The organism is Planktothricoides raciborskii GIHE-MW2 (genome assembly GCF_040564635.1).
Taxonomy (GTDB): domain Bacteria; phylum Cyanobacteriota; class Cyanobacteriia; order Cyanobacteriales; family Laspinemataceae; genus Planktothricoides; species Planktothricoides raciborskii.
On record NZ_CP159837.1, the window covers coordinates 2,184,460 to 2,299,802 of the forward strand.

The 115,343-nt window shown below is 42.9% G+C and carries 88 protein-coding genes, 4 tRNA genes, 3 pseudogenes and 1 CRISPR repeat array (2 of these 96 only partly in view); of the genes and pseudogenes, 50 read left to right on the plus strand and 45 right to left on the minus strand.

Annotated elements, in window-relative coordinates:
* Positions 1-152, minus strand: the 5' portion of a protein-coding gene (locus ABWT76_RS09195) for a tRNA (guanine-N1)-methyltransferase (protein ID WP_354635987.1). It extends 1,003 nt beyond the left edge of the window; 152 of the gene's 1,155 nt are visible here — the first part of the coding sequence; its start codon is at positions 150-152; its stop codon lies beyond the left edge, outside the window.
* A 435-nt stretch (positions 153-587) separates the two neighbouring features.
* Between ABWT76_RS09195 and ABWT76_RS09200 the strand changes: the two are divergent.
* From ABWT76_RS09200 to ABWT76_RS09215, 5 genes and pseudogenes are all read left to right on the plus strand, one after another.
* Positions 588-3,509, plus strand: a pseudogene (locus tag ABWT76_RS09200) (UvrD-helicase domain-containing protein); the annotation flags it as partial.
* Between the two features lie 102 nt (positions 3,510-3,611).
* Positions 3,612-3,749: pseudogene (locus ABWT76_RS30660) on the plus strand (hypothetical protein); the annotation flags it as partial.
* Between the two features lie 72 nt (positions 3,750-3,821).
* Positions 3,822-4,259: a hypothetical protein gene (locus ABWT76_RS09205; RefSeq protein WP_054465667.1), complete on the plus strand. Its 438-nt coding sequence runs from the start codon at positions 3,822-3,824 to the stop codon at positions 4,257-4,259.
* A complete protein-coding gene (locus ABWT76_RS09210) occupies positions 4,232-4,426 on the plus strand; it encodes a hypothetical protein (RefSeq protein ID WP_354635988.1) in 195 nt (64 codons plus the stop codon). Before ABWT76_RS09205 ends, ABWT76_RS09210 begins: the two co-directional genes overlap by 28 nt.
* Before the next feature lie 10 nt (positions 4,427-4,436).
* On the plus strand, positions 4,437-5,474 hold the full coding sequence (locus ABWT76_RS09215) for a WD40 repeat domain-containing protein (RefSeq protein ID WP_354635989.1): 1,038 nt from the start codon (positions 4,437-4,439) through the stop codon (positions 5,472-5,474).
* Positions 5,475-5,957: 483 nt separating this feature from the next.
* On the opposite strand, the gene ABWT76_RS09220 is transcribed toward ABWT76_RS09215, so the two are convergent.
* Both ABWT76_RS09220 and ABWT76_RS09225 read right to left on the minus strand, forming a co-directional pair.
* Positions 5,958-7,850 carry a pentapeptide repeat-containing protein gene (locus ABWT76_RS09220; RefSeq protein ID WP_354635990.1) on the minus strand — a complete coding sequence of 631 codons (1,893 nt, stop codon included), beginning with the start codon at positions 7,848-7,850 and terminating at the stop codon, positions 5,958-5,960.
* A 205-nt stretch (positions 7,851-8,055) separates the two neighbouring features.
* On the minus strand, positions 8,056-9,339 hold the full coding sequence (locus ABWT76_RS09225) for an FGGY-family carbohydrate kinase (protein WP_354635991.1): 1,284 nt from the start codon (positions 9,337-9,339) through the stop codon (positions 8,056-8,058).
* Positions 9,340-9,796: 457 nt separating this feature from the next.
* Here ABWT76_RS09225 and ABWT76_RS09230 point away from each other — a divergent pair, with 457 nt between their 5' ends.
* Together ABWT76_RS09230 and ABWT76_RS09235 are read left to right on the plus strand one after the other, a co-directional pair.
* The gene (locus ABWT76_RS09230; protein ID WP_054465671.1) at positions 9,797-10,192 is read left to right on the plus strand and encodes a hypothetical protein; all 396 of its coding nucleotides are present in this window, start codon (positions 9,797-9,799) and stop codon (positions 10,190-10,192) included.
* 170 nt (positions 10,193-10,362) lie between these two features.
* Entirely contained in the window at positions 10,363-10,776 is a 414-nt protein-coding gene (locus ABWT76_RS09235; protein ID WP_190879329.1) for a hypothetical protein, read from the plus strand.
* 212 nt (positions 10,777-10,988) lie between these two features.
* On the opposite strand, the gene ABWT76_RS09240 is transcribed toward ABWT76_RS09235, so the two are convergent.
* Positions 10,989-12,230: a cupin domain-containing protein gene (locus tag ABWT76_RS09240; RefSeq protein ID WP_190879331.1), complete on the minus strand. Its 1,242-nt coding sequence runs from the start codon at positions 12,228-12,230 to the stop codon at positions 10,989-10,991.
* Between the two features lie 317 nt (positions 12,231-12,547).
* Here ABWT76_RS09240 and ABWT76_RS09245 point away from each other — a divergent pair, with 317 nt between their 5' ends.
* Together ABWT76_RS09245 and ABWT76_RS09250 are read left to right on the plus strand one after the other, a co-directional pair.
* Positions 12,548-13,057 carry a deaminase domain-containing protein gene (locus tag ABWT76_RS09245; RefSeq protein ID WP_190879335.1) on the plus strand — a complete coding sequence of 170 codons (510 nt, stop codon included), beginning with the start codon at positions 12,548-12,550 and terminating at the stop codon, positions 13,055-13,057.
* Positions 13,058-13,275: 218 nt separating this feature from the next.
* On the plus strand, positions 13,276-13,956 hold the full coding sequence (locus tag ABWT76_RS09250) for a hypothetical protein (RefSeq protein ID WP_242049995.1): 681 nt from the start codon (positions 13,276-13,278) through the stop codon (positions 13,954-13,956).
* A 56-nt stretch (positions 13,957-14,012) separates the two neighbouring features.
* Here ABWT76_RS09250 and ABWT76_RS09255 read toward each other — a convergent pair whose 3' ends face one another.
* Positions 14,013-15,032 (minus strand): saccharopine dehydrogenase-like oxidoreductase, encoded by a 1,020-nt coding sequence (locus ABWT76_RS09255; RefSeq protein ID WP_190879337.1) that lies wholly within the window; start codon positions 15,030-15,032, stop codon positions 14,013-14,015.
* Between the two features lie 404 nt (positions 15,033-15,436).
* Here ABWT76_RS09255 and ABWT76_RS09260 point away from each other — a divergent pair, with 404 nt between their 5' ends.
* The 3 genes from ABWT76_RS09260 (at position 15,437) to ABWT76_RS09270 (ending at position 16,581) form a co-directional block, all read left to right on the plus strand.
* Entirely contained in the window at positions 15,437-15,646 is a 210-nt protein-coding gene (locus ABWT76_RS09260; protein WP_190879339.1) for a DUF2997 domain-containing protein, read from the plus strand.
* Between the two features lie 90 nt (positions 15,647-15,736).
* Positions 15,737-16,123, plus strand: a complete 387-nt coding sequence (locus tag ABWT76_RS09265) for a DUF1257 domain-containing protein (RefSeq protein WP_190879341.1) — start codon at positions 15,737-15,739, stop codon at positions 16,121-16,123.
* Positions 16,123-16,581, plus strand: coding sequence for a ferredoxin (locus tag ABWT76_RS09270; RefSeq protein ID WP_190879343.1), 459 nt, complete (start codon positions 16,123-16,125; stop codon positions 16,579-16,581). The genes ABWT76_RS09265 and ABWT76_RS09270 overlap by 1 nt, the downstream gene beginning before the upstream one ends.
* Positions 16,582-16,653: 72 nt before the next feature.
* Here the strand turns inward: ABWT76_RS09270 and ABWT76_RS09275 are convergent, their stop codons facing one another.
* Together ABWT76_RS09275 and ABWT76_RS09280 are read right to left on the minus strand one after the other, a co-directional pair.
* A complete protein-coding gene (locus ABWT76_RS09275) occupies positions 16,654-16,932 on the minus strand; it encodes a YiaA/YiaB family inner membrane protein (protein WP_190879344.1) in 279 nt (92 codons plus the stop codon).
* A gap of 479 nt (positions 16,933-17,411) precedes the next feature.
* Positions 17,412-18,500 (minus strand): ATP-dependent 6-phosphofructokinase, encoded by a 1,089-nt coding sequence (locus ABWT76_RS09280; RefSeq protein ID WP_190879346.1) that lies wholly within the window; start codon positions 18,498-18,500, stop codon positions 17,412-17,414.
* A 538-nt stretch (positions 18,501-19,038) separates the two neighbouring features.
* Between ABWT76_RS09280 and ABWT76_RS09285 the strand changes: the two genes are divergently transcribed.
* Positions 19,039-19,130, plus strand: a tRNA-Ser gene (locus ABWT76_RS09285).
* Positions 19,131-19,216: 86 nt separating this feature from the next.
* On the opposite strand, the gene ABWT76_RS09290 is transcribed toward ABWT76_RS09285, so the two are convergent.
* On the minus strand, positions 19,217-20,152 hold the full coding sequence (locus ABWT76_RS09290) for a serine hydrolase (RefSeq protein WP_354635992.1): 936 nt from the start codon (positions 20,150-20,152) through the stop codon (positions 19,217-19,219).
* 60 nt (positions 20,153-20,212) lie between these two features.
* On the opposite strand from ABWT76_RS09290, the gene ABWT76_RS09295 reads away from it, so the two are divergent.
* Entirely contained in the window at positions 20,213-20,938 is a 726-nt protein-coding gene (locus ABWT76_RS09295; RefSeq protein WP_354635993.1) for a C40 family peptidase, read from the plus strand.
* Between the two features lie 21 nt (positions 20,939-20,959).
* Here ABWT76_RS09295 and ABWT76_RS09300 read toward each other — a convergent pair whose 3' ends face one another.
* The 3 genes from ABWT76_RS09300 to ABWT76_RS09310 form a co-directional block, all read right to left on the minus strand.
* On the minus strand, positions 20,960-21,829 hold the full coding sequence (locus ABWT76_RS09300; protein WP_354635994.1) for a methyltransferase domain-containing protein: 870 nt from the start codon (positions 21,827-21,829) through the stop codon (positions 20,960-20,962).
* A gap of 47 nt (positions 21,830-21,876) precedes the next feature.
* Positions 21,877-22,854, minus strand: coding sequence for a glycosyltransferase family 10 domain-containing protein (locus ABWT76_RS09305; RefSeq protein ID WP_190879350.1), 978 nt, complete (start codon positions 22,852-22,854; stop codon positions 21,877-21,879).
* Between the two features lie 219 nt (positions 22,855-23,073).
* Positions 23,074-24,546 carry an HlyD family efflux transporter periplasmic adaptor subunit gene (locus ABWT76_RS09310; RefSeq protein WP_054465683.1) on the minus strand — a complete coding sequence of 491 codons (1,473 nt, stop codon included), beginning with the start codon at positions 24,544-24,546 and terminating at the stop codon, positions 23,074-23,076.
* A 203-nt stretch (positions 24,547-24,749) separates the two neighbouring features.
* Between ABWT76_RS09310 and ABWT76_RS09315 the strand changes: the two genes are divergently transcribed.
* The 7 genes and pseudogenes from ABWT76_RS09315 to ABWT76_RS09345 all read left to right on the plus strand — a co-directional run bounded on the left by ABWT76_RS09315 (position 24,750) and on the right by ABWT76_RS09345 (position 28,614).
* Positions 24,750-24,899, plus strand: coding sequence for a hypothetical protein (locus ABWT76_RS09315; protein WP_156331634.1), 150 nt, complete (start codon positions 24,750-24,752; stop codon positions 24,897-24,899).
* Positions 24,900-25,031: 132 nt separating this feature from the next.
* Positions 25,032-25,184: a hypothetical protein gene (locus ABWT76_RS09320; protein WP_156331635.1), complete on the plus strand. Its 153-nt coding sequence runs from the start codon at positions 25,032-25,034 to the stop codon at positions 25,182-25,184.
* 33 nt (positions 25,185-25,217) lie between these two features.
* Positions 25,218-25,361, plus strand: a complete 144-nt coding sequence (locus ABWT76_RS09325; protein WP_190879352.1) for a hypothetical protein — start codon at positions 25,218-25,220, stop codon at positions 25,359-25,361.
* Between the two features lie 24 nt (positions 25,362-25,385).
* Positions 25,386-25,523 (plus strand): hypothetical protein, encoded by a 138-nt coding sequence (locus tag ABWT76_RS09330; RefSeq protein WP_156331636.1) that lies wholly within the window; start codon positions 25,386-25,388, stop codon positions 25,521-25,523.
* 331 nt (positions 25,524-25,854) lie between these two features.
* Positions 25,855-26,122, plus strand: a pseudogene (locus ABWT76_RS09335) (BrnT family toxin).
* Positions 26,100-26,372: a BrnA antitoxin family protein gene (locus ABWT76_RS09340; RefSeq protein WP_354635995.1), complete on the plus strand. Its 273-nt coding sequence runs from the start codon at positions 26,100-26,102 to the stop codon at positions 26,370-26,372. The pseudogene ABWT76_RS09335 and the gene ABWT76_RS09340 overlap by 23 nt, the downstream one beginning before the upstream one ends.
* Before the next feature lie 97 nt (positions 26,373-26,469).
* Positions 26,470-28,614, plus strand: coding sequence for a peptidase domain-containing ABC transporter (locus ABWT76_RS09345; RefSeq protein ID WP_054465685.1), 2,145 nt, complete (start codon positions 26,470-26,472; stop codon positions 28,612-28,614).
* 473 nt (positions 28,615-29,087) lie between these two features.
* Here ABWT76_RS09345 and ABWT76_RS09350 read toward each other — a convergent pair whose 3' ends face one another.
* The 4 genes from ABWT76_RS09350 to ABWT76_RS09365 form a co-directional block, all read right to left on the minus strand.
* Positions 29,088-30,017, minus strand: coding sequence for a LysR family transcriptional regulator (locus ABWT76_RS09350; RefSeq protein ID WP_054465686.1), 930 nt, complete (start codon positions 30,015-30,017; stop codon positions 29,088-29,090).
* 323 nt (positions 30,018-30,340) lie between these two features.
* Positions 30,341-31,471, minus strand: coding sequence for a CO2 hydration protein (locus tag ABWT76_RS09355; protein ID WP_054465687.1), 1,131 nt, complete (start codon positions 31,469-31,471; stop codon positions 30,341-30,343).
* 424 nt (positions 31,472-31,895) lie between these two features.
* A complete protein-coding gene (locus ABWT76_RS09360) occupies positions 31,896-33,392 on the minus strand; it encodes an NADH-quinone oxidoreductase subunit M (RefSeq protein ID WP_054465688.1) in 1,497 nt (498 codons plus the stop codon).
* A gap of 55 nt (positions 33,393-33,447) precedes the next feature.
* The gene (locus tag ABWT76_RS09365; protein ID WP_054465689.1) at positions 33,448-35,307 is read right to left on the minus strand and encodes an NAD(P)H-quinone oxidoreductase subunit F; all 1,860 of its coding nucleotides are present in this window, start codon (positions 35,305-35,307) and stop codon (positions 33,448-33,450) included.
* 1,132 nt (positions 35,308-36,439) lie between these two features.
* Between ABWT76_RS09365 and ABWT76_RS09370 the strand changes: the two genes are divergently transcribed.
* The 11 genes from ABWT76_RS09370 to ABWT76_RS09420 all read left to right on the plus strand — a co-directional run bounded on the left by ABWT76_RS09370 (position 36,440) and on the right by ABWT76_RS09420 (position 46,575).
* On the plus strand, positions 36,440-36,751 hold the full coding sequence (locus tag ABWT76_RS09370; protein WP_054465690.1) for a carbon dioxide-concentrating mechanism protein CcmK: 312 nt from the start codon (positions 36,440-36,442) through the stop codon (positions 36,749-36,751).
* Positions 36,752-37,103: 352 nt separating this feature from the next.
* A complete protein-coding gene (locus ABWT76_RS09375; RefSeq protein ID WP_054465691.1) occupies positions 37,104-37,439 on the plus strand; it encodes a carbon dioxide-concentrating mechanism protein CcmK in 336 nt (111 codons plus the stop codon).
* A gap of 10 nt (positions 37,440-37,449) precedes the next feature.
* Positions 37,450-37,752, plus strand: coding sequence for a EutN/CcmL family microcompartment protein (locus tag ABWT76_RS09380; protein ID WP_054465692.1), 303 nt, complete (start codon positions 37,450-37,452; stop codon positions 37,750-37,752).
* Positions 37,753-37,846: 94 nt separating this feature from the next.
* The gene (locus ABWT76_RS09385) at positions 37,847-39,850 is read left to right on the plus strand and encodes a ribulose bisphosphate carboxylase small subunit (RefSeq protein ID WP_054465693.1); all 2,004 of its coding nucleotides are present in this window, start codon (positions 37,847-37,849) and stop codon (positions 39,848-39,850) included.
* A 222-nt stretch (positions 39,851-40,072) separates the two neighbouring features.
* Positions 40,073-40,849: a hypothetical protein gene (locus tag ABWT76_RS09390; protein ID WP_054465694.1), complete on the plus strand. Its 777-nt coding sequence runs from the start codon at positions 40,073-40,075 to the stop codon at positions 40,847-40,849.
* A 929-nt stretch (positions 40,850-41,778) separates the two neighbouring features.
* Entirely contained in the window at positions 41,779-43,194 is a 1,416-nt protein-coding gene (locus ABWT76_RS09395) for a form I ribulose bisphosphate carboxylase large subunit (RefSeq protein ID WP_054465696.1), read from the plus strand.
* A 48-nt stretch (positions 43,195-43,242) separates the two neighbouring features.
* A complete protein-coding gene (locus ABWT76_RS09400; RefSeq protein WP_054465697.1) occupies positions 43,243-43,647 on the plus strand; it encodes a chaperonin family protein RbcX in 405 nt (134 codons plus the stop codon).
* 26 nt (positions 43,648-43,673) lie between these two features.
* A complete protein-coding gene (locus ABWT76_RS09405; RefSeq protein ID WP_054465698.1) occupies positions 43,674-44,009 on the plus strand; it encodes a ribulose bisphosphate carboxylase small subunit in 336 nt (111 codons plus the stop codon).
* Between the two features lie 131 nt (positions 44,010-44,140).
* A complete protein-coding gene (locus ABWT76_RS09410) occupies positions 44,141-44,911 on the plus strand; it encodes a hypothetical protein (protein WP_054465699.1) in 771 nt (256 codons plus the stop codon).
* A gap of 45 nt (positions 44,912-44,956) precedes the next feature.
* Positions 44,957-46,084 (plus strand): DNA cytosine methyltransferase, encoded by a 1,128-nt coding sequence (locus ABWT76_RS09415; RefSeq protein ID WP_054465700.1) that lies wholly within the window; start codon positions 44,957-44,959, stop codon positions 46,082-46,084.
* Between the two features lie 314 nt (positions 46,085-46,398).
* On the plus strand, positions 46,399-46,575 hold the full coding sequence (locus tag ABWT76_RS09420; RefSeq protein WP_156331637.1) for a hypothetical protein: 177 nt from the start codon (positions 46,399-46,401) through the stop codon (positions 46,573-46,575).
* A gap of 21 nt (positions 46,576-46,596) precedes the next feature.
* On the opposite strand, the gene ABWT76_RS09425 is transcribed toward ABWT76_RS09420, so the two are convergent.
* Both ABWT76_RS09425 and ABWT76_RS09430 read right to left on the minus strand, forming a co-directional pair.
* Positions 46,597-46,681, minus strand: a tRNA-Ser gene (locus tag ABWT76_RS09425).
* A gap of 93 nt (positions 46,682-46,774) precedes the next feature.
* Positions 46,775-47,707, minus strand: a complete 933-nt coding sequence (locus tag ABWT76_RS09430) for a TIGR04168 family protein (protein WP_054465701.1) — start codon at positions 47,705-47,707, stop codon at positions 46,775-46,777.
* A 1,093-nt stretch (positions 47,708-48,800) separates the two neighbouring features.
* Between ABWT76_RS09430 and ABWT76_RS09435 the strand changes: the two genes are divergently transcribed.
* Together ABWT76_RS09435 and ABWT76_RS09440 are read left to right on the plus strand one after the other, a co-directional pair.
* Positions 48,801-50,591 (plus strand): DMT family transporter, encoded by a 1,791-nt coding sequence (locus ABWT76_RS09435; protein ID WP_054465702.1) that lies wholly within the window; start codon positions 48,801-48,803, stop codon positions 50,589-50,591.
* Positions 50,592-50,899: 308 nt separating this feature from the next.
* Positions 50,900-51,433, plus strand: a complete 534-nt coding sequence (locus ABWT76_RS09440; protein ID WP_054465703.1) for a transposase — start codon at positions 50,900-50,902, stop codon at positions 51,431-51,433.
* Positions 51,434-51,715: 282 nt separating this feature from the next.
* Here ABWT76_RS09440 and ABWT76_RS09445 read toward each other — a convergent pair.
* Positions 51,716-51,789, minus strand: a tRNA-Val gene (locus ABWT76_RS09445).
* A gap of 397 nt (positions 51,790-52,186) precedes the next feature.
* On the minus strand, positions 52,187-53,392 hold the full coding sequence (locus ABWT76_RS09450; RefSeq protein WP_054465728.1) for an aspartate aminotransferase: 1,206 nt from the start codon (positions 53,390-53,392) through the stop codon (positions 52,187-52,189).
* A 634-nt stretch (positions 53,393-54,026) separates the two neighbouring features.
* Here ABWT76_RS09450 and ABWT76_RS09455 point away from each other — a divergent pair.
* Positions 54,027-55,277 (plus strand): NupC/NupG family nucleoside CNT transporter, encoded by a 1,251-nt coding sequence (locus ABWT76_RS09455; protein ID WP_054465729.1) that lies wholly within the window; start codon positions 54,027-54,029, stop codon positions 55,275-55,277.
* A 235-nt stretch (positions 55,278-55,512) separates the two neighbouring features.
* Here ABWT76_RS09455 and ABWT76_RS09460 read toward each other — a convergent pair whose 3' ends face one another.
* From ABWT76_RS09460 to ABWT76_RS09475, 4 genes are all read right to left on the minus strand, one after another.
* The gene (locus ABWT76_RS09460) at positions 55,513-56,265 is read right to left on the minus strand and encodes a DUF2993 domain-containing protein (protein WP_054465704.1); all 753 of its coding nucleotides are present in this window, start codon (positions 56,263-56,265) and stop codon (positions 55,513-55,515) included.
* A 235-nt stretch (positions 56,266-56,500) separates the two neighbouring features.
* Positions 56,501-57,124, minus strand: a complete 624-nt coding sequence (locus ABWT76_RS09465) for a pentapeptide repeat-containing protein (protein WP_054465705.1) — start codon at positions 57,122-57,124, stop codon at positions 56,501-56,503.
* A 57-nt stretch (positions 57,125-57,181) separates the two neighbouring features.
* On the minus strand, positions 57,182-58,558 hold the full coding sequence (locus tag ABWT76_RS09470; protein WP_054465706.1) for a DICT sensory domain-containing protein: 1,377 nt from the start codon (positions 58,556-58,558) through the stop codon (positions 57,182-57,184).
* Between the two features lie 558 nt (positions 58,559-59,116).
* Positions 59,117-59,986 (minus strand): methyltransferase domain-containing protein, encoded by an 870-nt coding sequence (locus ABWT76_RS09475; RefSeq protein ID WP_054465707.1) that lies wholly within the window; start codon positions 59,984-59,986, stop codon positions 59,117-59,119.
* Positions 59,987-60,094: 108 nt separating this feature from the next.
* On the opposite strand from ABWT76_RS09475, the gene ABWT76_RS09480 reads away from it, so the two are divergent.
* The 6 genes from ABWT76_RS09480 to ABWT76_RS09505 all read left to right on the plus strand — a co-directional run bounded on the left by ABWT76_RS09480 (position 60,095) and on the right by ABWT76_RS09505 (position 69,838).
* Positions 60,095-61,576 (plus strand): methyl-accepting chemotaxis protein, encoded by a 1,482-nt coding sequence (locus ABWT76_RS09480; RefSeq protein ID WP_354635996.1) that lies wholly within the window; start codon positions 60,095-60,097, stop codon positions 61,574-61,576.
* Positions 61,577-61,731: 155 nt separating this feature from the next.
* Entirely contained in the window at positions 61,732-63,444 is a 1,713-nt protein-coding gene (locus ABWT76_RS09485) for an ABC transporter substrate-binding protein (protein WP_354635997.1), read from the plus strand.
* 587 nt (positions 63,445-64,031) lie between these two features.
* Complete coding sequence (locus tag ABWT76_RS09490; RefSeq protein ID WP_054465711.1) at positions 64,032-64,250, plus strand: hypothetical protein; 219 nt, start codon at positions 64,032-64,034, stop codon at positions 64,248-64,250.
* A gap of 840 nt (positions 64,251-65,090) precedes the next feature.
* The gene (locus tag ABWT76_RS09495) at positions 65,091-67,604 is read left to right on the plus strand and encodes a diguanylate cyclase domain-containing protein (RefSeq protein WP_197285248.1); all 2,514 of its coding nucleotides are present in this window, start codon (positions 65,091-65,093) and stop codon (positions 67,602-67,604) included.
* Between the two features lie 259 nt (positions 67,605-67,863).
* On the plus strand, positions 67,864-68,955 hold the full coding sequence (locus ABWT76_RS09500) for a WD40 repeat domain-containing protein (RefSeq protein WP_082348802.1): 1,092 nt from the start codon (positions 67,864-67,866) through the stop codon (positions 68,953-68,955).
* 79 nt (positions 68,956-69,034) lie between these two features.
* Positions 69,035-69,838, plus strand: coding sequence for an SWIM zinc finger family protein (locus tag ABWT76_RS09505; protein WP_054465714.1), 804 nt, complete (start codon positions 69,035-69,037; stop codon positions 69,836-69,838).
* Between the two features lie 125 nt (positions 69,839-69,963).
* On the opposite strand, the gene ABWT76_RS09510 is transcribed toward ABWT76_RS09505, so the two are convergent.
* Positions 69,964-70,926, minus strand: a complete 963-nt coding sequence (locus ABWT76_RS09510; RefSeq protein WP_054465715.1) for an aldo/keto reductase — start codon at positions 70,924-70,926, stop codon at positions 69,964-69,966.
* A gap of 93 nt (positions 70,927-71,019) precedes the next feature.
* On the opposite strand from ABWT76_RS09510, the gene ABWT76_RS09515 reads away from it, so the two are divergent.
* Positions 71,020-71,595: a DUF1802 family protein gene (locus ABWT76_RS09515; protein WP_054465716.1), complete on the plus strand. Its 576-nt coding sequence runs from the start codon at positions 71,020-71,022 to the stop codon at positions 71,593-71,595.
* Positions 71,596-71,938: 343 nt separating this feature from the next.
* Here ABWT76_RS09515 and ABWT76_RS09520 read toward each other — a convergent pair.
* Positions 71,939-72,010, minus strand: a tRNA-Gly gene (locus ABWT76_RS09520).
* A 406-nt stretch (positions 72,011-72,416) separates the two neighbouring features.
* Positions 72,417-73,535, minus strand: coding sequence for a site-2 protease family protein (locus ABWT76_RS09525; RefSeq protein WP_054465722.1), 1,119 nt, complete (start codon positions 73,533-73,535; stop codon positions 72,417-72,419).
* Positions 73,536-73,899: 364 nt separating this feature from the next.
* Here ABWT76_RS09525 and ABWT76_RS09530 point away from each other — a divergent pair, with 364 nt between their 5' ends.
* The 4 genes from ABWT76_RS09530 (at position 73,900) to ABWT76_RS09545 (ending at position 77,029) form a co-directional block, all read left to right on the plus strand.
* Positions 73,900-74,334, plus strand: coding sequence for a universal stress protein (locus tag ABWT76_RS09530; protein WP_054470290.1), 435 nt, complete (start codon positions 73,900-73,902; stop codon positions 74,332-74,334).
* A gap of 199 nt (positions 74,335-74,533) precedes the next feature.
* Complete coding sequence (locus ABWT76_RS09535; RefSeq protein ID WP_354635998.1) at positions 74,534-75,451, plus strand: histone deacetylase; 918 nt, start codon at positions 74,534-74,536, stop codon at positions 75,449-75,451.
* A gap of 163 nt (positions 75,452-75,614) precedes the next feature.
* On the plus strand, positions 75,615-76,451 hold the full coding sequence (locus ABWT76_RS09540; RefSeq protein ID WP_054470286.1) for a dienelactone hydrolase family protein: 837 nt from the start codon (positions 75,615-75,617) through the stop codon (positions 76,449-76,451).
* A gap of 191 nt (positions 76,452-76,642) precedes the next feature.
* Positions 76,643-77,029 (plus strand): nucleotidyltransferase family protein, encoded by a 387-nt coding sequence (locus tag ABWT76_RS09545; RefSeq protein ID WP_354635999.1) that lies wholly within the window; start codon positions 76,643-76,645, stop codon positions 77,027-77,029.
* A 62-nt stretch (positions 77,030-77,091) separates the two neighbouring features.
* Here the strand turns inward: ABWT76_RS09545 and ABWT76_RS09550 are convergent, their stop codons facing one another.
* Positions 77,092-78,552, minus strand: a complete 1,461-nt coding sequence (locus ABWT76_RS09550) for an ATP-dependent DNA helicase RecQ (protein WP_354636000.1) — start codon at positions 78,550-78,552, stop codon at positions 77,092-77,094.
* Between the two features lie 192 nt (positions 78,553-78,744).
* On the opposite strand from ABWT76_RS09550, the gene ABWT76_RS09555 reads away from it, so the two are divergent.
* Both ABWT76_RS09555 and ABWT76_RS09560 read left to right on the plus strand, forming a co-directional pair.
* On the plus strand, positions 78,745-79,491 hold the full coding sequence (locus tag ABWT76_RS09555; RefSeq protein ID WP_242053017.1) for a glycerophosphodiester phosphodiesterase family protein: 747 nt from the start codon (positions 78,745-78,747) through the stop codon (positions 79,489-79,491).
* Between the two features lie 531 nt (positions 79,492-80,022).
* A complete protein-coding gene (locus ABWT76_RS09560) occupies positions 80,023-80,955 on the plus strand; it encodes a pentapeptide repeat-containing protein (RefSeq protein ID WP_190879366.1) in 933 nt (310 codons plus the stop codon).
* A 727-nt stretch (positions 80,956-81,682) separates the two neighbouring features.
* On the opposite strand, the gene ABWT76_RS09565 is transcribed toward ABWT76_RS09560, so the two are convergent.
* From ABWT76_RS09565 to ABWT76_RS09575, 3 genes are all read right to left on the minus strand, one after another.
* Complete coding sequence (locus ABWT76_RS09565) at positions 81,683-84,835, minus strand: HEAT repeat domain-containing protein (RefSeq protein ID WP_190879957.1); 3,153 nt, start codon at positions 84,833-84,835, stop codon at positions 81,683-81,685.
* A gap of 776 nt (positions 84,836-85,611) precedes the next feature.
* Complete coding sequence (locus tag ABWT76_RS09570) at positions 85,612-85,929, minus strand: Mo-dependent nitrogenase C-terminal domain-containing protein (protein WP_054469169.1); 318 nt, start codon at positions 85,927-85,929, stop codon at positions 85,612-85,614.
* 570 nt (positions 85,930-86,499) lie between these two features.
* Positions 86,500-92,808: an AAA family ATPase gene (locus ABWT76_RS09575; protein WP_354636001.1), complete on the minus strand. Its 6,309-nt coding sequence runs from the start codon at positions 92,806-92,808 to the stop codon at positions 86,500-86,502.
* 571 nt (positions 92,809-93,379) lie between these two features.
* Here ABWT76_RS09575 and ABWT76_RS09580 point away from each other — a divergent pair.
* Positions 93,380-93,565 (plus strand): hypothetical protein, encoded by a 186-nt coding sequence (locus ABWT76_RS09580; protein WP_054469171.1) that lies wholly within the window; start codon positions 93,380-93,382, stop codon positions 93,563-93,565.
* Positions 93,566-94,007: 442 nt separating this feature from the next.
* A CRISPR array of direct repeats spans positions 94,008-98,471; the repeat unit is 36 nt; unit sequence GTTTCCATTCAATTAATATCCCCAACGAGTGGGGAT.
* 193 nt (positions 98,472-98,664) lie between these two features.
* Here the strand turns inward: ABWT76_RS09580 and cas2 are convergent.
* From cas2 to ABWT76_RS09635, 11 genes are all read right to left on the minus strand, one after another.
* Positions 98,665-98,946 (minus strand): CRISPR-associated endonuclease Cas2, encoded by a 282-nt coding sequence (gene cas2, locus ABWT76_RS09585; RefSeq protein ID WP_054469173.1) that lies wholly within the window; start codon positions 98,944-98,946, stop codon positions 98,665-98,667.
* Positions 98,947-98,982: 36 nt separating this feature from the next.
* Positions 98,983-99,231 (minus strand): hypothetical protein, encoded by a 249-nt coding sequence (locus ABWT76_RS09590; protein WP_354636002.1) that lies wholly within the window; start codon positions 99,229-99,231, stop codon positions 98,983-98,985.
* Between the two features lie 308 nt (positions 99,232-99,539).
* On the minus strand, positions 99,540-100,016 hold the full coding sequence (locus ABWT76_RS09595) for a hypothetical protein (RefSeq protein WP_354636003.1): 477 nt from the start codon (positions 100,014-100,016) through the stop codon (positions 99,540-99,542).
* 277 nt (positions 100,017-100,293) lie between these two features.
* Positions 100,294-100,614 carry a nucleotidyltransferase domain-containing protein gene (locus ABWT76_RS09600; protein WP_354636004.1) on the minus strand — a complete coding sequence of 107 codons (321 nt, stop codon included), beginning with the start codon at positions 100,612-100,614 and terminating at the stop codon, positions 100,294-100,296.
* A gap of 221 nt (positions 100,615-100,835) precedes the next feature.
* Positions 100,836-102,389 (minus strand): hypothetical protein, encoded by a 1,554-nt coding sequence (locus tag ABWT76_RS09605; RefSeq protein WP_354636005.1) that lies wholly within the window; start codon positions 102,387-102,389, stop codon positions 100,836-100,838.
* Positions 102,390-102,403: 14 nt separating this feature from the next.
* Positions 102,404-104,242 carry a hypothetical protein gene (locus ABWT76_RS09610; RefSeq protein ID WP_354636006.1) on the minus strand — a complete coding sequence of 613 codons (1,839 nt, stop codon included), beginning with the start codon at positions 104,240-104,242 and terminating at the stop codon, positions 102,404-102,406.
* Entirely contained in the window at positions 104,229-104,612 is a 384-nt protein-coding gene (locus ABWT76_RS09615; RefSeq protein WP_354636007.1) for a hypothetical protein, read from the minus strand. The genes ABWT76_RS09610 and ABWT76_RS09615 overlap by 14 nt, the downstream gene beginning before the upstream one ends.
* Before the next feature lie 2 nt (positions 104,613-104,614).
* Positions 104,615-105,580: an RAMP superfamily CRISPR-associated protein gene (locus ABWT76_RS09620; protein ID WP_354636008.1), complete on the minus strand. Its 966-nt coding sequence runs from the start codon at positions 105,578-105,580 to the stop codon at positions 104,615-104,617.
* The gene (locus ABWT76_RS09625; protein WP_354636009.1) at positions 105,580-106,683 is read right to left on the minus strand and encodes a type III-B CRISPR module-associated Cmr3 family protein; all 1,104 of its coding nucleotides are present in this window, start codon (positions 106,681-106,683) and stop codon (positions 105,580-105,582) included. Before ABWT76_RS09625 ends, ABWT76_RS09620 begins: the two co-directional genes overlap by 1 nt.
* Positions 106,668-108,371, minus strand: a complete 1,704-nt coding sequence (locus ABWT76_RS09630; RefSeq protein WP_354636010.1) for a type III-B CRISPR-associated protein Cas10/Cmr2 — start codon at positions 108,369-108,371, stop codon at positions 106,668-106,670. The genes ABWT76_RS09625 and ABWT76_RS09630 overlap by 16 nt, the downstream gene beginning before the upstream one ends.
* 59 nt (positions 108,372-108,430) lie before the next feature.
* Positions 108,431-108,610: a hypothetical protein gene (locus ABWT76_RS09635; RefSeq protein WP_354636011.1), complete on the minus strand. Its 180-nt coding sequence runs from the start codon at positions 108,608-108,610 to the stop codon at positions 108,431-108,433.
* Between the two features lie 257 nt (positions 108,611-108,867).
* Here ABWT76_RS09635 and ABWT76_RS09640 point away from each other — a divergent pair, with 257 nt between their 5' ends.
* Positions 108,868-110,052, plus strand: a complete 1,185-nt coding sequence (locus tag ABWT76_RS09640) for a WYL domain-containing protein (RefSeq protein ID WP_354636012.1) — start codon at positions 108,868-108,870, stop codon at positions 110,050-110,052.
* 269 nt (positions 110,053-110,321) lie between these two features.
* Here ABWT76_RS09640 and ABWT76_RS09645 read toward each other — a convergent pair whose 3' ends face one another.
* The 4 genes from ABWT76_RS09645 to ABWT76_RS09660 form a co-directional block, all read right to left on the minus strand.
* The gene (locus tag ABWT76_RS09645; protein WP_354636013.1) at positions 110,322-110,777 is read right to left on the minus strand and encodes a hypothetical protein; all 456 of its coding nucleotides are present in this window, start codon (positions 110,775-110,777) and stop codon (positions 110,322-110,324) included.
* Between the two features lie 495 nt (positions 110,778-111,272).
* The gene (locus ABWT76_RS09650) at positions 111,273-113,012 is read right to left on the minus strand and encodes a hypothetical protein (RefSeq protein ID WP_354636014.1); all 1,740 of its coding nucleotides are present in this window, start codon (positions 113,010-113,012) and stop codon (positions 111,273-111,275) included.
* A 199-nt stretch (positions 113,013-113,211) separates the two neighbouring features.
* Entirely contained in the window at positions 113,212-114,969 is a 1,758-nt protein-coding gene (locus ABWT76_RS09655; RefSeq protein ID WP_354636015.1) for a hypothetical protein, read from the minus strand.
* 3 nt (positions 114,970-114,972) lie between these two features.
* Positions 114,973-115,343 carry the final stretch of a lysylphosphatidylglycerol synthase transmembrane domain-containing protein gene (locus ABWT76_RS09660; RefSeq protein WP_354636394.1) on the minus strand. It continues 616 nt past the right edge of the window, so 371 of the gene's 987 nt are visible here — the last part of the coding sequence; the start codon falls outside the window, past its right edge; its stop codon occupies positions 114,973-114,975.

The window sequence follows — 115,343 nt, forward strand, 5'->3', positions numbered from 1 at the left end:
TCCAATACCCGTAAACTGCCCGTATCTTGGCGATAAATTTTGGCGGCTAAAACCCCTAAATCTCGCACAACTTGGGACGCGGAACGATAGAAAGTATGGCCTACTTGAAAACGGGCTTTCCCTTCTGTTTGCCATGTATAATCTTGGCTCAATTTGCACCAACAGTAAAAAGACAACGCCTTATTGTAGCGAATTGTAGCGAAAAATCCGCTGACTGGGGCGGCGGAATTTGGTGCTAAGATAAAAGCAGCAAATAATTTTGCTGAATATTGAGATGATCCAAACCATTAAAAATACCAAAGTTGAATAAATTCCGGTAATCATTGTTTGCCAAGTAAATGTCACCGATTTGATGTTTTGAAAACAGATCGGTGCGTTACGGCGGGAATAAAAAACACTGATGGTTTAGAGAGAAATTTGCCCCGCCTTTAGCGTAGCCATGCCGAAGGCTATACGCACCCTAATATTGATGATTTGCTATTTGAAATTCCAGATACTCGCTTTCTTAAGAATTTATCTGTGATTAAATCCCTATTAGGGATTAAAATCATATCTATGCTCTATAAATAGCTTCTGTATTTCCACTTATGACCAACCAGACTACTGATTTTCTCAGCCAACTCAACCCTAGTCAACGTAAGGCGGCAGAACATTTCTGCGGCCCCCTTTTAGTGGTGGCCGGGGCGGGTTCCGGCAAAACTCGGGCTTTGACTTATCGCATTGCTAATTTGATTCAGAATGAGGGAGTGAACCCGGAAAATATTCTGGCAGTGACATTTACCAATAAAGCCGCAAAAGAGATGAAAGAACGTCTCGATCGCCTCTTTGGGGACGCTACCTCAATGGAAAAATATGGCAAGCCCTACAGTGTCCTAGAACCCCCGTTACAAACCCAAGTGCGATCGCGGGTGTGGAAACGCTACATTAAACCCTTATGGATTGGCACTTTTCATAGCCTTTGCGCCCGAATTTTGCGCTTTGATATCGACAAATATCAAGACGAAAGTGGTCGCCAGTGGGACCGTAAGTTTTCCATTTGTGACGAGTCGGACACCCAAAGTCTGGTCAAAGAAATTGTCACCAAACAGTTAAATTTGGATAACAAGAAATTTGAACCGCGCAAAGTCCGCTACGCTATCAGCAATGCCAAAAATAAAGGCTGGTCGCCTCGCGCTTTAGAAATGGACGACCCGACTAATTATTATAATCGGACGATCGCCGATGTTTATCGCCATTACCAAAATGCTTTGGCTGCCAATAACGCCTTAGATTTTGATGATTTAATTCGGATTCCAGTAGAATTGTTTCGGCAAAATGAGCAAGTTTTAGACTATTGGCATCGGCAATTTCATCATATTTTAGTAGACGAATACCAAGATACTAACCGTACGCAATATGAATTGATTCGCCTCTTAGTCACCAACGGCGCTAGTGCCAGGTCTTTTAATAATTGGGAAAATCGCTCCATTTTTGTGGTGGGAGACGTGGATCAATGCCAGCCCCCAGGAAGTTTGGTTTTAACTACTAATGGTTATGTTCCTATCGAGAACTTAGACCCAGAACGCGATCGCCTCGTCAGCTATGACCGGCATATTTTCTCCATTGCTACTCGCCCCGAAGGTTATGCTTTTGATAAAGCCAGCCGAGAATATCATGGCCAATTAATTCAAGTCGAAGCTGGGGGCAAAATGGCCAAAAGTACCCCCAATCATTTATGGCCAATTCGCTGGACTCCCTTCGCCAAAGAAGACGCTTATGTAGTCTATATTATGCGGCGCAAAGATTGGTATCGCATCGCTGGGGGCAAGTTATTTGATGAGAATTTAGAATTTAATCTAACGGAACAAGCCCAACGACAAAAAGCTACAGAAGCATGGATTTTACTGGCAACCGGCGATCGCACCGAAGCCGCCGAAAAAGTCTATTTCCTGGCCAAACAATATGGCATTCCCACCTTAAAGTTTGAACCCAGCGATGACCCAAAAAGTCGCACAGCCGCAGAAATAGAACAGTTTTTTAGTCAGCAAAAGAATTTGCCTCAAAAGGTAGAAAAATGCCTCAATGACTTTGGCCGTTCCTGGGAAGATCCGATTTATAATCGAAAAATTGCCTATAAACTCCAAGGCAAACTAGGCATGACAGAAGTAGCAGCCGCTAATTTAATGCCCAACCTAATGAACGTCGGAGTTTATCAAAACGGTCAGTCAGTTTCTTGGGAAAATTTTCGCACCCAAACCGAAACATATCATGGGCCTGTCTATAGCCTAGATGTGGAAAAACATGAGTTATATTTTACCAATGGCTTGCTTACCCATAACTCTATTTACAGTTTCCGCATGGCAGATTTTACCATCTTATTAGAATTTCAAGAAGATTTTGGGGATGGCTTGGACGATGAGGAAAGTCACACCATGATCAAATTGGAAGAAAACTATCGATCGCGGGAAAATATTCTGGAAGTTGCTAACCAGCTAATTAGTAAGAACACCGAACGCATTGATAAAGTATTACGTCCTACTCGCGGTCAAGGAGATCCTATCTATTGTCACCAGGCTAATGATGACCGGGATGAGGCAGCATTTGTAGTAGATAAAATTCGCAACTTAGAGTCAATTAACCCAGAATTATCCTGGGGTGATATGGCCATTCTTTATCGCACGAATGCCCAGTCTCGACCTTTTGAAGAAGTCCTAGTCAGAAACAATGTGCCCTATCGCATTGTGGGGGGATTAAGATTCTACGATCGCAAAGAAATTAAAGATGCGATCGCCTATTTGCGGCTGCTAGTAAATCCAGCGGATACCATTAGTTTACGGCGGATTATTAACACCCCCAGACGGGGAATTGGTCAAACTACCTTACAACGGCTAGAAGATTTTGCCCAACAACTAGGTGTGCCGCTTTGGGAAATTATCAAAGATGAAACCTCCGTCAAAACCGTGGGGGGAAGAACCGCCAAACCTATTTTAGAATTTGTGGCGACTATCCAGAAATGGCAGCAGGAAATTGAAACCTTACCAGGGTTAGAAATTGTCCAAGGAATTATGAAAGATTCTGGGTACGTTGACGCCTTGAAAATGGAAGGAACCGAAGAAGCAGATAATCGCTTAGAAAATATCAATGAACTGTTTAACGCCGTATTTCAATATGGCGATGAAAATGAGGATCGATCCTTAATCGGATTTTTGGCCAATGCCTCTTTATCCTCTGATTTAGATAACTTAGGAGAAGGGGAATCAGCAGTTTCTTTAATGACCTTACATTCCGCCAAAGGATTAGAATTTCCGGTGGTGTTTATGGTGGGCATGGAAGAAGGAATGTTTCCCCATTTTCGCAGTTTAAATGATGCCAAAGCCTTGGAGGAAGAACGCCGTCTCTGTTATGTGGGCATTACCCGCGCCGAAGAACAGTTATTTTTAACTTATGCCTCTGCCCGGAATTTGTGGGGGTCTTATGAACATACTCGACCTTCGAGATTTTTAGGGGAATTACCTGCTGATTATATTGAAGGCAATGGAGTGGCTAAACGGGTGAAAAAAGGCCGCACTTCTACCCGGACTATTTCTAAAGGTGCCAGTGCTACAGTCAAAGATTGGAAAGTAGGCGATCGCATCTTGCATAATGATTTTGGCTTAGGGGAAATTGCCCTAGTTTCTGGTTCCAAAGACAAGATATTTTTAGCCATTAAATTCGCTCGCGGTGGCCAAAAAATAGTCGATCCCAAAACCGCACCAATTCAGAAATTGTAATTGATAATTGATAATTGATAATTATCAATTACACCCCAACCAACCAACAACCAACAACAAACAACAAAAATTATGGAAAGAGGATTATTGTGGCTGCCATTATTAGGACTATTTATTTGGCTGGCTTGGGCTGGGTGGAATGAGTCCCAAAAAGTCCAAGCTTATCAAGCTTGGGCGGAACAGTTCGATCGCGCCAAATATGATGTTTATGCGGTATTAGGACAAAAAGGGGATCGCATCACTTGGGGCAAACCCACTCGTAAAGGGCCAGTGGACTTGGAAAGTTTCTTTTTCAACCAAGTAAAATCCATTCGGTTATTAGTTAATCATCAGCCGGTAGAAATTCCCGCCGAACCGGAAACGGCAACCACTCCAAAAGGTCAGATTTTCCTAGAATTTGAATTATCAACTGGGGCAACTCAAAAAGTGCCTTTTACCGACTTTTCTCTAGCGGCTAAATGGGCCAAAGTTTTGCATGATTTATGGGTTCACAGAAACCCGGTTTCTTGAAGAAACCGGGTTTCTGGAATCTCGTAGAAGAAACCGGGTTTCTGGAATTTCTTAGAAGAAACCCGGTTTCTCGGTTTCTAGCTTGGACCATTGCTGGAGAAGCTTCAGCCGATCGCCCCCCCTCAAGCGCTATAACTAGAGATGCAGAGTTGATCGATTATTTCTAACCTGACACAGATGAACTTAAAATTATTTTCTGGGAAGTTGTATTCTAGATATTCTGGGAAATTCGCCGCCACGCTTCTCTTGGGGGCGATCGCCACTGTTTCCGCCGTAAATTTACACTTATTTACCACTGCACCCGCCACCCTTGCCCAAAGAAGAGCGCCTGCTGAACTGCTGCGAACCATTGGCGATCAAAGATTTGCCATTTTTGACCTAGAATTCGACCCAGGTAGCCAACGGGTACTCAGTGGCAGCATTGAGGACACGGTGAAATATTGGGGTATCAACACCGGCGACTTAACCTATACTTTGTCGGTACATTTAGCGGACGTAACATCTATAGCTGTTAACAATAGCACCGGCATTTTTGCTAGTGGCAGCGACGATCAGACGGTCAACTTGTGGAACATCAACACGGGGGTATTGCTTTATACCCTTCATGGTCATACGGACAAAGTGAAGTCAGTAGCCATGAGTCCTGATGGCAAAATCGTCGCCAGTGGCAGTTGGGATAAGACGGTGCGACTGTGGAATGCCGGAGATGGCACGCCGAAAGCGACTCTCACGGGGCATGAAGATGGAGTTCATGCGGTGGCATTTAGTCCCAATGGCAATATTGTCGCCAGTGGGGATCTTAAGGGGGTGGTGAAATTATGGAATGTGTCTACAGGTCAAGTCGTGGCAACGATACCAGCGCACAGTGATTGGGTGAGTTCGCTGAAATTTACCCCCAATGGGGAATTTTTAGTCACCGGCAGCTTTGACAAAACGGTGAAAGTCTGGAACGCCCAAACCGGAGAACTGGTGCGGACTCTCAGTGGTCATGCTTTCCCAGTTTACGATATTGCCATTACTCCTGATGGCAAAACGGTGGCCAGTGGTAGCGATGACCGGACGGTGAAACTGTGGGATATTGATACAGGCAGAGAATTGCAAACCCTGACGGGACACGAGAAATCAGTATTCGCGATCGCGATTAGTCCCAATGGGCAATTTCTAGCCAGTGGTGGCAACGACAATGTAATTAAAATTTGGCGACTAGCAAATTAAAATCCCCGTAGACATTAATTGTCGATAAAATAATTCCCTGTAGGGGCGAAGCATTCCGGCGAAAAATCTCGGCTTTAACCAGACAATATCTGCCGGAATGCTTCGCCCTTACCCATGTTTATCGTAATGCCCTGTAGGGGCGAAGCATTCCGGCGAAAAATCTCGGCTTTAACGGGAAAATATCTACCGGAATGCTTCGCCCTTACTAATGTTTATGGTCATGTTTGTAGGGGCGAGGGCCAAGCATGACCGTAAAAAATCTCGGCTTTAAACCAAAAATATCTGCGGTCATGCTTCGCCCCTACAAAAATTTATGGTAATGTTTGTGGTTCATTGGACTTACGCAAGTAATCTATATATAGCGTATTGGTGCGTTACGCTTCGCTAACACACCCTACGGATAGCGTTTATGCGTAAGTCCTGGTTCAGCAAAAAAACTTATGGTGTTTAAACCTTAGCCACCAAACAGACAATTCCTGTCACTTATTCATGGATGCTTCCATCGGGCATAATGGCACCTTTAAATTTGGCATTATATAAATTAGTTCCCCCTAATTTAGCTTCTTTCAGGTTTGCTCCTTCTAAATCAGAATATTGTAAATTTGCCCCGCTCAAATTGGCTGAATTCAAATTAGCTCCACTCAAGTTGGCGTAGGATAGATTAACTCCACAAAGATTTCTTCCCGTAAAGTTTTGACCACTCAGTTTAGTCGAACATAAATTAAATCCAATTAAACTGACGCCCGTTAAATTCGTTTCAATCAGATTAGCACTCTGTAGATTAACTTGAATGATTTTAGCTTCGCTAAGATTTGCACCCATTAGGTTAGCATCATTTAAATTTGTTTCAAGCAAATTTGTTTTGGTCAAATCTGCCTGATTTAAATTAGCAAGAGATAGAGAAGCTTTGCTCAAATTTGCGTGGGAGAGATTAGCTTGTATAAGATTTGTGCTGTTCAACTCTGCATTGGTGAGATTCGCTCGACTTAAGTTAACTTCAATTAAGCAGGCTTGACTGAGATTTGCTGATTTTAGATTAGCTCCTTCTAGGTTAGCGCCATTTAAGGTTAGCCCACTCAAATCAAAACCTGACAGATTATATCCGGCTAGAGAAGCACCTGGTTCAAGGTTATATGCCCCGGTTTTCGCTGCATCAAACCCAGGCGGAAACAAGGTTTTTTCGTGGTAAATTGCCTGTTGTAAATTAGCCCCTTCTAGGTTAGCTTGGGAAATGTCTGCCTCTAAAAGATTTGCCTGAACCAGATTTGCCTGACTTAAATTAACCTTAGCTAATTTTACTTTTCTTAGGTTAGCGCCGCTTAAATTTGCTTCAGTCAAATTGGCCTCAGTGAGATTACCATTTGGCCAATTAATTTGACTTAGATTAGCTTTAATCATTGTGCCATTGGTCAGATTTACACGATCAAATTTCGCTTGATGGAGGTTGGCATTATTTAGATTTACGTTTTCTAGCTTACCATCCGCCAAATTTATCTGAGTCAGGTCTGCTTTTTGTAAGTTAACGTCAATCAAGTTTGTTTGGTACAAGCTTGACTCCGAGAGGTTCGCTTCCCTAAAATTAACACTTCTTAAAATAGCGCTACTTAACCTAGATTTACAGAGATTAGCGCCACTCAGATTTGCCTGACTTAAGTTGGCAGAGTCCAAAGAAGTCTGACTGAGATTCGCTCCACTAAAATTTGCGTGACTCAGATTAGCATAATTCAACCGACTCTGACTTAAATTAGCTTTAGTCAGATTTGCCTCACTCAGATTAGCATACTTCAAAGAAGTATTAGTCAGATTTGCTCGACTCAGGTTGGCTTGAGTTAAATTTATCTTCTCTAAATTTTTACCACTGAGGTCAACTCCGCTCAGGTTAATGCCAATAAAATCTCGTTCTCCTGCTTGATATCGTTGTAAAAATTCCTCTGCACCGATCGCCTCTGCATCTTCTGCTGCTTCTGCCTCATAGATTTTATCCAGTAGCAGCATCATTCTTTCAACTTTAAACTCTTCATCAGTTAATCCGAGATTTAATCCGAGATGATTCGGTTGAACTGGCGAAGTTTCTTGGGTTGTTTCCGCTGTTTCTTTGATTAACAGTATGTAATTACTCGGACTATCTGATTTTGGTGAAGGATTGGTTTCATGCGATCGCACCGGCAAATTTTGTTCTTGCTGAATATTTTTTGGCAAGCGATCGAGATTTTGTGTTTCTGGCAGATTTTGCCCGCGTTCCGTCAAACTGTCTATCTGCCGTTTCAGCCCTGCGACATATTTTTTTAGCAGGACTTGTTGTTGTTCAACCTGTTGCAATATGACCGAGAATTGCGGCGATTTCTGGCGGTTGTTGGGACATGGTTGTTGATGCAAATCACTTCTTTTTTGATTATCTCATGGATTTGGCATTGTCCTACAGCGTTTTTCAGATTACTAAACCACGATCTGGCCCGCGCATTCCGTAGGGGCGAATGGCCATTCGCCCTTGTACGGGCGATTCGCGAATCGCCCCTACGGAAGGCTTCGCCCCTACAAAAATTTGTGGTTTTCTTAACAGAAAATTACTGTAAACATTGCTTCAAAAATTGGGAGAATCTGACTTAGCTAACATGGCACTCCCATAAGCCGCCTCAGTGTGTGGGGAAATCATCACTGGAACTTGCAAATAACGCTGGCGAATCTTTGTCCAAACCGGATTTTTTGCCCCACCTCCAGCAGTATAAACCTGGGTTAAAGAACTTGCCCCAAACTGTTGCAATAATCCATAACCTTTCGCTTCAATTTTCGCCATTGCCTCCAACAAACCATGCAAAAACTCTTGGGATCGATCCGGTCGAGGGTCGAGACGAGGCAATAAATGGGGGTCATTAATGGGAAACCTTTCTCCGGGCGTAATTAACGGGTAATAATCTAAAGGACTGACTTGTTGTGGGTTAATGCGATCGCTCAATTCGGTCAATTGTTCATCGGTAAAAAATTGCCGCAACACCGCCCCACCCGTATTTGAAGCCCCACCCGTTAACCACAAGTTCCCCAACCGATGACTATAAATACCATAGCGGGCATCATCAACACGGGTATAACTTAGCAACTTTAAGACCAAAGTAGAACCGAGAGACGTGACTGCTTGCCCCGGTTGGTTCGCCCCACTCGCCAAAAACGCGGCAATACTATCAGTAGTTCCCGCACAAACTAGGCAATTTTTTGATAAGTTAAATTTCTCAGCTATTTCGGCGGTCACTGCACCAATAGGGCAGCCAGACTGGAGAATTTTAGGTAAATTTGGGGGTACATCAGCAAATATTTGGTTCAAACCCTCTAATAACCATTGGGGATAACAGAGGGTTTCCGGGTCAGCGCCCAGTTTCAGGGTGTTGTGATAGTCGCTAATTCCCAGTTGCCCATGTAGCAAAAAACTCAGCCAGTCCGCTTGATGCAGAAAATATAAATTAGAAAAGTCTAAATGGTTGAGGTTTTTCTGCCACCACAGCAGTTTTGCCAGAGAAGAAGTGGCGCTAATAACAGAATGGTTGGCAGGTGCGATTTCTTTTAAACTCTCTATTACCGCGATCGCCCGGTTATCATTATATAGCAGCGGTTCGGTGACAGGTTCCCCTTGGGAGTCGCACAATAACACCGTAGCGGACGTACCATTAATCAAAATTCGCTGAAGGGAAAGACGAATTTCTGGGGAAATTTGCCCCAACAGGGAAAACAATGCCCTTTGCCACAAAGCGGATAAGGGTTCAGAAACTCCTTGTCCCGACGGAAAAGCATATTCAGCCGCAGCCAAAATCCGATTTTCGTCATCAATGACCGCAGCCCTAGCGCCAGAAGTACCAAAATCTATTCCCAGATACATTGATAAAAATATACAAGTAAAAATATACAAGTAATAAGATAAGCTGGAATAATCGTTAATTTATTTTAGGCGATTTGTCAGTTTCCGGGCTGACGCTTTTAAGCCAATTTTCTCCGCGAGAAAACCACATATATCTGTAGGGGCGAAGCATTCCGTAGGGGCGATTCGCGAATCGCCCCTACAATATTGTACGGGCGAAGCATTCCGGCAGAAGTTTGATGCTGAAAATATTAAATTAAATACCGGAATGCTTCGCCCCTACGGAATGCTTCGCCCTACCGTCGTTCAGTAGGGGCGAAACCGCTGTAAGCCAATTTTTTCAGCTTTTTGGGCTTGGGGGGTGTCAGTCCTCAGTCGATCGCAAGTCACCCATTTTTGATGTTTACACTTCTGTTCCTAATATCTCAATAGCAGTAATATGAGTTTCGGATCAAAAGATCGACCACAATTTAACACTATGTTTACTCGTTTTCACTGGCTAGAACTGGCGGAATATGTAGCAACGGCAGGATCGGTCGTGGGAACTGTTGTGGCGATCGCCGGACAGAATATTGCTTATGTCACCACTCCTTTAAGTTTAGCGATCGTCCTCAACCTAACTAATCGCCAACGCCTTGCCAAACAACATCAACAAGAATACCATCTTTTAGAAGATCATATTAATCATTACTACGAGGATATTTTAGCACAATTTCCCAGCCGTCTTCCTGCGGCTGAGATTAACCTATCAGAAATCCAAGAACAAATCCAAGACCTGCAAGATTCCCTCAGCATTTTAGAAAATAAATCGGCATCTTTAGCCAGAACAGTTTATCAAAATTTATCCGGCGAATTGAATGTAATTCGGGAATAAATTAGCCATATTTCCGCACCCTTGGATATCACCAACCTAGAAAATGAAATTGAATCCCTTTACGCCCAAATTGCCGCATTTGCGCCAATCAACCTCGCCTAGACAGCCAACAGTATGAAAAATTTTACCAAAATTTTCAAAAGTTAGAACAAAAACACCGTGATGTGATTTTGCCTTGGATCAAGTTATTGGTCAAAGATGTGAAAGATTTGCAAGAAGGACACATGATTATGTCTAGTAAAGTAGAAAACCTCACTCAAGAATTTATCGCTAGACCAGAAGCCGCGCAACTTTCTAAAATTAAAAGAGTCGTATCCCAGTTAAACGAAAGCGTTGCCCAACTGCAAGAAACAGAAGTGATTGCCGACTTATTAAAATCTATCGATCGCCTGCAAGCAGAATTTAATATTTTAGCTGGAAAATTTAATCATCGACCCGAACCCCAACAAATTCATAAGTTAGAATTGTTAGTCACCATGTTAGTCACTAGCGTGACTCATCTAAAGCGAATTTACCGAGATGAAGCAACGCTAAATTCGGTGAATAAGTTAGAAAAACCGAGCAATATTCAACAAAAAAAGTGATTAATATTAGTTATTAATCACTTTATCCGACAAACAGCCAAATAATCCCTGCCCAATAACCAATAAAATAACCAATAACAATAATTTAAGTAGGTGGGCAGAAATAAATGCACCACAGACCCCATTAGAAGAAAAACTGTCATTCCCGCGAAGGCGGGAATCCACAGCCTATCGGCGGGGAACGAAAAGTGCAATTAATTATGTTCACCTACTTAATTATCCCAAGTTTCTAAGTCTTCTTCTCGGCGAAGATATTCTTCAACCGGGTTACTAGAGTCTACAAAAATCATCCCTTCTTGGACTAAACTGGATAAAATTGGCATAATTTCATCTTCCCAGGCTAAATCTGGCAACCAAAGCATCACATCTTTCCCGGTAAACATTTCTAAACTAAAAAGTTTTTCCAGAAATGCTTGATTTACCTCTGGCAGAATCACTTCTTTTTCCCAACATTTGACTTTATACGCGGTTTCAGAAACTTGGGAAATAATCACTCGTTGCCAGGTAGGAATTCTAAAGCGAGTATTGATGTCTTTGGGAAATATATTGAATCCGGTTTGTTGGGGTAATGCGTAAGTATTCACCGGATGGGCTGCGGTCATCAAATCATAAATATATCCCGCAGGTAAATCAGAATTAGCGGTATGTTCTCCTAATTTTTCTAATAATGCAGATAGCTGAGTTTTAATATTTTTCCCATAATTTTCTGTAGGAAATGCCAGATTTTTTCGCCAATCTGGGGATTGTTTTAATTGGTTGACTACCCATTCTAAGAAGTCAATGCCGGTGGCGCAGTGGATGCCCAAGGTAATATGTAATGAGGGCTTACCCACAGCGATCGCATAATGCCAATGTCCCTTGGGCAAATATAACACATCGCCCGGTTCCAACACCGTATTTAAATAAGGTTTTGCCGCTGGAGGTTCAAAATACATTGACGGCTGACTTTCTAAGGGATATTGTAAAGTTTCGGGAAAAACTTTCCACTGTTTTGCCCCATCAATTTGGAGAATAAAAATCTCATAAGGGTCATAATGACTGACAAACCCTTGTTTTCCCGGAAAGGAAGAATAAGCATTAACCGTGAGATTGCTGTAGCCAATTTCATAGCGCAGTTCCGAGACAAATTCGGCAATTTCGGGGACTCGTTTTTGCAGGTTATTAAATTTTAACGTAGCCCCTTTTTGTAAAAACTTAAGTAACTTGCCTGGGTGAAAAATTTCCTGGGGGCTGACCACTTCCGTCCGACTGACAATTTTGCCATTTAAAATTAGGTCAATGTCATTGCTATCTAAGTCGGTATAACTGAGTAAATAGTTTAAATGCTGCCAAGAGAAGAGGCGATCGAATCGAGGATTACCCCCAGCGGAAATATGGATGGCTTTCTTTGTCCAATTTTCCGCCATAAATTGAGAGTAATCATAAGGACTGAGGATATATTCGAGAGTTTTCATATCTCACAAAATCACCGACGCTGGTTTGACTAAAATTTGACTAACATTCGTAGGGTGGGCAATATTGCCCACCACTAACATTTGTAGGGTGGGCAATATTGCCCACCACAATTAACTTACCATCGCGATCGCCCTATTTGTTAAGCAATATGATTAATATTCGGCGGTTTATATTCGGCGCGATCGCCTATAATCGTGATTATACCTGCCCAGCCTATCAAAAAAACGTTAATCTTAAAGCCTGGAGCATTTTCTACAAGCTTGAGCTATAATATCAGATTATTGATATAAAGGAAGTTATATGGACAAAAAAATATATGAACGAGCATTACGGAAACGAAGGTATTCCGGCTGAATACCAGACAATTGCTGAGGCGCTGCGGGCGCAGGTTCAGCAGGTAAGACAAAAGCATATTCCACCGAGAATAAATAAGATAACCGCCGTTCCAGAGTCTGATGGCAATGTGGCGGTTGCTAGACTAGAAATTTTTTCTAATCCCAAGCAAATATATTGGTTTGAGGCAACTAGCAAAAAATCTCCGCTAAATATTCCGGGTGAGAATGGTGGACCGCCCCAGTGGTTTCATCCAAGGCTCGATAAAGCTTTACAAGGAGAGTATTATAATGACGCTCATGCGGAGTATAAATTGTTCAATGCGATCGCGGCAAAAATTCAAGAGTCTAATTTACCGCATGATTTGGAGGGAATTCTCTACCTATATACAGAAAGAGACACCTGTTCGGGCTGTTACTTAACTGGAGATGAATTTAATCAGAGATTTCCAAATATTAGAGTGATTATTTTCTACGATCGCTTATACCCATAAACCTATAATAGTTAGATGCAATAAACCCTGTCTAGTCAATATAGCGGTTATTCTCCGAATTACAGAGGTTTTCTGGATTCCCGCCGGCGCGGGAATGACAGTTTTTTTTCTAGTTCATAACTATGACAATTGCTATATGGAATAGACAGGCTTGATAGTTCAAAGAACTAAATTCTTAATTACACATATTAATTACACATAAGGAGTTAAATAAAACCATGATGCAAAAAATTAAAACCGCAGAACCTAGCTTAAAAAAGTTTTCCAGAGGTTACTACAGAGAATTCCGTTTACCTCAATGGTTTAACGGGCCAGAAGAACTGACCAAAATACTCCAAGAAGTCTGGAATCGATCCTATCCTGATTTATACGATCGCGGTGGGGAGGATGATTTAGAATCTGCCATTGAAGAAGTTCTCAAAACCTTGGGCATACCCAACACGGACACGACACATAAAAGGTATGTTTATATCGCCTGGACAATAGCATTAGCCGCTGAAGCAACCATCAAACATTACTTTCCTGATGACCAAATCTTTCCCAGGGTAGAAAAGCAAGTTCTCTTGTGGCTGGAAAGTGGCGTAGAAGTTCCCGATAATTTCGTAAATATGGTTTTTTCTGATTTAGAGCAAATTGGCAAACATCAAGCGTCCGGGGAAGCCTATAATATTTTGTATGCCACCTTAAACAGTCTGGCTTCTGAGAATGCCTACATCGCTGTTTTGGATACTTTATATTATGCGCTGACTGGAGATGCGGTTTCTGGTTTTTCTGCCGCCAAAAGAGATATGTTCAATTGGTTGATAGTTGAGGTAATTCCTGCCGCTTATTGCTTGCGGGTTCCCGATACTATTTATTCAGGAAAATGGAAGTTTCTTCCCTTAATTGAATATCCGTAGATAGTAGTAGATAGTAGGGTGGGCAATATTGCCCACCCTACATTGATATATCAGTCCTATTTCACAAATTGGGGCATAATTTCCGCTGCGGTAAATAAACCGTAAATTCCCCGTTGCTGTAAATTAATTCCAGCTTTGAGATAGCCAAAAGCCGGGCCGCACACATTGGCCGCCATGCTGGTTTCATCCCCTAATGTAAAGGTATGGGTAGAAATTTTCCCTTCAAAAGTTCGACCAGTGATTTGCACATTGGTACTCAAAGGTTTTTTGGCATTGCGAGTATCTACCACTCCGCCCACGGTGACGCGATCGCGGGGACAAATTCCCGCTAATTCCAACATAATATCGTCGGCGTGTTCCATATTTTCCAGAGTAATTTTGCCCTCAGTGCGATCGAGTAGGGCTGCCACTTCCTCGTCAGTCATAGCCATAGCGCGATCGACCGTATAACCGGGGATATGGGCAATATCTTCGCGAATGGTTGCCCGATAAGCTTCCCAATTAGCAATCCCCACCCCAAACGTAATCTTAACGCTATGAATTTCTGTATAACTTTGCGCCGCTAATGCTGCTGCTGCCGTTAATAACCCAGGAGTTGCCCCGCAACCCGTCATATAAGTAATCCCAGCCGCGCTTAAATCCGCCTTCAGTGCGAGTAACTGTTCTACAGCACTGGTGCGCTTCATGGCATCCACCAGCACCCCGCGCCAACCGGACGCCATAAATTGCTGGGCTACTGATGCCATAAAAGTATTGGGCAAATTCGGCAATGCCAGGAAATAACCATCTACCGGGGCGCTAGAGATTAACTCCTCAATACTATTGTGGGACAAAATTCCCCCGGCTTCCAGATAACCCACAGACCCTTGGTGATGGTACGCGGCCATACATTGGTCTGGGTCTAAGCCTTCGGGGTTGTAAGCATAGCCGTGTTTATCGGCGATCGCCACCAAAATCATTTCCCGTTTGGCGGCTAAAATTCTGGCAGCGGCTTGTCCCAGTCCCCCAAAGCCCAATAGTCCGACGCGGATGGGAGATTTTTGGTTGATGTTATTGGTGAGATGCTCTTGTGTCATGGCACAGATAATCAAATTGAACAGACTCTTATTATCACTCTGGCTGTGTACCGCGAAACATGGCAGGGGATCTTCGTCAAGGAAATTTGTAAGTAAATTTGGCGATTCGGTCGAAGAGCGATCCGATCGAAGCGGAATCGGGAAGTTGCTGAGAGATTTTCGCGATACCTTGACGCGATCGGGAAGTTGCGCCAAACTTGACAAATAATCCTTTATCGCTCTCCTAAATAATAAGTATTGTTAAGAAATCCGGGGTTGTGATTCAATTGATCTCAATCGATCTCAATTGATATTACGACCAGCCAAGCGGCCAGTCATTGACCGGAAATACCCCGGAGACTCGCTCGGAGAGCATTTCAATGGCACGAGGGCGGCCAATAATATCACTTTACTCAGCCAAACTTATGGAAGAACTAGAATTTGTCATTTATCCCGATGGCCGAGTGGTCGAGAAAGTGACTGGCATTGTCGGTTCTTCTTGTGCAGAAGTCACCGCTGCACTGGAAGCCCAATTAGGAGTAGTTCTCAGTCAACAAACGACTTCAGAATTTTTTGCTCCTGTGGTGCAACAGTCAACGTCAGCGATCAACGTAGCAACTTATAGCGATTGGTGATTTTTCTTCTGAATCCGTGGTCTACGGATCGATTGCTTCATTTGTTCAGTGTTGTCCATTTAGATTCCATTCATTAAAAACCAACTCACTATGTCTCATTTCAGCCAAATTAAAACCCAAATCCGCAACCTGTCCTCTTTGGAGTCTGCTTTATCGGATTTGGGGATCGACTGGAAATCTGGCCCAAGAGAAGTGCGAGGCTATCGCGGTCAAACCACTCAGGCGGAAATTGCGATCGCCCAAGACAATGGTTATGACATTGGCTTCCGTTGGAATGGCCAAGAATATGAATTAGTTGCTGATTTGCAATATTGGCAGCAAAATTTAACGGTGAATGGTTTCTTAAATCAAGTCACCCAACGTTATGCCTACCATACGGTGATGAATGAAACTGCCAAGCAAGGGTTTCAAGTAGCGGAAACCCAAAAGCAAGCGGATGGTTCCATCCGTCTGGTGTTGCAACGCTGGGCAAGCTAATGGCTGAGTTTTTTGACCATGAACCCCAGGAAACACCCGAACGGTCTGGTTTTGAACCAGAGTTAGGGGGAGTATTTCGCGATGCCCCGGAACGGTCTGGACTGGAACCGGAATTAGGCGGAACCCTCCGCCAAAAAGGGGTATATGTGGATGAACAAACTTGTATTGGTTGCAAGTATTGTTCCCATGTAGCGCGAAATACGTTTTACATTGAACCTGATTATGGTCGTTCCCGTGTAATTCGCCAAGATGCGGACCCGGAAGAGTTGATTCAAGAAGCCATTGATACTTGTCCGGTTGATTGTATCCATTGGGTTGATTATACGGAGTTAAAAGAACTCGAAGCCGAACGTCAATATCAGGTGGTGATGCCACTCGGTTTTCCGATGGATAAAGCCGCGTCGGCGATCGGTCAACGTCGGAAAAAACAACAGTCTAAACGACGAAAGTCTAGTTAATTCAAAATAAAAACCGGGTTTCTTGAAGAAACCCGGTTTTTTTCTATCTACCGATTCAAAAAATTCAAAACTTTATTTCAGTGGACTATGTTCGGCTAAGATTTTTTCTACTCTCGCTTCATCTACTCTCGCTAATATGTTCTCAGCTTCCTTTTGATCCCGAAGCGTTTTCGCCAGACTAAATGATGACCCTATGGTAAAAACTAAACCCATGCCCATATAACCTTTAATCCAGTTATCCACAGGTAGATAGAAGATCCCCACTGTCATGCTCGATATGGCAATCATAAAAGAAGCCCAAACCTGAAAAATCCAAGCATTTGTATCTTTTTGCGCCACAATTGTTTTCATAGGTTCTTTCCTGGAAGTGAAAAAATGAGAAGAAAATTGCGTTTTGAGGGAATTTGATTAACTGAACTAGATTAACTGAACTAAATTAAAAGAATTTATCCGTATCTTCCCCAACCCCTCAAAAAATTATCTGTTTTCTCCAGTATTTCCTATGGGAAATAGGTCGCCCAATTTCCTATGACAGTTTGTTGACTGGCATAAGTATATAATTTAGATTACATATTAGATATATTTTAATTACTGGTTATATTTTGGCAATGAAAGCGGGGCGACTGATGCTTCCTCGTCACCACTAAAGAGAAAAGAGAAAAGAGAAAAGAGAAAAGAGAAAAGAGAAAAGAGAAAAGAAAAAAGAGAAAAGAGAAAAGAGAAAAGAGAAAAGAAATTTTCCTCTATCCTCTTTCCTCTATCCTCTATTCTCTATCCTCTATCCTCTATGCTATGAACCTCAATTTTATCGGGGTTGAGGTGCGATCGCCTCACTTGACCGCAGGCAAATCACCAATATAAATGCCTAATGCGCGGGCAGTATGCACTAAACCAGAATCGGGATTGACTGGCTGAGTGCCTTTGTGGAAGACATCATCCAGTGACACACTGACCACCTCTCCATTTTGCCAAGCCACCATCCGTCCGTATCGCTCTTCGGCAATCAAATCCACTGCTGCTTTGCCAAACGCTGTAGCGAGGAGGCGATCGAATGCCGAAGGCACCCCACCCCGTTGGACGTGACCGAGCACCGTGACTCGGGCTTCGATTGAGTTGCCACTGACCCGGCAAATTTCATCAGCCACATATTCACCAATTCCCCGCAGCCGGAGTTCACCGTGAGAGTCGGTATAATAACGAGATTCCCCAGCAGAGGTTTTCGCCCCTTCCGCGACGACCACGATCGCGAATTTCCGACCCCAGCGATCGCTCAATTCAGAAATTTTCTTACAAACATTTTCAATCGAGTAAGGAATTTCCGGCAATAAAATGCAATCGGCGCCCCCGGCTATTCCCGCGTGCAAGGCCAAATGACCGGCATCTCGGCCCATCACTTCCACCACCATGACGCGATCGTGACTTGCCGCCGTAAAGGTCAAGCGATACAAAGCATCTACAATGGTATTCACCGCCGTATCAAATCCCACGGATCTTTCAGTCAGGGCCACATCATTATCAATGGTTTTCGGCACTCCCACCAGATTCCAATTTCCTTTAGCGGCCAGTTGAGATAAAATCGCTAAACTGCCATCACCACCAACTCCAATCAAGGCATCCAAACCTAAATCTCGATAACCCGCAATTACTTGATCCGCATTCGCTTCCGTATCTCCTTTATTAATTGATCCCAAAATCGTACCACCGGCACTCAGCAAAGGATCAATTCCTCTTAAGTCCAGACCGTGGACGTTTAACACCACCGATTTCCGCTCAATTAAACCCTGAGTAGCGTAGACAATTCCTAGCACTTCCCAATCATAAGTCAGGGTGGCGTGACTCACCACCGCACGAATGACCGCATTTAATCCAGGACAATCTCCACCACTGGTCAGAATTCCAATTCTTTTGCGAGTTTTCATACAGTTCCCACTGAATTAATCAACTTTCTTTGTTGAGAATAAACTAAACAAACACTTTACGATCGGAGTCTGTAGTAAATTCAGATTTAATAATTTCTTTTAAAAAATTTAATATTTTCTTCAGATATTCTCTGGATTTAACTTATTGCGTTTGATGACCAAATTTTATAGAACCAATTATGCTTATAGTACCAGAAAAAGTTAGATTAGTCACATAAAATATGCTCAATATTATAGATATTTGCTGACAAAAAATATTTGTTGTTGGTTATTTGTTGTTGGTTATTTGTTGTTGGTTATTTGTTGTTAGTTATTTGTTGTTGGTTATTTGTTGTTGGTTATTTGTTGTTAGTTATTTGTTGTTGGTTATTTGTTGTTGGTTATTTGTTATAGTCTAATCCTCGGCTCCGCCGCTCCGACGCCGCATTCTCCGCTCCAGAAGCCCATTCCGCAAGGCCGGAAAAAAAATCTGCAAAATTTTTTGGCATTAAGCGATCGCTTTTCCAAATCTTGTGCTATGATAATTTACGGTCAGCCTGGAGAGGTGGCTGAGGGGTTGAAAGCGGCAGATTGCTAATCTGTTGTACGGCAGGTAACTCCGTACCGAGGGTTCGAATCCCTCCCTCTCCGTAAAATAAGCACTGAAAAACCCCGGCTCACAATGAGTCGGGGTTTTTTTATGTCTGCTTTAAACCATGATTTAAACTATGAACCGCTTAGACTTCGGCCATTGCGGTATTCACCTGTTGGCAGACAAATGGCAAAATGGCTTCGTTCTTACTTTGGGCTTTGCCTTCGGTAAAGACAATTAGCAAGAAAGGACGGCGATCGGGTAACTCAATATACGCCGCATCATGGCGAACTTGGCTCGTGAAACCAGCTTTTGACCAGAGTTTTGCCTCTAGGGGCAAACCCCCACCGAGAAAACCTGTGACTTGATTTTCCGGGTCGGCGACTAAATCTTCGCGATCGAGACTACGTTTCATTAGTTGCATCATCGCTTGTGATGCCCCAGAGGAAACGGCGACTCCGCCTAAAATACTATGCATCAGACGGGCGGTGGCATCGGTGGTTAACATATTCCGATTTTCCATTAGTTCGCCGAGAAAGGCTCGTTCTCGACCATAGGGGCCATCACACCAGGTTTTCTGATTAATATTCACCGATTCAAGTTCGGGCCATCCCAGAGACTTGAAATAACGATTGACAATATTGCGTTGAGATTTCCAGGTTTCCAATGGGCCAGGGGGTAATTCCGGGCCGCTGGTGGTGCCGGTTAAAATATCCACGACTAAACTGGTGGCATCATTGCTGGAGTCAACGATCATATCCCGCACGGCTCTTTGTAGTTCCGCTGACGGGGTAATCATGTTTTTGTCCAGCCATTCATACACGGCCACCAGATAAAATAGTTTGACAATACTCGCGGGATAGATGCGATCGCTCCCACGATAGCTAAAGCCCCGAATGGGATGACTCCAAAACGCTTGTGGACTCAAAGCCCCGCCGGTATTGACGGGAACCGGAGGATCGTAAACAATCCAAGTCATAGCAATTTGATTGCGGGCTAATTCGGGGAATTGCGCCCAAGTCGCCTCTAAAATGCGACTACCCAAGTTTTCTAGTGTTTGATCTTTACGAAAAAATGTCATAAGAAAGTAAATTCACGATAATTTTAGTAGGGTAAACATTGCCCACCCTATCGCCTACAGATGCATAACAGACAACAACAATATCGCTGTCAGATAAATCTGAATCTCTATGATTCTCCCAACTGCGAATCTTTAGCCACCCAAGCAGCAGCGGGTCGTCTTGTGCGAATTGTACTCCCAGAGGTGGATCGCTTAGATGATCTAAAAAATGATCTAAAAAATGATCGACCAATTAAAGTACAACTTTGTGAAGATGACTATCCGGGTTGGTTAAAAAGTGATGACATCATCCACCTGAAACCGACGGAGGAAGTTTATCAGCCACCGATTTTATCCACCGATGAAATTCAAGCCAGACTGCCTGGGGCGATCGCTTTTACTCAAGCGGCTATGCAGCAACCGAATTATTATCTGTGGGGGGGAACTGTTGGGCCAAATTATGATTGTTCGGGATTGATGCAAGCGGCTTTTGCTAGTGTGGGCATTCAATTGCCTAGAGATGCTTACCAACAAGCTGCTTTTACTCAAGCAATTTCTCTGGAGGAGTTGCAACCGGGGGATTTAGTGTTTTTTGGTTCGGCGGTAAAAATTACCCATGTGGGTTTGTATTTAGGTGAAGGACGTTATATTCATAGTTCCGGTCGGGAAAACGGGCGAAATGGGATTGCGATCGATGTTTTGTCCCCAGAAGGCGATCGCGTCACCCAACATTATTATGGCATTTTGCGGGGTGCAGGTCGGGTCATTGCCAGTTATCAACCACAAGAACAACCACAGAACGATTAAACATTTTTCAGATTAAACCGGCTAACTGGTTTTCTCGAAAATCATCAAATGTTGCTGCGGTAAAATATCCTTAGTTTCTCGCCAAACCAAACCCACCGCTTGCATTTCTTTCTTCACCTGTGCTTCGGTCATCTTATGTAATGGCTTAATCATAATCAAGGGATTTTCTTTCCGATATTCCACCAAAACTACTCTGCCACCAACTTTCATCCCCTGAATAATTCCTTCGATCATTTCTCTGGGATAGGCAAACTCATGGTAAGCATCCACCATTAAGGCTAAATCTACCGTATATTCGGGTAGGTTAGGATTGGTTTCGGTGCCTAAAATAGTTTGGACATTTTCAATTTTATTTTCTTTTTTGAGAAACTCCAGAATGTCGATCATTTCTGGTTGAATATCTACCGCGAGCACTTTGCCCTGAGAAACTAAAGGACTAATTCTAAAACTAAAATAACCCGTTCCCGCCCCAATATCAGCGACAATATCTGTCGGTTGCAAATCAAGGGCATTAATCAGTTTTTGCGGCTGTTCTTCGGTTTCTCGACTGGATCTTTCTAACCAACCAGCCCCTCGGTGTCCCATAACTTGAGCAATTTCTCGACCCATGTAAAATTTGCCAATGCCGTCAGGGTCGTGAACCGTCCGCTGTTCATAATGTGCATAAATTCCAGAATCCGCGAAATTGCTACGCAACGCTTCCGCGATCGCCGTTGTTTCTAAGGCGCAACCATTGCCGATAAAAATAATCAGCGGCGTCAATAAAATTAGTAGAATTTGGTAGGGGCGAAGCATTCGGGCGAATAATCTCTGGGAAAAAGCCAAAAATTTATTCCCCGAATGCTTCGCCCCTAGATTTTTTTTATTCCCTGAAAATAATTGATTTTTCATTGTTTTTGGTTATTTTAAATTACATCAATTCAATCGATTTTAATTGGTTAAAATTTTGCCACAAAATTGGATAACCATTCCAATAAATTTAACTTGTGGATCACAATTTGTCTAGCTTCGGCGATCGCCTCTTTAGCCTCATACCAAGCATCGGGAGTTGCCGTCACTTCTTGGATAAATTGAATGCCTTTTTCATCCAAACTGGGCAACCGGAGAAAACTACCCGGAGGCAATAATTTATCAGGGGCGGTTCCCCCGTAATAAATCGGTAAACACCAACATAATAAAGCATCCCATAACTTTTCCGTCACATACCAATCATTCTCCGCATAATTTTCTATAGTCAGATTATAATAATAAGGAGCCATACCATGCCACTTATTGCCCAAACTGCCACAAGATTTAGTCCAGTCGGGCAAATTGCGACCATATAAATCAACATCCAATTGAGAATTGACTAAAGACTGCATGAAGTCAAACCGTTTTTGATGAGTTACAGCCCGGTTTACCCCGGAAACAATCCAACTACAAGGTTTAGTTTTTTCCGGCGATTCTAGGTCATTCAAATCCCGAAATTCATTTAACAGATACCAAATTGCTGGCATATAATCCGGTTGCGGGGCATAGTCATCAGGACCAGAAATATACGCACAATATTTTTTAGCAGATTGATAGTGGCGAATGGTGCGCGGCAACACTTCATCAAGAGGCGGTTCGCGCCAAAGAAAAATACAGCGTTCTTTGGGAACTCCCCGCAATTTGGCTTGCATTTCTGCCAGTTCTTGTTGATAGCGTTTTTCTTTTTGTGGCGCTTTTAAATAAGACCAAGGTTTAGGATATTCGGGACGACTTGGCCAAGTAAAAAAGTTATAAAATAGTAAAAAATCTGGCTGAGGATGCGGGGCCAACATTTGCACATTACCCCACTGCCCAAATGGATTAGGGGTTTGATGCCATAACCAATCCGCTGCACTGGGATTAAGTTTGGGGTAACTGCTAATCATGCCGATAATTTTTTTGCTCATTTTCTGCTGCCTATTTTTAATCACAATATTTAGGTTTCAGTATTCAGCCTTTAATCATAGCATCAAGCCACTTTTAATATTACCATTAATGATTGTTGCCTGCGAAAAAGAAACCGGGTTTCTGCGACAATTTTGGTTTTTTAACAAAGAATTTTCTAAGAAACCCGGTTTCTGGGTCTCGGTTTCTGGGTCCCCGTTTCTGGTTTCCCCCCGAATTGCCTACAAATCAGTCAATAACCTAGCTTTCCGTAAAATAAACTTTAACACCGTCTCATCTTGAGCAATAATATCCGCCTGAATTTCCATTCCTGACAATAAAGCATTCTTGGGATCATCTTTTAAATAGAACTCGTCCGCTTCAATTGTCACCTCATAATAAGGAGGGATTAGATTAGATCCGGAATTTTGGAGGATAATGGCATCGGGAGAAATCGTCTTAACAGTTCCGGGTAAAATTCCATAATCAGGATAAGGATATGCACTGACCCGCATTTGTGATTTTTGGCCAACTTTCACTTTACCAATATCCTGAGTAGCAATTCTGGCTTTAATCACCAAAGGAGTATCATTCGGGGTAATTTGAGCAATTTCTTCTCCTATTCTGACAATTTGGTTGGGATTTCGCAAATTTAACTTGAGAATTGTCCCGGATATGGGTGCAGAAACAACGGTTTGCCGGAGTTCGTGCTCCACCTGCAATAATTCTTGGCGATCGCTCTCTAGTTGCTTTTCCAGTTCACTTTGACGTTGGAATAAACTGTTTTGCTCTTGATTTAATCGGGCTAAAGTTCCGGCTCCTGTGGCTTTTTCCTGAGCAATTTTTTCCGCTGCCATTGTCACCATGCCATCACTAGGATTAGCCGCAGCTAAGGCGGCTTGTAAACGAGCTTCAGCCGATTCTATGGCTTTGGTCTGACGCAGTGCAGTTTGTTTTTGCCCTGCCAATAATGCAGTACGTTCGGCTACGGCTTCTTCTTGTTGTTCAACAGCTAATTGGGCTTCTTCTAATTGATTTCTACTTAATGCACCGGATTCGGCTAAAGGCTGGTAGCGATTCAGCTTTTCTTGAGCAATTTTTAAAGCCGATTCACTAGCCCGTAAAGACGCTTCATAAGCTTGAATATCACTCTGAATTTTTTGCCATTCTTCCTCAGCCATCAGCAAATTTGCTCTCGCTTCATCCACTTGCGCTTCAACGGTTAAACGCCGTTCACTATGTTCTGTTTGCATCCGCAGATGGTCTGCCTCCGCAACCGCGATCGCCCGGTTCGTCCTTTCGGTTTCCGCATTCAGTTGCAGATTTAAGTTCGCCAACTGTCCTGACACCTGTTCTAATTGCTGTTCAATTTGGTCAATACTGATTTCTAGCTGGGACTGACGAGTGCTGACACGAGAGGTATCCAGAACCACCAGGGTTTCTCCTTCAGTCACCGTCTGATTTTCTTTAATATTAATCTCGGTGACAGTCCCCTCGGTGGGGGCTTGCACCAGCTTAACCTCTCCTGTGGGACGCACCACTGCTGGGGCTTTCACGGTGACAGGTAAAGGAGTAAAAGCAGATACCGTAAAAGCAGCGACCACTGTCCCCACTAAAAAAAAGCCGCCAAATATTGTCCAGCCACTCACGGGAGGCAAGAAGTCATCATCGTGGGCGATCGGTAATAATTCAGGGTTGGGGTTTCTCAGTACCATTACGGAATTTCCTGTAACTCAATATGGGCAAGGCTTTCAGGCAAATGCTTTACGAAAACTTCACAAAACCCAGGTGATTTATCAGGTTTTATGAAGGGATGATTAAAAAAAATTCAGTAAATGCCCCGATTGATAATTTTTTTTTATTGATTATATTAATGACTATAAGATAAAACAAACCAAAAAGCCAAGAGAATAACACCATGAAAGCTGACAAAACCGCTACCACCAACAACACCCAAAAACCCAGCCAAGACATTCGCAATAATTCTTTATTCACCAATATGACCGCTGAGGAAGAAGTGTTTGTCCGGGGTGGAACACAACGTTTCCGGGCGGCAGAACTATTATAAGAAGTGTTTGTCCGGGGTGGACGTTTCCGTGCGCCAGAACTATTATAAGAAGTGTTTGTCCGGGGTGGACGTTTCCGTGCGCCAGAACTATTATTTTAACCCTCTTAATTAATGAACACAGAGGACAAAAATATGAAAGCTAACAACACCGCTACCACCAACAACACCCAAAAACCCAGCCAAGACATTCGCAATAATTCTTTATTCACTAATATGACCGCTGAGGAAGAAGTGTTTGTCCGGGGTGGAACACAACGTTTCCGTGCGCCAGAACTATTATTTTAACCCACTTAATTAATGAACACAGAGGACAAAAATATGAAAGCTAAGAACACCGTCACCAACAACACCCAAAAACCCAGCCAAGACATTCGCAATAATTCTTTATTCACCAATATGACCGCTGAAGAAGAAGTGTTTGTCCGGGGTGGTGCGGCAGAACTATTATTTAAACCCACTTAATTAATGAACACAGAGGACAAAAATATGAAAGCTAAGAACACCGCTACCAACAACACCCAAAAACCCAGCCAAGACATTCGCAATAATTCTTTATTCACCAATATGACCGCTGAAGAAGAAGTGTTTGTCCGGGGTGGACGTTTCCGGGCGGCAGAACTTTGAACACCCCTCTATAGTATAATTAACTAATGGCAATAATTGCAATAATAACTTCCGAGATATTATAGTTTCGGAAGTTTAATTTATGTCTGGGTCATTTATCGGAAACATGGCGCGGGAAGACCTCAATCTCAGCGTAAGCAGATTGGCGATGCGTTGTGCGCCTTAACTTTCGCTTTTGATGCTACAATAACACCAATAGGAAGGGTCGGTGAACCAAGAATCCCCACATTCAGCATAAGTGGCATAAGTGGCGTGAGGAGTGTCCATCAGCAAACCCTAAATAAATTTAGGCATAATTGACATAATTCTCCCGAATACATATAATATATGTATGCAAGTTGAATGGAATCCTAAAAAAGCTAAAAGCAATTTACAAAAACACGGAGTCAGTTTTTCTGATGCTGAGGCTGTGTTGTTCGATCCTTATTTCTTTTGAAGATCAATCAGCACAAGGTGAACAGCGATTTATTATTATGGGGATGGATCACCTTCGGCGGTTGCTAGTGGTAGTCTATACCTATCGAGGTGATAGCATTCGCTTAATTTCTGCCCGTCCTGCTACTGCTAAGGAGAGACATGAATATGAAACCGGAATATAATTTTGATCGGTCTAAACGGGGTGCAATCATCCCACAAGAAGGTAAAACTCGCATTACCATCTATATTGATAATGATATTCTCGAAGCCTTTAGACAAAAAGGAGACGCTGAAGGGAAAGGTTATCAAACGATGATGAATCAAGCGTTACGACAATATCTTGATCAAGCCAAACTCCCCTTAGATGAAGATACATTACGCCGGATTTTTCAAGAAGAACTGAGGGCTGTAACTTTTGTTAATTCAGTTTGAACACCCCTCTATGGTATAATTAACTAATGGCAATAATTGCAATAATAACTTCCGAGATATTATAGTTTCGGAAGTTAAACTTATGTCTGACTAATTTATGAAAAAATATCCAATTGTCCTTCAATATAGTGAAGAAGATTGCGGAGCAGCTTGTTTAGCCACAATTGTTAAATATTATGGGAAACAATTTACCATTAATCGCATTAGAGAAGCCGTGGGAACCGGACAACTCGGCACAACTTTAACGGGTTTAAGAAGAGGGGCAGAAAGTTTGGGATTTGATGCTCGTTCCACCAGAGCCCAAGCCCAAATATTAGATCAAATGAAAAATGCGCCTTTACCTGCCATCATTTACTGGCAAGGTAATCATTATGTCGTTTTATATGGACAAAAAGGTAAAAAATATATCATCGCGGATCCTGGTGTCGGTTTACGCTATCTAACTCGGCAAGAATTAGCCGACAATTGGTCAGGATTTATTACCCTGTTATTACAGCCCGATCCAGTCCGCTTTGCTCAACAACCGAACGATAAAATCGAAGGAATTGGGAGATTATTTCAGCGCATTGCTCCTTATACCTTTATTCTACTAGAAGTTTTACTGATTAATATTGTTCTCGGTTTGTTAGCCTTAACCTCACCCTTTATGATTCAAATATTAACCGATGATGTCTTAATTAGAGGCGAAGAAAACATCCTGAGAGGATTAGGAATCGCCATTATTATAATGAACTTAATAAGTAGTGGCTTACAAGTCATCCAATCAAACTTAAGTATGCAGGTTTCCAACCGGATACAATTAGGCTTAATCAAAGAATTTGGCCGCAAAATATTAAAATTTCCTTTACAGTATTATGAAACTCATCGCAGTGGGGAGGTAGTCAGCCGTTTAAAGGATATTCAAGAAATTAATTTCTTTATTTCTCAATCTTTAGTCCGAGTCTTAACTCAATCTTTTACGGCGATTATTTCTTTAAGTCTGATGTTATTTTATAGTCCTAAATTAACCTTAGTCATTGGCTTAATCACTTTATGCAGTGCTACCTCATCTTTGGTATTTTTGAGGTCATTAATAAAAAAAATTAGAGATGTTATGATCTTAGAAGGGGAGACTCATAGCGTTTTAATCGAAAGTTTCAAAGGGGCCGTCACCTTAAAAACAACCACCGCCGAACCTCAATTCTGGGAAGACTTACAAAGTCGGTTTGGCCGATTAGCCAATTTAGAATTGAAACTCGGACAAATTGGAGTCACCAATTTTAATTTCTCGGAAATTATTTCTGGCATTGGTGGCATCGTGTTACTCTGGTTTGGCAGTACCTTGGTCATTCATAAGGAATTGACGATCGGACAACTCTTAGCCTTTAACAGTATGAGTGTTAATTTTACTGTCTTTATTAAAATAGTAGTCGGCTTAATTAGTGAAATTGTTAGAGTGAAAGTTGTGACTGAACGGATATTCTCAGTGATTGACTATCCGGCAGAAACCGATAAAGATTTTCAGAAAGAATGGGTGACATTCCAAGATAATGATCCAGTGTGCTGTGAAAATCTCTTATATCATCATGCGGGCAGATTAGATTTATTTCAAGATTTTACCGTAACCATTAAAGGAGGAAAAGTCACGGCGATTATTGGGGAATCTGGTTGTGGAAAAAGTACCTTAGTCAAGCTACTAGCTGGATTATATCAATTGCAGGGAGGCACAATTAGAGTCGGAGCGTATAACTTACAAAATTTAAGTTTAGAATGTATCAGAAAACAAATCATTTTAGTTCCCCAAGAAGCGCAGTTTTGGAGTCGAAGTATTATTGAGAATTTCCGAGTGGGTTCACCTCATGTAACTTTTGAGGAAATCGTCAAAGCTTGTCAATTTGCCCAAGCGGATGGATTTATCGATCGCCTCCCGGACAAATATTTTACCGTATTAGGGGAATTTGGCGCTAATTTATCCGGTGGTCAACGGCAAAGATTAGCGATCGCCAGAGCCATTGTCAACGATCCACCAGTCTTAATTTTAGACGAATCCACATCAGGGTTAGACCCCATTAGTGAAGAAAATTTATTAAATGAATTATTAGAGTATCGTCGCGGAAAAACCACAATCATGATTAGTCATCGTCCGACTGTTAATGTCAGAGCAGATGAGATTATTTATCTAGAAGATAGTCAATTAAAGTTACAGGGCACTGTAGAGAATTTGCTGCAAATTGAGGGTGAACATCTAAGATTTTTAACCTAGCGATCGCCCCTTAAGAAACCGGGTTTCTGCGACAATTTTTGCCGGAAAGCAAAGAGTTAATTAAGAAACCCGGTTTCTGGGTCTGTGGGCTTCAAGGGCTGTAAAAGGCGGGAAAATGATCCCTGCGATCGCGGTTATTAGTGGCTCGATCATCATTAATCAGAAATCAGCAGAGCGATCGCCATGCCATAATATACTCAAGACTCAAGACATTGATGGAATTGGGGGAATTAATCTTAACACCGAAAATTATTCCCCCCAAAAGAACTTGGCAAGAAAACCGGCGATATTTTTCTGTGTTTGTTAATTCTTTTTAATAATTCAGTTTAAATGTTATAAATTAAGCCGAGGTGTCAAACACTTCGGCTTAATCTCGGTTATGATACCCAATAATCTGGGTATGTCCTATCAAACATAAGTTTTTAGGGAGTAAGATGTTCCGGGAATCAATCCCAACCATTTTGGTTTAATCTTTAATCTTGAAAATTATAATCTGCCGTTTCTTCAACCACCTGTTTTCCTTCCTCAATTAAATATTTTAAAAATTCTTCAGCCACCACAGAAATCTGTTTATTTTTGGGATAAATCACATACCAAGAACGTTCAATGGGAAAGTCCTGTACATCCAATATTTTTAATTTTCGAGTAGACCCTTCTAAGGCTAAAACATGACGAGAGACTACAGAAATCCCTAACCCACCGGCGATCGCTTGTTTAATCGCTTCATTGCTGCCCAACTCCATCCGAACTTTTACCGAAACACCGTGTTCTTCAAAGATTTTTTTCACCGCTTTCCGGGTTCCAGAACCTGGTTCACGCATAATAAATGGCTCATTCTTCAACCGTTCAATCGGAATATTCTTTTCATTGGCTAAAGGATGATTTGATGCCGCCAAAACCACTAAAGGATTGTCGAGGAATTTGTAAGAAGTCACCTCAAAATTTTCTGGCAATTTACTCAGAATATATAAATCATCTAAATTCTGACTTAATCGTTCTTCCAATACTTCATGGTTGGTAACTTGAAGGGAGACATCAATTCCCGGGTAGCGATGACAGAAAACTCCCAATAAACGAGGAATAATATACTTAGCCGTTGTCACCACGGTTAATCTTAATTTTCCTTCTTTGAGTCCTTGGAGATTCGCAACAGTCATTTCAAACTGCGCCAATCTTTCAAAAATATCTCGACAAGTTAACAACAGTTGTTCACCGGCTTCAGTTAAGTAGAGACGTTTGCCAACTTGCTCAAACAATGGCATTCCCACCACTTTTGCTAATTGTTTGACTTGCATGGACACGGAAGGTTGAGTCAGAAACAATTCTTCCGCTGCTCTGGTAAAACTCCGATGACGAGCCGCTGCTTCAAAAACCCTAAGCTGATGCAGTGTTGCCTGGTTCAATGTTTTTTCTCCTGGTTATTATATATAGAGTCTAGTATATTATAACCTATTTATTAATTATTTTTGCTTATGAAGCCAGGATAAATTTTTTTATTCCCAAGTTCTGCTTCCGGGCAGAGGAGCGGAGGGGCGGAGGGGCGGAGGGGAGTGTGGGGAGCCGCCATCGGAGTGTGGGGGGTGGGGAATAATTAACAATTAACAATTGACAATTGACAATTAAAGACCATGATCAATTATCAATTGTCAATTATCAATTATTCCCTCTTCCCTGCACCCCTGCACCCCTGCCCCTACACCCTACACCCTACACCCTACACCCTAGATTAAGTATTCGCATCTAGGATCCGAGAGGGGATAAAGCGATCCATCCACTTTTCTAAATAAATCCGGTTGGCTTTTCGTTGTTCTGGGTCAGAGGTATCCAACGGATAAGGGGCTAGACCGCGAATGGCTGCTGTGGTGACACAAAACATGGATTTTTGAAATGTTTGGCAAATTAGCACCCGTAAATCATCTTCTCCCCGTTGACTTTTTTGGTATATTTCATGGAGATAATCCGGTAAAAAATGACGCATATCTTGCATTAACAAGGTCGGGGGAATTCCGGCTCCGCCAATGGGCAATGGATCGGCATACAAAGCCCCATACATGAACATACTTTGATCGAAGGGAATTTGATAGGCTTGGGCATTGAATGAAACTGTCCCCAAAAACGGCGTTCCCCGGAAGAATACGGCCTCAACATAAGGAACCGCTGTATCCATGAGGAAGGTTAAACCCGCCGATTCCGGGATAATTTCATAAACGCGATCGCCTACAGTAACTTTGTAGGTAATCGGTTGATTGGCAGCCGCGACTAAACCATTGAGGATATGGTCTACCACTTGGGGAATGGATTTAATTTTGCCGCGATCGTACAATTCAGATAAATCAATAAACATATCACTCATCACCCGCCAAAATTGCCCCAAGGCACTGTAGTAAGCCATTTGGCGCATTTGTTCCGGCAAAAATTCGGGAAATAGACGGTGAATGGTCAGCATCAGGGGATTGCTTTTTAATTTCTCTTGAATCAAGGCTTCTACCCTTTGGCGAAATTCTGGGGAGTCAACGTAAGTATCTAGACCGCCGCCTCCATGCCAAAGCATACATTTCATACAATATTCTGCATATTCAAAATTAATGCGATCGTGCCACCAGTGACGGAGTAAATTATGCAAAGAAACTTCCCCATTAAAATATTTGAAAAAGGGGAATAACACTAAAAATTGGTGGTCAGCATTGTAGATCAGATTCCGGGAGTAAGCATCTAAGACAATGCCATAACTTTTCAGAATCCCGACTACTTCAGTGACATTTTGGGGAGAATCTTTAAGTAAAGCTTCTCCCGATTCTAAGCGGTGAATATATTCAGCTAAAAGATGTTGAGAAGGTTTGAGATTTAAGGTGGGCATAGCAATTTATTCCGCTATTTTATTTGAGCAGGCAATATGGTCAAATCGAGAAAGTAGAGGGCAATCCCCCCTAAAAAAGGGCTTTCGCATTCGGATATTAAATTTGAGGGTTAACAAGAGAAATTATTGCCCGGTAAGGGCAAAGCATTCGGTGATTAATTCCTGATTATATGTACAATTTTGCTATGTAAGGGCAAAGCATTCGGTGATTAATTCCTGATTATATGTACAATTTTGCCATGTAAGGGCAAAGCATTCGGTGGTTAATTCCTGATTATATGTACAATTTTGCCATGTAAGGGCAAAGCATTCGGTGATTAATTCCTGATTATTGTAGGGGCGAATGCGCTCGTCGCCCCTACAGCCCCTACAGCCCCTACAGCCCCTACAGCCCCTACAGCCCCTACAGCCCCTACAGCCCCTACTACCCACCGCTACGGACGGCGATCGGGCTGACCACTGACGGTTGAGTGATGATTAAAGAGTTAATCCCCGCTTCACTCCAGCGGACTAACCAATTTGGTTGCAACCCAAAGGCAAAAATCAACACCATTAACACTAAAGCGGGAAGGCGATCGCGCCATTGGACTCTGGGTAAGTTGGTGACAATTGGCGACAGACGACCAAAAAAGACTCGGTTAATCATTAACAAGAAATAGACCGCTGTTAAACCCGTTGCCACCATACAGAATAATGTCTGCACCGGAAATACGGGAAAACTGCCGCGAAAGATCATAAATTCGGCAATAAATCCCACCATACCGGGAATTCCGGCACTAGCCATCACCCCTAAAACCATTAAGCTACCAATTAAGGGTAAGCCGCGTTCCGGGTTGAGTAGTCCTTGCAAGGCATTGACATCTCTGGTGCCGGTTTTTTTGTAAACGACTCCTACTAGGAAAAATAGAAAGGCGGAAATGAGACCGTGGCTAACCATTTGGGCGATCGCGGCGACCAAACTCAGGGGAGTGGCTGCGGCAAAGGCTAAGAGGATAAAGGCCATGTGAGCAATGGAGGAATAAGCCACCACTTTTTTCATATCTTGTTGGGCGATCGCACAAGATGTCCCATATAAGGCGCTCACCGCTGCCCAAGTTGCCAACCAAGGGGCGAGAAATGTCCAAGCTTCGGGAAACAAACCGACCCCAAACCGTAACATCCCATAAGTACCCAGTTTTAACAACACCCCAGCCAAGAGCATAGAAACCGGGGTTGAAGCTTCCACGTGAGCATCGGGCAACCAAGTATGCAAGGGGAAAAAGGGAATCTTAATCCCAAAGGCAATTAATAATCCGGCCAGGAGTAAAATTTGGGATTCTAAGGGTAAAGCGCTGGTGCGGAGGGGCTGATAATCAAAAGTGTTCGCCCCACTTAGCCAAACGACGCCTAAAAATGTCGCCAGGAGCAAAATCCCCGAAATTGCCGTATAGATCAGAAACTTCATCGCCGCATAAGCCCGACGCTGACCGCCCCAAATGGCAATTAGAAAATATAACGGGATCAGTTCTAGTTCATAGAACAGAAAAAATAACAGCATATCTTGGGCAAGAAATGCGCCAGACACGCCAATATTCAGCAGCAATAACAAGGCATAATACAAGCGGGGTCTTTCGATTTGGCGTTCGCTGGCCCAAATTGCCAGCACCGTCAAAAAACTGTTTAAACAGAGCATCGGCCAGGACAGTCCGTCCACTCCTAAGTGATAGTTCAGCCCAATGGGTTTAATCCACGGTAAATATTCAGAAAACTGCATCCCCGATTGCTGGGGGTCAAACTGTAACCCTAACAGTGCCGTCCAAACCAGTAGCGCGATCGCCACAATCAAAGCCACTAAACGATAAGCACTCTGGTGAATAGTTTTTGGCAACAAACTCAGGACAATCACGCCCACTAACGGCAACCAGACAAAAGCACTGAGCATTCTTAATTTCTCGCTCCATTAAACAACAAGACTACAGGATTAACCAATTGGCTTGCTAGTTACCCACGATCCAGGAAAACACCAGCAACAAACCAACGCCGATCATAATCGTCAAGATATAACCCTGAGACTGACCAGAAACGCTGTACTTGAGACTTTGACCACCAAACACCGTCGCCAGGGCTGCAAAGTTAACCAACCCATCCACCACATAGCGATCGAACCAGGAAGTCATCTTAGACAACAGATCCACGGCGGCCACCACCGTCAGCCGGTAGAATTTCTCAATATAAAAGTCATAAGCAAAAAAGTCTTGGACAAATCTCAAAGACTTTTGCATTGGTCTAGCCCAAGCCCGTCCCAACGAAATCATAAAACCGATCAAACAACCGATCGCCCCACTGAGGATCAAAAGAGGTAAAGCTAGTTGATTCAGCAGTCGTGCATTCGTCGCCCAAGGGCCAGTCCAAGAAAGCAAAAATTGCCATTGGTCTAAGATCAGCGGCACCAAGAAATTAAGGATGATTAAAGACACCATCGGCACCGCCATTGGCCAAGGAATTTCTGGGGCGCGGCGGGTTTTCGGTTGCGGTTCACCCAAAAACACCAGACGAAAGACGCGGGTTAAATTTAAAGCACTCAAAGCATTGACCAACAGCAAAATGCCAATCAGCCAAGCCGGGACTTCCCAAAAACCATTCACCCAGCGGCGCATAGTCCAAAATGTCCCCAAGGGCAACAGACAAACCAACCCAGCGGAACCCACCACAAACGCAGAAGTTGTCGCAGGCATCCGCGACCACAAACCCCCCATTTCCGTAATATTTTGATTATTGGTGGTGAGAATGATTGAACCAGTGCTCATAAATAACAGGGCTTTGGCGATCGCATGAGTAAACAGCAACAACAAAGCCACATCGATCTGCTGAAGACCTACCGCCAAAAACACCAAACCCAAATAAGCACTGGTGGAATGAGAAAGCGTCCGTTTAATATCAATTTGGGCCAAGGCCATCAAAGATGAACCAATTGCCGTCAAAGTCCCAATCACCACCAAAGCCACGGAAGCCACAGGAGACAAAGTAAAAACCGGATGCAGCTTAATCAGCACAAATGCACCGGCAGCCACCACCACCGAGTTTCGCATAATCGACGCAGGATTCGGCCCTTCCATCGCTTCATCCAGCCACAGATGCAAGGGAAACTGAGCACATTTGCCCAAAGGCCCCGCAATCAAAGATAAACCCAGCAACGTTTCTGTCAAAGGTGGCAAGTTCGATGAAGCTGCCCAATTTTCTAACTCACTAAAAGTCAGTCCTTCTCCGTAGGTGGAAAGTGCTACCAAGCCCATTAATAAAATGATATCCCCGACCCGCTTGGTTAAGAAAGCATCTCTCGCTGCGGTAACCACCAAAGGCTGGGCATACCAAAAACCGACCAACAGGTAAGTGGAAAGGGTCAGCATCTCCAACAGACCATAACTGAGCAATAAAGAATCGCTAATGGCAATTCCTGACAGCGCTCCTTCAAAAAAGCCCATCAGACCAAAGAAGCGGGCTAAAGCCCAGTCTTTTTCCATATAGCCCAGGGCATAGAGTTGTGCCAGTAAGCTGATACCCGTGACTAACTGCATCGCCCCCAAGCTGACCGGAGAAATTTCGATCGCCAACGACAAGTTTAAATCTGCCACTTGTAGCCAAGGCAATACTAGGTGGATCGGACTTATATTCAATGAATGAATAAACGCAATTGACCCATGAAAAAACGCCAATAAGGTCATCAGGATATTAAAGTAAGCCGCTGGACGTGACCCAGTTCTTCTAATAATGCCGATTGCCCAAGGCAGGGAGAAAATGGCTCCAATTAAGCCATAAACCGGAATAAACCAACAGGTATTCACTATAAACTGATTCAAGAAATCACTCCTTTAACAAAAACATTGACTGGTAAATTTACCTAAAAATGGTGATTTTTTAAATTATTTCATATTTTTAAACCGCTAACATTTAACATTTATCAATGTTTACCTAAAAATGAATCCATGCAAACATCTAAGGATGTCACCAAAGACTAGACTGAGTATTTTGACAGCTTAAGAAGCCGAAACCAATCTCACCAGCAGCGAGGGTTTTTTAGGCTGTATGCTTGAGAGATCTAAGCGATCTATATGTATAAGCGTTTCATCTGTCCTACTGAAATGAAAGTCTGAGGGGTCTTGGGCTTTGTGTCAAGGACTGCGCCAAAAATGATCGCTCGGTTTTGCCTAGAAATATGAGGATGCAGCAATTCCTCTGGTAATCGGGAATTAAGACCAAAAGTTAATCATCCCGTATGGATCAATGGGTATAGATAGATCGATGCATGGATATGGAGCAAGCGGTGCGATCGCCCCCCGATCACCCAATTTTGGTAGAGGAGATTCTCTCCACCACAAAGAACCTCCTGGAACCACCTTGACCACGGAGGTTTCTACTCATCCACTAGATCGGGGCTTCCCGTGCTGTCATAGCCATTGATTTCCGCACCAGATTGATGGAAAAATCAGATCTGTGGGCAATGCGATCCTTCCTGCCTAGGTCGTAATTTTCCCTCGATTTCCGGTGACGCGATCGGGGAATACACCGCCCCGACCACTGATAAACCAACGATCAACCAACGCAGTTAAATCTTAATAAAACTTAACAGATCGATCGCATCTTGTAATATAAACTTTTATTAAGTGGTAGATTTAAAAATATCATAAGGATTTATATTGTCAAAGGAACCATGCTTTCATATCCTAATGATATGGGAATGCTAAATTTTTTATTAAAGTGAGATGATGGCCTTTCCCGTCTAAAATTGTGCCTCCAGTGAATGCCTCAAGCTTTTTATGAGGAATCATGGGATTTGTGTAGCTGTTTTTGTCAGGTAGGCAGCGGATATCAGCGTGTCTTAATTTTTAATTACCTCAAAAAACATCTACTGCAAAAATATTAATGGCACGAATTTGCCCTAAAATTATTGAGTTGCAGAATTATTTTCGCGCATAAGAGAGGAAATCAAGAATGTCAATTGCTGTAGGAATGATTGAAACCAGAGGGTTCCCAGCAGTGGTGGAAGCCGCAGACTCAATGGTCAAAGCAGCTCGAGTTACACTCGTCGGTTATGAAAAAATTGGTTCAGGTCGCGTCACCGTGATCGTTCGCGGAGATGTGTCCGAAGTACAAGCATCTGTCGCTGCGGGAATTGATGCTGCCAATCGAGTCAATGGCGGGGAAGTCCTCTCCACCCACATTATTGCTCGTCCCCACGAAAACTTAGAATATGTTCTACCGATTCGGTACACCGAAGAAGTAGAACAATTCCGTTCTTACTAATCCGCCCAAAGCAGGCTGGCTGCCATTATCCTGGAAGCCTTAAAGAAATTTGTCATTGGTTATCAGTTGGTCGAAAAAAGTCAGTTTTTTTTACCGACTGCCTCGACTTGATGGAAAAGTCATTCCACAGCTTAACTTTTAACCGATGACGCCAAACCCCAGCCTAAATAAATGATGCGGTTTAACTGTTCGCAGACAAATTCCTGGCGCTGGGTGGGAGAGGGAACAGAACCCAACCGAACCCAGGTGATTGCCCTTGATTTTGACCGATCAACCGATCGATGGTTGCACACCGGCAGGGCAAATCCGTCAACATTCGTAAATCACACAGATCACAAAGGCATAAAAACCTATGGCCATTGCAGTTGGAATGATTGAAACTTTAGGCTTTCCTGGAGTAGTGGAAGCCGCAGATTCAATGGTAAAAGCCGCTAGGGTAACCCTGGTAGGGTATGAAAAAATTGGTTCAGGTCGCGTCACCGTTATTGTGCGCGGCGATGTTTCCGAAGTACAAGCTTCCGTATCAGCAGGCGTTGATTCCGTCAAACAGCGGGTGAAAGGGGGTCAGGTACTCTCGACTCATATTATTGCCCGTCCTCACGAAAACTTGGAATATGTTTTACCCATTCGGTACACAGAAGCCGTAGCACAATTCCGCGATAGCTATAACACACCAATTCGTCGGTAATCTCTAAATAATGCAACTTGCCAAGGTTCGGGGAACAGTCGTTGGCACGCATAAATTACAAAGCCTGACCGGAGTTAAATTGCTGCTACTCCAATATATAGACGAGCAAGGCAACCCCTTGCCCAACTATGAAGTGGCAGCGGATTTAGTCGGGGCAGGTTTCGATGAATGGGTGCTGGTGAGCCGTGGCAGTGCGGCTCGTCAGGAAAGAAGTTACGAGGAGCGTCCGGTGGATGCTTTAGTCGTGGCCATCATTGATACAGTAACGGTTGAAAATCGGTTGCTGTACAGCAAAAAAGAGCAATACCGTTAGATTTTTGGGGTAAAAGTAGGATTCTTATAAAATTGCACCATTTTTATCCATATTCAGACCACAACATGATTGTTAAATTAGGAGGATTTGAGCGATGGTAGTCCGCAAAAGAGCGGCTCCCCCAACTCCTTGGTCAAAAAATTTGGCCGAACCCCAGATTGATCCATCCGCTTATGTGCATTCTTTCTCCAATATAATTGGCGATGTTCGGATCGGAGCCCAGGTCCTAGTTTCCCCGGGAACTTCGATCAGAGCGGATGAAGGATCTCCTTTCTATATAGGTGATAGCACAAATATTCAAGATGGGGTAGTGATTCATGGTCTAGAGAAAGGCCAAGTCATTGGAGACGATCACAATAGCTATTCCGTCTGGATTGGCAAAAATTCTTGTATTACTCACATGGCGCTGATTCATGGGCCAGCTTATGTGGGAGATAACTGCTTTATTGGTTTTCGCTCGACTATCTTTAATGCGCGAGTGGGATCCGGTTCGATTGTAATGATGCACGCCTTAGTTCAGGATGTGGAAATTCCTCCGGGTAAGTATGTGGCATCAGGAGCAGTGATTACCAATCAGCAACAAGCAGATCGCCTGCCAGATGTTCAAGAAGCCGACTTACAATTTGCCCATCACGTTGTCCAAATTAATGAGGCTTTGCTGGCAGGCTACCGTTGTGCAGAAAGCGAGGCTTGTATTGCGCCAATTCGTGAGCAAGCTGGTAGTGATAAGAAAAATGATTCTGAAGTAGAGACGAAAATAGCCTGGACAGGGAGTACAAGCATGAATCAAGAAATTGTAGAGCAGGTTAGATCCCTGCTGGCTCAAGGGTATCGGATCGGTACTGAATACGCAGACGAACGTCGGTTTAAAACTAGCTCCTGGCGCAGTGGTGCCCCGATTCAAGGACAACAAGTTCAGGCAGTTTTAGCCGAGTTGGAAGCAGTGGTGGCCGATCACCCTGGGGAATATGTTCGGATTATTGGCATTGATCCGCAAGTTAAGCGTCGGGTTTTGGAATTGACGATTCAACGACCCAACGATCAGCCCCAAAAATTCACCGCCGCTGCCGCTGCCGCTCCTAGTGTGAGCCAAGGTGTCAGCAGTGGTGGCAGTGCCGCTTTAAGTCAAGATATTAGTTCTCAGGTGCGATCGCTCCTCGCTCAAGGGTATCGGGTGGGGGTTGAACACGCCGATGAACGTCGCTTTAAGACCAGTTCCTGGAAAACCGGCGCACCGATTCAATCGGCGAATCCTCAACAAGCGGTTGCCGAATTACAAGCGGCTTTGGCTGAATATGCCGGAGAGTATGTCCGTCTGATTGGCATTGACCCCAAAGCCAAGCGCCGAGTTTTGGAATTGGTTGTCCAACGACCCGGTGAAACCGCACCTAGCTTGACGGGTAGTGCCGCAAGTCCAGCAGTGGCCAAAACATCCAGCAATGGTGGCGTTAGTGCGGCCTTAAATCAGGATCTTACGGCGCAAATTACTTCCCTGTTGGCTCAAGGCTATCGGATCGGCACAGAACACGCTGATGAACGTCGGTTTAAAACCAGTTCTTGGCAGACTTGCCCCCTGATTGAAGCAACTCGTGCCGATCAAGTGCTGGCAGAACTGCAAGCTTGTCTGGCAGAGCATCAAGGGGAATATGTCCGCTTGATTGGCATCGATCCCAAAGCCAAACGTCGGGTGCTAGAAACCCTGATTCAGCGGCCAAATCAAGCGGTCAAAGTGGCGACTACTGCCACCGCAGCGGCTCCCAGTGCCCGTAGTTATACCAGCAATGGCAGCAGTTCCAGCAGCTATGGTTCGGTTGGTAGCAGCAGCTTGAGTGCCGAAACGATCCAACAAGTGCGATCGCTCCTGGCTCAAGGATATCGCATTGGCACGGAACACACCGACGTGCGCCGCTTTAAGATCAGTTCTTGGCAAAGCTGCTCCCCCATCGAATCCCAACGAGAAGTCGATGTGATTGCCGCCCTAGAAGCTTGTCTCAAAGAGCATGACGGCGAATACGTGCGATTACTAGGGATTGATACCAAAGCCAAGCGCCGGGTGGCGGAAACCATTATCCAACGACCCACCGCAGCGGTTCGCTAGATCGTAGGGGCTGTAGGGGATGAACGCATTCGGGCAATAATTTCTCTGGTTAAACCTCAAATTTAATATCCGAATGCGAAAGCCCGGACAAAGCAGTCAGCCACCAGGGTACAGCTTTCTCTGTACCTAGCTGAAAGCTCAACCCTGAAAGCTGACTGCTGAAAGCCGACTGCTGAAAGCTGACTGCTTATTTCCAGATTTTCTCGCTGTGGTTCCATCTTCATGTACTTACCGCCTCTGCAAGCAGTTCATAACGCCGAGCTTTACCAGACTGGTGATGTCACCGTCGATCCTTCTGCGGTAATTGGTCTAGGAGTCATCTTACAAGCCTCTCCCAAAGGTCGGATTCTGATTGGTGCCGGAGCCTGTTTGGGGATGGGCACGATCATCAATGCCTGTGAAGGCACGATAGAAATCGAATCCGGTGCAGTATTGGGGCCGGGAGTTTTGATGATTGGCCAAGGCAAAGTTGGTGCTAATGCTAGTATTGGCGCTGTTAGCACACTTTTTAACGCTTCGATTCCGCCGATGCAAGTCTTAGCCGCTGGTTCAGTGATCGGACAGATTGCGGCTAAGGTTTTGTCTGAGTCAGGCAGATCGCCGACTCAGCAGCAATCAAAGGTCAACCCTGAAATATCAGCGGTTGAAACCGTTGAACCAACCGAGTCATCACTCCCAGTTGCAGAATCAGCATCATCTCAACCTACCGGGACGACTAATGATAAGTCTCCACTGACGACCGACGAGGCAGAAAATTCCGATCGGTCTCCACTGACGACAGATGAAGCAGAAAATTCCGATCGGTCTCCACTGACAACAGAGGAGGCAGAAAATTCTTATGAGATATCTGGGGGAGAAACCTCTCAGCCGCAGTTGACCAACGATGCCGATCCAGGATCGGTGCCAACTCCTGGGACTCCTATCTATGGTCAAATTTATATTAGTCGGATGTTAGGAACGATTTTTCCCCAGGGAAAAGCAATCAACCGCCGACCATAAAATAATCCGTAAGTTGTAAATTTTGTTTTATGATTTCGCCTTGGCACTAGGGAAATCTCAACGGTGCTAAATCACTTGGTAAAAAAATCCAAAAAATGTACCAATTTGTTGTAGGATATTTCACCAAGTGATTCTTTTGACGAGAGTAAATACTCCTAGATGACCTTCAAGGTAGGCCGTGAATGCGGCACCTAGTTCGGGCGATTCCCTCCAGGCGGATCGCTTTAGCATCGCGCCGTGAATGTCTCCCCTGAATCTATCGTTAATTATTTTTTTGGTTCCGCCAAGATTTAACCTCCTAGAGGTGGCAAACATTGTTTGGTTGAGATGGTTGGCCTTGAGAAAAAATTATCAGAGATAAATAGGATCTCTTGTCGCCGACAATCCAAGAAACCAAGCTAAGTGAATGTGAATTTTTGCGGAGGGTGATTTAAGGTCAAACCTTTGCGCGGAAAAGCTTTTCCGTGGATGACAGACCAAAGATAAGCCCTGTAAATATCTAGAAATTAAGGGGGGGCTCAAAAACGATGATTGGTTAATTTACCTCAGCTTTGGAAAAAAACTGAGTGCTTTTTCATGTCTATTTTTTATTTATAGCTAATTAGAGTGATTCATGTAAATAATGAGTCATTACATTCGGCTGTGTAAAGAAATATGTAGAAATTTTGTGATTAATTAAACTAATGTAATTTAAAATAACAAACTATCAAAAGTTTGGCAAAAAAAATTTGGAAATTTTGCTAAAAATGATCCGATTCGTGGTAAAGTATCCGAAACAAGAAAAACGACGAGCTAAATAAAAAGTCTGAAGTCTGACTTTTACTAAAGATTGTTATCTTTCTTAACATGGCGCTCGAAAAGGCGATCTAGCGATCGCTGTATAAATTGTTAAACCTAAAAACACCTCTTTATATAGGAGGAAATCCCACATGGTACAAGCCAAATCCGCCGGATATGCAGCAGGGGTAAAAGACTACCGCCTGACCTATTACACTCCCGACTACACCCCCAAAGATACCGATTTGCTGGCCGCGTTTCGGATGACCCCTCAACCGGGCGTCCCTCCAGAAGAAGCTGGCGCCGCTGTGGCCGCTGAATCTTCTACCGGAACCTGGACCACAGTTTGGACTGACCTCCTGACTGACTTGGATCGTTACAAAGGCCGTTGCTATCATATTGAACCTGTTAAGAACGAAGACAATCAATATATTTGCTTCGTCGCTTATCCCCTGGATCTATTTGAAGAAGGGTCTGTCACCAACATCCTGACCTCTATCGTGGGGAACGTATTTGGCTTTAAAGCCCTGCGTGCTCTGCGTCTGGAAGATATTCGCTTCCCCGTTGCTTTGGTGAAAACCTTCCAAGGCCCACCGCACGGTATCGTGGTTGAGCGTGACTTGTTGAACAAGTACGGTCGTCCCTTACTCGGTTGCACCATTAAGCCAAAACTGGGTCTGTCCGGTAAGAACTACGGTCGGGCCGTTTACGAGTGCTTACGCGGTGGCTTGGACTTTACCAAGGATGATGAAAACATCAACTCCCAGCCCTTCATGCGTTGGCGCGATCGCTTCCTGTTCGTTGCTGAAGCTATTAAGAAAGCTGAAGCCGAAACTGGGGAAGTTAAAGGTCACTACCTGAACGTCACCGCTGCTACTTGCGAAGAAATGCTCAAGCGGGCTGAGTTCGTGAAAGAACTGGAAATGCCCATTCTGATGCACGACTATCTGACGGGTGGTTTCACTGCAAATACTACCCTGGCCAAATGGTGCCGTGACAATGGAATTCTGATGCACATTCACCGCGCTATGCACGCTGTGATCGACCGTCAGAAGAACCACGGGATCCACTTCCGCGTGTTGGCCAAGTGCTTGCGTCTCTCTGGTGGCGACCACCTGCACTCTGGAACCGTTGTGGGTAAACTCGAAGGCGAACGCGGCATTACTATGGGCTTCGTAGACTTGATGCGCGAAGACCATATCGAAGAAGATCGCGATCGCGGTATCTACTTTACTCAAGATTGGGCTTCCTTACCTGGAGTCATGCCAGTTGCTTCTGGCGGTATCCACGTATGGCATATGCCTGCTCTGGTGGAAATCTTCGGTGATGATTCTTGCTTGCAATTCGGTGGTGGCACCCTCGGTCACCCCTGGGGTAACGCACCAGGTGCAACTGCCAACCGTGTCGCTCTGGAAGCTTGTATCCAAGCCCGTAACGAAGGCCGCAGCTTGGCTCGCGAAGGTAATGATGTTATCCGCGAAGCTTGCAAATGGTCTCCTGAATTGGCTGCCGCTTGCGAACTCTGGAAAGAAATCAAGTTCGAGTTTGAAGCGGTGGATACAGTCTGATTTTGTCCCTGCTATATAGTGGGGTGGGACGGGACAGGGAAAACAGGCATGGATTCAAAGCAAGTTGTTAAACAGACGGCCAAAGTTGTGCAAAATTACCTGACTTACCAGGCAGTACGCACAGTGATTGACCAATTAACAGAAACGAACCCACCTCTAGCGATTTGGTTTAGGCAATATTCCTCGGGATACAATTTCCAGGAAGCCGAAACCTATTTACAAGAGTTGATGCAGGAAAACAAAGAATTAGCCCTGCGGATTATGACAGTTCGCGAAGACCTGGCAGAGAGAGTCTTGGAATTTCTGCCGCCAATGGTTAGCGCGAATATCGGCCAGGATAATATGGAACACCGGCGTCAACTCTTGGAACGCATTACCTACTCGCCCTTTTATGCCACAGATATAGCAGATGCTTCTCATCCAGAGTTAGATATTAACGATTCCACAAATTGAACATTTTTGACTGAGTAGAAAAAACTATGAGAACTCTGCCAAAAGAGCGTCGCTACGAAACCCTTTCTTATTTGCCCCCTTTGAGCGATCAGCAAATTGCCAAGCAAGTGCAATATATGATCGACCAAGGTCTGATTCCTGCGGTTGAGTTTAACGAAACTTCTAATCCCAAAGATTACTACTGGACTATGTGGAAGCTGCCCCTGTTTGGTGCTCGCAGTCCTCAAGAAGTCCTGAACGAAGTTCGCGAATGCCGCAATGAATACCCCAATTGCTATATCCGCGTGATGGGTTTTGACAATATTAAGCAGTGCCAGTCCATTAGCTTTATTGTGAACAAGCCCTCTCAAAGCCGCTTCTAATTCGGTTTTGTTGAAATAATTTGAGAAAGTAGCGGGAGAATTTAAGTTTTCTCGCTATTTTCTGCTGGGAATATTTTAAAATTCAGTCGGCTAATCACTGCGGGAAATTTTTGAGCATCAAGAGGAATAAAATGCCTGATACTGAAACAACTTCTATTGATATTTGTGTCGAGATATTCCTGGAATGTAATCAGGCGATCGCTCAAGGATCATTAATTAGTCGTCTCAATCGCCAGGATAAAGAATTTCACTTTCAAAACTGGTTTGAACAGCGGTTAAAAGAAACCAAAGTTTACTACGAACAGCCCGGTCGCAATTCCTACCCTGATTTCACCTTGGTTCAAGCTCCTATGGGATATGAAGTCAAGGGTTTAGCATGGCCTGGTAGAGAAGCTGATTACGATTGTAACAGCCAAGTTCCTTCAGGCTGCCACAATGGACGGACTATTTACTATGTATTTGGTAGATATCCATCCGGTGCAAATGAAAACGAATACCCGGTGATTGATTTAATTATCTGTCATGGCGATTTTTTAAATTCAAACCATGACTACATCCACAAAAACAAAAGTTTTTCTGGCTTTGGTAGTTACGGGGATTTAAAGATTCGTGACAGAAAAATGTATATTGCTCCAACACCTTACGGGCTTCTTACTGGAGTGGATAGACAAGTTACGCTGATTTTGCCGCAAGATTATCCACAAGATTCCAGACTTCAATCTGTTGGTAATCTAACTCGTATAGAAGCAGATCAACAAGTAATCGGCTATTCATTTAATTTAAATACTAACCAAATTATGCCAGAATATCAAAAAAACCCATCGTCAGGGAAAACTCATTCTTTTGTCGCGTATCGCCCGCGAGGTATTAATAGCCCAGCGGTGGCGATGAAGCATCCATAATTGCTTAGTTAGTAATAATTTTAAATTTTAAATTTAACTTTTCCCATGTCTTTTAGCAAACATAATTATTCGGTGTTAAGCCTTTTCTCAGGGGCGGGGGGATTAGATTTGGGTTTTGAAGCGGCAGGATTTAGATTATTAGAGGCGATCGATATTAATCCTTGGTGCATTCAAACCCTACAAAAAAATCGCCCAAACTGGCAAGTTATTTTAGGGGATGTCCGCGATTATTATCCAGAAAAACAACCTGATGTTTTGCTGGCTGGTGTTCCCTGTCAAGGATTTTCCCTGGGTGGTAATCGTCAAGCTAATGATAGCAGAAATATGCTTTACAAGGAAGTGATTCGGGTGGCGAAATTTTGCCAACCGCGAATTGTTTTAATCGAAAATGTGCTGAACCTACGCACGATGAAGTCGCCGGAAACAAATCTACCGTTTAATGAGCAAATTATTCAGGAATTTGAGCAGATTGGTTATCAGGTTTTTCACGATATTTTTAAGGTTTGCTATTATGGAGTTCCCCAAACTCGGAGGCGATTTGTGTTTATTGCTTTTAGAGAAAAAGCTCCTTTAGGCTATTATTTGCCACCGCCAGGGGAAATCACTACTATTCGCGATTTTCTTTATGATTTGGCTCACGGAAAAGGGACAAATTTACCAAATCATCATCCTGAATGGGGTTTTAATAGTAAAGTACATCGAGAAACCGGAGAACCCTTTGATATAACTGAAGAAGTTGTGCCAGTAAGATTGTCGAGAACTGCATCGGATGGTCATCCAATTCGCTCTTTTGATGCTCCTTTTCCGGCGATCGATACGGCGACAATTTGGGGATGGGCGCAGGGAAATGTGGTGGCGAATCGATATTTTAAAGATCCTTTTTTAAGCCAGCATTCAAAAGGGGGAGAACGGCTTTGGCGATTGAGTGCTTCACGAATTCGGTCTTTTAGCGATCGCGAATATGCTCGGTTACAAACTTTTCCCGATGATTGGGTATTTATGGGGAAGACAAAACGGGATATTCATCGGCAAATTGGTAATGCGGTGCCGGTGGAATTTGCTAAAGTTATTGCCCAGAATATAAAGAAAGCCCTGGAATGTTTGGATCGGCAAAAAAGATTTACGGAACAGTTAGAGCAATGTGCTGATTTTTGGCAACTTTCTTTGTTTTAGAATAATCTGCTTTTTTTGGTCATTTCTGAGTAGGAATCCTTGTAGGGGCGAAGCATGAACGCCGATATTTGTCGGCGAACAAATTAATTTTCATACGGTCATGCAACGCCGCCCTTAGCAGCCGTGTGGGTTCCAACCCAGAATTAACTGCCGGTCAGGGCGGCGTTGCATTCGGGGAAAAACTTAACTGTTCAAAGCCAGAATTAACTGCCTGGATATGCTTTCGCTATGCCGTCAGGCTTTATGCTTTCATACTTGATTAGGTAAGGGCGAAGCATTCGGGTAAAAAGGATGGGGTAGCGGATGGGCAGCGGATGGGTCAAGAAACCGAGTTTCTTAACCAAGTTTCGGTTTTGTTGCAGAGGTTGTCGCAGAAACCCGGTTTCTGGGTTTGGGTGGGGGTGAAGAAACCGGGACTCGCTGCTTTGCATCCCACAGATAACTGTGATATCTGGAAAAGAAACCCGGTTTCTGGGTATTGTAAGCCTTAGCCTATAAGAGTTGATCGGAAACGGAGAGGGTGGGATTTGAACCCACGGTAGCTTTCGCTACACTCGATTTCAAGTCGAGCGCAATCGACCACTCTGCCACCTCTCCAGGACAGCTTTTTGCATAGCTGTATTTGATTATATCACGTTATCACAGATTATCACAGATTATCACAGATTACCACAAATTACCACATTTTACTTACGCCGATTGCGCGATCGCATCTATTTTTCGCCGATAAATTATTTCTTCGGAGATGATCTGAGATTGGTGGTTGACCCAAACAATGCAGATATCGCTGACAATGCCTTGGTTTAAGGTGATCAGGGAAAAGTTTCGCTGTTTTTCCCCCCGGATCTGGACAATGCGAGGCACGATCGCCCCATTATAATAAACGGTGCCTTCGGGACTGACCTCAACACATTGACGCAAGGTTTCTTGGGTATGCTTCAGCTTATGGTGCATATGTCCAAAGGTGACGAGGGGAATGGTTTTCCCCAGTTGACGAGTTTGAGCGATCGCCGCTTCTAAGTCTGGATCGCCATAGTCACCGCCGATCGGTTTCCAGTCTTTGCCACAAATATCTTCCGGGCGATCGCCCAACCCAGTCGGCCCATTATGACTTAAAAATATTACCGTATCATAAGCGGACAGGCGGGCGGCGGCGACAATTCTGGCGGTAGACTCCTGCATATTCAGCACTCCAAACCAGTCTCGATAAAAATCTGCATATTTCCAACTCGGCCCACCATAACTAAAAGGTCTGCCACCGACCACCGATAATCGGAAATCGGCAAAATCCAACTTTTCATAACCCACGTGAGTTGCCCCCAGTAAATCTAGTTGTGCTTGCAGCCGATTTTCTAGTTGCGGATTGTAGGGACATTTTTTTCTACCCCAAGGAGTGGCGGTGTAAACGGCGTCATGGTTGCCTAAAATTACTGCTTTCGGGGTTTCTAAAGCGGCAACTTGTTGCACCACAGAGACAGATTCATTGCCAAAATCCCCCACGAATAAGACTAAATCAACTCCTAAATGCGCGATCGCCTCATTATCTGCCGCTTCCCATTGTTCGTGAACATCCCCAACCACGGCAATTTTTATGGGTGGTTCTGCCTTGATTGGATGTTGCATGATAGACTTCCTAATGATTACATGATATAGACCAGTAAAATTTTATCATTTTTATCATCAAAAATATCATCAAAAGTTGGCCGATATCAATCGGTAATTTTAATTAAATTTAACCACTTTAGTATTATTTTATGCTATTGCTTACTTTTGGGCGACAATCGACCATATAATATATGCTGTGAATATGTATAATCATCTATGAAAATTATTTTTTGATGATTTCATTAGACGATAAAATATTTTGAATATTCTGGAAATTTAATTAAATAATGAAATTAATTAAATCCTGATAATAGTTTATTTTGGTAATATTTATTATATACCGAATATACCTAAAAATAAATATTTAACGTTTATGTAAGCGATCGCTGAAAAAAAGCGCTATTTCATAATAGACATCTGGCCAGCCGATTGATTCTGCCGTTTTGAGGGGAGGGTGAAGTCTAATATCAATGAAATTGGGGAAATTGAGATTAATTATCGGGCGATCGCTTAATAAAACTTTAGATTTTTTTAAGATTAATTTGCTGAACAACCGGAGAAAAATATGCCATAGAATTAATATTGACAAAAAACCTAAAATTTGGTATATAAGCGATTATTTGTCAGTGGTGCTGTAGCGGCTCAACTGCGGGGATGCAACCAGCAGCCGATAGGGGCGATCGCTCATATAAGGCAACAGATTAAACAATCAGGGTTTTTAGCCGCAAGAATCAACCAGACATTTTACCTAGTCTGACGGTTTTTGTCGATCAATGGTCAACCCTTGCTCATCAGTCACTTGAGTCACTTTCACAAATCACTTTCACAAAAATTTTCCGCCAGACCACTATCTGGCTGATCGTTTCTTGAGCATTTCGAGCCAAAGCCGTCCAGCCACCCATTCACCGTGGCTGATTCAGATTAAAATGAAGCAGAATTCCTAACAACTTCCAAGGCTAGGAATATCTCAAGTGGCTTATAATCGTAAAGCCGAAGCAACTTTGGCGGGAATACAGACAGATAGACAATCTATTTTTATAGACGTAGCGAACCGGCGCTCTATTCAATCATGTAATTTATTGAACATCAACCATTTAGAGGTGACACAAGAATGGGGCCACTGGACAATTTACCACAAGACCCAGGATACCAGGATCCCAGAGAATTACAACGTCTTCTGGAGTCCATGACACGGGAGATTCGAGATATCCAACATACGTTAATGGTTCAACTGAACCAAGATTTGACAAGGCTTCACGCGGAAAAAGACCGGCTGAGGCAGGATATTCTGGAACTACAACGGCAAGAAAAACAGTTACAAACTCGGCAAATCCAAGGATTTAGCCGCCAGCAACTGGCTCAACAACAACTTTGGTCTAAGCAACTGGCGCAAGTCTTGGCGTCCAATCTTCAGGATGAACTCAGCCAACGCTTTAAGGAATTAGCTGTCCCAGTAGAACGTCCTAGCATTCGCGGGGCAGGGCCGAGTCCGAGTTTGTCTCAAGGGGCTACAGCCAGCAATCAAAGTGATAGCGCTTATCGTTTACTGGCTTCTTTCGATAACACCCTCAACACCACATTCAAGACTCTGCAACAAGAACTCAGTAGCTATCAAAGCTCGATTTCCCAACAGCTTAGTCGGATGCATTCGCTCCAGCAACAAGGAGAAGTCATTTTAGAGACTTTGGTAGAACGGCTGATTTCCCAACTTCAAGAAGATGCCGGGAGTGTGAGTTCTGATGTGGGCAAGTTGCTGGGCGATCGCTTCGCGGGGCAGCAGTTACCCCAACCCGCCCCCGCAAGCCCAACCCCCTACGGAACCGAACCTAGCCAACAAATGGGAGTAGTTGAGCGTCCGGCACCACACTCAGCCGCCACCTCAGCCCCAGCCCCGACTCCAGCACAAACCCAAGAACAAAAAAACTTTGTCACCGGGATCGTGCTGATTTTGCTGTCTTCGTTGATTATTTCGATTCAGAACATTGTCACGCGAGTGATTTTAAGTGTTCAGCCGGTGCTGTTTTTGGGAGATATGGGGGGCATCATTGGGCCGAGTGCGGGGAATTCTCTGTTAATTCTGGCCATGCGGATGATCTTTGTCGTGCCAGGAATGTTGATCGTCGGTTCCTTTGTCCACCCAAATACCTTGCGGGATATTCGGCAATTGGGAAATCCCGAAAAACGAGGGTCAGTGTGGATCGTTATTTTGAGTGGCGTTTCTTTGTTTCTTTCCCAGTTTTTTATCTACTTTGCCTTGGGAAACGTGGCGACTGGGGTGGCGATTTCGATTTTCTTTGTCTTTCCCACCGTCACCGTTTTGTTGGCATGGCTGATTTTTGGCAGTCGCCCAAGCTTTATTTTGGGTTTAGCCACGATTACGATCTATATCGGCTGCTTTCTGACGGTTCCTGCCGCCGCGTTTCAGTCCAAAGGCGACAGTAATATTTGGTTAGGTGCCGGAACTGCTTTGTTGTCTGGGGTGACTTTTGCGGGCTATGTGATTTTGACTCAATTGAGTGCCAAAAAGCTGAAATTGCATCCTGCCCCCTATAGTGTGATCAACTTTTTCGTCATTCTGGTTTTGGCGACGGGGGCGATGAGGTTGTTTCCCAGTAGTGTTCCTGAACAAAATTGGCCAGCGCTTTGGGGCGGGGCTTTGATTCTAGCCGCCACAACTTTGACGGGTTATGCACTGAACAACTTTGGCATTCCCATGATTGGTGCCGCTTTTGCCTCGGTGATTTCTGCATCTGGTCCCGCTTTGACCAGCTTGCTGGCAGTCGGGATTATCAGTGAAAGTTTGGCCTTGAATCAGTGGTTAGGTGTGGGTTTAGTGACTCTGTGGGTCATTGGCATTAGTGTGGATAATATGAGTCGGCAGAAACAAGCTGCTAAGAAATAATCCCCCAATCATCCCCATTTTTGGTTTGCTCTCACCTTTCTGTTGAGCAATGATCGGAGAAAATCAAAGAAAAAACCAGCGACAAGCGCGATCGCTGGTTTTTTCTTTTGCAGTACGCTTCAGGGATTAGAACCCATGACAAAGCTGAAACCATTGATATTGATATTGATCTTGCAATGAGTGAAAATTGAGTTACGTGATATCAGAAATAGGTTGAGTAAGTTCCTATCAGTTAATCAATTAAGTGTTTGTCTAAAACTACTAATATAAAATCTGAAGTCACAGACCTTAACCCAACTGATCGCACAATGGCACGAAGTCCCTACCATGTCTTAGAAAATCGACCCCACTTTGTCACCTGCACAGTGGTTAATTGGCTCCCGTTATTTTATCAAATTGAAATTGCTCAAATTATCTTAGATTCCCTCCAGTTTATGCAAGATAACCAGCGATTAGACTTATCTGGTTATGTGATTATGGAAAACCATCTCCATATGTTAGTCTCAGGCGCTAACTTATCTAAGGAAATAGGGAATTTTAAATCCTTCACCGCGCGATCAATGATTAATTGGCTTCAACAGAATAATTTTCATCACTTACTACAACAGCTTAAAATTTATAAACTTCAATATAAAACTGAACAAGAATATCAAGTTTGGCAAGAAGGATTTCAACCTCAAGCGATTTTCAGTGATGAGGTGTTTAGACAAAAGTTAGAGTATATTCACAATAATCCCTTGAGACGCGGCTATGTAGACCATCCAGCCCATTGGCGATATTCGAGTTATCGTAATTACATCGGTGAACCAGAAGTTTTACGTTTGGATAAAATTGATTTTTAGTGAGTGATTTATGCGATCGCTCTTGCAGAGCCTCGCTTACTGGCATTCCCAGGCTCTGCCTCGTGGCTTAACCGTGCTAACTGCGATCGCTCCGGCAGAGCAAGAGTGACTGGCATTCCCAGGGAGACCCTGGGAACGAGAATATACTCCCAAATTACTCCCAATTTCCGCTCAATTTCCGCTCAATTTCACCCTAGCAGCATATCATACTTCGCCACTAAAGCCGCTCGATTGATATCGCATAAAACATTATAAACTTTATCCCATAAGGCTTTCAGTCAATGGACACAACTGGACTCGAACCAGTGACCCCTACGATGTCAACGTAGTGCTCTAACCAACTGAGCTATGCGTCCTCACAAGTTATAAAGATAACACAGGTGTTTAGAAATATGCAAGAGTTTTGGCAAATTTTTTTGAGAATTTTTTGAGAATTTTCTGAGAATTTTCTGAATCATGCCCTTGATCGCCGTTCCCCCATCGCCGCAATCCCTACCCCAGTCAGCAATACAGCCGCACCGAGAAAGATTTGGGGGGGCGGAGTTTCCCGGAAAACGAGATAACCCAAGAAACTTGCGATCGCGGGTTCAACTAAAATTGAGGGTGTGACGGCATCTCGATCTAGAATTACAATATCTAGGCTATCTAGGGGCGCTTACAGCCCCCCTACCCCCCCTTTTGACAAAGGGGGGTGCTGCATACTGATAGCTGAATGCTGATAGCTGAATGCTGACTAGAAATCTAAAATCTTGTCTAAGCAACTAAGCATTTAGGCTGGTAAGAAATTTCCGCTTTTTTCAGCCGATTTAATACTTCTTGGAGGCGATCGCAATCTTCAATTAAGCTGATACGGACATATCCATCTCCCGCTTCCCCAAAGGCGTTGCCCGGAGTCACCACCACGCCAGTTTTCTCTAAAACATTCATAAAGAAATCCGTAGAATTCATGCCCACGGTGCAAGGCACCCAGAGATACATACTGGCTTTCGGGGGTGTAATATTCCAGCCTAATTCGTTCAACCCAGCCACGAGAAAATCGCGGCGTTTACGATAGCGTTCTTGATTTTGATGAATATAAGAATCTGGGAGACTTAAAGCGGCAGCAGCCCCCGCTTGGACTACCGCAAACATCCCATAGTCCATATTACTTTTGAGACTAGATAAACCCTTGATAATTTGAGCATTACCCACCACAAAACCCGCTCGCCATCCCGCCATACTATAAGTTTTAGACAGGGTATGAAACTCTACGCCAATTTCTTTGGCTCCGGGAATTTCTAATAAGCTGGTGGGATGATAGTCGTCAAAGGAAAGTTCCGCATAAGCTAAGTCATGGACTAGCATGATTTCATAGTGACGAGCCCATGCTACAATTTCTTCAAAAAATTCCCTAGGGGCGGTAGCGGTTGTGGGATTATTCGGATAATTAAAATAGATAATTTTGGCTCTTTGGGCTACTGCTTCGGGAATCGTATTTAAGTCGATTAACCAGTTGTTTTCTGGTTTCAAGACTAGGGGATAAATTTCGGCGCCCGCTAAGATTGGGCCGCGAAAATGGGCGGGATAAGCTGGACTGGGAACCAGCACAATGTCCCCAGGATTAATATAGGCGATCGCCAGGTGAGAGAGTCCTTCTTTTGACCCTAATACCGGCAAAGCTTCACTGTTGTAATCGAGTAAAACATTGTAACGACGTTTATACCAATCGGTGATGGCTTTACGAAATTCACCGATGCCTTCAAAAGGCGGATAGCCATGATTTTGGGAAGTGGTCATGGCCGCGATCGCTGCATCAATCACGGGTTGAGGTGGGGAACCATCGGGGTTTCCCATCCCCAAATCAATCACATCGACCCCTTGTTGTTTTGCCTGATTTTTCAGTTCCGCTAAATAACCAAATATATACGGGGGTAGCTGATTCAGCCTTTCCGCTTGATGATTTTGCCAGTTGATATTCATGGTTGATAAGTCCCGATTCACTGCGCCGGGAACCGACAGGTTTTCTAAAGTTTGGATACTCATTTATGTGATAATTCCTGATGGGGTTTACTTTTATTATATAAATTACCCGATTATTTTTAGTCAAGCAGCTAAAAAATTCAGAGAAAAATTAAGATATTTTTTAGATTTATTTTTGATGACTTTCTGAATAAATGTAAAAAATATAAATTTTTCTGGCCAGCCAATCTTTTTGGCGGGTAAAAACTGAGGGGATTTTGACATCTTGAATCTAGGGAAAAGTAGAGTAAATCTATCAAAGCATATTTTTACCGAGTCCGGGAAGCAACTTCCCTAAAAAATACATTTCTTTACAAAAAGTGTACTTATGTAAAGAAATGTGAAGTCATGTTGCGGGATAGGTGATGTCACCAAACCCTGATGATGTCTGAATTTCAGGATGTTTAGCCTCAGTCTGACTGAGGCGATTCGCCCCTAAGCGCAAGGGGCTGCGCTTCAGGGCACCCCAGGCAACCTGCCCCTGGCAACCGGGGGGGTCGATTTCCAGGCTGCTAAATTGAGGCAGGATGCTTAAGTCTCTTTACGATGGCAAACAAAACCGATCGGTAAATTCTTGGAGCTAGACTAAACCATGATAGAGCGGATGATTTCCCTGCTGGGGTTGGGGGTATTTGTGGGGATGGGTTATCTGTTTTCCACGAACCGCCGAGCAATTCCTTGGCAAACGGTGCTTTGGGGCATTGCCTTGCAACTTATTTTAGCGATTTTTATCCTCAGAACTAGGGTCGGTTTGGCCTTGTTTCAGTTTTTGGGCGATCGCATCAACACTTTTCTCAACTATGCGGATGCGGGTTCTAAGTTTGTTTTTGGGGATAACTTTAGCGAACATTTTATGGCTTTTAAAGTGTTGCCTACCATCGTTTTTTTCTCCTCGTTTATTTCCTTACTTTATTACTACGGAATTTTACAGCGAGTAGTGCAATGGGTGGCTTGGGTGATGATGCGAACCATGAAAACATCTGGGGCAGAATCCCTTAGTTGTGCGGCCAATATTTTTGTGGGACAAACGGAAGCCCCGCTGATGATTAAGCCTTATATTAATTCCTTGACTCTTTCCGAACTTCATGCGGTGATGACCGGGGGATTTGCGACTATTGCCGGAGGGGTAATGGCAGCTTATCTTTCTTTCGGAGTACCTGCGGAACATTTAATCGCCGCTTCGGTGATGTCCGCCCCCGCAGCCCTGGCAATTTCTAAGTTATTTTATCCCGAAACTGAAACATCTCTCACTGTTGGACAAGTGCAGGTGAAAGTTGAGCAAAGTTATGTTAATGCGGTGGATGCGGCGGCAGGTGGTGCCAGAGATGGAATGAATTTGGCCTTAAACGTGGGGGCGATGTTAATTGCGTTTTTGGGGTTACTAGCTTTTTTTAATGGCTTATTAGGTTGGCTGGGCAATTTGGTGGGTTTGCCTCAGTTGTCTTTAGAGTGGATTTTTGCTTATGTGATGGCTCCCGTGGCTTGGTTGATGGGGGTGCCTTGGGCAGACTGTGCCCAGGTGGGAATTTTGTTAGGGAAAAAGACTATTTTAAATGAGTTTATTGCTTATTTGGATTTGAAAGTTTTGATGGATAATGCCCGAAAAATTGCATCGGGGGAAGTGGCTGCGGGGTCGCTGCCGGTGATTTCTGAACGGGCTAAGGTTATCGCTACTTATGCTTTATGTGGTTTTTCTAATATTGGCTCGATCGCCATCCAAATTGGCGGAATTGGTGCGATCGCGCCACAGCGTCAGGGGGATTTAGCCCGCTTAGGAATTCGGGCGATGATTGCCGGTTCTTTGGCCTGTTTTATGACCGCTTGTATCGCCGGAATGTTATTGTAATTGGCGTCAGAAAGGTGGGATATAGTAATTCACCACAGAGACACAGAGGACACAAAGGGAAGGAGATTAAGCCCCAATTTGCGGCTTAGTTTAATAGACAATTCTGGCAAACAGGACGGATCTATCCCCCCAACCCCCCTTAAAAAGGCGGGATTTGCACGAATTTTGCCAGAATTGTCTAATTTTTGCCTTGTCACCCTGGACTTGGGAAAAAACCTGGTTGCTGAACTACCATTTACTTACGAGTGGGAAACCGATTAATATTCGCCGAACCATAAAAGACGATCGCCTGATTTTGGATGCGGATGCGGTCTACTCGCAGTTGAGTTCCTTCCAGGGCAAATTTGTCTAGGTCTAACAAATTATTTACATGAGTAATCACCGCTTTACCGAGGGCTAATTCCTCGTCATTGCCAGTATATTGCACATCCACAAATTGAATTTTTTTGCGGTCTTCCACGATCACCGAAGTGGTAAAATCAAGAGTAATTGTTTTGTCCTCACTGCCAATGGTAATTTGAGATTTTAGCCGCAAAGTTTTATCACTATTTAAGGTAATTGTAGTATTCTGAAATTTGAGAGATTGTCCTTCATACTGAAGTCTTTGCAGTTTTTCCGTGACAAATGGGGTATTGAAAGAAGTGGTTAAATCTTCTTCAGTCAATACCACTCTCATGCTGGCTTCAGTTGGTCGCCGCAATTTTACCTGACCCGTAAAAATCGCCCCAAAGTCAATGGAAACAGCTTGCAGATACAACTCCATTGCATTAATTCGCAAGCCGTTATACATCAACATCCCTTTACCGATGAAATCAAAGCCATCAATGCTTCCCTGTAACAGCTTGGTTACAGGTTCAGCCCGAACATTGGCCTCGATATTTTCCGACCGTTTAAACAAAGCCGCGATCGCACTACCAGCGACTTTACTTACGAGACGATCTCCACTTTGATCTTGAAACATTGTGTTGCCAAACAAACCGGATACCATGCCACCATACGCTGCCAAGTCTTATTATAACTTCACATTAAAAATTGTAAATTCACTTTTGTGACCTCACTAATAATATTTGCTTATGTTTCCAGGTCATTGCCCGATCCCCCCTAACCCCCCTTCAAAAGCCCGATCCCCCCTAACCCCCCTTCAAAAGGGGAGGAACCGAAGTGTTGCTACGTCCCCGGCAAGATTAGCCCGTGGGGAATGCGGATCATGGGGGATCCGTTGCTTAATCTGGCTTCTTTTTCACGTTCATCAGAGGGGTTCCTTCCACACAGGCGCCATCGAGTAACGCCCCAGTCCACTGGGTTTTCTCCATCTGGGCACAGAGTAAGTTCGCTCGCTGTAAATTCGCGCCCCGCATGACCGCCCCATTTAAATTTGCTTGTTCTAAATCTGCCTGAGAAAGATCGGCGCCGGAAAGATTGGCATTACTTAAATCTGCCCCAGCTAAATTTGCTTTGGCTAAACTGGCGCCCCGCAGGTCAGCCCCGTGCAAATCAACGCCACTTAGGTCTAACTTCCGACCAGCGATGCCAGCCATAAATGCTCCAGCAAAACTGGCGCCCCGGACTTCCGCATCCTGGAGGTTAGCGCCGGTTAAGTCCGCATTGCGACAGTCGGTTCCTTGTAAATTGGCGCCGCTTAAGTTAGCGCCTCGGAGGTTGCCTCGGAGTTGGGCTTGGGATAAGTCTGCCCCACTGAGATCGGCCCCTTTTAAGTTGGCTTGGGATAGGTCGGCTTCAGCGAGTTTGGCGCCGGATAAGTTGGCGCCGATGAGTTTAGCATCGCTGAGTTGTTTGATTTTACCAGCGCGAATTTCTTCTATATTTAAAGGTGTGAATTTGCTCATAAATTGCTGATGAATGCTGATGAATATAGATAGTTTTAATGAGGATTTACCGGGTTTCTACAAATCATCTAACCAAACATTGGGGAGTTGACTAGGGCGATCGGGTAGTTGCATCATGCCCATTTCGGTGAGTCGGACGACATGAGAAAGAGATGCAACTAAAGCCGGATCGAAGCGAGTTTCACTCAATTCTTGGCATTTTTCCAGGGCAACGGATAAACTTACCCCTGGGCGACTGCCTCGTGGTTGAGTGAGGTCTTGAAAGTAAGCAACGAGGGCTAAAATCCGCGATTCAATGGGGATTTCTTCGCCGCGTAAGCCATCGGGTTGACCGCTACCATCCCAATATTCTAATTGATGAGCGACAATATTTGTTACAGGGGCTAATTCCGGCATGGCCGCAAGTAATTGGGCGGCAATTTTTGCCCGATCGCGCCAAAATCCCAGAGTAACATCATCGAATTCACTTTTAGTCTGGGTAAATACTTCTTTGGGGGCAGAAACTAACCCAACTCTAAATAATAATCCCGCTAATCTTAATCGACGTAATTTTAAGGTGGGTAAATCTAATAATTGCCCCAAGGTTTCTGATAATGCGGCAACTTGTAAAGAGGCTACGGGATTGGTGGGATCTCGTTCATCGACTCGTTGGGCTATGCGTAAAAATGCTTGGAGTTTATTGGCATTTAAATTCCGACTGAAGCGCAGGGCTTTTCCTTCTAATTCCCAAAGTTCTCTGGTTTGGCGATTCACTGAAATCATTTGTTGCTGAGAACTTTGTAAGTAAGTGACGATGCGAGAAACTACCCCACTTAGATCCGCAGGGGCGATCGCCTCTTTCAGCAGAATCTTTTGCAATTTTACCCGTAGCTGGTTGGCTAAATTTGCGTCATAATAACGCACTTTTTCAATCAAAATTTCCGCTGATTTGGCTACTACGGGGCGATCAAATGTCCATAAACCATAAAATTTTCGCTCCATATCCACATCAGGTTTACCATCGGGCAGATATTCATCTTCTGACAGTTCGTGGCATAGCAAAGTTGCCTGATAATTAGGAGCAATAATAATTAAATTCCATTCTTGAACTAAACTATCATTGAGGTCAAGATTCACCAATGATACATTGTCTAATTGACTGGTTTTATGGCTGATAAATCCACTATCTGCCACCGCAGAAATTACCACATGATTAGATGCTTGGGCAATTTCTTGATAGCGATCGGCTTCTTGTAAATACCATTTCCCTTGTTGAAAAGTGACTAATACTAAAGGTTTTTGGGTAGACTCAGGGCTACTACTTTGTAAAATATGATCTTCGAGGGCGTGGCAAAGCGCCACCAAGGTATTTTTAAAATAAACTCCGTAACTAGAAGGCAGTTGTTGGTCAGGTAAGTTGGTTTTCAGTTGGTTGAGAGTTGATTCTGGTTTCATCGAAAAACGGCGCTCCCTACGATGTTTCTATGATAGCGGCGATCGGGCCATTTAAGATAGGGAGCGGGGGAGCTTCTGGTGCAGAGGGGCAGAGGAGCGGAGGGGCAGAGGAGCGGAGGGGATGAGGGGCAGAGGAGCGGAGGGGATGAGGAGAAATATATCTCCCCCGCTCCCCCGCACAAGACGCTCCCCCGCTCCCCACACCCTACAGGGGTTTTCTACTGAGTAAACTACATTAACCGCCAGGGAATCGTCTTCCCGCCGCTTTCAGCGCAAGCCTGCCCCCGTGAAGACCGCCATCGTCGGTTAAAACCGACTAAAATTCTGTACGGGTCAACAGCCGTTGACCCCTACCAAGCATGATTAATCGGTTTTAACCGACTGTAGGGGTCAACGGCCGTTGACCCCTACAGGCGGGGATTTTAATCCCCGACGGGTGTGGTTTACAAGGGCAGAAAACCGCCGCCCCTCCGCCCCTCCGCCGACGGCGGTCTCCTCTGCCCCCCTGCCCCCCCGCACCAGAAGCTCCCCACACCCTACACCTTAGTTCTGAAAAACTTACTCTTTGGTGCCACAAAGGACACCGTAACGAATCAATCCTCGTTGATAACCTCCACTCATCAAGCCTAATGCCAGGGCGCCTTGAATGGTCTGCCAACCGGCGCTGAGTAAGCCAAAAATCGCTTGCAGGCTAAAGGCAGAACTGATGACAGTATTCCAGAAGGGGGCGACAGCAGTAGACCAATCAACGGTATGGATATTTTGGAAGCCACAATCATGGGCGATCGCCTCATATTCTGGCAGGGAAATCACATAAGGCAAATAGTAAACTCGGTACAAATCCGCTAAATGTTTTGCTTCATCAGCGGTCAATGCCCCTCCAGAAGCGGCATCGGTGGGACGATGACACCAAGTAGCCAAAATCAAAGTGCCCCCCGGTTTGAGCACCCGATAGCATTCTTGGAGAAATTTTTGTTTATCGGGCATATGTTCGCCACTTTCTAGGGACCAGACCAAATCAAAGGACTGATCCGCAAAGGGCATATTTAACGCATCGGCAACTTGAAATTCACAGGATATATTCGCTTCAGCCGCTCGTTCCGTTGCTCTCGTCGCTTGCACTGGACTGAGAGTAATTCCCGTACCCTTAGCGTTACAATATTGAGCTAAGTATAAAGTGCTACCACCGATGCCACAGCCCACATCGATAAATGTGGATAGATTTTTGGTGACATCTCTGCCTAGCTTCTCTGATGTCCAGTTCACCAATTCGTGAATTAGATCAATTTGGGCTTGACGGCGTTCTACTTGTTTCTGACCGTCGGCGCCGTAATAGCCGTGGTGCATGTGTTCGCCCCAAATCGTTTCCCACAAACCGCTGGAGGCGTCATAAAATTGCTTAATTTTTTCAGAAAGTGCTGAACTCATGGTTGATTTCTGATTCACAGAATAGATTTAAACTGAACTTTAGCGAACTTTAGCAGAATTCGCTTATCTTCGGTTCAGCCAGTTAAACGTTTTACAGGAATCCGTCCGATGTCCTTTTCAGCTTTTTTGCATTTTCACCTCTTTGACTCTCAAAAATTAAAATATCGGATTCTTTCCGTTTATTTTATGCCAATTATTTTGTTTGCGATCGCTAGTTTTATTGTGTATAAAAATGGCGTAAATATTAGCATAAGCAAAGAAAAATTTACTCGGGCACATCAATCATTAAATGATGTGAAAAGATTGGGGTTTAGCCTAACTTTAATGCAACGGTCTGCCTTGGGGTATATGATCGGTCAAGATCCAGTGTATCTCAAAACATTTGAACGGTGGGATGACCTGTTTTATCAACAGTCAGAAATATTACGATCCACTATCGTTGAGCCACGACAAAAAGAATTATTAAATAAGATTATTACATTAGGCTATGAAAGCGGAGAATTTGACCGGCGGTTAATTTCTTACATTGAACTGGGAAATCCTAATAAGGCTATTGAAACTTGGAATCAGGGCAACCGACAACAAATTATTCATCAATTAGAGCAGCTTTTGGCCGATTTTGAAGCGATCATACAGGAGGAGCTTCAAATTCAAAGTAATCAAGCAGATGTGGCATTAAAATCTCTCCCCTGGGCGGTATTTGGATCGACTTGCTTGGTTGCGGTGGTAGCGATCGCCCTGGGTTTAAGGTTAGCAGGGGCGATCGCTGATCGGATGAACCAAGAAGCCACGGCAGTCGCGGGTTCAGCCCTGGAAATCGCTGCCACCATCGAAGAACAAGCCCGTACCTCAAGCTTACAAGCGTCTTCAGTCCATGAAACTACCACCACCATTGATGAGTTAAATGCCTCAGCGAGAAAAATGTCAGAACAAGCCGAAAGTTCTGCCCGCAGCGCTAGGGTCATTCTTGAACTCACCACTAAAGGAAGTCATGCCATTGAGCAAAGTTTAGAAGACATGAGTCTATTACAGCAAAAAGTAGGGGCGATCGCCGAACAAATTCAAGAGTTAAATCAGCAAGCCAGTCAGATTCGCCAAATCATCAGTTTGGTCAGTGATTTTGCCAGTCAAACCAATATGTTAGCCCTGAACGCATCGGTAGAAGCAGTGCGGGCTGGAGAACAAGGGAAAGGTTTTGGGGTTGTGGCTAATTATATTCGTCAACTTGCGGATCAAAGTCGGGCATCGAGCCAACAAATTGATGAATTGATTACTGAGATTCAAAGCAAAATTCAAGCTACTGTATCCGTTTCTCAAGAAGGGCAAAAAATTGTCGCCACTAGCGTACAAATTTCAGAAAATACAGCAGCAGCCTTTACACAAGTTAGGAATTCTATGAATGAGATGGCTTTGAATTCTCAGCAAATTTCCTTAGGGGCCGTCCAGCAAACTCAGGCGATCGAGCAGATTGTTCAGGCTATGCAAAATCTGAATATTGCCGCTAAAGAAAGCGCAGAAGGCATCATCCAAGTTCAAATTGCTACTCAACAGTTAAGTCATTCGGCTGAAAATTTACAAAAGATGATTTAGTATATGATTTATTATATGCTTTAGCAAGCATTGCCCACCAAATTGTGATGGACAGCCCTTGAATCAAAGATAAGCATTCAGCGGTTATAAGTTGGGGTGATTCGCTTTTTCAGTCCAACAATAAAATTTACTCTAAATTCTCAGAAATAAAAAAAATGGCTATTTTATCTTCAAATTATTCTCTTGAGTCAACTTATTCTCTTGAGTCAACTTATTCTCTTGATTCAATTGGATTGCATACCGGGCTAATTAAATGCCCGAATTGTGGTCAATTTCACTCTAATGCTATGGCTCCTCATGGCCATGCAGTTTGGGCAGATATGCCCAAGGATACCGTCGATTTGACCCAAGATTTAATTAAAATGGGGGTTTATTCCTCAGAGGTTGTGGATTTAGCCAAAACTCTGACGGAAAATCAGTTAAAAGTTTCTTTAAGCCAATTTTTCCGCGATTCGCTCTTCGAGCGATCCGCTTCGCGGAATCGCCTCATCCTAGAACAACCAGACCTAGAACAACCAGACTATGAGTTAAATTCATCTAATTTGGTAGATCGCCTTTGTTTAGAAGTGGTTCAAGAAGCGGGAGGCATTCAGGCTGCTTTTGCCGCTGCTTTTGGCGATCGCCAAGGGGAACTATTTGAAAATACCATTAAAACAGGAAAGTTTAATCGGCGGCAATTTTTAGCCAGAGTGCTCACGGTGGCTGCGTTAATTATGCTCACCAATTGTCAAAAAGACAATACCGCAGATTTGACATCCGATTCGCCAAATGATTTAGCACAAAAATTAGAAAAAAACCAGCTAAAAATAGGGTTTATGCCGGTGACTTGTGCCACGCCAATTATTATGTCACAGCCTTTAGGTTTTTATGAAAAATATGGCCTAAAAGTTGAATTAGTGAAAATGCAAAATTGGGCACAAGTCAGGGATGCCGCGATCGCTGGTGAACTGGATGCTTACCACATGATTGCTGCCATGCCTTTAGCCATCAGCTTGGGCTTAGGGTCTGCCCGGTTTCCCATAAAATTGGCCAGCATTGAAAATATCAACGGCAATGCCATGACTGCGGCAATCAAACATAAAAATAAAGTCAAAAGTGCAGCGAACTTGAAAGGATTTACCATCGCTATTCCTTTTATTTATTCCATGAATAATCTTTTATTACGTTACTATCTTGCCGCTGGGGGAGTAAACCCCGATCGAGATGTCAAATTGGTGGTTTTGACCCCAGCAGATATGGTAATAAAACTGGCTAATGGGGAAATTGACGCGATGATGTGCCCAGGACCGTTTAATCAAACAGCCGTGGCGGAAAAACTGGGTTTTATTCATATTCTGAGTTCGGAAATTTGGCCGGGACATCCCTGTTGTTGTTTAGCCACAGGGCAGCCTTGGATTGAAGAAAATCCCACTACCTTTCGGGCATTAAATAAGGCAATTATTGATGGCTGTAATTATGCCAGTCAATCACAACATCGCCCCGAAATTGCCCGGGCGATCGCTGCCCCAGAATATTTGAATCAACCAGAATCTTTAGTCAAAGCAGTGCTCACCGGCAGCTTTGAAGATGGTCTAGGCAATACACACAATGTGCGCGATCGCATTGACTTTGACCCCTATCCTTGGAAAAGCTTTTCTTATTGGATTACCACCCAATTTCAACGCTGGAACCTCATGCCATCAAACGTAGACCATGAAGCCATTGCTGATGAAGTATTTCTCACCGGGTTAGCTAGGCATCTCGCGAAAAAATTAGGTCAAACTCCCCCTACAGTGATTCTGCGTAAAGAACAATTGAAATATGATCAATTTGACCCCACAGACCCGGAGTCTTATCTTCAAGGGCAAATTAAAAAACATGGGTTTTAGTTATTTGTTATTTATTGTTAATTATTTGTTATTTGATATCGGTTATTATTGGTTATTTGTCGTTGTTTATTTGTTATTTAACATCAAATCCGGGCAAACTCCTACTAATCTTCCATCTGGGAGAATTTACCAATTTTTTAACATTTATTCATATAAATGCCTATTCAGGGAACTTGAAAATTTTTGTCTGGTGAATTAAAATATAGATAATCAATCCGGCAAGCCACAGCATAAAATGCCTGACGCTCCAAGACATTTGCGGATTTTATCTGGGAAAACTGGGGTCAGTCATCTCGAAAATCTCTAAAAAAGTCACCGAATATTTTTGCAGCAAATCAGCTTTTTTTTTAAGATTTTATACAAAACCTTGAGGGCAGACTCTCAAGAATGTAACCAAAAATAATGTTTTGGTAAAAAATGTTGCATTTTTTACCGGGTTGATCCGATAATGTGTAATTATAAAAAAAAAGTTAAGGAAATGGTGAGGCTGGTTTAGTCTGTATTCCAGCGATATTCCAGCGATCGCAAAACAAACCGATGCTCCAAATCCTTGATCCAAGATGAGGAGCTTTTAAAAGGAGGTAAGTATGAGTCCCAGCACGCTGCGCCATCTTTGGCACTTAATTGAAAAAACTCAGGGCAGCATCTTATTATCGATGGACGATCAGGGGTTGGTGCAATGGTTGATTTCGCAATTTCAGCAAGAACAAGCACTCGACCCTCAAGAAACTAATTATATTCAAAATTACCTGAACTCTAGACTCTTGCTGATTAGAGATTTGGCTCAACAACGGATGGCCACATAAATAATTCCCTAATCATTCCCTGTTTTGATTGTGGTTGGGATGACTGGACTTGGTTTACTTGACTTTTTTGAAGTGATTTCGGTTCAGTCAGTCTAGCTTTAGCGCTGAAAAAAAATCGCTCACCCTTCCCGAAAGAGTGGGTGATAAGTTTTTTTGAGCATTTTGAGCATTTTGAGCATTTTGAGCATTTTGAGCATTTTGAGCATTTTGAGCATTTTGAGCATTTTTAAGGAGAATTTTTCTGAAATTTGGTGAGCCAGCAACCGAATCAGGTTTTTAAGATTTTTGTCCGTAAACCAGGATTATGCTCTATCTTTTTTTGCGGTTTTGCGGGGCGGATGGTTGACAGACTTAGGGTGAATTAGTAAAAATAATAATATCCAATATGTTTCACGTTCCAGGAGAAATCGCTCACAGAAACTCTAAAAAAAAGGTAAAAATTAAAGAATTTAAACAATCTATAAAAATTAAAAAATTGAGCTAAATAACTGATCTAAACAAAGGTGAATTCAGGGAGAAAGTCGATTTTCACTGTAAAATTCACCAATGCGGGTGAGTTTTTTAGGTAGAAAGAGCAGAGCAAGCCAATTTCTCTGCTCTTTAGTGTTGTGCGACTTTGTGCGACAAGGATGATATGATATCTGTTGTTGGACTAGAACCGCTAGATCGCGTCTGATTATCAGTTGTGAGATGAAAACAACGAAAAAAACGAAAAAGATGATCGAATTCCTCAAAACAAGATTAATCCCAATCAATGTGGGCAATTAATTTGGGCAATTAGGGAACTGGTTCTGTAAGCCCGGTATCGGTGACAACAACAATATGTTGTTGGAGGTGAAAGTGAATCCAAAAGAAGACTCTGTACTCCATTCTACTGCTGCATCTGAACGATCGCCATCTCACCATGATGGTAACCCTGACCAGTCATGGTTACAGATATTTTATGAGTATTTCCCGGCGATCGGCTTCACCCTTGATGCCACAGGAGTTATCTGCTGGGCGAATTCATTCGCGGAAAAATCCCTGGGTTATCTGGATGAGGAATTAGTGGGCAAGCGGTTTGGGGAGATCCTGGTTGCCTCAGAATGGGATCTGTTCCCAGAGGAAATCAATCCTGATTTAAATCCAGTAGGTGTAGTCAGAATTTTCAACAGTGGTCTGAGAAAAAAAGATCGGAGTATTTGTTGGGTAAAACTGACTGTGCGCCCGATCGCTACTAAGGTAGAATGCGGCAATCAGATCCCATTATCGGCGCCGTTAAGTTCTCCAGGAATTTCTCCAGGGATTTCTCCAGGAATTTCTCCAGGGATTTCTCCAGGGATTTCTCCAGGAATTTCTCCAGGGATTTCTCCAGGGATTATTTTAGTTGTGGGTCAGGTTTTGGGTGAGGAAATTCCCCCAGCAAAAGATCGCAGTTTATGGCAAGAAAAATTAGAGAGATCGCTGGCTTTACTGCAAGGGTTGATCGAATCTAGTCCCAATGGCATGATGCTGGCAGATAGTCAGGGGGAAATTATCGCCTGCAATGAGCGATTTCGCCAACTTTGGGGACTGTCCACGGGATTACAACATAGCTCATCCCAGTCTGAACTTGAGGCGATCGCGGCTCAATTAAAAAATCCCGAAACTTTTACCCAAAAAATTCAGCAATTATCGACATCTGATGGGTTCGCTGATCAATTGCTGGAATTAAAAGATGGTCGAATTTTTGAATTTTCCACCCAACCTCAACGCTGGCAAAATCAAATTGTTGGCCGAATTTGGATCTTTCAAGATATTACGGAGCGATCGCAGACTCAAGCCACCCTCAAATTTACCCAATTATCCATAGATCGCACGGCGGAAGCTGCCTTTTGGTTATCCGCTGACGGTCGGTTTTGTTATGTCAATGATGCCGCTTGCCGTTCCTTGGGATATCGGCGAGAACAGCTATTAGAAATGACAATTTTTGACATTAACCCCGATTTGACAGAAGCCGACTGGCAACAACAATGGCAAGACTTAAAGCAACGGGGATTTTTTCATTTAAAGTTTCATACCCTTTCAGAAAAAGGCACCACCACCCCCTTAGAAGTCACCGTCAATTATGTAGAGTTTAAAGGGGAAGCTTATGGATGTTCTTTTATTCATCAAATTTCCCAAGGCAAGGAAAATGATTTAAGCCGACGCCAACAGCAAGAACGACAAAAAATCCTCAGCCAAATAGCTACTAAAATTCGTCAATCGCTGAATGCAAAAGAAATTTTGCAAACCACGGTGGATGAAGTTCGCCAATTATTAAATACCGATCGCGTCATCGTCTTCCGATTTAATCCCGATTGGAGTGGTCGGGTTATTGTGGAATCAGTCGTCTCCGATTCGTTGGCAATTTTAAACGAAAACATTCTCGATACATGCTTTGAAAACCGCTATATTGTCCCGTATCAAGAAGGTCGCGTTAAAGCCACTGAAGATATCTATACAGCGAATCTGACTCAATGTCATCTGGATTTATTATCGCGGTTCCAGGTCAGAGCAAATTTAGTGGTGCCGATTCTCTTTAATCAAGCAATTAACCATCAAGCAATTAACCATCAAGCAATTAACCATCAAGCAATTAACCAGTCATCTTTAGAACAGCAAAAAGAACAGCAAAACATATTACAAAAAAACCAATCAAAAGCCGATAATTCTAAGTTATGGGGTCTGTTGATTGCCCATCAATGTCGCGGCCATCGGCAATGGCAATTGTGGGAAATGAATTTACTGCAACAATTAGGGGTTCATGTGGCGATCGCAATTCAACAATCCACTTTATTTGAAAAACTACAAGCGACAAACAAAGAGTTAGAACGCCTTGCCAGTTATGACGGTTTGACCCAGGTAGCTAATCGCCGTTTATTTGATACGTTCTTACAAAAAGAATGGCGACGAATGCTCAGAGAAGAGTCCTGGTTATCCTTAATTTTATGCGATATTGATTACTTTAAACCTTACAATGATACTTACGGACATTTAGCCGGGGATAGTTGTTTGCAACAAGTGGCAGCAGCTATTAGTTCGGTGGTCAAACGTCCCGCTGATTTAGTCGCCCGTTATGGGGGCGAAGAGTTTGCGATTATTCTGCCGAATACCCACTTGTCCGGTGCCATAGAAGTTGGGGAAAAAATTTGCACTCAAATCAATCAGTTGAAAATTCCTCATCAGGGGTCTTTAGTGTCTCATCAAATCACACTCAGTTTAGGAATTGCCAGTATTTTTCCCCGTGCCGGTGAATCACCCACTATTTTGATTAATGCCGCAGATCAGGCATTATATCAAGCCAAAGAACAAGGGCGCGATCGCATCTGCACGAACAAAGTTTCTTATTTTTAAAAAAAATCTCCTGATTGTTACTCCGCGAGCGGCCATCTCGATCCGGTGGACTTTAGGCTGGGCTAGATGGTGGACTTCTAACCCGCTGATTTTCCTCTGATTTCAGGCAACCGGATCTAATCCCGATCTAATTTAGTCGAATCTTCCAGAATTTTCCAGAACAATTAACTGTCTGGGGATATCTTTGATAAGGACAGTTTAAATGTAAGTCTAAATTAAGTCTAATTTAATTCTAAATACAGTGGGGAGTGTAAAACCGATGAGATTCTCTTGGCGTTGGTTATTAAGTCTTGGATTCATGGGATTATCCGTAGCGGTTTGGATCAGTCAGCCTGCTTTATTAGCCAATAGTGCCAGTCAGCCTCCATCCCACCAGGCACAATTAGCAAATCCCGGAACCTTTAACCCTTCTGGTAAATTTGCCCTGGTCAAAACCCTGGACGACTCAGAACAAGGGCATATCTCTAGAGTCAACGACCTGGCGATTAGTCCCGATGGCAAAGTGCTCATTAGTGCCAGTCGAGATAAAACCATTAAACTCTGGAATCTAGAAACCGGCAGATTGATCGCCACCTTAGCCCAAGATGCTAAAGAAGTTTACTCCGTGGCTATTTCTCCCGATGGGCAAACTTTGGCCAGTGGCAGTGCTGACGAAACCATCAAAATTTGGAAATTGAACCTCAGCGAACTGGCAATCAATTCCGAGACTCCCGTGGCTTCCTTGGAGTTCACCAAAAAAGCCCACGACTTCGGGGTCAGTGCAGTAGCCATCTCTGCCGATGGGCAAACCCTGGCAACGGCCAGCCCAGATAAGAAGATTAAATTATGGAACCTAGCCAATCTCGAACAAAAAGATGAGCTTAAAGGCCATAAAAGCTTTGTTTGGGACGTTGCGTTTAGTCCGGATGGTCGCAGCTTGGCCAGCGCTAGTTACGATCAAACCGTTAGAATTTGGAACTTAGGCAGAGGGTTTCGTAAACGGGAACTGAAAGGTCACGAGTCCCCAGTTCTCTGTGTGGCGTTCAGTCCTGATGGTCAAATGCTGGCTAGTGCCAGCAACAATGGCACGATTAAGTTATGGAATTCCCGCACAGGTCAAGTGATTAGTACCCTGGCCAGACATACTTCTACGGTGATGTCCCTGCAATTTAGCCCCGATGGACAATATTTAGCCAGTGGGGGTGCAGATAATGCGGTGAAAATTTGGAATCCGACTAATGGTGCGGTTCTGGAAACCTTGTCAGGCCATATTAATCCTGTGACAGCGGTTGCTTTTACCCCCGATGGTAAGACCTTAGTGAGTGGTAGTGCCGATCGCGCAATTAAAATTTGGCGGCGTGGGGCAAATTAAACCTTGGATTGAGCAATCATCAATAACTAAGAAACGAACTAAGAAAGGAACTAAGAAAGGAACTAAGAAAGGAGAAACCATGACTAATTCATACTCTGAAAGCGATAAAGAATGGTGGGCGCAACAATGGGTTGATTTATTAAATTCTTATCGGTTTAAAAAGCGTTTAGAACGAGGGCGTCGCTATGCGATGGAAGGAAATGTGCTATCCATTGACTTTTCTGAACAAAAGATCATCGCTAAAGTCCAAGGCACTGAATCCGAGCCTTATGAACTCTCTTTATGGTTGGATCGGTTTACGGAAGAAGATTGGCAATATGTGGTAAAAAGCTTATCGGAAAGAGCGATATTTTCCGCGAAGTTATTAGCCGGAGAAATGCCTGCTAATATTGAGGATATTTTTGCGGCCAATGGCTTAAGGCTGTTTCCGTTTAAATTATCAGAAATTCATTCTCGCTGTAGCTGCCCGGATAAGGCTAATCCTTGTAAACATATTGCAGCGGTCTATTATTTGTTGGGCGATCGCTTCAGTGAAGACCCATTTTTATTATTTCAATTGCGCGGTCGCAGTCAAGCAGAACTGATTGCAAAATTGCGTGAAATTCGAGAGATTGAATCCGCAGACAATCCCAATGATACTGATAATTTTATCGAAAAAAATCAGGTAAAATTCGCTCACCCACCCCTGGATTTAGAAGAATTTTGGCAATACGATCAACCCTTAGATTCTGGCTTAGTGGTCATTGCCCCTCCACCAAGTAGTGAAACGATTTTAGATGTGCTAGGGCCGGTGGGTTCTTCGGTTGTGACGGAGTATTTGCAAACAGTTTATCCTCTGATTAGTCAGCAGGCAATGCTCGCGGGATTAAATCGAGAGAACTAATAGACATTCCTGACTTTCATACCGGCATGGTAGATCCCGGTATGAAAGTCAAAATTTTCTAATAAAAATCCCCGATTCAAACTAGCGGATTAATGGGTAATTTTTCTCACAGAACCAATGGCAAGTTAAAAATCCCACATGACGGGATTATTATCTAAATGCTGAGTTACTGTGCGTCCGATGGCATCAATTTCTGCTAAAGCTTCGGGGGATAATTTGACCGATGCGGCTTTGGCGTTGGCGATCGCTTGTTCGGCATTTCTTGCCCCAACAATGGCACAAGTTTGAGGTTGAGCAATTAACCACGCTAAAGATAACTGAGCTAAGGTACAATTGTGGCGAGCCGCGATGGGTTTTAATGCCTCTAAAGCTTGCTGAACTCGCTGATAGTTGTCTTTCTGATAGAATAGTTTATTTTTTGCCCGATGATCGCCTTCGGCAAATTGGTGGTCTGGGCCAAATTTGCCTGTTAATAATCCCTGGGCTAAAGAAGAATAAGCGATGATGGCAATATTCTGTGCCACACAATAGGGCATTTGGTCGGTTTCTACTTGTCGCCAGAACAGAGAATAAGGCGGTTGTAAACTATCAATTTGGCCATATTGGGCGGCTTCTTCCATTTGCAGACGAGAAAAGTTAGAAACGCCAATGGCGCGAATTTTTCCTTGTTGTTTGAGGTCATTCATCGCCCGCATTGTTTCTTCGATTGGCACAATTTCGCTGCCAAAACTGCCCGATGGCCAATGAATTTGATACAGATCGATATAGTCAGTTTTCATATTTTTTAAAGAAGATTCGCAGGCTTTGATTACTTGGTCGTATTTCAGATGATTGGCAAAGACCTTGGTGGCATAAACAACCTGCGATCGCACATCGGACAATGCCTCCGCTACGATTTTCTCTGAATGACCATTGCCATAAACTGCGGCGGTATCGATGGTAGTAATTCCCGCATCAAATGCCGCCCTTAATGCTTGAATGCTCTGGGAATCTTCAATCCCTACCCACATGGCTTTACCGGCTTGCCATGTCCCCATAATAATCGGGGTAATTTTCAGATCGGACTTGCCTAAAGTGCGCGTTTCCATGTTGGCCTCTTTCCTGATATTTTCCTGCTATAATTTACCCTAAAATTAATGAATTTTTGGCAATAGCCAACAATCACTTACAAAAATCTAGTGATGGAACTAACTGCTACATTAAAAGAATGGGCGGTAGCGATCGATGCCCTAACCCAGGGTAAAACGATTTTGCTTCTGCGTAAAGGGGGAATTCACGAAACCGGAGGACGGTTTCAGGTCAAGGGCGAGAAAGTTTTACTCTATCCGACATTCGAGCATCAAAAACCCGAATTACTTAAATCAGCTTATGCGGAGCAAATCAACCCGGTCGAGTCAACTGGACATCCCCAAACTGTCAAGATTACGGCTTGGGCGGAAATTACAGATATTTTCACCCTAAAAACTGACCAAGGGGATGCAATTTTAACTGGGTTATCGCCGTTTCATATTTGGCGCGATCGCCTGATCCGCGATCGATTTAACTGGAAACCGCACCAACCCCTCTATATTTTATTGTTACGCGCCTACAAACTTGCCGAAAACCAGGTAATTTCTGACCCTAAACAATATGGTGGTTGTCGGTCATGGATTGACTTAGCCCAACCCATTTCGCTCAACGGTTCCCAGCCAGTTTTAGACGAATCGACTTATCAACAACTTGTGGAGCAAATTCGCCCAATTATTCTATCTAATTAAAAAATAACCCAAATCTGAGTATTTCCCTATTTTTTCATTACAGCTTATCGAGTGCTACTGAGCGAAATTGGAGTGAACAGAGATTATCAGTGGTAAAACTGAAGCCTATAAGCCATAGCCTATAAGGGTTTAGGCCAAGCGGATGATGAGACTCGAACAGAAAGCCAAAGTTCGGGGGGCAAGAGAAATTCCCACTTAGCCGGGGACTACCGGGGGGATTAAGCACGGCATAACTTTCTCCCCTCGAATCTCCCCTCGAATCTCCCGACTTGATAGCTAAGAACCCCTGTAACCGATTTAGGTGACAGGGGTAAAAGCCTTGACTGGAGAGGGTTTGAGAGTAAGCGGATGGTGGGACTCGAACCCATGACATTCAGCTTGGGAAGCTGACGTTCTACCACTGAACTACATCCGCGTAATTTGGTGACTTTTGTTTCCAAAATCACACTAGAATCACATTATATAACCACAACCCCAGGATTTGTCAAGTAGGGCGGATTCAGATTCAGCGATCGCACCGCATCTCCCGCACCGCAGCACGACCGGATCTTGGAACTGACCTCTGGGAAGCGATCGCACTTTTCAGTCTGGTTTATAGCGGTTATTATCGTGATCAAGTACAGAGTTTTTCTGGATTCCCGCATATAGCCCTTTGGGTATGGGCTTCGCAAGGACGCGGGAATGACAGGTTTTTTTGTCCTTCATCACTCTGACAAGTGCTTTAAGCATTTGAGAGGTATAGTCACGGGTTTAAAGCCGTGACTACAAAGATATGGATGCTAAATGGGACAACAGCCAGCGACAACATTGCCGGGACAACATTAAGCAGTTTTCATGGTTGCTCGATCTTGCAGCAAGGTTTTAATCCCCGATTTTTCCAGAATTCCCAAAACTACTCCATTTTCATCAATTACTGGGAGTTCGGTGACTTTATATTCTTCCAGTTTTGTTACCACTTCCAATAAGTTTTGGGTGGATTTGACAAACTGAATATCCGCTGGTTTCATTAGGGCTTTTACCTGAGTAGTTGGCCATTCGTGGGTGGGAATATGTTTCATGTCATCTACCAACAGTTCGCCCATAAATTTGCCACTTTCATCGATGACTAAGAACTTGCGCCAGGGGTTTTTGCCAATCACATATTCGTTAGCAAATTCTCGCAAAGAAAGGTGAGCAAAAATAACTGGACTATCTGGGGTGACAGCATCAGCAGCAGTAAATTTGGTCAACTTATCTTGTACGTTGGCAGATTGGGCGGCCATGCCAGCATTTTGCAGCAAGAAGGCACCAATTAAGACATTCCAGAAATTGTTAAAGCTACCAAAGAATAACACCGGAATTAAGCCAGAAATAATCGCCATCCAGCCGAAAAATTGACCCACTCGTCCGGCAAATAAAACCCCTTTGTAGGGGTTGCCAGTGATTTTCCAAACCGCTGATTTGAGGATGTTGCCTCCATCAAGGGGTAAACCGGGAATTAGGTTAAAAGTACCAATGACCAAGTTGATGTAAGCTAAGAGTTGCACCACCGCCGCGATCGCCCCTGAAATATTGGTGAATGTACCAATGGCGGTGAAAATGCCAAATAAAATGAAGCTGACCAATGGGCCGGCGATCGCGACCCAAAATGCCTCTCCTGGGGTTTTGGATTCTCTCTCCAGGGTTGCGAGTCCACCAAATAAAAATAGGGTAATTGATTTAACTTCAATTCCCTGTTTAATCGCCACAAAGCTGTGTCCTAATTCATGGGCTAGAACCGAGGTAAATAACAACAATGCGGCGCATAATCCCAAAATCCAGGGTAAAATTATTCCTAAGTTAAATTGAGTAGCTAATTGACTGCCGTAGCTAAATGTGACTAAAGCTAAGACCAAAAACCAGGAAGAATTGATATAAAATGGGATGCCAAATAAATTACCAACTTTAAAACTGCCGTTCATAGTTATTTCCTCTTAATTCAGCTTGGCGAGGTGTTTTCTCGATTCGTTATTCTCATTGTAACAAACTGTAAAGTTACTGTGTATAGATAATTTTTCGTGTTACCCGTCCCTTATGGTTCGGTTGTCTCCGTAACCGCCGCCCCACTTATTGAATAAATCAGCTTTATTGCGTAATGCACTAGGCTGAAAAATGCGATTCCCGCAGGGATCGCTACGCGAATCGCTGTCAACAATTAACCATTAACGGTCAACGGTTATCAAAAACTGTGAAATAATAGTCAGTATAATTTTAACCGCAATCTTGCCTCGATACCTGAACGAGTGGAGATGCAGTTGTGTTGAACCAAAGGAGTAAGTCAAAAACGTGATTCAAAATATCCTCGTTGCCATTGATGGATCTGATTTATCAGAGCAAGTGATCGGCACTCTTCATCAAATTAAACTTAGCAGCGATACTAAAATTATCCTGTCTTATGTAATTCCTAATACCGGGGCTGACGTGGACGTGGCTGCCGATCGCCCGCAAGCGGATCAAGAAGATGTGGCTTATATTCACATGAAAAAGCTCATGGAACCCCTGCAAGCGGAATTTTCTTGCCCCAGTGAATTGGAAATTGTCACCGGGGATCCGGCAGAAGAAATTATCCGGTTAGCCAACATATATAAGGCTGATTTAATTGTAATTGGTAGTCGGGGGTTGACGGGGATTAACCGAATTTTACTCGGTTCAGTCAGCAGTCAAGTGGTGGCAGATGCTCACTGTTCGGTTTTAGTGGTTAAACCCAAATCAAACCATTAAACCATCCATAGTGGCAGTGTAGATGTCAAACTTTTCCGACTTTCTTAAAAGATGTTTTCTGATATTTTTTATGTTTAGTCAACTAATCTATAAATAGTAATTAGCTATCAGCCATCATGTATCAGCTATCAGGTATCATAAGACGGCTGACGGCTGATACCTGACCGCTGACGGCTGACCGATGAAAATCAAAATTTCTATGAATTTGCCAATTGTTTACCATCCTAATTACGTCGTACCTTTGCCGGAATATCATCGATTTCCGATGGCCAAATTTAGCCTGCTGCATCAAATGCTGATCGCCGATGGAGTGGCAGAACCAGGACAATTTCATGCCCCAACTTTTCCCGCAAAAGAATGGATTTGTCAGGTACACCATTCTGATTATGTCCAAGCCTATTGTAGCGGCACTTTAGATCAAAAAGCCCAAAGGCGAATTGGTTTACCTTGGAGTGCGGCATTGGCCGATCGCACTTGTATTGCTGTAGCTGGCACAATTTTAACTGCTGAGTTGGCTTTAAAAACGGGTTTAGCTTGTAATACAGCCGGGGGAACTCATCATGCTTTTCCCAGTTTTGGCTCGGGTTTTTGTATTTTTAATGATATGGCGATCGCGGCTCGGATTTTGCAACAGCTTGGCCAAGTTAAAAAAGTGCTGATTGTGGATTTAGATGTGCATCAGGGAGATGGCACGGCGGTGATTTTTCAGGATGACGAAAGCGTGTTTACTTTTTCCATGCATTGTCAAGCCAACTTTCCGGGAACCAAGCAAAAAAGTGATTTAGATGTGCCGTTGCCGGTGGGCATGGAAGATGATGAATATTTGCAAACTCTAGCTAGTTATTTACCAGATTTGCTGACTCAAGTCAAGCCGGATTTAGTCATTTATGACGCGGGGGTAGACTGTCATGTGGGCGATCGCCTGGGGAAACTTTCTCTGAGCGATCGCGGTCTTTTTCGTCGAGAAATGCAGGTACTATCTACCTGTGTAGGTGCAGGTTATCCCGTCGCTTGTGTCATTGGTGGAGGTTATTGTAACGATATGAATGATTTAGTCTATCGCCATTCTTTGCTGCATCGAGCCGCAACAGAAGTGTTTCAACAGTATCGACTGTAAAAAAACTCGGCAATCATTACCTTAGTCATCACCTTTTTGTCAAAAAATCGTTAAATTTTTTCGGGAATAGGAGTTACGCAATTATCCAAAAATATTCCAAAAATAGTATTTTTGCGTAATTTCTGTATAACCATTTACAGTAACCTAAAATAGGAAATAAAGAATGAGTGATCTGTCTCGGCGCCAATTTATCGTCATGGGTACTCTAGCCGCAGGGTTTGCAGTTTGTACCCACCCGATTTCTGCCCAAGTTATTACAACAGATAGTGTTGGTTTGGTGGCAGGATTAGTCCAAATTCCCGTAGCTGATGGAGCAATTCCGGCTTACCGCGCTATGCCAGATCAAGGCAGTAATTTTCCGGTGATTTTGGTAATCCAAGAAATTTTTGGAGTTCACGAACATCTTCAGGATATTTGTCGCCGGTTGGCAAAATTTGGATATATGGCGATCGCCCCAGAAATGTTTGTCCGGCAAGGAGATGTGTCTAAGTTACAAACCGTAGAAGAAATTATTTCTCAAGTGGTTTCAAAAGTTCCCGATGCTCAAGTTATGTCCGATTTAGATGCCACAATTGCTTGGGCTAGAAACAGCGGAAAAGCCAACATGAATCAAGTTGGCATTACGGGATTTTGTTGGGGTGGAAGAATTACTTGGCTTTATGCAGTGCATAATCCAAATATTCAAGCGGGAGTCGCTTGGTATGGTCGGTTAGTCGGTGATTCTTCTCCCTTGACTCCGCAGCATCCGATTAATGTTGCGGCAAATTTAACGGTGCCAGTTTTGGGACTTTATGGTGGCAATGATGAATTAATTCCGATGGATACTGTTCAGAATATGCGGCGCATTTTGTTCCAGGGTAGTAGTCAATCGGATATCTTCGTTTATCCCGGTGCGCCTCACGGTTTTTTGGCCGATTATCGTCCGACTTATCGACAAAAAGAAGCCAGAGAAGCCTGGGGGCGAATGATTGGTTGGTTTAAACGAAATGGCGTAGGCTGAAGATAATTTTTTCCCAGATATTTGTTTTCAGACCACGGGTTAAACCCCGTGGCGACATGAAATAAGTCCGCGAAAAGCGGACTTATCTTAATTTGATCTAATGCTAATGGTTTTAACCTGTGCTTACTGCCTTTAAATATTAATACTAATCTTTGAGTTTGGTATTAAATTATATTATAATAATAATTTAGATGAGTTTAGAAAAAATTAGATTAATACCAATTGATTATATGCTCAATTTGCATGGCAGCTATAGTAAAAACATTAACTTACCATTTGATCCAATAAAAAACTTTTGCACCAAATGGCAAGTAAGTGAATTGGCTTTATTCGGTTCTGTATTGCGGGACGATTTTCGCCCGGATAGCGATATCGATTTGCTAGTTACATTTAGTCCTGATGCTGATTGGAGTTTATTCGATCATATTCAAATGCAGCAAGAATTAACCACAATTTTGCAAAGAAAAGTTGATTTGGTGAGCAAACGGGCGATCGCCAGAAGTCAAAACCAGATTCGTCGTCAGGAAATTTTATCAACGGCTCAAGTTATTTACCCCACTAATACTTATGTCAAATAAGCGAGATATTGCAACTCTTTTAGATATTCAGCGGGCATCTCAAAAGATTGGTCAATCATTCATTATGAAGAACGACACCGATCGCAATGTCCACATTTGAGATTTTTGAGTATATTTTTGGCTTCTCTATCGAAGCCAAATGCTTGGAGTAAAAAATGCCACCGACAAGTCCGAGTAGTCAGATATTTGGCCATTATTTGAGTGGCATTGCTATCATTTTTTAGCGGTTGACTTGACTTGGGATAAATGATATAATGAAATGGGTCAAGCCACTGTAATTGATTCTGACTATGTAATAGAGAAAGCGCGATCGCGCCTTCTTTATATTTGCGGGCAACTTCGTCAATACTCCCCTGTTTGGGTAATTTTTTGCCTAGTTCTAGAGCCCGTCGAGAAAGCGATCGCTGCTGTTGGATTAAAAACTCTCGTCTTTGGCGATCTTCTGGGTCAAGAAACCCGGTACATTCACTAACTAATGTTAAGGCTTCAGCGGGTTTACCATCCCGACCAGCGCGTCCCACTTCCTGAATATATTCTGATAATAAACAGGGCGCTTGAAAATGAACCACCCAGCGAACATTCGGTTTATTCACCCCCATACCAAAGGCACAAGTACAGACCACAAAAGGTAAGTTTCCGTTAATCCAAGCTTGTTCAATAAAACGCCGTTCCGATCCACTCAGTCCCGCGTGATAAGCGCGAGTATTATATCCTTTTTGTTGTAAAATTTGGGCAAGTTCTTCGCTATCTTTGCGCGATCGCACATAGACTAAACCGGATTGTTTTTCCCGTTGTTTGATATAGTTAAATAACTGTTGACGACGACCTCGTGGCGTCCAGGCAACTTTCACTTGCAGATAAAGATTTGGGCGATAAGGACTATATAAATACTGTTGGGGTTGTTGTAATTGTAAAACTTGAGCAATGGTTTTTTGAGCAACTGGATCCGCCGTCGCGGTAAACGCAGCAATCGCCATTTTACTCCCCGGAGGTTTAGATTTTAGCAACTGCGATCGCACGGTTCCTAACCGTCGATAAGCTGGGCGAAAAGTATCCCCCCATTGGACTAAACAATGGGCTTCATCGAGAATTAAACCATTAATGGGTAAATGGGGTTGAGTCAGACAGTCCCAAACTGGCTTACTGAATAAAGTTTCTGGAGATAAATATAATAAGCGTAACTGATTTTTGCCTAAAGCTTCTAGGGTTTTTTTCCGTTGTAATTTACTAATTTCATTATGTAATAAAGCAGCGGGAAGTTGGCGATCGCGCAATTCTTGCACCTGGTTTTCCATTAACGCCACCAAAGGAGAAACCACCAAAGTTAAACCGTTTTTTAATAATGCCGGTAATTGAAAACAAATCGATTTCCCGCCCCCGGTTGCCAACACTACCAGGGCATCAGTTCCTTCTAATAAAGTTTGGACGATTTCTCCTTGGGGTGGGCGAAAATCCTCGTATCCCCAAATGCGGCGAAATTCCTGCCGTACATAATCCCAATAAACCTGATTTTGCTTGTCCATGTTTCCTAAAAATCCCTTAGAATAATTATGTTATACCAAATCCGGTTCAATCGTAGGGGCGATTCGCTTTCTCGCCCCTACGATTCATCAGATGTCATTCCCGCGTTAGCGAAGCATGCGCGTCAGCGCTATATGCGGGAATCCATAAACATTTTTTGGGGATTATCGTAAATTAAGAAAATGGAAATAGAAATGAAAATGGAAATGGAATTAGAAATTATTGCTCATCGGGGATTTTCCGCGATCGCCCCAGAAAATACTCTCGCGGCTTTTGCGGCAGCCATTGAATATGCCGCTGATTCGGTGGAATTTGACCTGCAATTAACCGCTGATGGTGTTCCCGTGGTAATCCATAATCCCACCTTAGACAAAACTACCGGAACCCCCGGAAATGTCACGGCAAAAACTTTAACTGAGTTAAAAGATTTAGATGCTGGCAGTTGGTTTCATCCTCAGTTTGCCGGTGAAAAAATTCCCACCTTAGCGGAAACTTTAGCCATTCTCCATCCGCTGCCTCAGCATATTTATTTAGATGTTAAGCCTCATTGTCAATGGTCAGACTTTCAAGTAGCAGAATTAGTCGAGATGCTGATTGCCCAAGGGTGGCAAGAAAGGGCGATCGTTTCCTCATTTAATCCTCAGTTTGTGGAACAAGTACGCCAAACTCAGCGGGGGTTAACCTTGGGTTATATTGTGGCTAATGTTGAAGATTATGAGGCAGAATTGGCCAAAGCAATTAATCAGGGCAATTCGGTGATGATTAGTGAATATCATCTGTTGTTAAATCATCCCACTTTGGTGGCAAAAAGCCGCGATCGCGGGGTGGATATTGTGGTTTGGACGGTGGATGATCCCAATGATTTGCAAGCTTTAGTTAATATTGGTGTTCGGCGAATTGTCACTAATTCTTTAGTGGGTAAATCACGGGTTTCTCGATGATATAGCTCCGTAGGGTGGGCATTGCCCACTTTATGTTTATTCTCTAAATTGACAAAATTGACAAAATTGACAAAATTTTTTCACAGAATCTTGATAATCCGCCACAAGCGATCGGCTAAAAAATTTATGATTAGAAAATATTGCTAAACATATTTGATTTTATTATCTGTTTATCTTTGTTTGATTAAAATTACTCAATATAAAAAAGTTGAGACGGGAAAAGATTGGTATTACTTACAACAATTTTACCTAATTAATCAATGTAACTATCTGTATAGTTCCATGAAGATTTAATGAGTTTTGTAAAAACAGATACCAATTAGCAAAAATTGATCAGCAAAAACTGATGATTTTGATTAGCATCATCACTGATTATTGCTCCGGCTGTTTTTGGCAGGTGGTGCGAAAGATCTCCGCTCCGCTGGTGCGATCGCGCGACTCATATGTCGCTACAATATAATTTGTCATTGTTTCCGGAAGTTTGACCGCTGGTGTTGTTTGAAAATTTAGAAAAACCCTGGGAAAGTCACTATGAAAGAGTTAGAACAATGGTATCGAGTGCTCGGACTAGAGTTGGGTGCGTCTTGGGAGGAGGTGAACCAAGCTTATAAAGACTTGGCGTTTATTTGGCATCCCGATCGCATTCCCAACGATAATCCTAGATTGCAGGAAAAAGCTGAAGAAAAGCTCAAAGAGATTAATCATGCTCGTGACCAATTGCGTTCTAGAAAATCTGACTTAAAAACTTTTCACAATGGCAGAAGTGAGCGATCGCCCACTCCTTCGACTACCCGCGATCGCCCCCAAACTCCGCGCTATTCCTACTATAAATCTCAGTCGCAAACCTATCAGTCTCAGTATCAAAAGCATCAATCTCAGAGTAATTCTCAGAGCAATTCTCAGAGCAACTCTCAGAGCAACTCTCAGAGCAACTCTCAGAGCAACTCTCAGAGCAACTCTCAGAGTAATTATCAGAGCAACTCTCAGAATAATTATCAGAGCAACTCTCAGAATAATTATCAGAGCAACTCTCAGAATAATTATCAGAGCAACTCTCAGAATAATTATCAGAGCAACTCTCAAAAGCGATCGCCCTACTATCAGGATCTCAGTGGCAGTGATTTTCGGGGGGCTGACTTCAAAGAAAAGGATTTATCTGGCAAAAACCTCAGCAATTGTAACTTGCAAAATGCTGACCTAAGTGATGCGTTTTTGCATAAAATAAATCTCAGTGGATCTAATCTAGAAAATGCTAATTTATTTAGAGCCAATCTTCTAGAAGCTTGCCTGACCCAAGCGTGTTTACGCAACTGTAATTTAATTGGGGCTGACTTAAGCGGGGCTGACCTGAGTGGGGCTGATTTAACCGGCGCCAAAGTGGGAACCAAAAGTAAAATTTTGGTCAAACTGACCGGGACTAAATTATCGGGGGCAATTATGCCTGATGGCACAATTCACCCATAATTAAACCCATAATTAAATAGCCACGGATTTAAATCTGTGGCGCTTTGTTTAATTCGCTTTGGGTAAGGGCGAAGCATTCCGATAATAAATATCGGGTTTTTACCGAAAAATATTGGCCGGGGTAAGGGCGAAGCATTCCGATAATAAATCTCGGCTTTTTACCGAAAAATATTGGCCGGGGTAAGGGCGAAGCATTCCGATAATAAATCTCGGCTTTTTACCGAAAAATATTGGCCGGGGTAAGGGCGAAGCATTCCGATAATAAATCTCGGCTTTTTACCGAAAAATATTGGCCGGGGTAAGGGCGAAGCATTCCGATAATAAATCTCGGCTTTTTACCGAAAAATATTGGCCGGGGTAAGGGCGAAGCATTCCGATAATAAATCTCGGCTTTTTACCGAAAAATATTGGCCGGAATGCTTCGCCCCTACAAATATACAAATATTTTGACTATTGGGGTGCGAAGCATTCCGATAATAAATCTCGGCTTTTTACCGAAAAATATTGGCCGGAATGCTTCGCCCCTACAAATATACAAATATTTTGACTATTGGGGTGCGAAGCATTCCGATAATAAATCTCGGCTTTTTACCGAAAAATATTGGCCGGAATGCTTCGCCCCTACAAATATACAAATATTTTGACTATTGGGGTGCGAAGCATTCCGATAATAAATCTCGGCTTTTTACCGAAAAATATTGGCCGGAATGCTTCGCCCCTACAAAAATTAAGAATAGTTAGCCAATTCATTAGCGGCTCGCAGACGCAAACTTAATTCTTTAGAAATTTCTAATAAAATTTGCGGATGTTGCTGAATTAACTGGTCAAAACTATTTTTCTGCAACGCCAATACGGTGCAATCAGTAGCAGCCTGGACTGTGGCTGAATGGGGTAAATCGTCTAATAAGGTCATTTCGCCAAAATGCTCCCCGACGGATAATTTAGCGATTTCTTTCGGCGGAGCATTTAGGGGTTGTCGCATAATTTTCACGGTGCCGGAGGTGATAATATATAAAATGTCTCCTAAACTGCCTTCGGTGAAAATTATTTCTCCCGCCAGAAAATTTTGGGGCATCATTTCTCGCGAAATTAGGGATAACTGATCTAAGTTTAAATGCCGAAATAGGGCAATTTGTTTGAGCAATAATAACTGCTCGGTGAAAACTGGCAAAACAGCCTCAGAGAATAGACTTTGCTGGGACAATTCTCCAGGAAATTCATGGTTAGTTTGCTGGGTTTCTAAGGCGAATGAAGCCGCTATTTTAATCCAGCGATCGCTTGCTTCTGAAGCTGCTTGAAGTAATTGCCGTTGGGTTTCATCTAATGGGGAAAGAGGAGAAAGATTAACCGACGTTTTGGGCTGAGTGGTTTTGCCGGAAGCAAACCGTTCCAGGAGTGGCATTATGGGCAGGACAAACCGGCGCTGTGGCAGAGATGCCAAGGTTTCCACTGCATTAGCCCGTTCTCTTTGATCTGGGGAAGAAAGTCGCCGTTGCACATAGCTGATCGTGCGCGAATGGCCGAAACAAGATAGGACATAAAATAAGCGATCGAGAATGCGTTGATGATAGTCTTCGATCGCGGCAAGAAAGAACTTTAAATCCGGTTGATCCGAGGGCATTTCTTGCTGCCACCGCAGACTCTGCGTTATTAGTTGAAAATCCGCATCAAGATAGTTAAACAGTACCGCCTCAGCTTGGTTGCTGCCCACTTTGGCGATCGCGGCAATTGCGGCATCTATCACCTCTGGTTGGGGCGCGGACAAATACGGCTGCACCACCGCTAAACTGGAATCCCCATAAGCAGCTAAAGCGATCGCCGCTTGGTTGCGGACGTTCGGGTCGGCATCCTCCAAACCTCTGGCCATATATGACAACATTTCTGGACAATGCACCGTACCCAACAGGTGAAAGGCAGCCCCGCGCACTTCCGGGGAGGGATGGTTGACTTGTGCGATCGCGATTTTGCCAATCAAACGGTCATGGGGTTGGGCAATGGTGGCCAGGGTTTCCAGGGTTTCCCGTCTCACCTCTGGGGCAGCCCCTCGGAGAATTTTTTCTAGCTGGGAAATAAACTCTGGTTGGCGACTATAGCGGCTTAAAACTGTTCTCACCGCCGCTTGTGCGGGGGTGGGTTCTGATTCTGAATGCCATAAAAGTTCACAAGCGGCCTCGGTTTCCGCGCTAGTTCCTTGACTGGTGGCGGCAACACAGGCGATCGCCTTTACTTCCTGATTTTCATCCGCTAATAATGACGACAATTGCTCATCTTTCACCGCATAACCACTGGCAATCAAAACTTCCAAAGCAATACTTCGAGTGGTTGAGTCTGGGGAGTTTAATAACTGCTCAAATTTATGAATTAATGCCCGGTTGTGGGTTTGGGTGGCCAGTCGTACCACAGCCCGACGGGTTGCGGCGTCTGCATTTGGTAATAATGCCTCTAATTCGGGGAATATTTTGCGGAGATTTTTTAGATAAGCGGCTAATTGTAAGCCTAAAATTTTGGCATTTTGATTCTCGCTACTTAACAAAGCGCGAACTTGGTCAATGGATAGATAACGGATATGTTGAATCCCACTTTTTACATGATCCAAACTGACCTGTCCGTTCCGCAACATTGCCACTAAAGATTTTAAATAGCTTTTGCCAGTCAAGCAACTAATCACGATTAAAATTGTGCTGATGACAATCCCTAGCCAGCTAACTTGTAAGTTGGTCAAAATTGGCTGGGCAACCAGGAGAATTGCCCCGGCAAAAATGCGTCCCATTGGGGTAAAAATTCCCTCACTGAGTACCCGAATTCGGCCACTAAATTGAGGCGGCACCGCATTGTAGTTTAAGTTCATTACCGGAATACCGATACTATATAATAAAGTGCGGTAAGTAAAATTAGCGCCAATGGCTGAAGGTAATTTGAAGCTGACCGCTAATCCCATAAAAGTGAGCAAGTTAGCTAGGGGATAAATCAGGTTCATCGGTCTGACACCCAGTTTTTGAATCAGGGGCCTGGTGAAAAAGACAATTAATATTAATTCCAGGGCGGTTAGGGCGGCTGTGACTAATCCCAGGAAACTGGCTAAATTTTGAGCATTGGTAAATGTTTCGGTATAAATAATCGAATGTTGAACTTCGTTGATAGAACGAACCATCTCCAAGGCAAAAGCACTAATCGCTAAATAAAATATGATGGGGTAATTGGCGATTAGCTGGGGGATTATTTGCAGGTTTTTCCTACTCCATTCTTGAGTTTGCGAGGGTTTTTCGGCGTTTTTGCTAATTGGTTTTTCGTGTTTTTGTAAGGAATTGATTTCCGCGATCGCCAGACCATAGAGGACTGGCATTAATAGCAACTGATTTTCTAAGGTGATGGATTTGGACAGCAACCCGACCAACATACTACCGAGGAAATAGCCAATGCTAGACCCTAGGGACAAAATTGGCGTATATCGCTTTAATTCTAAGGAGGTAAAATAGTCACTAACTAAAGTCCAGAACTTAATCCTAAACAGCAAAACATAAGCAACCCAGGCAAAGATTAAGAGACTAAAATAGACCGCTACAATATTCCAACTCAGAAGCGATCGCAGTCCCAATACTATTACACTGGAAATACCCAAGACCCACTGAAATAATTTGGGGCGATCGCAACGGTCAATAATCCGACTAAACCCCCCAGATACTAAAATCGTAGCGATCGGCATCAAAATTAAAAATAGGGGCAAATACTTCGGCCCGGCTTTCGCCAAAAATAACGAACGACCAATGGTTAAAGCAATGGCATTACTGCCCATAATTAAAAAGCCGATAAACGCCAAGTGAGCTAGTCGGCTAATTTCTTGAACCGAACTCCCCAGACGTTTTTCAATTAATCTAAACATTTGAAAATTTTCCTCACCCATTCACAGGTCAATGAAAATCAGCATCCAGGAGTCAGCTATCAGCAGTCAGCCACGATCATTTCACTCTTCCGCTAACTTAGCATCGGGATAAATGCTGACGAAAAAAAGTCATTTTCACCACAATATTTGTCAGAAAATTATAATTTTTTTGCTGATTTTTTCTCTGACCATATATCAATTTCTTGTATAGCACAAAATCTTAAAAATGTCTGGCCATGATGGGGTGCAGATGATGTATTCCAGACATTAGACATATTGCTTTCATGCCGGATCGATCCCCCAACCTCCCGATGGGGGCTTTTTAGCTTGGGAAAGTTGCTGAATGGTTGCCCAATGGTTGCGGAATGATTGCGGAATAATTATGACAAAGAAGTAGGGTGGGCGATGCCCACCCTACTTATAATTAATTAGAAAATTGCCGCGCCGTGATTCGTTCTGAATGGTTTATGAATGGTTTCTCAATGGTTTCTGAATGGTTTATGAATGGTTTCTGAATGGTTTCTATTCTGAAGAGTGATGGTGATTTGGGTCAAAACCTGTACCAAAACCTGTACAAAAAGTGGGGCGTTACAGGACTAGAGTCAAATTTGGCAAAATTATTGAATCGAGACATACATTAAATGGTGTTAATTACCTAGAAATCTAAATCATCCTTTAGACTAAACAAGATTGAACAAAAGAAGAAAAATCCGATCGCTCGGAAGGTCAATGGGCGAAATTGCCCCAGAATTTACTTAGTTGACTTAGCAGTTTACTTAGCAGCAGTACATACTAACATCTTCACCACATTCGTCAGCGAGGTAACACAAAGCCCGAAAACGCAATCCGACGAATTGTTCATAGAACGGATTGAGTTTACACATTGGGGGAATGTGGAACAACGTTCGGCCAAATAGTTGAATGTCTCGCTCAAAAGGGCATTGTGCCGGAATCAGTTTGCAAACCGATCTAGCAAATTTTTGATCTTTCACTTCGATGGCATCAATCCAATTGCGAGCAGGTTGCAATAACACATCAAACAGGTTTGAAGATTTACGAGACTGTTTGCCAGAGAGACTAGATGCAATAGTCATTGGACACCTCTTTTAATAATTTTTGACTAAAGAACATCACGAGCTGGTCGCGATAAATTGATCTTCGGCAATTCTCCCCAATATCAGTGCGATCGCTGTAACAATTTGTTTGTGTTCTCCCTCGCAAGATTGGGTGATCTGCGTTCTCTGAACGGTGCGATCGCGCTCATCAGCTTTGGTGATCGAGATCACCTATTCCAGAAAATTATTTTACTTTCGCCAAGGTTTAAAAGCTGAAATCCTCAAGGGGACTAGGGTTGCAGAATTTCAGAAATTAAACACGATTTCTAAAGATTTAGCTTGAGATCAAAAATAGTATTCATACTTACAATACCATTTCACCAACCAAAGTGGGTAATCTATCCCATAAATAGGATTTTTTGTCATCTCTTCTTTAAATTTTCAGCCACAGGGGGGCAGGGGGGCAGGGGAGTAGGGGAGTAGGGGGGCAGGGGAGTAGGGGAGTAGGGGAGTAGGGGAGTAGGGGAGTAGGAAAGTAGGGGACAAATAACAAATAACAAATAACCAGCAACAAACAATAACTTATAAACGACAAATTTAATCACAAATTTATGGTTTAAGTAAATTGTCAATATATCTTTGAATCGCGGCTTTCAGAGTTTCCATGCGAATGGGTTTGCTGACATAATCATTCATGCCAGCTTCTAAACAAATTTCGCGATCGCCCTGCATAGCATTGGCGGTCATAGCAATAATATAAGGACGGCTACTTTCGGGATACAGATCACAAATTTGCCGCGTGGCTTCGATGCCATCCATTTCGGGCATTTGTACGTCCATTAAAATTAAATCATAGACTTGCTCTTCTAAAGCGGCTAACACTTCTAAGCCATTATTGGCAATTGCCGCTTGATATCCTAAACGCTTCAGGAATTGTTTCGCTAATTTTTGATTGATCGGGTGATCTTCCGCTAACAAAATCCGCAAGTTGTAGTTTTCACTGGAGTCAGGTTTAGTCTTTTCATCGACCGGCTGTTTTGGGGTAAGTTCCGGGTTTTCACCTACGTCGAGAATGACTGTAAAATAAAACTTTGACCCTGGATTTATAGTGGTGCCTAATTGCCAATAACTCGGCGGATTTCCGGCAAAGTTTTCCTGACTTTCTACCCATATTTTCCCGCCCATTAACTCAACTAAGCGTTTGCTAATTGCCAAACCTAAGCCGGTGCCGCCATATTTACGGGCAATGGAAGCATCCGCTTGGGTAAAGGGTTGAAAAAGTTGTTTGATTCGATCGCCTTTAATTCCTACTCCAGTATCTTGCACCGCAATCATCAATTCATATTTATCTTTTTGACTTTCCGTCACTGGATGACCGCTAACGGCGATCGCCACTGTCCCTTGCTGAGTAAATTTAATCGCATTGCCAACTAAATTAAGCAAGATTTGCCGAAAACGATTGCTATCTCCCCTCATCCAATGGGGAAGTTTAGGATCTAGAGTATAGGTTAATTGAATATTTTTTTCTCTGGCTTGTTTGCGGAAAATATGGCTAATTGAATCGAGCAATTCCGCCAAAGAAAATAAATGTTTTTCTAAAGTTAAATTTCCTGATTCAATTTTTGAAAAATCCAGAATATCGTTAATAATTACTAAAAGAGAATTGCCACTTTCTTGCAGAGTTTTTACATAGTCTTTTTGTTGCTCGTTCAGGGTAGTATTTCCCAGTAATTCTGCCATACCCAACACCCCATTCATCGGAGTGCGAATTTCGTGACTCATGGTGGCCAAAAAAGCACTTTTGGCTTTAGTTTCTGCTTCGGCGGCTTCTTTGGCTTTTGCTAAAGCTAGTTGTTGTTCTAAGGCTTGGTTGTAATCCATCAGCAGCTTTTCCGTTTGTTTGCGTTGGCTAATATCTTGAAAGGTGGCGATCGCATAAATCACCTCTCCCTGTTCGTTATAAATTGGCTTTCCCCAAGCTTCGACGGGAATAATGCGATCGCCTTGATGAATTTCAATATCATCAGCCTTAGAAGCTTCTCCTCGTAATGCTTTAATAATCGGTAATCGCTCTTGAGGATAAACTTGATTAGTTTGGGCAATATAGCTTTGATATACCTGAGCAATTTCCTCTGGTTTGGTTTCGGGAATAACCCCTTTGCCTAAAATTTCCTGAGCTTTGGTATTAGTATAGTAAGGATGACCTTGCTCATCAATAATAGCAATACCAATTGGTACAGCTTCAAGAAACTGTTTAAGCTGTTGTTCACTATTTCTCACTTGGCGATAAAGTTGAGCATGGCGAATGGCGATCGCTGCTTGACCAGCAATCAACTGTAACAATTCCACTCGTTCTGCGGTAAACGCTCCAATAGTCAGATTATTTTCCAAATAAATAATACTCACTAATTGACCTTGGTTAATCAGCGGCACGCAGAAAACCGACAAGGGCTGATATTTTAAAATATAAGCATCTTGAGTAAAATTACCTTGTTTTGCTGCATGATTTAACACCACAATGTTTTGCGTCCTGGCCACATATTTAATTATCGTCTGGGGCAAAGTCTCACAACTTTCAATGGGACTGGGTTTCCAGACTTCTACTTGCTGCGAATCAACGACTTTAGAAGCTTCAATGACTAAACCATCTGCTTCAACTAAAATCAGATAAGCACTTTGCGCCCCCGCATTTTCAATTATAACATCCAGCAACTTCACTAACAAAATTTCCAAAATAATTTCGCCAGAAATGACTTTATTAAATTTCAAAATTGTTTCAATATCTAAATGAGTTTTGGGCGCACTGGTGGTGATATAGGAGAGAATCGTTGTCTCAGTCCTCGCTCTCACTTTTGATGGTAATTTTAATAAATCAGCATAACTATTTTCTAAATGTTTTACTTTAGCTTGTGCGCCCCAAAGTTCATAAGCATAGAGAGCCTCTTGCAGATAAACGCTGGCAATTTTATCTTTGCCCCAGCCTAAGTAAAACTTGACGGCTAGTTCATTAGCCAGGGCTTCTTCCTGGAGGTATTCATTAGCTTTGGCTCCCGCAATGGCGCGATCGTATAACTCAATGGCTTCGGCTTTTTGGCCTAACAATCGGCATTTTTCTGCGGCCACTAAATCTACTTTATGCTGGTGGTTCATCGGCGCATAATCAGCCCAATATTGTTGCAATTGACTTTGATTTTCTTCTACCCGTTGCAGCACTTCAGATAGTTCCTCTGATGCGGAACTGACCGCCGCCAAAGCGATCAAAGAATCATAGAAATAAAAAGTTGGTTCGCCAAAAGTCCCCACTCCACCCATGAAATAATGCCTGACTTCCGCTGCATAACTTTGAGATTTTTCTATGTCCCCAAACAAATAGCACAGCATCAGCTTGTATAAATAGAAAAAATATAAGCCAAATAAGTCATGGGCTTTAAGAAGTTCAGGCAAAAATTCAGCTTCTTCTAAGGCGCTTCCCGATAAAATACAAAGATCGGCTGGCGTTTCTAGTGGCGTTTCTAGTGGCGTTTCTAGTAAATTTAAAATCGACTGCCAATGAATGCGACAATAATTCGCGGTGGTAAATTGCTTTTGTTGCGCCAATCCATTGCAATAGCTGCCAATTTCCGATGCTAGTCTGGTTAAGGGCTGACCGCAGGCAAAAGCATTAATACAAAATGTATAAGCACTCCGTCCGGCGAAATCTAAGTTGCCCACTTCTATGGCAGTGGTGTAACTTTCTTGCGCCAATATAAGGGTTTCTTTGAGATGCGATCGCCGATGCAACCCGAATAGCGCCGCCGTTGAAAATGCCTCTGGTATGACGGTTTTCACACCTAGTTTAATCGCCGATTGGAGTGACAATTTAGCAAACTTTACCCCCGTATCCACATCTTTGATAAAATTACAAGTAATCATGGAATAGCAGGCATAAGCAAAAGGTGAAGCTAAGGTATTACCTAATGAAATCGATAGCTTGACTGATAAGGCGATCGCCAGCGGTAGCAGGGGAGAACCAATAATATAAGCTGCCGGGATAATACTGTTAGCAATCTGCACAATGGCGATTTTTTCCGGATCGGTCATCATTGGCCGATCAACTAGGTCTTGAATTTCTTGATCGCCGATCAGGTGGTTAATTTCTGCCACTGCCTGCTGCAAATCCTGTGGGGTGGGTGACTCAGGCAGATTTACACCCAATTTTTGCAACATTTGTTGAGCAATTGAGATAGCTTCTTTGAGTTGATTTCGGTTGACATGGGCAAAAATTTTTGTGCGGTAAACGCTGACTTGATCGAGTAATTTATCCGCTTGGCCTATAACAGATTTTACCAGAATTTCCATATGTTCAAAATCACCGCAAATGGAAGCTAATTCTGCGGCTTGATTATGAAAATTTAGGGTAATTTCATATTGCCGTTGCCAAGGCTTTTCCCCTAGCAAAGATAAACCGACTGTGGCATATTCACGTGCCGATTGATAAGCGGTTGCGTCCCTGGCTTTGTCGCAAGCCATCAAATTCAGTTGGGCTAATTCATCTCGTTCTGATTGGTCGGTAATTAAGGTAATTCCATAGTTTAATTGATTCAGGAGGTTAAAAATCTGCTCCTCTCTGGCAGGGGGTAAAAGGTTTTGCAGCACCACTTGTCCAATGTGGTAATGGGTTGCTTCTTTTTCCCCATCAGGAATTAGAGAATAAGCTGCTTGCTGGATGCGATCGTGACTAAATTTATAGGATTGAATCAGTAAATCTCGATCTAATTCAGACCGGGGAAAAATCAAGTTTTGATTCAGAGCAATTTTTAACTCTTCAAAAATTTCTTGGGGCGATCGCTCAGTAATCCAGTTCAGCAAGGTCAAGTCAAATTCGGCTCCCCAGCAAGCGGCTAAAGATAATATTTTCTGGGTAATGGGGGGTAATTCTTGCAGTTTACTCACCATTAATTCTACGACATTATCCGTAAATTTTCTGGCTTTTATGGCGGCAATTTCCCATTGCCAAACTCTTGTGTTACGGTTGAATGTAATTAAGTTTGACCGATACAAAGCTTGGATAAATTCAGTGATAAAAAAAGGATTTCCCCCGGTTTTTTGTCGGACTAACTCGGCTAAATCTCCCACCTGTTCCGGAGTTTGTTTTAGGGTATCGCTGATTAAATAAGCAATTTGCTTCAGGGGTAACGGTTGTAAGGTTATTTGGTTAATGGTTTGGTTAATGGCGTTGTTATTTTGGCGAATTTTTTCCAGGGTCATCAGTGAAGGATGTCCGGCCATTACTTCATTATCTCGATAGGCTCCTAAGAGGAGTAGATATGACGTTTGCCCGTCAAGTAAGAGTATTTCTATTAGTTTTAAGGTGGCAGTATCCGCCCATTGCAAATCATCGATAAATATGGTTAAGGGATGGTCTGGCGTACAGAAAACTCTGATGAAATTGCCGAAGACCAGGTTAAACCGATTTTGCGCTTCGTTGGGTTCTAAAGCCGGGACTGGAGGCTGTTTGCCGATGATTAATTCTACTTCGGGAATTACGTCAATAATAATTTGTCCGCTGGCTCCTAAGCCTTGCAATAATTTTTTTCGCCAGACTTGCAATTGTGCCTCTGTTTCCCCTAATAGTTGTTCGATTAATCCGCCAAATGCGGCCACGATCGCCGAGTAGGGAATATTCCGTTGAAATTGGTCGAATTTACCCGAAATAAAATAGCCTCGCCGAGCGGTAATCGGTTTAAAAAGTTCTTGAACTAACGATGATTTACCAATTCCAGAATATCCCGCAACTAACATGAATTCTACCCCCCGAATTCTTCCAGGAAGGGGGGATTCAGGAGGGTTCGCTACGCGCTCAAATGCTGCCAGTAGGGTGGCGATTTCCGCTTCCCGTCCGTAAAGTTTTTGGGGAATTTGAAAGCGATCGCAAATATCTTGCTCTCCCAAAGGAAAAGGGGCAATATTTCCCGTAGTTTCTAATTGACGGCGACATTCGGCTAAATCCGCTTTTAATCCAGCCGCACTTTGATAGCGATTTTCCGCATTTTTCGCCATCAATTTCATTACAATATCCGCAACAACTTGGGGAACGGGCAACGGGGAACGGGGAACGGGGTGTAGGGTGTAGGGTGTGGGGGTGTTCTCTATCTCCTCCGCTCCTCTGCTCGATGGCGGCTCGATGGCGGCTCCTCCGCTGATGGCGGCCACAAGAGCCCTGTTCCCTGTTACCTCTTCCCCGTTCCCTAATAACGGCGGCATTTTGGCAATATGACAATGGATTAATTCCAAGGGGTCGCTACTTTCAAAGGGCAATTTTCCCGCCAGCATTTCGTAGAATGTAACCCCTAAAGAATAAAAATCGGTACGATAATCTAAGCCCCGATTCATTCTGCCGGTTTGTTCCGGGGAAATATAAGGTAATGTGCCTTCTAATACATTGGGATTCTTTAAGGTGGGGTTTTCTCGACTCAGTTGGGTGGCAATGCCAAAGTCAATTATTTTTAGTTCTTTCGTTTCGGGGTTCACTACAATATTGCCCGGATTAATATCTTTGTGAATGATATTTTGCCCGTGAATTTGACCCAAGCTTTCGGCGATCGCGATCGCTAGGTCTAAAAATTCTTTCAGACTAATTTTACCCCGCTGCTTTAACCATTGTTTCAAGGAAATGCCGCCAAAGTCTTCCAGGACGATCACATAACTGCGTTGCCATTCTTCCAGGCTATAGGCTTTGACAATTCCGGGAGACCCTATCTGGCAAGTGAGAAAGTATTCTTGTTTATAGCCACGAATTTGCTCAGAGGTCGGATACTCTCGGTTGAGTAATTTCAGGATTACCGGCAGGCGATCGCCGACTCGTCGCCCCCGGTAGACCTGGGAGTTCTCACTATGATGAATTTCAATTAAGTCCTCGTATCCAGCCAGGGCGATCATAAGAATGATATTGAGAAATAATCTTGATGAGTGATATTGGTAAAAAGTGATCGGTTTAGCGATCAAAGAAGGCCATTCTCTTCTACTGTTATCACAATAACGTTCAAACGATCCTAGCCGGGACAAAAAAATGTAGTCGTCGGTGGGGAAAAGTAATAAATATATTATTACATATAACATATATTTAATAATATACTATATACAGCATATACAGCATAAGACCAGAAACCTGGTTTCTATGCCCGGTTTATGAGGCGGGTTTATGGGTCGGGTTTATGGGTAATGGGTGTGAGGGCGAAGCATTCGGGTACAAATATTAATGGTGAAAACCCAGAGTTAATTGCCCGGTAAGCGAAGCTATGCCGTCAGGCTTCATGCTTCGCCCCTACTGGGCAAATATTTGGGTAAAAAACCGGGTTTATATTTGATTTTTGGATTTCGGCAAATATTTGGGTAATAAACCCGGTTTCTATGCCTGTTTTTGGGGTTTCTAGGTAGGGGCAAAGCATTCCGGCGGATAATTTATGGGAGAAAACTAGAAATCTACGACCGGAATGCTTCGCCCTTATTTGTGCTCCTGGTTTTTGGGTTAATCGACTTCGGCAAAGAAGAAACCGGGTTTCTATGTCAGTTTTGGACTTCGGCAAATGTGTGGGTAAGAAACCCGGTTTCTGGGGGAAAACAAGAAACCGGGTTTCTATTTTATTTTGGGACTTCCGCAAATATTTGGGTAGGGGCAAAGCATTCCGGCGGATAAATTATGGGAAAAAACTAGAAATTTATGACCGGAATGCTTCGCCCTTATGCAAAGAAGAAACCGGGTTTCTATTTTATTTTTGGACTTCGGCAAATATTTGGGGAAGAAACCCGGTTTCTGGGTTCTTAGCGGAATTTATCTTTAAGAACTGCCTTTCCTGCCAAAATTTTGCCGCGAACAATCAAATACCAGGGAAAAGCAATAATCCAAAGTGCAACTATACAAATGAAAAGTATTACTGGCTTACAAGAAATCCCTGACTTGTACTTATGCAAATTAATTTTCGACGAGTCAAACGCTGCCCAAATCGCTGAACCTAGAACAATTAACGATATCGTTGGATTCGGTAGTAACAATCCCACAGTAACAAGTCCAAATGTAAACAAAAGAGCAGCCCACCATACCATAGTTTTTCTCCTTTATGACAGTATTAACTGATTTAGTTTCTAATCAATTAATATCCCCAGCGAGTGGGGATAATACACGGGACGAGCCCTCTGGTTAGTTCCCAGTGCGTTTCCATTCAATTAATATCCCCAACGAGTGGGGATTTGCATCGCCGTTTGGAACGGATTCGCTTCACACGCAACTATTGTTTCCATTCAATTAATATCCCCAACGAGTGGGGATATTGCGATTACTTTACAGAAAGAGGTGGGGGTTTTGTTTCCATTCAATTAATATCCCCAACGAGTGGGGATTTGTCCCCTGGCTTAAACTGCTTTAAGGGCTGATCCAAGTTTCCATTCAATTAATATCCCCAACGAGTGGGGATAAAATGGCTATTGAATCTAAACTCATTATCAACTCCATCCAAAACTGTTTCCATTCAATTAATATCCCCAACGAGTGGGGATCACTGTTGCAAGGGGAACGGAGACGAGTGGGATAATGTTTCCATTCAATTAATATCCCCAACGAGTGGGGATTGAGAACTGTTTCATCGATCTTGCTAGATCATTTCAGAGTTTCCATTCAATTAATATCCCCAACGAGTGGGGATTACATTGGCTCCTGCCAAAGACGAGGTGATTCTTGTTTCCATTCAATTAATATCCCCAACGAGTGGGGATAGTTTGAATCATAAGCCTCCTTAATCGGTTAATTAAACGTTTCCATTCAATTAATATCCCCAACGAGTGGGGATATGAGCTTGAAGGAGTTGAGGAAGAAGAAACCCAACGAGTTTCCATTCAATTAATATCCCCAACGAGTGGGGATATAGTTAAGCTTCTTACCAGCAAACCCTGATTAAGTTCGTTTCCATTCAATTAATATCCCCAACGAGTGGGGATTAGGTTGCTTGCCTATTGATGGAGCCTCTCAGTCTTTATTTGTTTCCATTCAATTAATATCCCCAACGAGTGGGGATTATATGGCAATTAGCTCTAAAAAATTTACTGTTGTTTCCATTCAATTAATATCCCCAACGAGTGGGGATGGAGAGCATACCTTCTCTTCCAGCACCGGACATACCCTGTTTCCATTCAATTAATATCCCCAACGAGTGGGGATAATCCGAGGATATCGGGAGTACTCCATTGAGGAAATATCTCGTTTCCATTCAATTAATATCCCCAACGAGTGGGGATTTAGTGGGCAATGCCGCCAAACATCGAAATGGCGAAGCGGTTTCCATTCAATTAATATCCCCAACGAGTGGGGATTACTAACCGAGCAGCAAGCAAGTACACCTCCATCTCGAGTTTCCATTCAATTAATATCCCCAACGAGTGGGGATAAGCAGTTGCATAACACCACGGCTGTTTAGCAATGGGTTTCCATTCAATTAATATCCCCAACGAGTGGGGATTGCATTGTATTTTTTTGCGTGTATCTGGAATATTTCCAGAGTTTCCATTCAATTAATATCCCCAACGAGTGGGGATGACCGACCTAAAAATATCAGCCGCCGGTCACTACGACTGTTTCCATTCAATTAATATCCCCAACGAGTGGGGATATGATTTAGAACACGCCACCGTCACCGCCACCGATACGTTTCCATTCAATTAATATCCCCAACGAGTGGGGATATTAACAATCCCACCCCTGGCGGAACCCAGGCTATGACCGTGTTTCCATTCAATTAATATCCCCAACGAGTGGGGATCTGGTGGTCTATCCACGAAACTCCTCTTGCCGGGGTGTTTCCATTCAATTAATATCCCCAACGAGTGGGGATGACACGCTTTATGCCCCAAGCAATGTAATCTCATCTCAGTTTCCATTCAATTAATATCCCCAACGAGTGGGGATGGTGCTGAGTTCTGTAGTTAAGGAAGACGAGAAGCGGATGTTTCCATTCAATTAATATCCCCAACGAGTGGGGATTGGGAGTCGTTTGGCCAAAGTTACTTTAAGCAGTTTGGACAGTTTCCATTCAATTAATATCCCCAACGAGTGGGGATACAAAGGGTTGGCTGCAACTCCTCGTGTAATTGGTCAAGTTTCCATTCAATTAATATCCCCAACGAGTGGGGATGTTCACTTCTCTAGCTGGAGTGATTGGAGCTTTCAACTTTAAGTTGTTTCCATTCAATTAATATCCCCAACGAGTGGGGATAAGCCCGATCTAGCGACGACGCGAAAATATTGCAGTTTCCATTCAATTAATATCCCCAACGAGTGGGGATGGAGAAGTTCCCTAAAGGGCTTGTGCTCTGCGGTGTCAGTCAAGTTTCCATTCAATTAATATCCCCAACGAGTGGGGATTTCCTCCTCAGCCTTGGTACGAAATGTCGATTGACCCGGTTTCCATTCAATTAATATCCCCAACGAGTGGGGATGGTAAAGGACATAAGGAAACGATTGCTGCTCTAGTTGAAGTTTCCATTCAATTAATATCCCCAACGAGTGGGGATGAATCCTCCGCTAGTTCCATGAGCCGCGCTGAGGCAAGCGTTTCCATTCAATTAATATCCCCAACGAGTGGGGATAGGAAGCAATATGCCTAAACAGCAATTACGGATTCATCTTCAAGTTTCCATTCAATTAATATCCCCAACGAGTGGGGATTGTCCCCCGGCAAACTAGATATGGGGTCACAGGCAGCCCGTTTCCATTCAATTAATATCCCCAACGAGTGGGGATAGTGACTTTACTCTCGTCGGGAATCCTACGGGAGCGACTGTTTCCATTCAATTAATATCCCCAACGAGTGGGGATAGCCTCTCCCATTAGTGAAAGACCCAAACCTATCCTTAAACCTCGTTTCCATTCAATTAATATCCCCAACGAGTGGGGATTTTAAATATAAAGTGCTTAATAGTTAAAAGTAACGTTTCCATTCAATTAATATCCCCAACGAGTGGGGATATGCACTTTAACCCTCGGTCAAAACGGAATTTTCCCCAGGGGTTTCCATTCAATTAATATCCCCAACGAGTGGGGATAGTTCCTCCAACTGAGAAGCCAGACCCTAAAGGAGTTGTTTCCATTCAATTAATATCCCCAACGAGTGGGGATATGTTTAACCGTCATTTCACAGCCAAGGCTCAAAGCACAACCCAGTTTCCATTCAATTAATATCCCCAACGAGTGGGGATTCACGGCAGTTAGCCAAGAACATGACTACCTCGAACAGGTCTTTAGTTTCCATTCAATTAATATCCCCAACGAGTGGGGATTGCCCCATCGAGCTTTCATTCTATCCTGAATGGAACTCTAAAGTTTCCATTCAATTAATATCCCCAACGAGTGGGGATAGCCTTCCAATGAGGACTTACACCCTCACTGACCAGTTTCCATTCAATTAATATCCCCAACGAGTGGGGATCTCAGGAGATTGAAATTGAGGTTCAAGAATATGAATCTGTTTCCATTCAATTAATATCCCCAACGAGTGGGGATACTCGTATGGTTATGGTGTAGTAAATACTACACGGGAAGTTTCCATTCAATTAATATCCCCAACGAGTGGGGATTCCTGGCCAAGAACAGAATGGCTGCGGTGGATTGGACTGTTTCCATTCAATTAATATCCCCAACGAGTGGGGATGAAACCAACTAATTCGTTGGGCTGTCAACGGTGCCTCCTCGTTTCCATTCAATTAATATCCCCAACGAGTGGGGATCCTTGAAAGCAAACCAGGTATTTGTATTCGGTTCCAATGTTTCCATTCAATTAATATCCCCAACGAGTGGGGATTGAACAATAATGATAAATGGTTAGTTCTCCCAGAGGACTTTCTGTTTCCATTCAATTAATATCCCCAACGAGTGGGGATTATGACTAATAACAGTAACAGTAACAATATTTTATAAGTTTCCATTCAATTAATATCCCCAACGAGTGGGGATCCAGACACCCCCGTGGATACTGGATTCATTCCAGACGTTTCCATTCAATTAATATCCCCAACGAGTGGGGATATTCCTTAGGAGAATCATCAAATGTTTAACCGGCATTTCAGTTTCCATTCAATTAATATCCCCAACGAGTGGGGATTAAGTCTTCCCGAAGAAGGCAGTGGTCGGACTCAGTTTCCATTCAATTAATATCCCCAACGAGTGGGGATACTTTCTTAAAGGGTTCTAAGGTATCGATTAATTTGGGACAGGTGATTGTTTCCATTCAATTAATATCCCCAACGAGTGGGGATTCCTACAGAAGGCAAGTTCTACCTATGTCATCCATAATGATGAGTTTCCATTCAATTAATATCCCCAACGAGTGGGGATTTCCTCTTGGATTCAATTACCACTGTCGGAAGCTGGTGTTTCCATTCAATTAATATCCCCAACGAGTGGGGATGCTGCCCGTACTCGCCGACGAACCCGTCGGGAACTCTCCGTTTCCATTCAATTAATATCCCCAACGAGTGGGGATTGAATCTATTCCTTAGGAGAAGAAGAATTATGTTTAACCGTTTCCATTCAATTAATATCCCCAACGAGTGGGGATAGCTAAAATTATAACCCTTACCCAGCAAGATGTCTAGAGGCGGTTTGCGAGCCTCAGCAATTTTGTTGCTACAATTTCCCTGAATCGCTAAAAATAAAACTCTGAAACCCTTACCCAGAGAGGCTGCGAGGCTCCCGACGAATTAGCTAAGTTACAGCGATTTTCCGTGAGCCTCGCAAGACCAGCTTACTAGCTAAATAATCACCGAACCGGGAAACTCAGTAATCGGTGGCCCCACCCCCCAGGTTTCCACCTGCCCCGAAGTATGACGGGACAGAGGATAAAAGCGGATGCTATCCTCCTCCAACTTCACTCGATATCGCAAACGTTTTTGCAACTCCTCAAACTTAGCTGAACTCAGGACACATTCAAACGTCGAATATTGCACCCATTTGCCATAGCCCTCCAGCAGATCGTGGACTTTTTGACGACGTTTATTATCGGGAATGTCATAGACCACCACATAAAACAACATAACTTTCCCCCCTTTCAAAGGGGGGTTAGGGGGGATTTAACGAATTTGATAAGGGGAATACAGTTCAGTCGGTTGATAAACAAACTGCTTATACTTCTTCACTTGCTGAGTCAACAAATCCCATTTGGGCTGAACTTCTCCAGCCTCATTAGTAATTGTTTCTTCCATCCGTTGCACAAAAGCCTTGAGAAATTTCCGGCGTCCCGAATCATTCAGATAGCAGCCATTTGTGCGCCAAAAAAGAAACCGGGTTTCTAAGTAGACGGGCAGAAATAAATGCACCACATACCATAACTGTCATTCCCGCGAAGGCGGGAATCCAAAGCCTATCGGTGGGGAACGAAAAGTGCAATTAATTATGTTCACCTACTTAGGTTAATTTATTTTGGACTTCGGCAAATATTTGGGTAGGGGCGAAGCATTCCGGCGGATAATTTATGGGAAAAAACTAGAAATATATGACCGGAATGCTTCGCCCTTATTTGTTTACCGTGTTTTTGGGTTAATTGACTTCGGCAAATAAGAAACCGGGTTTCTATTTCAGCTTTGGACTTCGGCAAAGACGTGGGTAATAAACCCGTTTTTTTGGGTGTTTATTCTGGTTGACTGGGTAATTTTGGCGGCTGAGTCGGTGGCTTTTTGGGGAGTTTTGGCGCTGAACTTTGCTTCATGGCATTTAATAAACTTTGCGTGAATTGTTTAGCCCGATTTATCTCAGAATTTTGGAAAAAAAGATAATAACTTTTCGAGGCTGAGTGAACCGCAATCCATCGATGTTTGTTGACAAAGAATAAAATAATAAAAATCACGCCAATGAAATAAGCAAATAACAGAGAAAAGCCTAACCAGAGTAACCACCAACTTCGTCCCTCTCCCAGAGAAACACTGTCTATTTTAGAGAGTCGAATAAATGTTTCTACAGATTCTAATTCATAGGAAAGCTTGGTACGAATATACAGGAAATCTGGCTGAATTTGCATAGAGGTTTTCCCTTGAATGGGGATTACTATGTCACCGAAACCTTGTCCAGCTTTGCCCTGGAGTTCTGTAATGTTTTTGAGAAAAGTCATATTTTGTTGTGACGATTTAAGGATAATTACGGATAGCGAATTTCGGGTTAATTGACTTCGGCAGATAAGAAACCGGGTTTCTAGGTTAATTTGGGACTTCGGCAAAGGTGTGGGTAAGAAACCCGGTTTCTGGGGTCTGGGTAAGTGCGATCGCTAAATTCTAAGACGGGTCTAGTGGAGGCAGAGAATCGATGTTATGCCAAGCAAAAACATTTCTTTGGCATGATTAATCATTTGTTCCACATCATTTTTTGTTGAGTGAATTGTTGTTCTATATTCATAGGAGAATTCCCTCGCGGCGAACGTTGCGAAAAAAAGCACTTTCATAGGTTTGATATTTTTCTTGACTGGCAAAAAAACAGCTAATCACAATGGTATGCTCTAGGCATAGGTCAGCAATAAATTTTGAGATGCGTTGACTTTCTGCTGAATAATTAAATGATGATTTGAGGACAATCAAAATATCAAAATCTGAGTCTGGTCTAGCATCCCCTCTGGCTTGAGATCCATAAAGAATAATTTTTTCAAGCTGGTTTCCATAAATTTGTTTAAGACCTTGGCTAAGTTTGATTAAAATATTGGGTTGTTCGGAGTTCATAGGCGATCGCGTTTTGGGTTAATTGACTTCGGCAGATAAGAAACCGGGTTTCTAGGTTAATCTTGGACTTCGGCAAAGATGTGGGTAAGAAACCCGGTTTCTGGGGTTTGGGTAATGGGTTAATTGACTTCGGCAGATAAGAAACCGGGTTTCTATTTCAGCTTTGGACTTCGGCAAAGGTTTGGGGAAGAAACCCGGTTTCTGGGTAGAGGGGTTTTGGGTTAGTAGGAGTTAATTGCCTCTTCGAGTTTTTGATGAACTTGCGCCATTAAACTCGCTTCTTCAAGAGAGGTAAATAATGGTTCTGGTAAATCTGGTTGGGCAATGAAATTAAGACAACCTAATAAAATAGATTTCCAAGAATTAACATCATCTGCTTTCCATGCTTTGAATAAGTCATCTTCGCGCAATCCTAATAATCTATGAAACTGCTGATTTCGCTCATCTTTAGCACTGTATAAGCCCTTCTTTAGAGATGGATCTTGTTTGCACTCAGGTCGTACATATTCTAAAAGCAAGTACAGATTTTGGCTAAATAAGCCTACGCTAATGGGTTTTTTATCTTTGCCTTTAGCAAGCCGGTTCTCATTTTCCTTGTTTTGCTGTTCTATCCAAGCAGAATTTTTTTCTTTGATTTTTCCCCAATATTCAGGAAGAATATCTTCAATTTTTTCGATCATTTGAGGCGAACCTTTTTTGTCGTATAGAATATAGTCTTTATATTTTTCTTCTGCCCATTGGCAAACCAGCCCCTCAACAGATCGAAAACTATGAAATAGAGCTTCCACAATATTTTTTTGCCTATGTCGAATTACCGCTAAATATGCGGCTTCATAGGCAGTCCACCACCAATGCTGCGATCGCGCATTTACCTGCTGAACAAATTCTTGATCTGATAGCTCTTTAAGTTTTTTGGCAAAGTCATCAAATTTGGCATAGTTCCATTGAATTGCCGCATCTAGCAAAATTTTAGTTTGAGAGTCTAAATAATCATTGAGTAATGATTTTACTGCTGCATAATCATGGTTTTTGAGTAGCTCTTTAGCCTGTCCCAACTTAATTGCTTTTAAGTATTTGGAACTTTCAATTGGCTCAAGTGTTTTCTTTTCGTACTCGTTACTAACTAGAAATTGAACTTTTGTGCCAAATTTCCCTAAACTCATAAACTGAACGGCTGAAGAAATAGCCGGAGTTCCTGCTTGATGACTAACATAAACTGTCGCATATTCTGGAATAGCTAGTTTTATAAACTCCTTTTGAACCAAAGTTAAAACACTATCCCAGTCATCTAAACCTGGTGAACTTTTTTCTGGCTTGAGCACTATAAAATCTAGTTTTTCATTTTTGACAACATCTGGAAACTGATTTTGCAGATATTCTTTTAGAATGGGCTGAAGAGTGCAGGTGTCTTGCCAATAAAAATGTGAAGGTTTATTTTTGTCTGCAACACTTACAACATCGGACTGATCGGTTAAAAGAACAATAATTCGATTTAACTCAATCTTTTTGTCTTTGTTGTTGAGATAACTAGAGAATGAATTGAGGAGCGGAAACTCTAAGTCAGCATAATGTTCTGCTAAAAACTTACCATAAACAACTCCCATTGCTCTTGCAGGATAACGCCACAGCTTTTTACCATTTTGCTCTGTTTCAGAACAAGAAAACTGCTTGTTTATTTCTAATTCTTTCCGAACTTTAGGATACAAAATATTCCATCGATCTTTATTCTGTAGTTGTACATCACTACTACCTGTCGTAATAATCCAAACGTTCATAGCTTCTCCTTTTGTTACCAAATTTGACTAAAGCTACTATTGTTAGTCGCTAAAAAATTCATAAACTGCTGTGATTTTTCGTCAGAGCGATCGGGAAAAATTGTTAGAATTTCCACAAATTCATTTTCTAAACAAATCAAATTCCCATCTTTGATGACATATCGGGGATACATCCGATGCCAGATTCGCCCGATTTTTCCCAGTCCTCCCGCTAAAGAGGACTTTTTCAGTCGATTTGTATGAAACCATTCGACGGCTAAACTTTTATTATTTTTTGCCAGCCTTGCCCAAACCTGCACGTTATCAGGATGCCATGTTTCCCGCCAATTTCTCACATAGGCGTTGACTTGGTAGCCTTCTGATTGTACCCAAGCGATCGCCTGTTGTCGGATTTCATTGATAAAATTTGTGATACTACTTAAATCCGAGTTATTTGTGACTATACACAGCTTTTCAGAGAGAGTTGTTAATTCCCAGTGACAACCAATCATCGGTTTATCGTCGTTATCAAAATAACTAGGATAAAATAAGTGGTGATTGACTCGGCGCCAAGATTTACCAAAACCGCCTAGAAGCAGCGTAAATTTTACCAAGTTACCGAGAAACTTTTCTAGTTCAGGCGAAACATCATTGACTTTGAGCAGATCGAGTTGTCCCTGTCGCAAATTATAGGTTGACATGGGAATTTCACGTCTTCCAGGTTTGTACCGATGAGGCTTCAGTATAAGATTTTCCGCTGTTGTTTGAAAGTTAATCCCAATTAAGCCAACAACTGCACCACCCTCTATCCCACCGAAAAGTTTATTTGTCAATGCTTCTGCAATCTGGCGATTAGTAATTCCTCCTAACAAACGTAAAGTGTGACCTCGTAGTGCGGCTTTAAACATATTGGGACGAAATTCAGGAATCCCAATATTGTTTTTATCTTTGGTGAGTAACTGCGAGGTTAATCCCTGACCTTTTAAATGAACAGATAGCAAAACGCGATCGCGATCTTCTAGTCGCGTAATTGAACCGTCCTGATTAATCTTGTCAACATAACCATATCCAGCACTGACTCTCGAACCAATACCTCTCACAAGAGCCTTTTCCCAAATATCCCAAATTTTATTCCACTCTGGATCGTTATCGGGAATAGCACTGCTAGAAATACCAAATCTGAATTTCGACTGATAAAGAGAAATTTGCACATTTGCCGTATGACCAGCATTACTTTGCATTACCTGATAAGGCTGTTGTCCATGCACAACATCTACCAGGCGATCGTGATCGCCCCATGTCATATCAATGGGATAGCCACCATGAAAACGAAGAATACCGGGTTTAGTTCGCTTTTCTCCCCGTTCAGTTATTTCGCCACCGCAGTATTTCATGCGATCCTCTGGTGGACAAGCCCTTAAAAAAGCTCCTTTCATGCTTGACCCTGGGAAAAAAGGTAAACCTTTTGCCCCAATGACCGGGCGAATCACTCCTTCGTCCTGACCGCTATTTGTCACCAGACGCCAGCGAATTTGATAGTCTCCTGTTTTTGCATGAGCGCCAAATTTAGGCATTTTCACCACAGGTTGAGAGGTTGAACGCCTCAGGGCAACAGAAGTTGACTCATCTATTGGTTCGGGAACTGGTGGACAACCTTTGAGCCACTCGTCAACCCACTTAACAGCAGGTTTGTAGTTTCCGGCATACTGAATTTTGCCGCGATCGGCAATCTGCGCCTGAAACATCAGAGGAACATAATTTGCATCCTCATTTTTTTGCTGCTGGTTTTGAGACTGGTTTTGTGGTTGATTTTGTTGTTGCTGCTGCTGATTTCTTAAGATTGGTCTTGGTCGGTTATTATTACTCATCATCATCCTCTAATTCGTTAAAACTAGAACCTTTATATCGCTGTGTCCACCAAACAATTGAGTCACACAATTGCATTAAGATGGCGAGAGTTACTTTACGTTGCTCAATGGGAAAATTCCACAAATCCTCTGGATTAGCATCAATGGTTGGTAAGGTGACACCTCCTATAGCCATAATATTGCATAGTTTTTCCCAAGTTTTCTGCCAAAATCGCGCTTTATCGCCATCCAAGCGCAACTGTTCGCCCCAAAATCTTTCTAAACCATAGGCGACTGCTGCACGCATTTTGTAAGCTTGGTTAAGTGCTTCTGTTTTATGAAATTCAAGAACTAAATCGTGAGCAGCCTGGTCTAAATTATATCGTTCCCAACCCATAGTTAAACTCCTTTCAGTGTAATTTGACAATGACCAAAACCGATGGATTCCAACCCGCCAAGGTAAATATCATAAGATTCTTTTTTCTCTCCGAAAGGCTTCCATTCCTTAGCAGTTTCATTTTCATTGCTGCGTTCTCGAATGGCAATAGGAAAAACTAGGATAGTCCCTTCGGGTAACGCTTCAGTATTAAAGAAATTCTTAACCCGCTTTTCATGTTTATCAAGTGCGGCACGACTTTGGCGATAAAGTGTCATATCGTGAATCATGCTAATTTCATCATCTGCAACAACGACAGCGGGCAATTCTTCGCCTAAAGGAAACCAATCTTTTAAGTTTTGATTCGGATGCTCGATAGTAAGAAAGCCAAAATTGAAAAATAATTTTTGCTGTTCATCAATCGTAAGTGCCTTCAAAGATTTAGAACCAGAATAAACAGATGGAAGTTCTTTTGAAATTCCGGTAATTCGCTTGTAGCGCTTCAATAGTTTTGGACAACTTACCCAAACAATCGGTTGACCAGGACAAAAAACAGGAATCCACAGAATCGACGCATATTCAAATTTAACTAACGATTCAGTGGTACTATCAGGTTTTCCTTCAACAGCTTCATGTCCATACCAAATGTTTTCATCTTTTTCAGATGGTACATTGAGTTTGAGTGGTTTTGCTTTTTCTTCTAACCATTCTAATTTTGTTTTTGTGACCTCCTGACCTTGTGCATTGATATAGCTAAAATTTGCTGGTATTTTTTCTCCTCGTTTTTTCAATTCTGCTTCTAGCCATTGTTGGCGTTGTAGGCGCATTTCAGACCGAAAACGACCCCGAATAGAACTACCTGGAACAATGCCAGTTTGGGTAAATTGATCGCGGAAAATCAGATTTAAGTTACCGCTTTCTTCCCCTGCTGTTGCACCGACGTGCAGAGCAGCCATAGTTTCAATAATGCCATAAGCTTGCTTGTACATTAGTCATCAACTCCTTCAATTTTAACTGGTAAACACAAACCACATCCAAACTTTTTCAGTAACCCTTCCTCTGGGAACCATTCTAGCGGAAAATCATCCCATATGTTATTTAATGGTTCTGGCAAAACATAGACACTACCCGCAGGAACAGCATACCGTCCACGAGACAAACGACCTTGGGTGCGGGTTTGGAATTCTTCTTTTTTCTTATCCCCATAGCCAATCCGATAACGATAAGGAACTGCTTTATCTGTCAGCAGCTTAATTTTGTTATTATCTGCTGCAAACTTATGATTTTTGGGTTTCGGATAACGATAGGAAAGATGATTTGACCCCCAAACACCGGGCGTAATCAAGGCAAATGCTCGTTTTATGGGAGTGCGTAAATGCTCAAGGATAGGACTATCTTCTGGTAATTCTATGGTGTTAATCTCAACAATATGACTTTCACCACCAAACTGATACCAACCTTTAGCCAATGGATAGGTGGAAAGATACACTAAACAAGTATCATCTTTCATTCTTACAGCATTTTCAATAAATAGTCCATCTTCTGAGAGAACATGACGCTGATTTTTTTTCATTTGCGGATGTAAAATAGAGACATATTCCCAACATTGGGCAGCAACCGATGGGGGATTATCAGTTCGAGAATATCGAATATCTTCTGGATCACTGTCCCAATAGTCAATTTTTAACCAGTGATATTCTGATTCATCCTCATTGTTATCAGCTTGCTGCTTTTCATATCCATTTTCTGCACTGTCATTTTTAGATTTTAGACACCATTTATGGGATTGAATTAGCCATTCATCAGAAGTATTCTCCTTAATTACTTTATGCCGAGGTAAAGGAACATAGAAATATTCTTCATTGCCAACCATTGCCCAAAAAGGCCCAGCAATATATAGCTCATCTCTAAGTTTTTCATGGAGGGCAAATTGTCGATCTTTATTGGAACTGAAAAATAAGCCTGACAATGTTGCAGCATCAGGAGGAAATTTAGATCCCGATCGCCCTACCAAATTTTCCGGTGATAGAAATGCACCAGCACTACCATACATAAAACCTAATGGTTGAATTGTAATTAAGTATTTGAACATAGCAGCCAACCTACATTTACTAAGCCATCAATCCATTGAGCAATTGCTTGAGATGAATGAGTCGTTTTGAAAATCTTCTCACGTTGACTTTCAAAACGACTCATATCGTCAAAATACAGTTTAAAAATCACTAGAGCTAAGTATTCACTAACAGTTGTAGCAGTATCTTTGAGTTCGATCGCATGACGGGCTTTTAATTCTGCCCAATCACTGTAAATGTGGCCCCAGTTTGCTTCTGCTCCTGTTTTCCCATCCCGATCGCGATATTTGGTCAAAATATCCAAATAATTCCAGGGACAAGTCCATTCCACAAATTGACCGCTATTAAATACCACTCGAATTGTGACGCGATCGCGCCCCAAACTCTTTGCCAGTTTTTCTGCTTTCCGACAATGTTGTAAAACATCTCGTTGGGGAACTTGATGCCCAGCCCACACAAAACCCACACTAAAGGTAAAATCGAGCTTAAGTTCCTTCTTAATATCTTTTTGTAAGTCTTGCCAATGAGTTTGTAGTTTTAATAACCACTCAAATGCTTCAATGGGTTTAATTTTTTCGGAATTTTCTCCTTGTTTCTTTTCCTCACTGTAAAGAACGCCTAAAAAATCATCACCTCCGGCATAAATGACGCGCCCTTTCCCCGCAGCCAACAAATCTTCTTTTTCCTTTGGAAACAAATCTTTTTTTCCCTTGAATTCTTGTCCCCAGTTCCTCATTAACTCAGTGAATTTCTGAAGTTCGCGATCGCGCTGTTCAGGGTTATCACGACCAGCAAGTTCTTGAAGTTTATCTCCTACTTTGTCACCATCCCCCATAAACCAGCCTGTCCAGTATCCAGCCTCACGGTTGATATCCTTGAAACCTTCATCCAAGGTTTCCATACCAATTTTTTTAGCCAGATAGGGTAAAGTGACTAAGCGTTTAACTAATTCAGGAATACTTAATCGCTCACCAGGAGCAATAAACTTGCCACTGGTTTCATCCTTAAAATATGCTTCCAGTTCTTCATCAGAGGGAATAGAATCTCTAACTTTATAGTTGCGAGCATAAGGATCGTCTAACACCCAAGCAAGGCGATGATAAAAACGTTTCTGTGCTTTTTCTTCATTTGGAGTGAGCGATCGCCCTGGTTCTTTATTTTCTTTGCCTAACTGATGCCATGCGATCGCATCCGTTCCAGTCAAACTAGAACTTTCACCCATCCAATTAATCCCAGTCCAATCTCGTTTTAGCTTGCGAGTTTCTAAATCCTCCATTGCCTTTTCTACTGAGTCACCATATCCCCAGAAAATCTCCCAGGTATGGCTTTCCCAGCGTTCCCACTCTCCTTTATGTTTGCCAATTTGGTCTTCTGGTTGTGACCAGCAATAGTCTTTTTTGGGAATCCCTAAGTTATCTTCTACCCAGGTTCGGCAAGTGATTAAAATCTTTTGCCATTCGTTTAATAGGGTATTTCTCAGATGATTCGGCTCAAATTTGCCCTTAATCAAAATTCGATTGGGCATTCCTTCTTGAAGATTAGGTAATCCCGGAGAAATCACCTCTAATCCTAAACATAATGCTTCTTGAACTATCCGAGAACTCAAGTAAGACAAAATCAAAGAAGCTCCATACAAATCTCGAAGTTTGCGAGATTTTTCAATAAAGCCTTGTACGGGTGCAAAGGTAATTGCCGTATAGTCGCTCATAAATTTAATTCAGTTAATCGGAAAATAAATCATCCCATTGAGGATGAAAAATATTGGTTTTAGCCTCGATTTTTATGGATATCTGGCAAGGCGATCGACGTAACTTGATCGAAAAGTAAATTTCCCTTTATAGCGCACAGGTTGACCGGAGAAATTACTCCTCGTCTGATACCACCACTCGCAAAAAAACTAGCTAAACGCTTGACGATTAAACCATCAATGTCGTCTACAGAGAACATAGTCTGTGATTAGGGAGCTTAAACCCTTGCCTGGTAATGTCTCTGCGGAATCGGTGTCTGCGGGTAATGCTGTAAAATTGTGCGTTTCGTTAAACATACCAGAGAAAAAGCCCGGTTGTCTCAATTTTGCCAATAATTACTGATTTTTTTAAGAATCGCTGAAACGTTTATCTAGATTAAGTTTTATCAATTTTTGTGAAAAATAATCAATATCGCGTTACATTTCGCGGGGTCGGAGAAAAAAAGGATGAAGACTAATGGTAAAAAAACCCACTCTACACTCACATTCTGACCAGCAGGCATTCGATCGCCTCTTGTTACTGATTGCGACTTTGGTACAGTATCCTGGGGTGGGGGCGAGCGATCGCGATGAAAAACTATTGAACAGCGATCGCCAACATAATAATGCGTTAGAAACTGTGCGGATTAAACTACGGGAATTCGCGACGAAAACTGGTTATGAATTTCCCGAAAATTATCCTTCAGTGCCCACAATTCGCAAAGATTTAGAACTATTGCGACGCTATGGTATTTTAGACGATCGCATTTATCGGTGGGGTTATTATTTAGGCACTGGGGCATTAAACCCGGAGGAATTATCCGCAGCTTTAAACGCTTTAGCTGCCCAAGCAAAATATCAAGGAAATCCTATCGCCCGCCGCATTTATGAACAAGTGCTGCAACGAGTGCGCGGTTTAGATTTAAAATTAGATGGGAAATTTTTATATCCCGTCCATCAACAGTTAAATCGCTCTATTGTTTCCACCGACCCCGTAGAAATGTTGGCCAAAGGTGAGCGGCAAAATACCATATTTAATCAATTAGAAACCGTAGAAATGGCCATTCTCCAAGGGCAATCTATTGAATTATCTCGCAGCCACGATCCTTATGGGGGCAAACGAGTCGGCATGATGAGTCTATGGCCTTTGCAAATTATCTACTATGATATTGCCTGGTATTTAGTTTATGAACGATTGGAAACCGGCCAATTAGCCATTAGTCGGTTAAATCGATTTAAAGATTATTGTCAGGTATTAGCACCTCAACGTTCTTTAGAAATGCAGTTTGAGAAATTGCAGCAAGTTCACCAATTACTATCTCAAGGTTGGGGTTTGTATTTGGGTGAATTGGCCGAACAGCAAAGAGAATTAGCGGGAAATGTAGAGTTTCAAACCGTGAAAGTGCGCTTTTTTTCCCCAGTGGTGTCGTTTATTTTAGAGGGCGATCGCCGTCATCCCACTCAAAAAGTTCATTTAGGGCCAAAAGATGCCACGGGTCAATATGAATATGTGGATTATCAGGTGAAATTACCTCCCCGTTCTTTCCGAGAATTTATGCTGTGGGTTTATCGTCATTTGCACAATGCCAAGGTATTATTCCCACCGGAATTAGTGGCACAACATCGCGCAGCGGCTCAAGCTTTAATCGAGCGATATAATTGAGGCTAATTTTTCCCAAAAATACACAAAGGACACAAAGATTTATCGTCTCTGTGTCCTTTGTTCTCTAATACCACTTACAAAAATTTATGCAACAATAAGTATTTATATTGTAGGGTGGGCAAAAATCCACACTTATGGGAGGAAAGAGGATAGAGGAAAGAGGAAAGAGGAAAATTCTCTCTTCTCTCTTCTCTCTTCTCTTTCCTCTCTTTTTGCCCACCCTACGAATTTTAGGGGCTGTTGGATGAATTTTTGTAAATGCTATAAGGTTATGCGTTGACCGTTTTGGTCTTAAATAAAGTATTTAGTTCGGGCGGGATTTTGGCAAATTCAATGGTGGTATCTTTAGGATAAGGACTCACTTCTATATTCAAATTTTGATTTCCGTTAAATTCTTCAAATTTAAATTTAGAAAAGAATAATCCTTTCTCTGATTCCGATGTTAAACTAAAGCATTCGGCATTTTCATAGCAAATGATTAATTTACGCATGGTTACGCCCGAAGCAATCGTTACCTCTCCATTTTCTTCCTGTTTGACTAAGGACATCAGGGTATTAGAACTAATGCCTTGGGAGAAAGGAACGGTAAATTCGATCGCCGCTTGATAGGGAATTGTGACTTTTTCAAAGATGGAAGAGTCAACAAATCCTAAGAATTCAACCTGCATCGATTCATAACTAGACAGACAGGAAAAATTTAGACCAATTTTTACTAAAGTTTTCATACTTTTGACCTTGAGGCTTGTTCTCATTTAATGAATTTGCCCAACGAGGGGGCATTTAATTGTACGATCAATTTTATACGATGTCAAGAGGGACTGTTTTTATTGAGTTAATTTACTTTACCTGGGGCACCGGGGCAGAAAATAATCTTTAAAAAGGAAAAGGTTTTTTTGGAAAACCGCAATAGCTGCTGGGGAAGGAGGCAAGAGTATTTATATTGTAGGGTGGGCAAAACTCCACACTTATGGGAGGAAAGAGGAGAGAGGAAAGAGGTGCATAGGAAAGAGTGAAAAGTGAATAGTGAATAGTGATATTTCATTTGTAGGGGCGAATGGCCATTCGCCCCTACGACTTTTCAAGGCATCACTTTTCTCTCTTCTATTTTCTCTCTTCATGGTAGTCCACCCGAAGAATGTTAAGGGCGGTTGGATGAATTTTTGTAAATGGTAATAGAAGAGACTTGGAAAAAGTCTTTGCTATCAACAGGGATGCTTCGATCAAATCCTTCTAGCAAAAGATATTTTTTTGGCGATCGCACAATTGGCATCAATTATTTTTAAGTTTTTTACTTGTAACCTTGTGCAGCGATCGCTGATTTGGGCTAATAAGGGACTGTTGCCGGTTTCTAATTGGGCGATCGCCTGATTTGCCGCTGGTTGGTATTGCATCATCCAGTTACTTTGGCGAATATAGTCCGGGGTAAAGCTGCCGGTTTCTACTAGGAAAAAGTCTATACTATATTCTTGGATAAATTCCTCCAGTTGATTCAGGTTTTGACTATAGTAAGCGGTGATTAAATCAAGAGTGCGATCGCGAATTTGCCGATAATATCCCGTATGATAGGGAACCGGATAGCCTTCGCCTCCAATTAAAATAGATCGCTGGCTAAATGCCGGGATATTATTCACTTCTTCAGCGACAGAAGCAATCAGAATATCTTTAGGTTGCTGGGCAAAAAATTCATATATTTGGGGAACGGAACCGACAACATAGTCAGTTCGGGGAAAGCGTTTTAACCAAGTGGGTTCTAGGACGACTAGGGCAATTAAACCTCCGGCTAATATTAGGGATAAAATTGGCTTAGTTGGGGCAACATTTCCCTGCTTTTTGCCCCAGTTTAGCAGGGCATCAATGATTAGGGCGATCGCAATTCCTGCGGCGATCGCTGTAACAATGCGGAGACTATGTTCGGTGTAGCGACTGGGTAAATGTAAGCGAAACAGAAACAAATGGGCGATGCAAAACATTGCCAAAGAAGCGATGGTAATTTGCAGCAAGTAGCCCAAATTTTTCGTCACCGCTTTTAAGGGGACAATTTTACTGTTAAGTAGTAAAATAAAGGGTAAGAACAAACTGGCAATTAAAGGCAAAGTTGTGCCGAGACGAGGCAGGATACCACTGCGTTGCCCGCTAAACCAAAAATGGCCAAAGTCTTGGCTAAAAAACTCGCTTTTGCCCTTGGTTAAAAACTCTGGCATTTGTTTAGCCGCATCCGCATTAATCACCGGCCCATACCCATTGGATTTTAGGGCATAAATTAACATAACGATTGACGCAACTATCAGACAAATACCCGAAAAAAGATAATCTTTGCGCTGGTGAGACAAGTAAACCTGCCATTTTTTCCAGTGGAATAATTGCAGAATTAAAATTACCGATGAGATTAACACTGCTTGGGGATAAAAAATCCCTTGAAGGGCGATCGCCACACAACTGCCGAATAAATTTCGCCGCAACAAATAATAGAGAAATGCGGTAAAAAAAGGATAGACAAAAGCTACTGCTGTCCCCGAAACTACATCATCCCGCATCCAAATATAATGATTTAACAGTAATGAACTCAGAAATCCGGCAATGGGGACGGGGAATAACTCAATAGTGATGCCAAAACAGTAAGCGGTGGTAATTAAACCCAGAATAATTGGTGACAGTTTATGTAGCAAAATTGGAGTAATACCGACCCATGTCATTAATCGGTATAAATTGGTATATCCCCAGGGGGCGACGGTTTGGAAATAATCGGCAATTAAATCATTAGGAAACAATCCGGGGTCAATAAATCTTTGCATCCAAAAAATATGCTGTCTAGCATCATCTTGGATGACGTATTCACCCGTAAAGGCTTGTTGTAATACCATACCACCATAAATGGTGGCAAAAGTTAGGGCTAAACTAAACCAAAATATCGTCCGGGATTTGGTAGATTGATGAATTGGGGCAGTAAGAAATTGATGCACTTTATTTGTTGGTTGTTGATGGTTGGTTGTTGATGGTTGGTTGTTGATGGTTGATGGGTAGGGATTCTATTATTGATGGGTAGGGATTCTATTGTTGTTTTTTACTGGTTATCAGGGTAAAATAACAAATAACAAACAACAAACAACAAACAACAAACAACAAACAACCATCAACGGTGAACGTTTAACCGATAAGTCACTAAAAATCTATCATACATTTTGTGCTTAATAAAACAAAATCCCCGGTTTTAAATGCAGCGCAAGATTCAATAAAGTTAGCCACTGCTGCGGGGGTCTCTAAGTCCAGTTGCGCGATCGCTTCTGTTGCCTCCGGTTGATACTGTTGAATCCATTCATTTTTGGCTAAATAATCTGGGGTAAAGGCTGATTTTTCTAATAGCCAAAAATCAATCCCATACTTGGCGATAAACTGCTGCATTTCTGCTAAATTAGGGGTATATTGAGCGTGAATTAAATCTTTAGTGCGTTGACTAAATTCTGCATAATAGCCAGTATGATAAGGAATCGCATATTCGGGGGCGACTAATACCGATCGCAACGCAAAAGTGGGCAGGTTATTCGCCTCGGAAGATAGGGAAGCAATTAAGCTATCTTTGGGTTGTTGTTGCAAGAATTCGTATAACGGGGCGAGGTTTCCCGGACGGTAATTTGTGCGGGGAAAACTGGATTCATAGACGGGATAAAAAATGGTTAAAGCGATTAACAAAGCACTAGCGATCGCCCAACCTTTTTGAGGTTTTTGCCCTGGTTTGAAGGACTGAAGGGCGGCATCTAATATAACAGTAATCAAGATGCCTGTGGCAATTGCCAAAACAACTCGACAGCTATGTTCCATATAGCGACCGGGCAAATACAGCCGTAACAAAACCGCATGAGCCGCGACAAACATAGCCACCGATACTATCATTATATCACCCAATAATCTAATTTGGGGATTAATTTTTGTCACCAGGGTAAATTTCTGTGAATTGTGCCAAAGTAAGGGAAAAAATAGCCCTAGCCAAATCAAGGGAGGTAACACCGGAGGGAAAAACCCACTTAGTTCGCCAATCAGCCAATATTCTATGGGATTATCATTAAAAAATGGGGTGCGTCCTCCCGGCCAAAATTCCGGCATCAGCCTCGCTTCACTTGCGGTCATTGCCCCGCCATAATCATTGGGTTGCAGGGCATAAATTACTAATACTAAACCGCCTACCAAAAACGGCATAATACTGATTAAATATTCAGCCGATTCTCCAGTTTTAAGTAATGGCAGTTGCGGGCTTTTTTTGCTCCATAAACTTCTGATCGACTCTCCCATATTTTCCCAGTTTACCAGACGCAACAGTAATACCGGACAACAGATTAAGATTAATTGAGGATAAAATAATCCCAGCAGGGCGATCGCCACACAAGCGCCGATTAAATGTCGTTTCAATAAATAATAGATAAAAACCACGAATAACGGATAGATAAAGGCGCGAGGAGTGGCGGAAACCACATCAAATTTCATCCAAATACTTTGATTGAGAATCAAACTAGCCATAAAACCGGCAAAGGGAACGGGTAACAGTTCTATTGTCACCCCAAAACAATAAATAGTGGTGAGAATTCCCAGAACCGGAGGTAGCAGTTTACTTAACAGTAAGGGTTCAATTCCTAAGCGGGAAATAATTTGATAAAAGGTGGTATAACCCAGGGGTACGACTGATTGAAAATAGTCCGCAATTAAATCTCCAGGGAATAATTCTGGGTCAACAAACCGCTGCATCCAAAATATATGCTGTCTGGCATCATCTTGAATCACATATTCGCTCTTAAAGGCTTTTTGCAACACCATCCAGCCATAAATAACTGCAAAGGTAATGCTGAGGCTAAACCAAAAGATCGTCTGAGATTTTTTTCGACTGGGAATAGTCAGCCATTGTTGGCAATAACTTAGGGAATAGTTCATAGATTATAGATTTTTGCTGCTGGTGTTGCTGTTAATTTTACCGCTAATTTTACCGTTAATTTTCATGGTGGCAAAATATTGCCCTAAAAAGGGTAAACCAGCGATCGCGGGTATCAGATAACGGGAAGTACAAAGTAACCCTAATGCGGCGCCGGTGGCTGGGTCAAAATAGGGTTGATAAAATAGAATTAATGCCGCATCACGAGTGCCAACTCCGGCAAAAGTTAAGGGCATTAAACCAGCCAAAATTGCTAGAGGAGATAAAGCCAGATTTGCTAGTAAAGGCACCGCCGCATTTAAGGCTAAAATAAAAAACCAAATTTGCAGCAAATGGCCAAACCAAATTAAAATAGAAGTGCTAGTGATTTTAATTA

Excerpts from the sequence above, each read along its gene's own strand:
- ABWT76_RS09205 (WP_054465667.1), top strand. The coding sequence starts at position 3,822 with ATGGAAAGAGGATTATTGTGGCTGCCATTATTAGGACTATTTATTTGG.
- ABWT76_RS09210 (WP_354635988.1), top strand. The coding sequence starts at position 4,232 with ATGGGTTCACAGAAACCCGGTTTCTTGAAGAAACCGGGTTTCTGGAAT.
- ABWT76_RS09215 (WP_354635989.1), top strand. The coding sequence starts at position 4,437 with ATGAACTTAAAATTATTTTCTGGGAAGTTGTATTCTAGATATTCTGGG.
- ABWT76_RS09225 (WP_354635991.1), bottom strand. The coding sequence starts at position 9,339 with ATGTATCTGGGAATAGATTTTGGTACTTCTGGCGCTAGGGCTGCGGTC.
- ABWT76_RS09230 (WP_054465671.1), top strand. The coding sequence starts at position 9,797 with ATGTTTACTCGTTTTCACTGGCTAGAACTGGCGGAATATGTAGCAACG.
- ABWT76_RS09240 (WP_190879331.1), bottom strand. The coding sequence starts at position 12,230 with ATGAAAACTCTCGAATATATCCTCAGTCCTTATGATTACTCTCAATTT.
- ABWT76_RS09245 (WP_190879335.1), top strand. The coding sequence starts at position 12,548 with ATGAACGAGCATTACGGAAACGAAGGTATTCCGGCTGAATACCAGACA.
- ABWT76_RS09250 (WP_242049995.1), top strand. The coding sequence starts at position 13,276 with ATGATGCAAAAAATTAAAACCGCAGAACCTAGCTTAAAAAAGTTTTCC.
- ABWT76_RS09255 (WP_190879337.1), bottom strand. The coding sequence starts at position 15,032 with ATGACACAAGAGCATCTCACCAATAACATCAACCAAAAATCTCCCATC.
- ABWT76_RS09260 (WP_190879339.1), top strand. The coding sequence starts at position 15,437 with ATGGAAGAACTAGAATTTGTCATTTATCCCGATGGCCGAGTGGTCGAG.
- ABWT76_RS09265 (WP_190879341.1), top strand. The coding sequence starts at position 15,737 with ATGTCTCATTTCAGCCAAATTAAAACCCAAATCCGCAACCTGTCCTCT.
- ABWT76_RS09270 (WP_190879343.1), top strand. The coding sequence starts at position 16,123 with ATGGCTGAGTTTTTTGACCATGAACCCCAGGAAACACCCGAACGGTCT.
- ABWT76_RS09275 (WP_190879344.1), bottom strand. The coding sequence starts at position 16,932 with ATGAAAACAATTGTGGCGCAAAAAGATACAAATGCTTGGATTTTTCAG.
- ABWT76_RS09280 (WP_190879346.1), bottom strand. The coding sequence starts at position 18,500 with ATGAAAACTCGCAAAAGAATTGGAATTCTGACCAGTGGTGGAGATTGT.
- ABWT76_RS09290 (WP_354635992.1), bottom strand. The coding sequence starts at position 20,152 with ATGACATTTTTTCGTAAAGATCAAACACTAGAAAACTTGGGTAGTCGC.
- ABWT76_RS09295 (WP_354635993.1), top strand. The coding sequence starts at position 20,213 with ATGCATAACAGACAACAACAATATCGCTGTCAGATAAATCTGAATCTC.
- ABWT76_RS09300 (WP_354635994.1), bottom strand. The coding sequence starts at position 21,829 with ATGAAAAATCAATTATTTTCAGGGAATAAAAAAAATCTAGGGGCGAAG.
- ABWT76_RS09305 (WP_190879350.1), bottom strand. The coding sequence starts at position 22,854 with ATGAGCAAAAAAATTATCGGCATGATTAGCAGTTACCCCAAACTTAAT.
- ABWT76_RS09310 (WP_054465683.1), bottom strand. The coding sequence starts at position 24,546 with ATGGTACTGAGAAACCCCAACCCTGAATTATTACCGATCGCCCACGAT.
- ABWT76_RS09315 (WP_156331634.1), top strand. The coding sequence starts at position 24,750 with ATGAAAGCTGACAAAACCGCTACCACCAACAACACCCAAAAACCCAGC.
- ABWT76_RS09320 (WP_156331635.1), top strand. The coding sequence starts at position 25,032 with ATGAAAGCTAACAACACCGCTACCACCAACAACACCCAAAAACCCAGC.
- ABWT76_RS09325 (WP_190879352.1), top strand. The coding sequence starts at position 25,218 with ATGAAAGCTAAGAACACCGTCACCAACAACACCCAAAAACCCAGCCAA.
- ABWT76_RS09330 (WP_156331636.1), top strand. The coding sequence starts at position 25,386 with ATGAAAGCTAAGAACACCGCTACCAACAACACCCAAAAACCCAGCCAA.
- ABWT76_RS09340 (WP_354635995.1), top strand. The coding sequence starts at position 26,100 with ATGAATATGAAACCGGAATATAATTTTGATCGGTCTAAACGGGGTGCA.
- ABWT76_RS09345 (WP_054465685.1), top strand. The coding sequence starts at position 26,470 with ATGAAAAAATATCCAATTGTCCTTCAATATAGTGAAGAAGATTGCGGA.
- ABWT76_RS09355 (WP_054465687.1), bottom strand. The coding sequence starts at position 31,471 with ATGCCCACCTTAAATCTCAAACCTTCTCAACATCTTTTAGCTGAATAT.
- ABWT76_RS09360 (WP_054465688.1), bottom strand. The coding sequence starts at position 33,392 with ATGCTCAGTGCTTTTGTCTGGTTGCCGTTAGTGGGCGTGATTGTCCTG.
- ABWT76_RS09370 (WP_054465690.1), top strand. The coding sequence starts at position 36,440 with ATGTCAATTGCTGTAGGAATGATTGAAACCAGAGGGTTCCCAGCAGTG.
- ABWT76_RS09375 (WP_054465691.1), top strand. The coding sequence starts at position 37,104 with ATGGCCATTGCAGTTGGAATGATTGAAACTTTAGGCTTTCCTGGAGTA.
- ABWT76_RS09380 (WP_054465692.1), top strand. The coding sequence starts at position 37,450 with ATGCAACTTGCCAAGGTTCGGGGAACAGTCGTTGGCACGCATAAATTA.
- ABWT76_RS09385 (WP_054465693.1), top strand. The coding sequence starts at position 37,847 with ATGGTAGTCCGCAAAAGAGCGGCTCCCCCAACTCCTTGGTCAAAAAAT.
- ABWT76_RS09390 (WP_054465694.1), top strand. The coding sequence starts at position 40,073 with ATGTACTTACCGCCTCTGCAAGCAGTTCATAACGCCGAGCTTTACCAG.
- ABWT76_RS09395 (WP_054465696.1), top strand. The coding sequence starts at position 41,779 with ATGGTACAAGCCAAATCCGCCGGATATGCAGCAGGGGTAAAAGACTAC.
- ABWT76_RS09400 (WP_054465697.1), top strand. The coding sequence starts at position 43,243 with ATGGATTCAAAGCAAGTTGTTAAACAGACGGCCAAAGTTGTGCAAAAT.
- ABWT76_RS09405 (WP_054465698.1), top strand. The coding sequence starts at position 43,674 with ATGAGAACTCTGCCAAAAGAGCGTCGCTACGAAACCCTTTCTTATTTG.
- ABWT76_RS09410 (WP_054465699.1), top strand. The coding sequence starts at position 44,141 with ATGCCTGATACTGAAACAACTTCTATTGATATTTGTGTCGAGATATTC.
- ABWT76_RS09415 (WP_054465700.1), top strand. The coding sequence starts at position 44,957 with ATGTCTTTTAGCAAACATAATTATTCGGTGTTAAGCCTTTTCTCAGGG.
- ABWT76_RS09420 (WP_156331637.1), top strand. The coding sequence starts at position 46,399 with ATGGGTCAAGAAACCGAGTTTCTTAACCAAGTTTCGGTTTTGTTGCAG.
- ABWT76_RS09430 (WP_054465701.1), bottom strand. The coding sequence starts at position 47,707 with ATGCAACATCCAATCAAGGCAGAACCACCCATAAAAATTGCCGTGGTT.
- ABWT76_RS09435 (WP_054465702.1), top strand. The coding sequence starts at position 48,801 with ATGGGGCCACTGGACAATTTACCACAAGACCCAGGATACCAGGATCCC.
- ABWT76_RS09440 (WP_054465703.1), top strand. The coding sequence starts at position 50,900 with ATGGCACGAAGTCCCTACCATGTCTTAGAAAATCGACCCCACTTTGTC.
- ABWT76_RS09450 (WP_054465728.1), bottom strand. The coding sequence starts at position 53,392 with ATGAATATCAACTGGCAAAATCATCAAGCGGAAAGGCTGAATCAGCTA.
- ABWT76_RS09460 (WP_054465704.1), bottom strand. The coding sequence starts at position 56,265 with ATGGTATCCGGTTTGTTTGGCAACACAATGTTTCAAGATCAAAGTGGA.
- ABWT76_RS09465 (WP_054465705.1), bottom strand. The coding sequence starts at position 57,124 with ATGAGCAAATTCACACCTTTAAATATAGAAGAAATTCGCGCTGGTAAA.
- ABWT76_RS09470 (WP_054465706.1), bottom strand. The coding sequence starts at position 58,558 with ATGAAACCAGAATCAACTCTCAACCAACTGAAAACCAACTTACCTGAC.
- ABWT76_RS09475 (WP_054465707.1), bottom strand. The coding sequence starts at position 59,986 with ATGAGTTCAGCACTTTCTGAAAAAATTAAGCAATTTTATGACGCCTCC.
- ABWT76_RS09480 (WP_354635996.1), top strand. The coding sequence starts at position 60,095 with ATGTCCTTTTCAGCTTTTTTGCATTTTCACCTCTTTGACTCTCAAAAA.
- ABWT76_RS09485 (WP_354635997.1), top strand. The coding sequence starts at position 61,732 with ATGGCTATTTTATCTTCAAATTATTCTCTTGAGTCAACTTATTCTCTT.
- ABWT76_RS09490 (WP_054465711.1), top strand. The coding sequence starts at position 64,032 with ATGAGTCCCAGCACGCTGCGCCATCTTTGGCACTTAATTGAAAAAACT.
- ABWT76_RS09500 (WP_082348802.1), top strand. The coding sequence starts at position 67,864 with ATGAGATTCTCTTGGCGTTGGTTATTAAGTCTTGGATTCATGGGATTA.
- ABWT76_RS09505 (WP_054465714.1), top strand. The coding sequence starts at position 69,035 with ATGACTAATTCATACTCTGAAAGCGATAAAGAATGGTGGGCGCAACAA.
- ABWT76_RS09510 (WP_054465715.1), bottom strand. The coding sequence starts at position 70,926 with ATGGAAACGCGCACTTTAGGCAAGTCCGATCTGAAAATTACCCCGATT.
- ABWT76_RS09515 (WP_054465716.1), top strand. The coding sequence starts at position 71,020 with ATGGAACTAACTGCTACATTAAAAGAATGGGCGGTAGCGATCGATGCC.
- ABWT76_RS09525 (WP_054465722.1), bottom strand. The coding sequence starts at position 73,535 with ATGAACGGCAGTTTTAAAGTTGGTAATTTATTTGGCATCCCATTTTAT.
- ABWT76_RS09535 (WP_354635998.1), top strand. The coding sequence starts at position 74,534 with ATGAATTTGCCAATTGTTTACCATCCTAATTACGTCGTACCTTTGCCG.
- ABWT76_RS09540 (WP_054470286.1), top strand. The coding sequence starts at position 75,615 with ATGAGTGATCTGTCTCGGCGCCAATTTATCGTCATGGGTACTCTAGCC.
- ABWT76_RS09545 (WP_354635999.1), top strand. The coding sequence starts at position 76,643 with ATGAGTTTAGAAAAAATTAGATTAATACCAATTGATTATATGCTCAAT.
- ABWT76_RS09550 (WP_354636000.1), bottom strand. The coding sequence starts at position 78,552 with ATGGACAAGCAAAATCAGGTTTATTGGGATTATGTACGGCAGGAATTT.
- ABWT76_RS09555 (WP_242053017.1), top strand. The coding sequence starts at position 78,745 with ATGAAAATGGAAATGGAATTAGAAATTATTGCTCATCGGGGATTTTCC.
- ABWT76_RS09560 (WP_190879366.1), top strand. The coding sequence starts at position 80,023 with ATGAAAGAGTTAGAACAATGGTATCGAGTGCTCGGACTAGAGTTGGGT.
- ABWT76_RS09565 (WP_190879957.1), bottom strand. The coding sequence starts at position 84,835 with ATGTTTAGATTAATTGAAAAACGTCTGGGGAGTTCGGTTCAAGAAATT.
- ABWT76_RS09570 (WP_054469169.1), bottom strand. The coding sequence starts at position 85,929 with ATGACTATTGCATCTAGTCTCTCTGGCAAACAGTCTCGTAAATCTTCA.
- ABWT76_RS09575 (WP_354636001.1), bottom strand. The coding sequence starts at position 92,808 with ATGATCGCCCTGGCTGGATACGAGGACTTAATTGAAATTCATCATAGT.
- cas2 (WP_054469173.1), bottom strand. The coding sequence starts at position 98,946 with ATGTTGTTTTATGTGGTGGTCTATGACATTCCCGATAATAAACGTCGT.
- ABWT76_RS09595 (WP_354636003.1), bottom strand. The coding sequence starts at position 100,016 with ATGACTTTTCTCAAAAACATTACAGAACTCCAGGGCAAAGCTGGACAA.
- ABWT76_RS09600 (WP_354636004.1), bottom strand. The coding sequence starts at position 100,614 with ATGAACTCCGAACAACCCAATATTTTAATCAAACTTAGCCAAGGTCTT.
- ABWT76_RS09605 (WP_354636005.1), bottom strand. The coding sequence starts at position 102,389 with ATGAACGTTTGGATTATTACGACAGGTAGTAGTGATGTACAACTACAG.
- ABWT76_RS09610 (WP_354636006.1), bottom strand. The coding sequence starts at position 104,242 with ATGATGATGAGTAATAATAACCGACCAAGACCAATCTTAAGAAATCAG.
- ABWT76_RS09615 (WP_354636007.1), bottom strand. The coding sequence starts at position 104,612 with ATGGGTTGGGAACGATATAATTTAGACCAGGCTGCTCACGATTTAGTT.
- ABWT76_RS09620 (WP_354636008.1), bottom strand. The coding sequence starts at position 105,580 with ATGTACAAGCAAGCTTATGGCATTATTGAAACTATGGCTGCTCTGCAC.
- ABWT76_RS09625 (WP_354636009.1), bottom strand. The coding sequence starts at position 106,683 with ATGTTCAAATACTTAATTACAATTCAACCATTAGGTTTTATGTATGGT.
- ABWT76_RS09630 (WP_354636010.1), bottom strand. The coding sequence starts at position 108,371 with ATGAGCGACTATACGGCAATTACCTTTGCACCCGTACAAGGCTTTATT.
- ABWT76_RS09635 (WP_354636011.1), bottom strand. The coding sequence starts at position 108,610 with ATGTTCTCTGTAGACGACATTGATGGTTTAATCGTCAAGCGTTTAGCT.
- ABWT76_RS09640 (WP_354636012.1), top strand. The coding sequence starts at position 108,868 with ATGGTAAAAAAACCCACTCTACACTCACATTCTGACCAGCAGGCATTC.
- ABWT76_RS09645 (WP_354636013.1), bottom strand. The coding sequence starts at position 110,777 with ATGAAAACTTTAGTAAAAATTGGTCTAAATTTTTCCTGTCTGTCTAGT.
- ABWT76_RS09655 (WP_354636015.1), bottom strand. The coding sequence starts at position 114,969 with ATGAACTATTCCCTAAGTTATTGCCAACAATGGCTGACTATTCCCAGT.